87 protein-coding genes and 9 pseudogenes (1 of these 96 running past the window's edge) are annotated in these 115,343 nt (G+C 68.7%); 54 read left to right on the top strand and 42 right to left on the bottom strand.

Translation table 11 applies throughout. The features are described 5' to 3' along the window. The 3 genes from ACQPXB_RS22695 to ACQPXB_RS22685 all read left to right on the top strand — a co-directional run. Nucleotides 1-1,456, top strand: the 3' portion of a protein-coding gene (locus tag ACQPXB_RS22695) for a CoA-acylating methylmalonate-semialdehyde dehydrogenase (protein WP_432856751.1). The gene continues 20 nt to the left of window position 1, outside the view; 1,456 of the gene's 1,476 nt are visible here — the last part of the coding sequence; its start codon lies beyond the left edge, outside the window; its stop codon occupies nt 1,454-1,456. 429 nt (nt 1,457-1,885) lie between these two features. Beyond that, complete coding sequence (locus ACQPXB_RS22690) at nt 1,886-2,467, top strand: dihydrofolate reductase family protein (RefSeq protein ID WP_386956541.1); 582 nt, start codon at nt 1,886-1,888, stop codon at nt 2,465-2,467. Between the two features lie 405 nt (nt 2,468-2,872). Continuing rightward, nucleotides 2,873-3,394 (top strand): hypothetical protein, encoded by a 522-nt coding sequence (locus ACQPXB_RS22685; RefSeq protein WP_432855579.1) that lies wholly within the window; start codon nt 2,873-2,875, stop codon nt 3,392-3,394. Nucleotides 3,395-3,657: 263 nt separating this feature from the next. On the opposite strand, the gene ACQPXB_RS22680 is transcribed toward ACQPXB_RS22685, so the two are convergent. Beyond that, a complete protein-coding gene (locus ACQPXB_RS22680; RefSeq protein ID WP_366589621.1) occupies nt 3,658-3,867 on the bottom strand; it encodes a hypothetical protein in 210 nt (69 codons plus the stop codon). Between the two features lie 279 nt (nt 3,868-4,146). Further along, the gene (locus tag ACQPXB_RS22675; protein WP_432855576.1) at nt 4,147-4,284 is read right to left on the bottom strand and encodes a hypothetical protein; all 138 of its coding nucleotides are present in this window, start codon (nt 4,282-4,284) and stop codon (nt 4,147-4,149) included. Between the two features lie 663 nt (nt 4,285-4,947). Here ACQPXB_RS22675 and ACQPXB_RS22670 point away from each other — a divergent pair. The 3 genes from ACQPXB_RS22670 to ACQPXB_RS22660 all read left to right on the top strand — a co-directional run bounded on the left by ACQPXB_RS22670 (nt 4,948) and on the right by ACQPXB_RS22660 (nt 7,788). Continuing rightward, complete coding sequence (locus ACQPXB_RS22670; RefSeq protein ID WP_366589629.1) at nt 4,948-5,394, top strand: DUF6325 family protein; 447 nt, start codon at nt 4,948-4,950, stop codon at nt 5,392-5,394. Nucleotides 5,395-5,418: 24 nt separating this feature from the next. Beyond that, entirely contained in the window at nt 5,419-5,703 is a 285-nt protein-coding gene (locus ACQPXB_RS22665) for an SHOCT domain-containing protein (RefSeq protein ID WP_386956518.1), read from the top strand. An 876-nt stretch (nt 5,704-6,579) separates the two neighbouring features. After that, a complete protein-coding gene (locus ACQPXB_RS22660) occupies nt 6,580-7,788 on the top strand; it encodes a cytochrome P450 (RefSeq protein WP_432855572.1) in 1,209 nt (402 codons plus the stop codon). 544 nt (nt 7,789-8,332) lie between these two features. Here ACQPXB_RS22660 and ACQPXB_RS22655 read toward each other — a convergent pair. From ACQPXB_RS22655 to zwf, 3 genes are all read right to left on the bottom strand, one after another. Continuing rightward, complete coding sequence (locus ACQPXB_RS22655; protein ID WP_432855569.1) at nt 8,333-9,601, bottom strand: cytochrome P450; 1,269 nt, start codon at nt 9,599-9,601, stop codon at nt 8,333-8,335. A gap of 56 nt (nt 9,602-9,657) precedes the next feature. Beyond that, nucleotides 9,658-11,262, bottom strand: a complete 1,605-nt coding sequence (locus ACQPXB_RS22650) for an FAD-dependent oxidoreductase (RefSeq protein ID WP_432855566.1) — start codon at nt 11,260-11,262, stop codon at nt 9,658-9,660. Between the two features lie 664 nt (nt 11,263-11,926). Further along, on the bottom strand, nt 11,927-13,468 hold the full coding sequence (gene zwf, locus ACQPXB_RS22645; protein WP_432855563.1) for a glucose-6-phosphate dehydrogenase: 1,542 nt from the start codon (nt 13,466-13,468) through the stop codon (nt 11,927-11,929). A 607-nt stretch (nt 13,469-14,075) separates the two neighbouring features. Here zwf and ACQPXB_RS22640 point away from each other — a divergent pair. Then, complete coding sequence (locus ACQPXB_RS22640) at nt 14,076-15,431, top strand: chloride channel protein (RefSeq protein WP_432855561.1); 1,356 nt, start codon at nt 14,076-14,078, stop codon at nt 15,429-15,431. 76 nt (nt 15,432-15,507) lie between these two features. Here the strand turns inward: ACQPXB_RS22640 and ACQPXB_RS22635 are convergent, their stop codons facing one another. The 3 genes from ACQPXB_RS22635 to ACQPXB_RS22625 form a co-directional block, all read right to left on the bottom strand. Continuing rightward, on the bottom strand, nt 15,508-15,912 hold the full coding sequence (locus tag ACQPXB_RS22635) for a hypothetical protein (protein WP_366589344.1): 405 nt from the start codon (nt 15,910-15,912) through the stop codon (nt 15,508-15,510). Nucleotides 15,913-15,924: 12 nt separating this feature from the next. Next, nucleotides 15,925-16,533 carry a hypothetical protein gene (locus ACQPXB_RS22630; protein ID WP_366589346.1) on the bottom strand — a complete coding sequence of 203 codons (609 nt, stop codon included), beginning with the start codon at nt 16,531-16,533 and terminating at the stop codon, nt 15,925-15,927. Nucleotides 16,534-16,851: 318 nt separating this feature from the next. Beyond that, nucleotides 16,852-17,682: an SDR family NAD(P)-dependent oxidoreductase gene (locus ACQPXB_RS22625; protein WP_432855556.1), complete on the bottom strand. Its 831-nt coding sequence runs from the start codon at nt 17,680-17,682 to the stop codon at nt 16,852-16,854. Between the two features lie 389 nt (nt 17,683-18,071). Between ACQPXB_RS22625 and ACQPXB_RS22620 the strand changes: the two genes are divergently transcribed. After that, nucleotides 18,072-18,320, top strand: coding sequence for a hypothetical protein (locus tag ACQPXB_RS22620; protein WP_366589352.1), 249 nt, complete (start codon nt 18,072-18,074; stop codon nt 18,318-18,320). A gap of 55 nt (nt 18,321-18,375) precedes the next feature. Here the strand turns inward: ACQPXB_RS22620 and ACQPXB_RS22615 are convergent, their stop codons facing one another. Further along, nucleotides 18,376-18,510: a hypothetical protein gene (locus ACQPXB_RS22615; protein ID WP_432855553.1), complete on the bottom strand. Its 135-nt coding sequence runs from the start codon at nt 18,508-18,510 to the stop codon at nt 18,376-18,378. 238 nt (nt 18,511-18,748) lie between these two features. Here ACQPXB_RS22615 and ACQPXB_RS22610 point away from each other — a divergent pair, with 238 nt between their 5' ends. Beyond that, nucleotides 18,749-20,317 (top strand): Na+/H+ antiporter, encoded by a 1,569-nt coding sequence (locus tag ACQPXB_RS22610; protein WP_432855550.1) that lies wholly within the window; start codon nt 18,749-18,751, stop codon nt 20,315-20,317. Between the two features lie 38 nt (nt 20,318-20,355). Here the strand turns inward: ACQPXB_RS22610 and ACQPXB_RS22605 are convergent. The 6 genes and pseudogenes from ACQPXB_RS22605 to ACQPXB_RS22580 form a co-directional block, all read right to left on the bottom strand. Further along, nucleotides 20,356-20,750: pseudogene (locus ACQPXB_RS22605) on the bottom strand (cation transporter); the annotation flags it as partial. 876 nt (nt 20,751-21,626) lie between these two features. Further along, nucleotides 21,627-23,501, bottom strand: a complete 1,875-nt coding sequence (locus ACQPXB_RS22600; protein WP_432855547.1) for an SWIM zinc finger family protein — start codon at nt 23,499-23,501, stop codon at nt 21,627-21,629. Continuing rightward, complete coding sequence (locus ACQPXB_RS22595) at nt 23,501-24,601, bottom strand: VWA domain-containing protein (RefSeq protein WP_366589363.1); 1,101 nt, start codon at nt 24,599-24,601, stop codon at nt 23,501-23,503. The genes ACQPXB_RS22600 and ACQPXB_RS22595 overlap by 1 nt, the downstream gene beginning before the upstream one ends. Next, a complete protein-coding gene (locus tag ACQPXB_RS22590) occupies nt 24,598-26,847 on the bottom strand; it encodes a DUF5682 family protein (RefSeq protein ID WP_432855544.1) in 2,250 nt (749 codons plus the stop codon). The genes ACQPXB_RS22595 and ACQPXB_RS22590 overlap by 4 nt, the downstream gene beginning before the upstream one ends. A gap of 13 nt (nt 26,848-26,860) precedes the next feature. Then, nucleotides 26,861-27,931, bottom strand: coding sequence for an AAA family ATPase (locus tag ACQPXB_RS22585; protein WP_432855541.1), 1,071 nt, complete (start codon nt 27,929-27,931; stop codon nt 26,861-26,863). Then, nucleotides 27,928-31,251, bottom strand: a complete 3,324-nt coding sequence (locus ACQPXB_RS22580; protein ID WP_432855538.1) for a DUF4132 domain-containing protein — start codon at nt 31,249-31,251, stop codon at nt 27,928-27,930. The genes ACQPXB_RS22585 and ACQPXB_RS22580 overlap by 4 nt, the downstream gene beginning before the upstream one ends. A gap of 754 nt (nt 31,252-32,005) precedes the next feature. Between ACQPXB_RS22580 and ACQPXB_RS22575 the strand changes: the two genes are divergently transcribed. Beyond that, the gene (locus tag ACQPXB_RS22575; protein WP_432855535.1) at nt 32,006-33,289 is read left to right on the top strand and encodes an ATP-binding protein; all 1,284 of its coding nucleotides are present in this window, start codon (nt 32,006-32,008) and stop codon (nt 33,287-33,289) included. A gap of 185 nt (nt 33,290-33,474) precedes the next feature. On the opposite strand, the gene ACQPXB_RS22570 is transcribed toward ACQPXB_RS22575, so the two are convergent. Further along, complete coding sequence (locus tag ACQPXB_RS22570; protein WP_432855532.1) at nt 33,475-33,972, bottom strand: hypothetical protein; 498 nt, start codon at nt 33,970-33,972, stop codon at nt 33,475-33,477. Nucleotides 33,973-34,362: 390 nt separating this feature from the next. Between ACQPXB_RS22570 and ACQPXB_RS22565 the strand changes: the two genes are divergently transcribed. From ACQPXB_RS22565 to ACQPXB_RS22545, 5 genes and pseudogenes are all read left to right on the top strand, one after another. Then, nucleotides 34,363-37,089, top strand: coding sequence for an alkaline phosphatase family protein (locus ACQPXB_RS22565; protein ID WP_432855529.1), 2,727 nt, complete (start codon nt 34,363-34,365; stop codon nt 37,087-37,089). A 749-nt stretch (nt 37,090-37,838) separates the two neighbouring features. After that, nucleotides 37,839-40,640 (top strand): bifunctional YncE family protein/alkaline phosphatase family protein, encoded by a 2,802-nt coding sequence (locus ACQPXB_RS22560; RefSeq protein ID WP_432855526.1) that lies wholly within the window; start codon nt 37,839-37,841, stop codon nt 40,638-40,640. Nucleotides 40,641-40,829: 189 nt separating this feature from the next. Next, nucleotides 40,830-41,042, top strand: coding sequence for a hypothetical protein (locus tag ACQPXB_RS22555; RefSeq protein ID WP_432855523.1), 213 nt, complete (start codon nt 40,830-40,832; stop codon nt 41,040-41,042). 706 nt (nt 41,043-41,748) lie between these two features. After that, entirely contained in the window at nt 41,749-43,146 is a 1,398-nt protein-coding gene (locus ACQPXB_RS22550; RefSeq protein ID WP_432855520.1) for a M1 family metallopeptidase, read from the top strand. A gap of 252 nt (nt 43,147-43,398) precedes the next feature. Beyond that, nucleotides 43,399-43,779, top strand: a pseudogene (locus tag ACQPXB_RS22545) (transposase); the annotation flags it as partial. Between the two features lie 18 nt (nt 43,780-43,797). Here the strand turns inward: ACQPXB_RS22545 and ACQPXB_RS22540 are convergent. From ACQPXB_RS22540 to ACQPXB_RS22525, 4 genes are all read right to left on the bottom strand, one after another. Beyond that, nucleotides 43,798-44,277 carry a hypothetical protein gene (locus ACQPXB_RS22540; protein WP_432857341.1) on the bottom strand — a complete coding sequence of 160 codons (480 nt, stop codon included), beginning with the start codon at nt 44,275-44,277 and terminating at the stop codon, nt 43,798-43,800. 3 nt (nt 44,278-44,280) lie between these two features. Then, entirely contained in the window at nt 44,281-44,997 is a 717-nt protein-coding gene (locus ACQPXB_RS22535; protein WP_432855517.1) for a hypothetical protein, read from the bottom strand. A gap of 60 nt (nt 44,998-45,057) precedes the next feature. Next, nucleotides 45,058-45,795, bottom strand: a complete 738-nt coding sequence (locus ACQPXB_RS22530; protein WP_432855514.1) for an RHS repeat-associated core domain-containing protein — start codon at nt 45,793-45,795, stop codon at nt 45,058-45,060. Nucleotides 45,796-46,289: 494 nt separating this feature from the next. Next, a complete protein-coding gene (locus ACQPXB_RS22525; protein ID WP_432855511.1) occupies nt 46,290-47,783 on the bottom strand; it encodes an MFS transporter in 1,494 nt (497 codons plus the stop codon). Between the two features lie 167 nt (nt 47,784-47,950). Between ACQPXB_RS22525 and ACQPXB_RS22520 the strand changes: the two genes are divergently transcribed. The 4 genes from ACQPXB_RS22520 (at nt 47,951) to ACQPXB_RS22505 (ending at nt 51,143) form a co-directional block, all read left to right on the top strand. Further along, nucleotides 47,951-48,853 (top strand): LysR family transcriptional regulator, encoded by a 903-nt coding sequence (locus ACQPXB_RS22520; protein WP_432855509.1) that lies wholly within the window; start codon nt 47,951-47,953, stop codon nt 48,851-48,853. Between the two features lie 325 nt (nt 48,854-49,178). After that, the gene (locus tag ACQPXB_RS22515; RefSeq protein ID WP_432855506.1) at nt 49,179-50,075 is read left to right on the top strand and encodes an alpha/beta fold hydrolase; all 897 of its coding nucleotides are present in this window, start codon (nt 49,179-49,181) and stop codon (nt 50,073-50,075) included. 650 nt (nt 50,076-50,725) lie between these two features. After that, on the top strand, nt 50,726-50,959 hold the full coding sequence (locus ACQPXB_RS22510) for a hypothetical protein (RefSeq protein WP_432855503.1): 234 nt from the start codon (nt 50,726-50,728) through the stop codon (nt 50,957-50,959). Nucleotides 50,960-50,996: 37 nt separating this feature from the next. Then, a complete protein-coding gene (locus ACQPXB_RS22505) occupies nt 50,997-51,143 on the top strand; it encodes a hypothetical protein (protein WP_366589405.1) in 147 nt (48 codons plus the stop codon). A gap of 140 nt (nt 51,144-51,283) precedes the next feature. Here the strand turns inward: ACQPXB_RS22505 and ACQPXB_RS22500 are convergent, their stop codons facing one another. Beyond that, on the bottom strand, nt 51,284-51,538 hold the full coding sequence (locus ACQPXB_RS22500) for a hypothetical protein (protein WP_432855500.1): 255 nt from the start codon (nt 51,536-51,538) through the stop codon (nt 51,284-51,286). A gap of 140 nt (nt 51,539-51,678) precedes the next feature. Between ACQPXB_RS22500 and ACQPXB_RS22495 the strand changes: the two genes are divergently transcribed. After that, on the top strand, nt 51,679-52,038 hold the full coding sequence (locus ACQPXB_RS22495; RefSeq protein WP_432855497.1) for an amidohydrolase family protein: 360 nt from the start codon (nt 51,679-51,681) through the stop codon (nt 52,036-52,038). 413 nt (nt 52,039-52,451) lie between these two features. Here the strand turns inward: ACQPXB_RS22495 and ACQPXB_RS22490 are convergent, their stop codons facing one another. Next, nucleotides 52,452-55,859, bottom strand: coding sequence for a S8 family serine peptidase (locus ACQPXB_RS22490; protein WP_432855494.1), 3,408 nt, complete (start codon nt 55,857-55,859; stop codon nt 52,452-52,454). Between the two features lie 185 nt (nt 55,860-56,044). On the opposite strand from ACQPXB_RS22490, the gene ACQPXB_RS22485 reads away from it, so the two are divergent. Next, complete coding sequence (locus tag ACQPXB_RS22485; protein ID WP_366589415.1) at nt 56,045-57,007, top strand: helix-turn-helix transcriptional regulator; 963 nt, start codon at nt 56,045-56,047, stop codon at nt 57,005-57,007. Between the two features lie 543 nt (nt 57,008-57,550). Here ACQPXB_RS22485 and ACQPXB_RS22480 read toward each other — a convergent pair. The 3 genes from ACQPXB_RS22480 to ACQPXB_RS22470 all read right to left on the bottom strand — a co-directional run bounded on the left by ACQPXB_RS22480 (nt 57,551) and on the right by ACQPXB_RS22470 (nt 61,721). Further along, entirely contained in the window at nt 57,551-57,736 is a 186-nt protein-coding gene (locus ACQPXB_RS22480) for a hypothetical protein (RefSeq protein WP_366589417.1), read from the bottom strand. Nucleotides 57,737-58,451: 715 nt separating this feature from the next. Further along, nucleotides 58,452-58,589 carry a hypothetical protein gene (locus ACQPXB_RS22475; RefSeq protein WP_432855490.1) on the bottom strand — a complete coding sequence of 46 codons (138 nt, stop codon included), beginning with the start codon at nt 58,587-58,589 and terminating at the stop codon, nt 58,452-58,454. Nucleotides 58,590-59,219: 630 nt separating this feature from the next. Further along, nucleotides 59,220-61,721: an alkaline phosphatase D family protein gene (locus ACQPXB_RS22470; RefSeq protein WP_432855487.1), complete on the bottom strand. Its 2,502-nt coding sequence runs from the start codon at nt 61,719-61,721 to the stop codon at nt 59,220-59,222. Nucleotides 61,722-62,884: 1,163 nt separating this feature from the next. On the opposite strand from ACQPXB_RS22470, the pseudogene ACQPXB_RS22465 reads away from it, so the two are divergent. Beyond that, nucleotides 62,885-63,066 (top strand): annotated as a pseudogene (locus ACQPXB_RS22465) (EamA family transporter); the annotation flags it as partial. Between the two features lie 33 nt (nt 63,067-63,099). Here the strand turns inward: ACQPXB_RS22465 and ACQPXB_RS22460 are convergent. Next, the gene (locus ACQPXB_RS22460; RefSeq protein ID WP_432855484.1) at nt 63,100-64,473 is read right to left on the bottom strand and encodes an FAD-binding oxidoreductase; all 1,374 of its coding nucleotides are present in this window, start codon (nt 64,471-64,473) and stop codon (nt 63,100-63,102) included. Between the two features lie 1,218 nt (nt 64,474-65,691). On the opposite strand from ACQPXB_RS22460, the gene ACQPXB_RS22455 reads away from it, so the two are divergent. Both ACQPXB_RS22455 and ACQPXB_RS22450 read left to right on the top strand, forming a co-directional pair. Further along, complete coding sequence (locus ACQPXB_RS22455) at nt 65,692-66,795, top strand: methyltransferase domain-containing protein (RefSeq protein WP_432855481.1); 1,104 nt, start codon at nt 65,692-65,694, stop codon at nt 66,793-66,795. A gap of 513 nt (nt 66,796-67,308) precedes the next feature. Then, a complete protein-coding gene (locus ACQPXB_RS22450; protein ID WP_432855478.1) occupies nt 67,309-67,536 on the top strand; it encodes a hypothetical protein in 228 nt (75 codons plus the stop codon). 639 nt (nt 67,537-68,175) lie between these two features. On the opposite strand, the gene ACQPXB_RS22445 is transcribed toward ACQPXB_RS22450, so the two are convergent. The 5 genes from ACQPXB_RS22445 to ACQPXB_RS22425 form a co-directional block, all read right to left on the bottom strand. After that, on the bottom strand, nt 68,176-68,775 hold the full coding sequence (locus tag ACQPXB_RS22445) for a hypothetical protein (RefSeq protein ID WP_432855475.1): 600 nt from the start codon (nt 68,773-68,775) through the stop codon (nt 68,176-68,178). A gap of 43 nt (nt 68,776-68,818) precedes the next feature. Next, complete coding sequence (locus ACQPXB_RS22440) at nt 68,819-69,028, bottom strand: hypothetical protein (RefSeq protein WP_432855472.1); 210 nt, start codon at nt 69,026-69,028, stop codon at nt 68,819-68,821. 219 nt (nt 69,029-69,247) lie between these two features. After that, nucleotides 69,248-70,064 (bottom strand): IS5 family transposase gene (locus ACQPXB_RS22435; protein WP_432854596.1). Its coding sequence is split into 2 segments (ribosomal slippage): nt 69,248-69,716 and nt 69,715-70,064, totalling 819 coding nucleotides; the frame shifts between segments, so codons are not numbered across the junction. A 221-nt stretch (nt 70,065-70,285) separates the two neighbouring features. Then, complete coding sequence (locus tag ACQPXB_RS22430; RefSeq protein WP_432856633.1) at nt 70,286-71,410, bottom strand: IS701 family transposase; 1,125 nt, start codon at nt 71,408-71,410, stop codon at nt 70,286-70,288. Between the two features lie 139 nt (nt 71,411-71,549). Then, nucleotides 71,550-72,332, bottom strand: a complete 783-nt coding sequence (locus ACQPXB_RS22425; protein ID WP_386955724.1) for an SDR family NAD(P)-dependent oxidoreductase — start codon at nt 72,330-72,332, stop codon at nt 71,550-71,552. 380 nt (nt 72,333-72,712) lie between these two features. Here ACQPXB_RS22425 and ACQPXB_RS22420 point away from each other — a divergent pair. Beyond that, nucleotides 72,713-73,723 (top strand): annotated as a pseudogene (locus tag ACQPXB_RS22420) (macrolide family glycosyltransferase); the annotation flags it as partial. A gap of 51 nt (nt 73,724-73,774) precedes the next feature. Here the strand turns inward: ACQPXB_RS22420 and ACQPXB_RS22415 are convergent. Continuing rightward, nucleotides 73,775-74,934, bottom strand: a protein-coding gene (locus ACQPXB_RS22415) for an IS3 family transposase (protein ID WP_432848885.1) whose coding sequence is annotated in 2 segments (ribosomal slippage) — nt 73,775-74,653 and nt 74,656-74,934 — 1,158 coding nt in all. Because the reading frame shifts where the segments join, the coding sequence is not laid out codon by codon here. 230 nt (nt 74,935-75,164) lie between these two features. Here ACQPXB_RS22415 and ACQPXB_RS22410 point away from each other — a divergent pair. From ACQPXB_RS22410 to ACQPXB_RS22370, 9 genes and pseudogenes are all read left to right on the top strand, one after another. Then, nucleotides 75,165-79,325 carry an amino acid adenylation domain-containing protein gene (locus tag ACQPXB_RS22410; RefSeq protein WP_432855469.1) on the top strand — a complete coding sequence of 1,387 codons (4,161 nt, stop codon included), beginning with the start codon at nt 75,165-75,167 and terminating at the stop codon, nt 79,323-79,325. A gap of 38 nt (nt 79,326-79,363) precedes the next feature. After that, nucleotides 79,364-80,218, top strand: coding sequence for an LLM class flavin-dependent oxidoreductase (locus ACQPXB_RS22405; RefSeq protein ID WP_432855466.1), 855 nt, complete (start codon nt 79,364-79,366; stop codon nt 80,216-80,218). Nucleotides 80,219-80,417: 199 nt separating this feature from the next. Continuing rightward, nucleotides 80,418-80,651, top strand: coding sequence for a hypothetical protein (locus ACQPXB_RS22400; RefSeq protein ID WP_432855463.1), 234 nt, complete (start codon nt 80,418-80,420; stop codon nt 80,649-80,651). Nucleotides 80,652-81,181: 530 nt separating this feature from the next. Further along, nucleotides 81,182-81,853 carry an alpha/beta fold hydrolase gene (locus ACQPXB_RS22395; protein ID WP_432855460.1) on the top strand — a complete coding sequence of 224 codons (672 nt, stop codon included), beginning with the start codon at nt 81,182-81,184 and terminating at the stop codon, nt 81,851-81,853. A gap of 113 nt (nt 81,854-81,966) precedes the next feature. Then, nucleotides 81,967-82,398 (top strand): annotated as a pseudogene (locus tag ACQPXB_RS22390) (helix-turn-helix domain-containing protein); the annotation flags it as partial. Continuing rightward, a pseudogene (locus ACQPXB_RS22385) lies at nt 82,391-82,876 on the top strand (IS5 family transposase); the annotation flags it as partial. The pseudogenes ACQPXB_RS22390 and ACQPXB_RS22385, both read left to right, overlap by 8 nt. Before the next feature lie 12 nt (nt 82,877-82,888). Continuing rightward, nucleotides 82,889-83,179 (top strand): transposase, encoded by a 291-nt coding sequence (locus ACQPXB_RS22380; protein WP_432855457.1) that lies wholly within the window; start codon nt 82,889-82,891, stop codon nt 83,177-83,179. A 55-nt stretch (nt 83,180-83,234) separates the two neighbouring features. Beyond that, the gene (locus ACQPXB_RS22375; protein WP_432855454.1) at nt 83,235-83,891 is read left to right on the top strand and encodes an IS3 family transposase; all 657 of its coding nucleotides are present in this window, start codon (nt 83,235-83,237) and stop codon (nt 83,889-83,891) included. Next, entirely contained in the window at nt 83,846-84,058 is a 213-nt protein-coding gene (locus ACQPXB_RS22370; RefSeq protein WP_432855451.1) for an IS3 family transposase, read from the top strand. Before ACQPXB_RS22375 ends, ACQPXB_RS22370 begins: the two co-directional genes overlap by 46 nt. A gap of 955 nt (nt 84,059-85,013) precedes the next feature. On the opposite strand, the gene ACQPXB_RS22365 is transcribed toward ACQPXB_RS22370, so the two are convergent. Continuing rightward, entirely contained in the window at nt 85,014-85,421 is a 408-nt protein-coding gene (locus ACQPXB_RS22365; RefSeq protein ID WP_432855448.1) for an ArsR/SmtB family transcription factor, read from the bottom strand. A 114-nt stretch (nt 85,422-85,535) separates the two neighbouring features. Here ACQPXB_RS22365 and ACQPXB_RS22360 point away from each other — a divergent pair, with 114 nt between their 5' ends. From ACQPXB_RS22360 to ACQPXB_RS22335, 6 genes are read left to right on the top strand one after another with little or no spacing between them, the layout of a single operon-like run. After that, nucleotides 85,536-86,177, top strand: coding sequence for an arsenate reductase ArsC (locus ACQPXB_RS22360; protein ID WP_432855425.1), 642 nt, complete (start codon nt 85,536-85,538; stop codon nt 86,175-86,177). A 29-nt stretch (nt 86,178-86,206) separates the two neighbouring features. After that, nucleotides 86,207-86,611 carry an arsenate reductase ArsC gene (locus ACQPXB_RS22355; RefSeq protein WP_432855422.1) on the top strand — a complete coding sequence of 135 codons (405 nt, stop codon included), beginning with the start codon at nt 86,207-86,209 and terminating at the stop codon, nt 86,609-86,611. Between the two features lie 38 nt (nt 86,612-86,649). Continuing rightward, nucleotides 86,650-87,747 (top strand): ACR3 family arsenite efflux transporter, encoded by a 1,098-nt coding sequence (gene arsB, locus ACQPXB_RS22350; protein WP_432855419.1) that lies wholly within the window; start codon nt 86,650-86,652, stop codon nt 87,745-87,747. Beyond that, entirely contained in the window at nt 87,744-88,802 is a 1,059-nt protein-coding gene (locus tag ACQPXB_RS22345; protein WP_432855416.1) for an ArsO family NAD(P)H-dependent flavin-containing monooxygenase, read from the top strand. Before arsB ends, ACQPXB_RS22345 begins: the two co-directional genes overlap by 4 nt. 23 nt (nt 88,803-88,825) lie before the next feature. Beyond that, nucleotides 88,826-90,181 (top strand): FAD-dependent oxidoreductase, encoded by a 1,356-nt coding sequence (locus ACQPXB_RS22340; RefSeq protein ID WP_432855413.1) that lies wholly within the window; start codon nt 88,826-88,828, stop codon nt 90,179-90,181. Nucleotides 90,182-90,204: 23 nt separating this feature from the next. Beyond that, nucleotides 90,205-90,552 carry an ArsR/SmtB family transcription factor gene (locus tag ACQPXB_RS22335; protein ID WP_432855410.1) on the top strand — a complete coding sequence of 116 codons (348 nt, stop codon included), beginning with the start codon at nt 90,205-90,207 and terminating at the stop codon, nt 90,550-90,552. Here ACQPXB_RS22335 and ACQPXB_RS22330 read toward each other — a convergent pair. Genes ACQPXB_RS22330 through ACQPXB_RS22320 form a run of 3 tightly spaced genes read right to left on the bottom strand, consistent with a single transcriptional unit; the run spans nt 90,514 to nt 94,202 of the window. Next, nucleotides 90,514-91,593, bottom strand: a complete 1,080-nt coding sequence (locus tag ACQPXB_RS22330; protein WP_432855407.1) for a flavin-containing monooxygenase — start codon at nt 91,591-91,593, stop codon at nt 90,514-90,516. The genes ACQPXB_RS22335 and ACQPXB_RS22330 overlap by 39 nt on opposite strands. Then, nucleotides 91,590-92,798 (bottom strand): MFS transporter, encoded by a 1,209-nt coding sequence (locus ACQPXB_RS22325; protein WP_432855404.1) that lies wholly within the window; start codon nt 92,796-92,798, stop codon nt 91,590-91,592. Before ACQPXB_RS22325 ends, ACQPXB_RS22330 begins: the two co-directional genes overlap by 4 nt. Before the next feature lie 3 nt (nt 92,799-92,801). Further along, nucleotides 92,802-94,202, bottom strand: coding sequence for an NAD(P)-binding domain-containing protein (locus tag ACQPXB_RS22320; RefSeq protein ID WP_432855401.1), 1,401 nt, complete (start codon nt 94,200-94,202; stop codon nt 92,802-92,804). Nucleotides 94,203-94,304: 102 nt separating this feature from the next. Here ACQPXB_RS22320 and ACQPXB_RS22315 point away from each other — a divergent pair, with 102 nt between their 5' ends. After that, entirely contained in the window at nt 94,305-95,144 is an 840-nt protein-coding gene (locus ACQPXB_RS22315; RefSeq protein WP_432855398.1) for a helix-turn-helix domain-containing GNAT family N-acetyltransferase, read from the top strand. A gap of 197 nt (nt 95,145-95,341) precedes the next feature. Here the strand turns inward: ACQPXB_RS22315 and ACQPXB_RS22310 are convergent, their stop codons facing one another. Then, nucleotides 95,342-95,872, bottom strand: a complete 531-nt coding sequence (locus ACQPXB_RS22310) for a DinB family protein (RefSeq protein ID WP_386955734.1) — start codon at nt 95,870-95,872, stop codon at nt 95,342-95,344. Nucleotides 95,873-96,383: 511 nt separating this feature from the next. On the opposite strand from ACQPXB_RS22310, the gene ACQPXB_RS22305 reads away from it, so the two are divergent. Next, the gene (locus ACQPXB_RS22305) at nt 96,384-97,010 is read left to right on the top strand and encodes a hypothetical protein (RefSeq protein WP_432855394.1); all 627 of its coding nucleotides are present in this window, start codon (nt 96,384-96,386) and stop codon (nt 97,008-97,010) included. A 493-nt stretch (nt 97,011-97,503) separates the two neighbouring features. After that, a pseudogene (locus tag ACQPXB_RS22300) lies at nt 97,504-98,670 on the top strand (IS3 family transposase). Nucleotides 98,671-98,844: 174 nt separating this feature from the next. On the opposite strand, the gene ACQPXB_RS22295 reads toward ACQPXB_RS22300, so the two are convergent. After that, nucleotides 98,845-99,546 (bottom strand): hypothetical protein, encoded by a 702-nt coding sequence (locus tag ACQPXB_RS22295; protein WP_432855391.1) that lies wholly within the window; start codon nt 99,544-99,546, stop codon nt 98,845-98,847. A gap of 490 nt (nt 99,547-100,036) precedes the next feature. On the opposite strand from ACQPXB_RS22295, the gene ACQPXB_RS22290 reads away from it, so the two are divergent. The 6 genes and pseudogenes from ACQPXB_RS22290 (at nt 100,037) to ACQPXB_RS22265 (ending at nt 107,010) form a co-directional block, all read left to right on the top strand. Then, nucleotides 100,037-101,140 (top strand): hypothetical protein, encoded by a 1,104-nt coding sequence (locus ACQPXB_RS22290; RefSeq protein ID WP_432855388.1) that lies wholly within the window; start codon nt 100,037-100,039, stop codon nt 101,138-101,140. Between the two features lie 437 nt (nt 101,141-101,577). Beyond that, the gene (locus ACQPXB_RS22285) at nt 101,578-102,372 is read left to right on the top strand and encodes a CocE/NonD family hydrolase (RefSeq protein WP_432855385.1); all 795 of its coding nucleotides are present in this window, start codon (nt 101,578-101,580) and stop codon (nt 102,370-102,372) included. Between the two features lie 167 nt (nt 102,373-102,539). Further along, a complete protein-coding gene (locus ACQPXB_RS22280; protein ID WP_432855382.1) occupies nt 102,540-103,259 on the top strand; it encodes a CocE/NonD family hydrolase C-terminal non-catalytic domain-containing protein in 720 nt (239 codons plus the stop codon). A 263-nt stretch (nt 103,260-103,522) separates the two neighbouring features. Beyond that, nucleotides 103,523-106,161: pseudogene (locus tag ACQPXB_RS22275) on the top strand (error-prone DNA polymerase); the annotation flags it as partial. 50 nt (nt 106,162-106,211) lie between these two features. Next, the gene (locus ACQPXB_RS22270) at nt 106,212-106,790 is read left to right on the top strand and encodes a hypothetical protein (RefSeq protein ID WP_386955740.1); all 579 of its coding nucleotides are present in this window, start codon (nt 106,212-106,214) and stop codon (nt 106,788-106,790) included. 37 nt (nt 106,791-106,827) lie between these two features. Next, nucleotides 106,828-107,010, top strand: a complete 183-nt coding sequence (locus ACQPXB_RS22265) for a hypothetical protein (RefSeq protein ID WP_432855379.1) — start codon at nt 106,828-106,830, stop codon at nt 107,008-107,010. A 71-nt stretch (nt 107,011-107,081) separates the two neighbouring features. On the opposite strand, the gene ACQPXB_RS22260 is transcribed toward ACQPXB_RS22265, so the two are convergent. From ACQPXB_RS22260 to ACQPXB_RS22250, 3 genes are all read right to left on the bottom strand, one after another. Beyond that, nucleotides 107,082-107,267: a hypothetical protein gene (locus ACQPXB_RS22260; protein WP_386955741.1), complete on the bottom strand. Its 186-nt coding sequence runs from the start codon at nt 107,265-107,267 to the stop codon at nt 107,082-107,084. 45 nt (nt 107,268-107,312) lie between these two features. Next, on the bottom strand, nt 107,313-107,486 hold the full coding sequence (locus ACQPXB_RS22255) for a hypothetical protein (protein WP_432855375.1): 174 nt from the start codon (nt 107,484-107,486) through the stop codon (nt 107,313-107,315). Between the two features lie 1,158 nt (nt 107,487-108,644). Next, nucleotides 108,645-109,247: a TetR/AcrR family transcriptional regulator gene (locus tag ACQPXB_RS22250; RefSeq protein ID WP_386955851.1), complete on the bottom strand. Its 603-nt coding sequence runs from the start codon at nt 109,245-109,247 to the stop codon at nt 108,645-108,647. 96 nt (nt 109,248-109,343) lie between these two features. On the opposite strand from ACQPXB_RS22250, the gene ACQPXB_RS22245 reads away from it, so the two are divergent. The 5 genes and pseudogenes from ACQPXB_RS22245 (at nt 109,344) to ACQPXB_RS22225 (ending at nt 114,090) form a co-directional block, all read left to right on the top strand. Next, nucleotides 109,344-110,279 (top strand): NADP-dependent oxidoreductase, encoded by a 936-nt coding sequence (locus ACQPXB_RS22245; RefSeq protein WP_432855372.1) that lies wholly within the window; start codon nt 109,344-109,346, stop codon nt 110,277-110,279. A gap of 244 nt (nt 110,280-110,523) precedes the next feature. Beyond that, nucleotides 110,524-110,847, top strand: a pseudogene (locus ACQPXB_RS22240) (transposase); the annotation flags it as partial. Between the two features lie 239 nt (nt 110,848-111,086). Then, nucleotides 111,087-112,103: an alpha/beta fold hydrolase gene (locus tag ACQPXB_RS22235; protein WP_386955777.1), complete on the top strand. Its 1,017-nt coding sequence runs from the start codon at nt 111,087-111,089 to the stop codon at nt 112,101-112,103. A gap of 70 nt (nt 112,104-112,173) precedes the next feature. Then, complete coding sequence (locus ACQPXB_RS22230; protein ID WP_432855368.1) at nt 112,174-112,875, top strand: acetate uptake transporter; 702 nt, start codon at nt 112,174-112,176, stop codon at nt 112,873-112,875. Nucleotides 112,876-113,070: 195 nt separating this feature from the next. Next, a complete protein-coding gene (locus ACQPXB_RS22225) occupies nt 113,071-114,090 on the top strand; it encodes a nucleotidyltransferase family protein (protein ID WP_432855365.1) in 1,020 nt (339 codons plus the stop codon). 48 nt (nt 114,091-114,138) lie between these two features. On the opposite strand, the gene ACQPXB_RS22220 is transcribed toward ACQPXB_RS22225, so the two are convergent. Continuing rightward, complete coding sequence (locus tag ACQPXB_RS22220) at nt 114,139-115,314, bottom strand: serine hydrolase domain-containing protein (protein ID WP_432855362.1); 1,176 nt, start codon at nt 115,312-115,314, stop codon at nt 114,139-114,141. Between the last annotated feature and the right edge of the window lie 29 nt (nt 115,315-115,343).

The raw sequence follows: 115,343 nt of genomic DNA, 5'->3' as shown, positions 1-115,343 counted from the left end.
CGCCGGAGCACCAGTGCCCGGCACGTCCGGCGCCTACGCGGACGTGACCGATCCCGCCACCGGCGCGGTCACCGCGCACGTGCCGCTGGCCTCGGCGGCGGAAACCGCCACCGCGATCGACGCCGCGGCCGCCGCGTTCCCCACCTGGCGTGACACCTCGCTGGCGCGCCGTACCCGGATCCTGTTCGCGTTCCGCGAGCTGCTGAACGCCCGGTCGCAAGAGCTCGCGGCCATCATCACGGCCGAACACGGCAAGGTGCTCTCCGATGCCGAGGGCGAGGTCGCCCGAGGCCTGGAGGTCGCCGAATTCGCCTGCGGCATGCCACATCTGCTCAAAGGCGGAGCAACGCACAACGCGTCGACCAATGTGGACATCGCCTCGATCCGGCAGCCACTCGGACCGGTGGCGATCATCTCGCCCTTCAACTTCCCCGCGATGGTCCCGATGTGGTTCTTCCCCATTGCGATCGCCGCGGGCAACACGGTCGTTCTCAAGCCGTCGGAGAAGGTGCCCGGCGCCGCGCTGTGGCTGGCCCGGCTGTGGCGTGAGGCAGGCCTGCCCGACGGAGTGTTCAATGTGGTCAACGGCGACAAGACCGCGGTCGACACACTGCTGGCGCATCCCGGCATCAAGGCGGTGTCCTTCGTCGGCTCCACGCCGATCGCCCGCTATGTGTACGAAACCGGCACCGCGTACGGCAAACGGGTCCAAGCACTCGGCGGCGCGAAAAACCACATGGTCGTTCTGCCGGACGCGGACCTCGACCTGGCCGCCGACCAAGCGGTCAACGCCGGGTTCGGCTCGGCCGGGGAGCGCTGCATGGCGATCTCCGTCGTCGTCACCGTCGGAGACATCGCCGATGAGCTGGTGGACAAGATCGCCACCCGGGCCGCGAAACTCCGCACCGGCGACGGCCGCCTCGGCTGCGACATGGGACCGCTGGTCACGAAAGCCGCGCAAGAACGGGTCACCGGCTACATCGCCGCCGGCGAACAGGCCGGTGCCGTCCTCGTCGTCGACGGCCGCGGCCTCGCCGGCGACGGCTTCTTCGTCGGGCCGACGCTGTTCGACCACGTGGCCACGGACATGTCCATCTACACCGACGAGATCTTCGGGCCGGTCCTGTCGATCGTGCGAGTCGACACCTACGACCAGGCGATCGAACTGGTCAACGCGAGCCCCTACGGCAACGGCGTCGCTCTCTTCACCAACGACGGCGGCGCGGCGCGGCGCTTCCACACCGAGATCGAGGTCGGCATGGTCGGCATCAACGTCCCGGTCCCCGTCCCGATGGCGTACTACTCCTTCGGCGGCTGGAAGAACTCCCTCTTCGGCGACACGCACGCCCACGGCACAGAAGGCGTCCACTTCTACACCCGCGGCAAGGTCGTCACCACGCGTTGGGCGGACCCCACTCACCGCGGCATCAACCTCGGCTTCCCTCAGACCGGCTAGATCGCGGCAAACCGGCGCGCCACGTTGTCGTCGTCGGCGGTGCGCTCACGTTCGAATCAGCGACGCGTGGTGCGGCGTGCAATCGACCTCACCGCAGGACAACCGCCGCGGGTGACCCGAGCGCCAGGTGCGTGGTCACCATGTCCACCCGCGCGTTGGAGTTCGGCTCCCACTCCGGACCCGGTCCGCCGGCGTGCACTTCAAGCCGTGGGGCCGGCGCCGTTCCTGCCGATGCCCGCGGCCGAGCTGTGTGACCGGCCGGTGACGGTGGAGCAGGTTGGGGGCCGGCCTGCCATTGCTGAGCTGCGAGACCGCCGGACCGATCGACTGGGGCCGGGACGACCGACCGCTGCCGGCCGATTGATTTCTTGCAACAGGGACAGCTCACGACACGCTAATTTGGGGGCACCCCAAATCGAGGAGAGCCCCGTGGGCACAGTGGTCATGTACAGCTCGGTGTCGGTGGACGGCTTCGTCGCGGACGAGAACGACCAGCCCGGGCCGCTGTTCGACTGGTTGTCCAGCGGTGACGTCCCGTTGGACGAGAGCGGCGCGCTCAAGGTGTCGCAGACGTCCTACGACTACACCCGGCCGTACTGGGATCGGATCGGGGTGACCATCGTCGGCCGCCACGTCTTCGACATGACGGACGGCTGGGACGGGAAGCCTCCGGGCGGGATCGACCACGTGGTCGTCGTGACGCACCGGCCGGAGCCCGACGGCTGGGACCCCGAAGCGCCGTTTCACTTCGTCGACGGTGTCCAGGCAGCCGTGGCCAAGGCGCAGGAGCTCGCGGGTGACCGCATGGTCGAGGTCGCCGCCGGCGACGTCGGTGGCCAGGTGTTGGCCGCGGGCCTGATCGACGAGGTGCGCATGGACGTCGTACCCGTCGTGTTCGGATCCGGCAAGCGCTACTTCGGGTCGGTCCACGCGCAGCACCTGTTGGAGGAACCCGACGAGGTGATCCAGGGCAACCGGGTGCTTCACGTGCGCTATCGGGTGCGCCGTTGACCGATCTGAGCGGGTAAGCGAAGAAGTCCACTGCGAACGGTGACACGAGATCCGGCCGCCGGCCGCGTTTGCGCACCCTCCCAGCACGCGCAGCGCCGGCAGCGCATCGCCGACCAGAACCGCCGTGGGGACGCCGAACACCGCCCCCATCGTGGATCTGTGGTGCCGCAGCCGGTCCCGGTCCACCACATCGACGCAGGGTGGATCGTCTTGCCCCGCCTCAGCACTCGGCCGGGCCTCGCCCGGCACTTCGGGAACACTGCACAAGACGCTGGAGCAGCAAAGCCATCGACTCGGAGCAGAACCAAGACCGAGGTAGCGAGTTGGGCCAGTACTACAACGACGAACGCGTGGTCGACAACGACCCGTTCTGGGCAACGATCACGTAGCCGAGCGAGGGAACACATGAACAAGCCGATGAGGACAGCAACCGCTGACCTGCACATGAGTCACGGTCACTTCGTCATCAGGGACGTGAGTGCGGACTTGCCCGCGCCACGCCTTGCCCGTGCCAACGGTTTCGTGGGGACGGATCTCGTCAACGGCGCGGTTGTCCTCACCGGTATTCATACGGGTTCGGTCACCGTGACCCTGCAACTGCTCGACACCGCACCCGACTCGGTCGGCCTCGACGACTGGGACGAAGTCGCCGAAGTCTCGGTCGAGTCGGAGTACGGAGAACTCATCGTGCACGGCATCATGGAAGGTCCGCCGGATTTGCCTGAGCTGGCTCACGCGGGACCCGGCACCTACCGGATACGCGCGCACGCCCGCGGCCGCGACATCGCCCCCCATCGCAACGTCCGGGAACCCGTCGAGAACTACCGGCTTTCCGTGTGGCCGGCACCGGAAGCACCCGACATCGTCTACAAACAATCGGACGAGCGCGGACGGGAATACCGGGCAGCACGGAAGCCGCGACCCTGACGGGGGCCCGGCAGGCGTGACGCAGTGTCGTTGGCTGGGCCGGCCAAACCGGCCGCCCCAACAGGACGGGTACCGGTGCGCCCGGCCGTGCTGAGGGTGCAGCCGGGGTCGGGCAGCGGCAGATACAACCAACCTCAAATCCGACGACATCCAGCCTTGACTTGCCAGTACACAACGAGTCGGGCTTTCGACCCGTGCCCTGCGCGGGTCACTCCTCACTCGATCCGAGTAACGACTTTCTGTAATCAGCCGGTTTGAATCGGTCATGGCTCATCGACCCAGATGATCACCGCAACCAGCTGGTCGTCGACGGGTGTGAGCCTGAGCCGGTCGTGCCGGCCGTCGGCCATGAACTCGCGTTCGGCGGTCGGCCACCGATGCAGCGTCGCGCTCCACGCCACTACCCGGTCCGGGTCCGCGGCGAGCTCGGCGACCGACTGGGGCGCGCCGAGGTCACTGAGATTGGTGGGCATGGTCATGATTGTCTGTGCTGGTCAGAGAAACCGTGGTGAAGCAGGGGAAGGACGCGAAATCTTTTGGAGGTGCGCGGCCAGGCGGATACACAAGCCACGGACGTCGGCCAGCGCGATCAGCCGGCTCGGCATCAGCTGATACCCCATGGCGTTGTCGCCGCCGCACGGGCCGGCGATGTGGGTGAAGTCGTCATCATCGCCCGAGGGCACAGCCTGGGGCTGGGCAGATGCTTGCCGAAGTGGAGCGCGCCGTGCGCGCCGGAGTCTTCATCACCTCACTCAGCGCGGCCGCGAACCCGGCGACGTCTCCCGAGGCCAGCCCCAGCCCTCGGCCGGGCCACGCACGCATCGCGCATCACGCCGGACACCACCGTCGAAGGACAGCGCCAGCGTGAAGATCGCCGCATCCACGGTCATCGCAGCTGTCCACGACTGCATCTCCCTGGTCCGTGCGACCTGCGGGACGGGACTGGCGAACGACTCCATTGACGCACACTGGTGGATCGCCACCGCAGCGCAAGCCCACGATCGGCGCGACGTTTCACCTGCCGGCCGAGCTGACGTCGGTAGCGCGGGCGGTGCTGGTCGTGGAAAGTCCTCGGCCGGCCGGCACACGGACCTCTGCCGCCGAATGGGGCACCGTCAAGCACCGAGCCAAGGCCACGCGGCGAAAACTCCCGGACGATCGAGCAGTCGGACGGCCCCCGTCCTCCCCGGCTCCCCGTCCGACTGCTCGCAGCCATTCTCTGGAAGACACCCGACCACAGACAGGGGATAAGGTCCTCACCCGCAATCCCGTGTCCGGGTAAATCATTCTCGATGCATGCAGCGCGCGGTCGGCAACGACCGAGACGACCTCATCCCGAACTGATGTCCGCCTCGTATCGCTGCGATGGGATTCCGCCCCTCAAACGATTTGCGCGCGTCCGCCGAGTCTGCGCCATCCCAGCCGTGCGGGTGCGACGTCACCTCCTTGGGATGAGGACAGCGCGGGCCATCCGCCCGACAGTCGAGGGGTGGTGCGCGCGTCCACGGCGGCGCGCACTACTCCCCTGCCGTGAAGCAGCCAGGAGGCCTGTGATGACCGATGACGTCGAGGCGATGGGGCCGATCAGTTTTCTGATCGTCGAGTTCCCGGGCAGCAAGATAACCGGACACGGCTTGCCGATCTTCGTGGACCTGGTCGACCAGCGTTTGATCCGAATCCTTGATCTCCTGTTCGTCACCCGGGACACCGATGGGTCAGTGCGCGCGGTCGAGTTGCAGGACTTGGATCTTGACGGCCGGCTCGACGTGGCGATCTTCGAAGGTGCGTCCTCGGGTCTGCTCGACGAGGGCGACCTGGCCGATGCCGCGTCCGCGATCGAACCCGGATCGTCCGCGGCGATCGTGCTGTTCGAGAACCGGTGGGCACGTTCGTTCACCCAGGCCCTGCGCCGTGGCGGGGCCGAGGTGGTGGCCGCCGGTTACGTCCCGCTCGATGCCGTCGCGGCATCTTTGGATGCCGCCGAAGCAGCCGACGTCTGATCCGCCGGAGAAAGGACGAGAACCATGCCGGGACTCCTCCGAGGTATCGCCCGAACCGCCGCGATCGCGGGGACGGCGACCGCCGTGTCGAATCGAGTTTCGCGCCGCCAGGGCCGGCGCTGGGCCAGGCAAGAGGACGAACAGGACGCCCAGCAACAACAGCAGGACCCGCCGCCACCACAACCGGCGGCAGCGGCACCCGCTCGCGACGCCGTCACCCAGCTCAAGGAGCTTGCCGAACTCAAGGCACAGGGGGTCCTCACCGACGCCGAGTTCGCGTCGGAGAAGGCCAAGATCCTCGCGTCATGACAGCACATCGGGATCGGACAAGTGCAACGCAGCCGCTGCACTCCTCTCGACGTGAGGGAGGTCTCGACACCACCACTACTACGATTGGTCGGTTCGCCTTCCACGTGATCGCCGCGACGGACGAGTTTCTCGCCGACCTGATCCCCGAAGTCACCCTGGAAGCCTCGCTCGCCGTCCGGTCGCTGGTGACGACGCCGTGAAAGCCGAGTAAGTCCCGCTCGGTGCGAGCCGTCGCCTTCCACCACAACGATCTCCTCGCCGCTTTCGGCGAGAACTGGCGCGACCTCTCCATGGTCAGCAACCGGGACGATCCTCCTTGCCCGGCCGTACCTGGAAACTTGCCTGTGTTGCCTTCGAAATTCGTGGACTCCATGGTTCACTTTATGGGATGTCGATCAGCGAGCTCATGTTAAGACCACTGTCAGTGAAGCGCCGACTTGAGGGTGAGGCACGATGAGCGACACTCGACTCTGATTGACCATGAGAACACCCTTCCAAGGCACGTCATCCCAGGTCCGGAAACTCGATTTGAGCCGTGCGACCGTCTGCCTGCTCGAGGGGTTTCACGAGAGGCCGCTGCCGCAACCAACTCGAAGACGCAGCGCCTTGCGGTATCCGTACGGCGACCTTGTATTGGACCTTATGGTTCATATGATTCCTCTGTGACGCCCGATCACCGCCGGAGGCCGGCCTCGCGCCGAAAGGCGCCCCGGCGGTCACGCACCGACACCGAGAGTGCGCCGTCGCAGGCCCTCACCTTGCGCAGGTCCTCCCTGCTCGGCGAGGCGCCGCTCTACAGACCCTGATCCTCCCGAAGTGACGGCTGCGCTCGATCGCGCAACCGTCCAGACCACCGACAGAAGGGCGTGATCCGCCGTGACGGCAGCCGCATCCGACACCCCGGCCCTCCCGATGACGCGACCGGCCGGATGCCCGTACGACCCGCCCGCTGAGTACGGCGCCCTGGGCACCGCCGACCCGACGTCGCAGGTCCGCTGCCCGGCGGGGATGGACGCCTGGTTGGTCACCCGCTACGCCGACGTCCGCGCGGTGCTCGCCGACCCCACGATGAGCTCGCGTGGCGCGGCTTCGGTGCACGTCACCCGGCGCGCCGGCCTCGACGAACCGGTCAGGCCGGGCTCGATCATCCAGCTCGACGGTGAACCGCACTCGCGGCTGCGCAAGATGGTGCTCGCGCAGTTCACCGTCCGGCGAGTGGAAGCGCTGCGCACCTACATCCAGGACCTCGTCGAGAACCATCTCGACGCGATGCTCGCCCGGCCGGGCGAGGCGGACCTGGTGCGGGACTTCGCGTTGCCGATCCCGTCGCTGGTGATCTGCCAGTTGCTGGGCGTCCCGTACGCCGATCGCGAGCGGTTCCAGCAGCAGAGCTCATTGCTGGTCAGCACCGACGCCACGCGCGAGCAGGGGCAGCAGGCCTATGACGAGCTGGCCGGGTTCCTGGCGGGGTTGTTCGCGGACAAGCAGCAGAATCCGCAGGACGACCTGTTCAGCCGGATGATCGCGCGAGGCGCCGCCACGGGTGATCCGCTCAGCCTCGAGGAACTGGTGATGCTCGGGCTCAGCCTCCTGGTGGCCGGCCACGAGACGACCGCCAACATGATCGCGCTGAGCACCCTGGTGCTGCTGGAACACCCGGAGCAGCGCGACGCTGTGCTGGCCGCGCCCGCACGCGCGGTCGAGGAACTGCTGCGGTACCTGTCGGTGGTGCAGTTCGGCGTGCTGCGCCACGCCACCGAGGACGTGCAGGTGGGCGACCGCGCCGTCAAGGCAGGAGAATGGCTGGTGGCCGCGCTGAACTCCGCGAACCGGGACGAGGAGCTGTTTCCGGCGGCGGACGAGCTGGACTTCCACCGCGAGTCGCCGCGCGCGCACGTGGCGTTCGGCTACGGCGCGCACCAATGCATCGGCCAGCAGCTGGCGCGCGTCGAACTGCAGGAGGCGCTGACGCGCCTGTTCCGCCGGGTCCCCGACCTGCGCCTGGCCGTGCCGCGGGAGTCGCTGGGCTTCAAACACAACACCCTGGTCTACGGCGTTCGCGAGCTGCCGATCGCGTGGGGCTAGGCCAGTTGCGCGCGAGGGTTCGGACGTTCCGCCGCACGACGTCCTCGGCGTCGGTGCTGCCGGGCCGTCCGGTCTCCGTTCAGACACTCATGTAACGACAATCGCAAGCCTCGATGAGGGGATCACACCCATGCCGCGGCCGGATGAACGTCACCACGATCTGCAGTCAACAGCGGAAAGGTGGACAGGTCCGTTTTCTCCGGAGTGCCACGCGGCCGTGCGCCTCGGCCCGCCGGGCACTGTGCCCACGGCAGTCACCGCCGATCCTCCGGGATGCCCGGCCAACGACGCACCAGAGCCGAAAACGGAAATCACGCATCGAAGTGACCTCGGACCGCAGCTACTCCCGCGGACGCCGGTCAGGAAATCATCACAAATCGCAGGCAGAAGCGGTTCCGTCGCAAACATGGCGGGGAGCGCATCGAGATTCGCGACGACGCCGCAGCCTCGGTTCCTGTGAAACAGGCGTCCACAACATGAACCACCACTCTTCGACGCGATCATCACGTTCCCCGTTGGTTCGACGGGGACCCTTTGTCGGCGGTCAGGTTCGGGCGGGGGTGATGCCGTCGATCGCGACCGGCAGGTGGCGGGGGCCGCGCAGGACCGGGTTGGTCCGGTACGGCGGTGGGTCGGCGAGCAGGCGGGGGTTGGCCAGCCGGTGGGCCAGTTCGGCGAGCGCGATCTGGGTTTCCAGCCGGGCGAGGGGTGCGCCGAAGCAGTAGTGGATGCCGCCGCCGAAGCCGAGGTGCTGGTTGGTGTCGCGGGCCAGGCCGAACCGGTCGGGGTTGAAGCGATCGGGATCGAATCGGTCGGGGTCACGGACGTGCTCGGGGTCGCGGCTGCCCGAGGCGAGGACCAGCACGACCCGGGAGCCCTTCGGAATGGTGGTGCCGGCGATCTCGATGTCGTCGAGGGCCACCCGCCAGGGGATGAAGTGCACGGGCGGCTCGTAGCGCAGCAGTTCCTCGACCAGGTGGATCACCAGCTCGGGTTCGTGGCGCAGCCGTTCGAGCACGTCGGGGTGGCGCAGCAGGGTGAGGGTGCCGTTCGTGATCAGGTTGACGGTGGTCTCGTGCCCGGCGATCAGCAGCAGGAACGAGGTGGCGAGCAGCTGCCCGTCGGTCAGGCGCCCCTCGGGGCCGTCGTCGGTGGCCAGCGCGGAGAGCAGGTCGGCACCGGGAGATCGGCGGTGGCCGTCGACGAGCCCGGCGAAATACTGGACCATCTCCTGCGCGGCCGCCGCGCGCTTGCGCTGCACCTCGGCGGGGTCGCCGACCCCCGGGTCGAGCGCCGCCACGATTGCCTCGACCCACGTGTGGAAGCGGGGTTCGTCCTCGCGCGGCACACCGAGCAGCTCACAGATCACCGTGACCGGGAAGGGGTAGGCGACTTGGTCGACGATGTCGACCTCGGTGGAGCCGGCGAGGCCGTCGATGAGCCCGGTGACGATCCGGCGCAGGTCGGGCACCATGCCGTCGACCCGGTCGGGGGTGTGGGGTGGGCCGAAGTGGCGGGTCACGATGCGCCGCAGCCGGTCGTGTTCGGGCGGGTCGAGGCGGATGAACGACGGCGGCAGGCCCGGGGGGTCCTCGGACGCGGCGGCCGCTTCGGGCAGGTTGTGCAGGTCGGAGCTGATCCGCGGATCGTGCAGCAGCGCCACGATCTCGGCGTAGGTGGAGACGATGTAGCTGCCGTCGTCCTGGCGGGCCACCGGGGTCTTGCGCAGTTCGGCGTACAGCGGATAGGGGTCGGCTCGGTTCGCATAGTCGAGGACCTGCGAGAAGACGCTCGGCGGCGCGGTCGTGACCATGACGGCGGCCTCCTTCATGCGGTTCGTGGGGCTGATCGGGCAGTCGCGGTGACGGGTCAGGGCGACCGGAGAGTCGCGCGCCGCTCGGCCGGGTCGTGGCCCGTGAGTACGACGGTGGCGCTCTGGGTGGGGATCGGCTGGGTGGGGAATTCGGCGGGCACCACAGCCTGTTCGGCGGGCTGGTCGACGGTGTGCCAGGCGGGCGGGAAGGGCGCGGAGCGTTCGATCTGCCGTTGGTAGAACCCCAGCCACTTGCTCTGGTTGAAGGTGACCGCGGCAACCAGCCGGCCACGCAGGCCGTAGGCGGCGACGAACCGGCGGTCGGTCGCCGAGCCCTGCGTGATGACGACCTGGTCTGCGACGCTCGGCACGCCGACCGACTTGATCTCGATGCCGAACTGGGTGGACCAAAAGATCGGCACGTCCAAGTGCGGCCAGCGGTGCGTCTCGTCGCTGAGCATGTTGTGGGCGGCGACCTCGGCCTGGGTGACCGCGTTGCCCCAGTGCTCCAGCGCCAGCAGCTGGTAGCCGAACAGTGGCTGCGGGGCACGCGCGATGTCGCCGGCGGCGAAGACGTCGTCGGTCACCAGGCCGTTCGCGTCGAACGCGCGGCAGCCGGCGTCGCAGGCCACGCCCCACCGGCCGGCCGCCAGCCCGGAGCCTTCCAGCCACTCGACGTTGCGGATCCCGCCGAGCGCGGCCACCGCCACCTCGACCTCGAGGGTGCTGCCGTCGGACAGCCGGGCTCGCCGCAGCCGCCCGTTCTCCCCTTCCAGCGCGGTGACCCTGACCGCGCACCGCAGATCGACACCGGCGTCGCGCTGCATGTCGGCCGCGATCGCGCCGATCGGTCCGCCCAGCGCGGCCACCAGGGGTGCCGGGCCGGCCTCGGCCACGGTGACCGGCAGGTCGAGCTCGCGGCACACCGAGGCGACCTCCGAGCCGGTGAACCCGGCGCCGATGACCAGCACCCGGCCCGGTCGCCCGGCCAACTGCCGCTGCAGCCGCTCGGCATCCTCGCGGGTGCGCAGCACGAACACCCCGTCCAGCGCAGCCTCGGCCGGGACCAGCCACGGCCGGGCCCGCACGCCGGTCGCGATCAGCAGCCGGTCGAAGCCGACGGATGTGCCGTCGGCCAGCCGCACCTGCTTGCCGGCCAGGTCCAGCCCGGTGGCCGCGACGCCCAGCCGCCAGTCGGCGTCGATGGCCCGGCGGCGCGGCAGCCCGGTGTGCCCTGCCGGCACCCCACCCTGCTGCACCTGCTTGCTCAGCGGGGGGCGGTCGTAGGGGTCGTGAGGTTCATCGCCGATCACGGTCAGCGACCCGGTGAACCCCTCGTAGCGCAGCGCACCGGCAGCCCGCGTCCCGGCCAGTGAGGCCCCGACGATCACGATCCGCCCGGTCCGCAGGAACTCCTCGTTCATGCCGTCGCGGCGCGCCGCAGCCGCGCGGCCGCCGTTCTCGGCCGGCCCCCGGTCGAGAACGATGGCCTGTACCGGACACGCGGCCGTCGCCCGCAGCACCCGCTCCCGTTGCTCGTCGCTGGGATCGGGGTCGTAGAGCAGTGCCTCTCCATCCCCGTGCAGGGTGAAGACGCTCGGGGCCAGGAACGCACATTGCGCGTACCCCTGGCATCGGGTCAGGTCCACTACGAGCCGCATCTCGACGTTCTCCCGTCAAGCGAGTGCAACGGGCGGTCAGCGGCGGCACTTCCCGAAGCCGCCGCCGAGGACGGCTTTCCAGCCTCCGCACGCCACCCCGGCGCAGGCCATGGTGCAACACCCTCCGCACCACAACCATCACCCGCGAAAGATGAGCCCCGGCACCAGGCCAAAAACGTCGGACCACCATTGAACGGCGATCCGCCGAGGACGGCACTGAAATCACAGTCTCTTTTGTATGAATAAAGGAAAATGGTGCGATTATTCAATTCACCGGCCTGAAGATTCACCGCCGACCGCAACCGCTTTCAGTTTCCCGCGTCGCCCGATACCAGCCCGACTTCGCCGGTCGTGTAAATCCGTTATGGCACTGCGCGTGTCGCGGCGACGGGTCGCGTGCGTGGACGGTTTCGGGAAGGCGCGCGGGGCCGACCGTAGATCTCGACGAGAAGAACGACGCCATGTTCCAGAAGACGCTGGGCCTCAACGACTTCTCCCTCGCCGACGCCGACTACCCGATGGCAACCTGCAGATGGTGGGCAAGTCTTCCGCACCGATGTACCGCGGCGAGAACCCATCGAGACGGCGCTGGCACCGAGCATCGGCACGGTCAACCCGGCACTGACGGCCATGGCCAACGCACTGCGGCCTCGGCTGACCCCGATCAGCGTGGCGTCCAGGGCGCCCGCCAGCCGCCGAAGCCGGCCGGGACCTCGTCGGCCGCGGCCGGGCCCCAGCTGCCGGGCCGGTAGGAATGCACCGGCGGCGGCGCGTCGAGCAGCGGCTGCATGACCCGCCAGGTCTCCTCGACGCTGTCCTGCCGGGAAAACCGCGTGCTGTTCCCCATCATCGCCGCGTGCAGCAAGACCTCATACGGCGTCGGACCCTCGCCACCCTCCTCGGCGAACTCCATGTCGAGCTCGATCGGCGCGATCCGGGCCACGTCGGCACGACGCGCGTCGACCTGGATCCGGACGCCGGTCGACGGATCGAGCTTCAGCACGAGCTGATTCGGCTGCGCCGCATGGCCGGCCAGCCCGAAACCCAGCTTGGGCGGACGCTTGAACACCAACCGCAGCTCGGTCTGCGTCACCGGCAGCCGCTTGCCCGTCCGGATGAAAAACGGCACACCGGCCCAGCGCCAGTTCTCGATGTCGAGCCGCAGCGCCGCGTACGTCTCGGTGGTCGAATCGCGCGCAACGCCGTCGATATCGAGATAGCCGTCGTACTGGCCGCGCACGTAGTGAGCCGGATCGGCCTCTTCCACTGCCCGGAACAAGCCGACCTGCGACTCCTTGAGCGTCACCGGGTCGCCCCGTGACGGCGGCTCCATCGCGGCCGCCGCGACCACCTGCATCAGGTGGTTGACGACGACGTCGCGCAGCGCTCCGACCGGATCGTAGAAATGACCGCGGTCCTCGACGCCGAAGCTCTCCGCCATCGTGATCTGCACGCACTCGAGGTAATTGCGGCTCCACAACGGTTCGAGGATGGCATTCGCGAAGCGCAGGTGGAGGATCTCCTCCAGCCCCATCTTCCCCAGGTAGTGGTCGATCCGGAACAGCTGCGATTCGTCAATGTACTCGTGCAGCTCGTCGGCCAGGTCACGCGCGGACTGGCGGTCGTGCCCGAACGGCTTCTCGACGACGAACCGTGCGCCGGCGGCCAAACCGGCCTCCGACAGGCCCTTGACCACCCGTCCGAACAGGAACGGCGGGATCTCCAGGTAGAACGCCGGAGTCCTCGCACCCTTCACCGCGTCGCTCACCCGCTCGTAAATGGCGGGGTCGTTGAAATCCCCGCTGACGTAGGACAGCTTGGCGGCGAACCGGTCGAACACCGCCTTGTCGAGGTCGCCGGTCGCTTCGATCGACGACCGGGCCCGTTCGACGAGCCGATCGAGGGTCCAGTCGTCGGCCGCCACCCCGACGACGGGACACGTGAGCAGGCCGCGGGCTTCGAGCCGGTAAAGCGACCGGAAGGTCATCACCTTCGCCAGATCGCCGGTGATTCCGAAAACCACCAGTACATCCGCCGGCCTCGGCTGAGCTGTTGATGTCATCTCTGCCTCCACTTCGATCACGACCGCGCGGAACGCCCATTTCATGTCGTCCGCTCCGAATCTCCGGCCACAAGAGGCGGATCGTCCTCGAGCTGTCTGAGCACGCCCTGCGCCGAAACTGGTTGCGCTGGGTCGCGACGCCAAGTCCCACGCCGGGTGTACAACAGCACATGAACCAGCGCCGCGAACAGCAAGCCAGAGCGCCGAGAGACAACCCATCGCGGCCTCCGGTCGTGTTCCGGATCATCGTCACCGTTTTCGCGAAGGTCGGGCATCATCCATGGAGGATGAGCCGCACTGGTAAGCCAGTTGCCGCTCGACGCCGCGTTCTTGATTTCGGGAAGCACATCCAGCGTGCCGACAGCCTCCACCTCGGCGCCCAATGTCCGGTGCCGCAACGGCTTTCGCGGGCCATGCACCGAATGTCAGCAGATCGCATGATGTGCGCGAGATTCTCGACACCCGCGCCTGGCCACCCGGCCGGTCCGCGCGGTGGGGCGCCCTCGGTCGTCACCAGGACGAAGTTCCGCGCCCACGCCCATCTTCATCCGGCTTGGGGTCCTGCCGATGAACCGGCGCGCCTTCCGTTCGGCCCGCTGGGCGCACATTCCGTCCACGTCTTTTCGGGGTCACCCGGGGCAGGCGATGGCACGGAAACCGACCGTGAGCACCGTGAGACAGGGGTGCTGTGCCCGCGTGGTGGTCCGGTCGCGGCATCGACCCGGCGAAGGCCAACGATGAGGGGCACAGCATGGCGGACACGGCAGCGCCACCGCCGGCCGGCGGCTCTGCGGCCGCACCGGCCCAAACCGGTGCCGCGGCGCAGCTGCGTTCGCGCGCGTACGTGCGCCTCCTCGTGCTCGCGGCACTGATCGGTGTCCCGATTTCGGCGGCGGCGTACTTCTTCCTGCAATTCGTCGGTGCCGTGCAAGAGTGGCTGTACGCGGACTTGCCGCGCGCGTGGGGATTCGCGGGGCCGCCGTTGTGGTGGCCGGTGCCGTGGCTCGCGCTCTGCGGGGTGCTCGTCGCGCTGGCCGTCCGCTACCTGCCGGGCGCGGGCGGGCACGCACCGATCGGGGGGATCGAATCGGGGCAGCAGCCCACGCCGGTGGATCTGCCCGGGGTGCTCCTCGCCGCGCTGGCCACACTGGGGCTGGGCGCCGTCCTCGGGCCGGAGGCGCCGCTGATCGCGCTGGGAGCCGGGCTCGGCGTGGGCGCGACCCGGTTGGTCCGGCCGCACGCGCCGCAGCAGGAGGTGGCCGTCGTGGCGGCGACGGGGAGTTTCGCGGCGATCAGCGCGTTGCTCGGGTCGCCGATCATCGGGGCATTCCTGCTCATGGAGGCCTCGGGGCTGGGCGGCGCGACGATGGGGCTGGTGCTGCTGCCGGGCTTGCTGGCCGCGGGCGTCGGGACATTGCTGTTCATCGGCCTGGACTCGCTGACCGGGCTGGGACCCGCGTCGCTCGCACTGCCGCAGCTGCCGCCGTTCGCGCACCCCGACGTCGCGCAATTCGGCTGGGCGCTCGTCATCGGCGTCGCCGCGGCGCTGCTGGGCACCGGCGTACGCCGGCTCGCACTGCTGCTGAAGCCGCACATCGACCGGAACATCATGCTCATGTCACCGGTCGCAGGCCTCGCCGTCGCCGGACTCGCGATCGCGTACACCGCCACCGGCGGGGCGCTGTCGGACGTGCTGTTCTCAGGTGAGTCCTCGCTGCCCGCCCTCCTGGAGAACAGCGCGGACTACACCGTGCCAGGACTGGTGCTGCTGCTCGCGTGCAAGTCACTCGCATACGGCGTGTCGCTGTCCGCGTTCCGTGGTGGCCCGGTCTTCCCGTCGATGTTCCTCGGCGCGGCCGGCGGCATCGCACTGTCGCACCTGCCGGGGCTGCCGCTCGTCGCCGGGGTGGCGATGGGCATGGGCGCGATGTGCGTGGTGCTGCTGCGGTTGCCACTGACGTCCGTCCTGCTCGCCACCCTGCTGCTCTCCTCCGACGGCCTCGCCGTGATGCCACTGGTGATCGTCGCAGTCGTCGTGGCACACGTGCTGGCGGCGTGGCTCGCCCCACGACCGTCACCCGAGCCGGAAGACCCGGCGGCCGAATAGCCCGGACTTTCGCCCACCTGCGAAACCAGCAGCCGACGGCGGCGGGCCGACGGACGCCTGCGACCGGGCGCACTCGTCAGGTCGAAGCGGCGAGTTCACCGATGGGCACGGCGATATCCGCGTCGAGCGGGCAGGTCCACAGTGGACGGCCGTCGGCGAGGGCGGCGACCATCGGGTGAGCGTGTGTCCGTTCGGGACAGCGCGGCCAGTCGACGCTGTGTCCGGCGGGCCTGAGGTTTTCGAGGATCAGGTCCTGTACGAAGTCGGCCAGGGCGCGCAGCCGCTCGGCCGGACGCGCGGCCTGGTCGAGGGCGAGGACACCGATCTCCTCGCCGTCGACGCGCAAAGTGGCGAGCAACCGCGGGTCCCCGGCCATACGGTGGGGATCCCCGGCTTCGCCCCGCAGACCGGCGGCGAGCAGGTCGTGCCGAACGGGCCGGAATTCCTCGACGACGTACTCGGTCTCGTCACCGGTCTGCATTTTCGGGTTACCTCAGATGCTGTACGTGCAGTTCAGGTAAGCGTAGCCACCTTCGGTGGGGTGCGCCGCGGAGTGCCAGGTGAACAGGAACGAGACGGTCGCGCCTTTCGGCATGGTGTAGGTGCCGCCGCCGACGACCTGGAACTTGCGTGGCAGCGGTCCGTGGAACTGGTAGTTCCACGGCTCGGTGTGCGGCGCGTATACGTTGGCCTGGTGGTTGTTCGCGTAGATCTGGGCCGACATCACCACCACGCCGAACCGGGAGTTCGGCGAGGTCAGCTTGACAACCCACGGAATTCCGGACGTCGCCGACGACTGCACGGTGATGTTCGCTGTGCCGTTGGACGGAAAAGTGCCGTGGCAGGCCGGGTATGCCGCGGCCGCGGACGGCCGGGCCGCGGGCTCCGGGCGAGCCCCGGTCGTGTCCTGCAGCGCCTGCACGAGCTGCCGGCCCTCCGGGCTGTCGAGGGCGCCGCCACCGGCGGGCGCGCCCGCGTCGGCCAGGCTGTGGAGCACGTCCACGACGTCGGTCCCAGCCGGCGCGGCCACGGCCGGAACAGTGGTCAGCACGAGACCGCAGGCCACGGCGACGCCCGTGGCCACGGCGCGAAAAGCACGCATGGATGATCCCCCTTTATTTGGTTGTTCCCCAGTTCCCAGGTAGTTGATCATAGCCGCGAAGACCATCGCGACAGCGTCAAGAAATCTTTACGCGCCTTCGATCCCCTGCCGAAAATGTGAATCCTGGTCGGAAATACGTCGGCTCGTGCCCGTAACCGGCTGGTGCGCGGAATAGTCGCTCACCCCCATCGATTCGGGCGCCGGGGCTCGTGGTCGCCATCCGCGGCGGCCAATTCCCCGGGGAGCACGATCGACTGCGCACCCGTTAGCGCCGTGCATCCGGTGGTGTGCCCGCGACCCCGGGCACACCACCGCAGTTCAGGCCTTGGTGGGCCGGCGCTGGTCGAGCAGGGTCAGGCGCTCGCTGACGCGCCAGAGCTTCCCGACCGCTTCGGGCTCGACCGCGGCCGACGCGGCCTTGGCGGGGAGGCGCCCGTCGTAGAAGCAGCCGTTGAGGACCTTGGCGTCGGGGTCGGCGAGGCGGGCGACGACCTCGGCGCCGTCACTCACCGGGCGGCCGCGGTAGCTGTAGTGCGGGAGCATGCCGGTCGCGATGATGCCGGGGTGCACGCTCACGGCCTCCCGGATCCGGGGCGCCAGCTCGGTGAGCGCGGCGGTGAACATCGTGAGCGCGAGCTTCGACTGTGCGTAGGCGGCTCCGCGGTTGTAGCGCCGCTTCCAGCTCGGGTCGGTCCAGTTGATCCGGCCGCCGCGATGCAGCGACGAGCTCACATTGACCACGCGGCCGACGGGCGACCCGGCGAGCCGGTCTTCGAGCAGCCGGGTCAGCAGGTACGGCGCGAGGTAGTTGACTTGGAAGGTCTGCTCGTGGCCGTCCTTCGTGACGACTCGGTGATGGGCGCCGCCGATGCCGGCGTTGTTGACCAGAACGTCAAGGCGCGGGTAGGTGTCGGCGACCGCGGTGGCGAGGTCGGCTACCTGGCGGAGGTCGGCGAAGTCGGCGACCGCGGGGTCAAGCCGACGCGGGTCGACGCCGGAGTTCACGAGCCGTTGGCAGGCCGTCGATCCCTCTTCTTCGTTGCGTGCGTGTACGACGACGGTGGCGTCCCCGGCGGCGAGCAGCCGCGCGGTTTCGTAGCCGATGCCGTCGGTGCTTCCGGTGACCAGGATGACGCGGTTTTCGGGCATGGTCCATCCACAATGGATTCGGGGCGCGGGGCGCCGTTGGATGTGGTTCGTCAGCCGGCCATCACCTCGGGCACGGACGCCGAGCGTCAGGCCGGCGACGGATCAGGTGGCCGGTCGTCGTGGCGCACCTCAGCCACGTGCGCGCGAACGCCATTTCTGCCCATGAAGTGGAGCGAATCCCACCGAACGGCCCCAGGCAAGAAAGAACCGGGCGAACTTACGGCTTTCCAGCAGCACCGGACGCCCGCGCGGCACGGATGTGCCGTCGCCGCGCCAGGCGTAAGAGGCACGCGAAGAACCACGGCGGAGCCGTCAACGAGCTGTGCCGGTCTCACTCCCGGACCGTCCACAAGGGTCATGGTCGCAGGATCGGATCACACGGGAGCGCCATGCCAGCAGACCCCGACCCCCGGATCACGAGCCGGATTCCCGGACAGCGCGCCGGAAGCGTCCTCATCAGTCACAACAGCCACGACGGCTCCATCTGCGTGCTGGTCGCGCCCGACGGCGCCGTCGTCGACCTGCGCATCACCGAGTCGGCTGCGCACCGCCCGCCCGGGCAGCTCGCCCTGGACATCCTCGGCTGCATCCACGCCGCCCAGGACGCGTTCCGCGGGATCGCGCCTTCTGACACCTGACCGCGCGCCTCGCCACCGGAGACACCCGCACCGTCCGGCCGGAAGTTCCGGTACCTCACTCACGGCGGCCCGGCTTGCGCCCGGCCCGGTTCCGCCGGCCGGTGTCCAGCCACCGCTGCGCACCGCGGAGAACAAGCGCGATCAGCAGAAAACCACCGATGAGCATCACCGAGTATTCAAGGCCGTTCACGGCTCACCCTCTCCCGTGCCGCCCGGGCAGCGCAGCCTGCAGTGTGTCCCGCGGTGCGCCGCCGGCAGCCGGCGACCACGCTTCCTTGACGCTGCGTGGCCCGAAGTTGACAGTCCGCTGAGCCCGGCGCGCCACGCGGGGTCCGCTCCGGCCCTCGGCCGCGGGTGTTCTGCCGTAAGGTTTCCCCCGGGCGCGCCGGGAAGTCTGGTCGGCAACGAACACGGACGAGAGGCCGATCATGCGCGGGGTCGAAACAGTGCTGTTCCTCGTCGTGATCGCGACGGTCGTGGCGACCTTCGCGGTCCGGCTCCGCGTGCCCGCGCCCTCGTTGCTCGTCGTCGCGGGCGTGGTGGTCGGCCTGCTGCCCGGAGTCCCTGCGATCACGGTGACTCCCGATGTGATCAGCCTGATCGTGCTCCCGCCCCTGCTCTTCGCCGCCGGGGAAGAGCTGCCCTGGCGCGATCTGCGCGCCGTGGGCCGCCCGGTCGCGACGCTCGCCGTCGGCTTGGTGCTGCTCTCGGCGGCGGCCGTGGTCGGCGTGGCGGTGGCGGTGACGCCGATGCCGGTCGGCATGGCATTCGTGCTCGGGGCGATCCTCGCCAGCACCGACCCGGTCGCCGTCACCGCCCTGGCGCGGCGGCTCGCGCTGCCGCCGCGGGTGCAGGCGCTCATCCAGGCCGAGAGTCTCTTCAACGACGCGACCAGCCTGCTGCTGTTCCGCGTCGCGTTGTTCATGGTCGTCGCCGGGGGCGCCGTGTCCTGGGGCCGCACCGCGGGTGAGTTCGCCCTCCTCGCCGGGGGTGGCCTGATCGTCGGCGTGCTCATCGCGGCCGGCGCGTTCGTCATCCGGCGGCGCACCGAAGACCCGGTGCTCGAAGCCGTCGTCTCCCTGGTCACGCCGTATGCGGCGTACGTGCTCGCCGAGTCCGTCGGCGGGTCGGGGGTGACCGCGGTCGTCGTGGCGAGCGTGCTGCTGGGCACCCAAGCGGAACGCCTGACCACGGCGCGGATCCGGATCCAGGTCGGCGCCGTCTACGAGACGGTCGTGTTCCTGCTCGAAAGCGTGGTCTTCGCCCTCATCGGGCTGCAGCTGCCCGCCCTTGTTCGGCGCGTCGCCGGGAGCAGCCCGTGGTGGCTGCTGCAAGCGCTCGCGCTCGCCGTCACCCTCGTGCTCGTGCGCCTGGTCCTGGTGTTCGTGCTCTCGGCACTGCGCCAGCGCCGCAACGGACAGCCGGTTTCGTGGCAGGTGCCCGCGGTCGTGTCGTGGGCCGGCGCCCGCGGCGTGGTCCCGCTCGCCGCCGCACTGTCACTCCCGGTCGTGGCACTCGACGGTTCCCTGCTGCCGGCCCGCGACCTGGTGCTCCTCCTGACCTCCGCGGTCATCGTGATCACCCTCGTCGTGCAGGGCTTCACCCTCGCCCCGCTCGTCCGCCGGTCCGGCATCGCTCTCGACCCCGCCGACATCCGGCAGGAACAGAACCGCGCGCGGCTCCGCCTGGCCGAAGCCGGGTTGAGCCACCTCGAGCACCTCGCCGAAACCGAGTCCGCGCCGGCCTTCGTGCTCGACCAGCTCCGCAGCAGCTGGCGAGCCCGCATCGACCGCATCCGCCTCGACGAGGACACCGAACCCACCGACACCACCCGCTACGACCTTTACCGCACGCTGCGACGGGAAACGCTCGACATCGAAGCGGCCGAACTCACGCGGCTGTTCGACCTCGGCACGATCACCGACACCACCCGCCGCCGCATCCAGCGCCTGCTCGACCTCGAACACGCCGGCCTGGGCGACGACGAACAGCCGTGACCCCCGGCGACAAGCCGACCCGCGTGCCGGGCGCAGGCTCAGCAGCAGTGTTCGCCGCGCCAGGCTTCGCGGCCCTCCTTGACCGCGACCGCGGCGATGACGAGGGTGACGACGGCGTCGGCCCAGGACTGGCCGAACAGCGAGTTGAGCAGCAGCCCGACCAGCAGGACGCCGGACAGGTAGGTGTCTGCTTGGAGTCGGCGACGGCGCTGGCGGACCCGAGTTCGCGGCCGGCACGACGCCGGGCGTAGAACAGGAACGTCATCACCAGCAGCGACAGCGCCGCCAGCACGATGCCCACGTTGGAGTGCTCCGCCGGCTCCGCGCCGAACAGGCCACGGGTCGACTCGACGCTCACGTAGGCGGCCAGCGCGAAGAACGACAGCGCGATCACCTTCAAGGCGGCGCGCTCGCGGGCTTCCGGATCGCGGCCGGGCATGTGACGCGTTTTAAGAGGGCGGCGCCGGACCGCGTTGTGCGGTCCCGCCAACCTGCACATCCAGCGATCATCTCGGTTGAGGACTTCACCGCGGTCCAGCTGTCCCGTCGCTCTCGTGCCGCCGACGGGCTCGAAACGCGGCGCAAGCCCGAACGCGGCCCGAAAACCACGAACTGGACGCACGCATTTCGCGGTCGAGTTCGGTGCGCGCACTGCCTGCGCAAGATGGAAGGAACACCGCGGAACAGTCGGGGACCAGCGCGACACCACCGTGGAAGCAATGCTGGAAGTGGCCGGCGACGTCACCATTAACCCAGAGCGCACGACTGACCCCCAGCGCCGTCTCACCCAGGCCAAGACACGGCTGACGCAGGCCGTCGAAGCGGGCACAGATCCGATGGCGCCGATCGACCCGGCTCAACCGGGCAAAGGAAGAACGCGACGCCGCAGAGGAAGAGTTGGCCCGGACTCCCGCAGGCGCGTCACTGACACGCGGCGATGTCGAGCCGCTGGTCGACTCCCTCCGCGATGGCGGTCGGCAAGTACTCAACGCCAGCCCCGCTCGGCTGCAAGAGCTGTCCGAGGAGATCGGCCTGGAACTGGCCTATAACGCAAAAGAGCGGATCGTCGATGTGACCATCCGCCCACCCCGTAGGGCTAAAGCGCGTTCGAGAACCGAGTTGGCCCGTAACCCCACACTGAGTTTCGCCACTGACCTGAAGCTTTCGTGACACCGTCGGCCACCGAAGCGCTCCGATCTGCTGCTCGATCCGGCGACCGACGGATGGCGTGGGCGCCCGTCAGGGACACGATCATGTCCGTCGGGCACCATCTGCCGGCTAGGCAGGCCCGCACCTCCGCGGGCGTACGTCAGCGGAGTTCCGCCGTCGTCAGCATTCGGATCTGTGCCGCCGTCCAGGAATCCGCCGTCCACTCCGTGGCGAGGTTCGTCATCGCCGCCGCCATCGCGCGCAAGCCCACGCCGGCCAACGTCGCTGCGGTGTGCTCGGCTCGGGTGCGTAACGTCGGGGGCGCGTGCGAGAGGCCTCGGTGCGCTGCCTCCGCCAGCACCGACTCCGCCGCGGTCAGCGCCGTGCGCAGCGGGTCCCGATCCACTGTGGGCGGTGGCCCCAGCAGCTCGATGCGACCGTCGGCGGCCAGGTCCGGGACCAGCACTCCGGCCTCCGTGCGCACCGCCAGCGGTTCGATCAGCAGCTCGCGGCCGGCTCGACGCAGCGCACCGCTGAGTTGGGTCGGGCCCGAGGCCAAAGCTCGGTGCAACGCGTCCAGGCGGCCCGGGCAGATTCCGCTGTGGGTGGCGGTGATCCGGGCCCGCGCGCCCGCGGCGTCCGCGATCACCGCGTCCAGACGCTGAGCGCCCGGGTGGTAGCCCAGTTCGCACACCTCGGCGATCTCCACGACCGCGATGTCCTCGGCTTCGACGCGCGGGCGGACCAGCTTCGGTGGCAGGTCCGCCAATTGCTCGGCTGCTGCCGCGAAGTCGCGGACCACCGCCGGCAGGTCGTCCCACGCCGCGCCGACCGGGGTCACCGACATCGTGCCGATCCGGGCCGTGCCCAGCCTCAATGCGCGGCTGGCGCTGCGCACCGCTGTTTCGGACACCACGTTCGACGTGGCCAACGCCCCCAGCGTCGTGCCCGCGATCCGGCGGCCGGCCAGTTCGTGCCCGGTCACCGTTTCCTCACCGGTGTCCCATCGCGTTTTCAGCACCAGCACCGAGCTGTCGCCGGCGAAGTAGACCTCTGCCACTCGCTCTCCTGGCGCACCCCGCACCCGCGCCCCCAGCGCGATCAGCCGGATCCTTCGCAGCCTCGTCTCCGCCTGTTCGTCCGTGCCCAGGACCAAAGCCGGTGCGCCAGTCGCCCGGAACCGCGCCGGCAGTTCCGCCAGCAGCTCCGCGCACCGCTCCATCCGGTGCTTGGCGCTGCGGGCCGCGTAAGCGTCCAGCTGCTCACCGAGCTCCGCCATCGCCGCCGCGGGCCAGCGCAGACCGGACTCTCCCAGATCGTCGGCGATCCGGCCGATCGAGGCGCGCAGCACCGGGCTCGTGTTCGCGACCCCCTCGGACAGCACTCGCGTGACGACCTCGAGCGCCGGCCCGGACGCTACCCATGCTGTGCTCGGGCCGCCGACCGCGAACCGGATGTCATCACCGGCCAGGCCGCGCGTGTCGGCCTCCCGGAACGCCCACACCGCGATCGCGACCTGCTGTGCCCGGTCCGTCGCGTCGGTATGCGCGTAGCCCAGCTCGCCCGGCACCAGGAACCGGACGGTCGCCGTGGGCAGTTCGGCCACTGCCACCGGATCCGTCGCGGTCGCCCGGCGCAGCCGCACGGCCAGCCCGGCTCGCCACCCGCGGCGGGCCGCCGTCACTGCCCGCCCGCCGAATTCGGCGGTCAGGACGTCGTCGCCGACCTCACCCGGCGACCACGCCGTGAACTCGGGCGCCGCGGCGGGCAGGCGCTGGTAGCCGAGGACGACCGCGATCCTATGACGGCACACGCCGGGGGCGCCGCAGGTGCACGCCGCGCTGTCGAGTGCGCCTTCCGGCGGGAAGACGACCTCGATGCCGTCGGCGAACCGGCCGCGCACCTCACCGCTCTCCACGGCTTCGACGACCGGGCCGTGACCGGCGTCGAGGTCCTTCTGCGCGCGCTTGACCAGGCCGCGGTTGGCGAGTGCGGCCAGGGCGTCCGGGGTGAGCGCGAGGAGGTCGGCCCGCATCAACCGAGCCGTTCCGCGACGAACTCCGCCAGCATCCCGGGCGTCATCGCGCCGACGTGCGCGCCGACGTCAGCCAGCCGTTGTGCCAGCGCGCGGTCGTACACCGGGCTCGCTTCCTCGTCCAGCGCGGCGAGCGCCAGCACGTGCGTGCCCGCTTCGGCGAGCTTGCGCACGTCGTGCACCAGCCGGTACTCGTCGCCGCCCTCGAAGAAGTCGCTGACCACCACGACGATCGCGCGCCGCGGGTTCTCGATGAGCCCGGCGCCGTAGGCGACGGCCTTCGCGATGTCCGTACCGCCACCGAGCTGGACCTTCATCAGCAGCTCGACCGGGTCGGTGACGTCCTCGGTGAGGTCGACGACCGCGGTGTCGAACGTGACCAGGTGCGTCTTCAGCCCGGGCAGGCCCCAGAGGCACGCCGCGGTGACCGCCGAGTGGATCACCGAGCCGGCCATCGACCCGGACTGGTCGACGAGCAGGATCAGCTGCCACCGCTCGAGATGTTTGCGCGTGCGGGAGGCGAATTTCGGGCTGTCGATGAGCAGCCGCCGCTCGGCGGGCTGGTAGCGCCCGAGGTTCGCCCGGATCGTCCGGTGGAAATCGAAGTCGCGCGCCTGCTTGAGGCGGCTCGGGCGCCGCGACCGGGTGCCGGTGAACGACTGGCGGAGCTCCGGGGTCAGCCGTCGTAGCAGGTCTCGCACCACGGCTTCGACCAGCTTCCGCGCCATCGCCAGGAGATCCGGGTTCATCAGGTGCTTGGTGCGCAGCACCGCCCGCAGCAGCGCCGGGCTCGGTTCGATCCGGGCCAGCACGTCGGGGTCGGTGACGATCTCGGTGATGTCGTAGCGCTCCACCGCGTCGCGCTGCAGGCGCTCGATGGTCTCGCGCGGGAACAGCCGGTGCACGTCGTCGAGCCAGTCCACTGTGGACAAGACGGACGCACCTGAGCCGCCGCGCACGTCCCGCTCGGCCAGCTCTTCGTCGCGGTCGTAGAGCCACGACAGGGCCGCGTCCCGCCGCGCACCGGCAAGGTCGAGTCCGCCCGTCGCCGGCTCCGCCGGCTGCCCGAGGATCAGCCGCCAGCGTTCGAGATCGGTCATGCCAGCCCCTCCCGGGCCAAGCGGGCGTCCACCCGGGCCTCCAACGCCATCGCCTCGGCGACCACCAGCGGGTCGACCCGGCCGGGTCGCACCAGGCCGCGCCCCGATCCGCGGAGACCGCGGCGGGCCAGTAGCCGCTCGGCGATCCGCTCCCGTTCGGCGGGCGGGAAGTAGCCGAAGGCCAGGCGCAACGCCGGCAAGGCGATCAGGAACTCGGCTTCCGTCAGCTCGCCCACGAGCTCGTCGAGCGTGCCCAGCACACCATCGGACTCCAGCACCTCCTCGCGAGCGAGGCAGAACAGCCCGGCGAGCCAGTCGCCGATGGTGTCGGGTGCGGCCATGTCCCGCACCGCGGCCCGGGTCCGTTCCGGGTCCGGGGCCCTGCCCAGCGACCAGGCCAGGCCGGTCGCGGCGCCACGTAGGTCGGGCGGCACGCCGGCGTCCGCGGCAACGCGGGTGGCGACCGCGGCGGCCGTCGCGCGGTCCACTGTGACGACGTGCTCGGCGTGACGGATCGTGTCGCGCACCGCCACCACCGCGGCGAGCCGGCGCGGCTCCGCAGGGACCGGGCCACCGCGCACGGCTTCGGCCAGCCACAGGGCCCGGTTGACGCCCACCCGCAACACCGCGGCCGCCGCCGGGCTGCCCGCGAGACCGAACAGCTCGTCGTGGCGCCACAACGCGAGCACCGTGCCCAGCGCACCGCCGAGCGGCGCGAGGTCGTCCGCCCGGCCCACCTCCGCGACCAACGTGTCCACAACGGACTCGGGCAGGGCCGGAACCCCGCACAGCGCCGCGTCGAACAGGACGCCCGCCAACGTGGGCAAATCCGCGCCGGGCATGCGCTCGTGCAGCACCGCCAACGCCGCTTCGGGCAGCGTCGCGCCGTACGCGGCCGCCTCGATCAGGGCGGGCAGGCGGGCGCCACCGGGGGTCAGCCGCCAGGTCTCGACGACCACGGGATCCGCGCCGCCGGCCGGACCGGACTCCCGGTCGAAGCCGGGAATCCCCAGCAGCCGCAGGCAGTGCAACACCCGGCTGGCGCGCCGGCCCCGTGCGCCGGTCAGCTCCAGCCGGACCGGACCGGCGCCGTCCAGGCCCAGCTCCGCCAGTTCCGCCGCGACCCGGCCGGGCAGCGGCGGCGCCGGCGTGTCCGCGTGCAGCCGGCCCACGCGTTCCCCGCTGAGCGCGGCCACCATCTCGACCACGACCGGGTGGGCGCCCGGCTGCAGCGGTCCGCGGACAGTCCACGGCGGCGGCTGGGTCAGGTCGTCGGCGACCAGGGCTCCGAGCAAGCCGTCGAGAACGTCGACCCGGGCGGGGTGGTCGTGCCCGCGCAGCTTCGCCAAGCCGTCGGCGAGCGTGCGGGCCGCGATGAGGTCCGCTGTGGACACCGGCTGGCGCCGGTCGCGCAGCCGCTGGGCGACGGCTTCCAGCAGCCCCTGACCGGCGCCGGCCAGACCCCGCTCCCAGAGCAGCTGGTAGTAGCCGGGCGAAGGCATGCCTGACTGGTAGCCGGTGAACGCGTCGAGCCGCTTGTGCGAGTACGGCACGAGGTAACTCGCCGCATCGGGCCGCCGCGGCACCTCGGGCCAGGCGGTGCCGCCACTCGCGGCCAGCCGCCGCACCGCCGCGGTGTGGAACCCGCCCGTGACGACCAGCACCGGCCGCTCCCCCGCGTCGGCGACCGCAGCGCGAACCCACGAAGCCATGTAGTCCTCGCGCTCCTGGTCGCGCTCGCTCGCCTCGGCGTCCCCTCGCACGAGGTCGAAGTACGCGCTCAGCCGCTCGGCCAGGTCCTCGTCCGGAGCGGCTTCGAAGAGGTGGTCCCAGAGCGCGTCGGGGTTGTCCACCGCGAACTCCGAGCAAAGCCGGCGGGTCACGTCGGCATAGCGCAACTCCGCGTCGGCGTAGCGGTTGTCCCACCCGTCGAACGCCGGATGCCAGGCAGGCAGATCGATGAACCGCACCTCGGCCCCGGCCTCGGTGCCCGCCGTGAGGGCGATCCACTCGGGTGAGTGATCGCAGAACGGCGACCACGACGAACGGGTGCGTTGCTCGTCGCGGTAGCTCGTGTGGATCGCGATCGGCAGCTCGTGTCCGAGCAGCAGTTCACCGAGCCGGTCGTTGACGTCCGACGGCCCTTCCACCAGTACATACGCGGGCCGCAGTGCGGCGACGGCCGACGCCACCGCCCGGCTGCACGCCGGGCTGTGGTGCCGCACGCCGAGGAAGACCGCTCCCATGCCCCGCTCTCCTTCAGCCCGGCAGCAGGTGCCGCGCGTGGTGCAGCTCCTGCCAGGTCTCGGCGCCGCGGCGGGCCGCGTGCTGTTCGAGGTAGCGGCGCAGCCGCGCCAGGTCGTCCGCGTTGTCCTTCGCCGCCGTGCCGGCCAGGCAAGCCACGACGTCGGCCGGAGTATCCGCTTCGCCGCGCAAGTACCAACCCCGCACACCGACCGCGTGCGCGACCGACACCGCTTCGGCCGTGCTCATCACCGCCGACACCCGGTCGCCGGCCGATCCGCCACGCAGCTCGCGGAAGGTGGTAACCAGGACCTCCAGCACATCCCGGCGTGGCGGGGCCTCGACCCCGGACCGGGCCAGCAGCGCGGTCGCCTCCTGCTCGACCAGATCCAGCTCGGTGCCGAAGTCCGCGATCGGGAAGACGGTCTCGAAGGTGAACCGGCGCTTGAGGGCCGCGCTCATCTCGTTGACGCCGCGGTCCCGGGTGTTGGCCGTGGCGATGACGTTGAATCCTTCGGCGGCGAACACCATGCCCGCTTCCCCGGGCAGCTCCGGGATCGCCAGCACCCGCTCGGACAGCAATGACAGCAGGCAGTCCTGCACCTCCAGCGGGCAGCGCGTGATCTCCTCGAACCGCACGAGGGCGCCCTCGCGCATCCCGCGCAGCATCGGCGCCGGCACCAGCGAACGCGTCGACGGCCCTTCGGCGACCAGGAGCGCGTAGTTCCACGAATACTTGATCTGGTCCTCGGTGGTGGCCGCGCCGCCTTGGATGGTCAGCGTCGAATCCCCGCTGACGGCCGCCGCGATCAGCTCCGACAGCAGGGACTTCGCGGTGCCCGGCTCACCGACGAGCATCAGCCCGCGACTGGTGGCCAACGTGACCAGCGCACGGTCGATCAGCGACGGGTCGCCGACGAACTTGCGCCCGATACCCCGGGCTTCGTCGCCGACGATGAACCGGCGCGCCGCCGCCAGGCTGAGCGCCCAGCCCGGAGGACGCGGCGCGGTGTCCTGCTCGCGCAGCCGAGCCAGCTCGTCGGCGTAGCGGGCTTCGGCCGGCGGCCGCTGCGGGTTCGCGGTCACCGGGTCAGCCCGTTCAGCTCGCCGAGGAGTTCGGAGGCCGTCACCGGGTCGAGCTCGCCGAACCGCCGGCCCTCACCGGACCGCCAATGACTGCCGCGTGCCTCGTCCAGCCAGATCTTGCCGAGCTCCTGCTCCGGCTCCCAGCTCACGTCACCGGCCGCGATGCCCGGGGAAAGGTCGACCACCACCGCGGCGCCGCCGGGGGTCGGACGCAGGATCCAGCACTCCACCCCGGCGTCCTGCGGCTCGCCGCGCACCCAGCCGCGTTTCGTCAGGCCCAGAACTTTGCCGACCGGCACCTTCAAGCCCTCGAAGCGCTTGAGAGTGGTCGCGGCCCGCTCGGCGTCGTCCAGCTCGGCCACCGGGCGGCCGAGCTGCGCGAAGGGCTGCAGGATCTCGTAGTCGGCGAACACCTCCGACCACGTCGCCAGCTCCGCTCCCAGCTCCAACGGGTGCGCGATGCCCACCTCGGCACCCGGGGGCAGCACGTAGACGTCGTCCTCGGCGTTGGCGTACGTGCGGTCCTCCGCGCAACGGAACGTCTCGCCCGCCGTGGTGCGCCAGACCAGCCGCCGCACGATGTGCCAGAGCAGCGGGTGGCCGGCGAGCAGTTGCTCGAACTCGGCGACGGGCCAGCGCCGGCTCAGCACCATCGCCGCCTCCAGCCGCGCGATCTGGTCGGCGGCCACGGTGCGCACGTCCTTCTTCAAAGCGGCGAACCGCTTGTACTCGGCCTCGGCCAGCTCGGCGTCGTCCTTCGCGCCCGGCTTCGGCAACGCCTTGCGGGGCTTGCCGTCCTGGTCGGTGACATACGGTTTGAGCTGCTCGTCGAACCCGACGACGAACCGGCGCGGGCCGTAGTCGATCACCGCCGTGGCCGCTTCGTCGAGCCCCAGCGTCGGGACCAGGCGGTCGGCCAGCTGGTCGGCTGACAGGCCGAGCGCGTCAGCGACGGCAGTGATCTTCTCTTGCGCCTTCACCTTGAGCGCCTTGAACTTCACCTTCTGCGCGATGGAGTTCAAGTGCGTCAGCGCGAGGTCGGTGCCGATGCCGGCGAGCACGTCGAGCGCCGCGGTCGCCCGCGCGTGCCCGCCCTCGCCAGGACACGCGCGGATCAGCGGGCTCAGCTCGCGCACCACGGCGTCGTCGCCCAGCAGCGCCAGCGCGGTCAGCACCCAGCCGTCCTTGGCCGGGAACCCGGCGCCCTCCCACCCCCGGAACAACGCCCACGCGAACTCCGCGAGCGACCTCGGATCGCAGGTTTCCCGGACGTACGGCACGCCGGCGTAGGTCTCATCGGGCCGGCACAGCGCGAGCATCGTGATCACGTGCCCTGCCGCGGCGTCCGGCAGTGCGTGACCGTCCTCGCGCAGCCGGATCTGCGGCAGCGTGACGGGGTTCGCCCAGGCGCCGGGCACCGGGATCCGGGCGGGGAGAACCTCGAGCGGATCGGTGGCCAGCAACCGGCCGATCGCCTCGGCGGCCTCGGGGCCATGGCCCGCTGCAGCCTGCGCGACGACCTCGCCGTTTCCTTGCCGAGCCAGCTGGCGCAGCGCCGCCTCCGCAGCGCGCCGCCGTGCCCCGGCCGGCCCCAGCGCGGGCGGGACGAGGTACCTCGCTGCGTCGTCCGGGTGCCGCCCCAGCCAGGCCGAAGCGACCGAGCGGGCCGACTTCAGCCGGACGAACCAATCCGCCACCAGCTCGGCGATCTCCGGACTCGACAGAGGCAGGAGCAGTTCGCCGTGGCCGGGGTGGGCGGTCGCCACCGCGACGATCGGCCGGTAGGCGAGCAGGCCGTGCCGGCCCAGCAGCAGCCGACCCCAGCTCTCGGCACTCCAGACGTCCGTGGGCCGCCAGTGGGGCAGGTTCTCGGCCACCCACGCCGTCGGGCCGTTGACGAACAGCCGCCACTCGGACCACATGTGGCGCCTTCCGGCCTCGTACGCGGCGATCTCCTTCGACCAGTCCGTTCTTCCGCCGGGCCGGAGGTCGCCCGCCCACCTGGCTTCTTCACCCGGCTCCCACAGGAGTTTCGGCTCGGCGTGCGCCTCGAGTCCGCTGAGGACAGTGGGTTTGCCGGCCGCGCGCTTCTTCGTCCACGGCGGAGTCGCCAAGACCCGCGGCAAAGCCGCGAGCGGAGCCTCCGGCAACCGGTCGGCGTCGGACATCGCCTTCTCCACCGCCGCGCGCTGCTCGTCCGGCAGCCGCGGAAGCGCTTCGGCGACGATGTCCGGGTGGGTGCGCACATGACCGCGCAGCAGGAACCCGGCGGCGTCGGCGGTTTTCGTCCGTCCGGTGGCGGCTTCGGCCAGCATTCGAACGGCTCGCGCCGGGAAGCGCGCCATCGCCTCGGCGACGACCGGCGCCACGTGCTTCTGGCCCAGCCGAGCCACGAGCAGCCCGAACGCCGGGTCGGTGGGCAGGCCGGCGAGGAAGCGCAGCATCTCCTTGCGCGAGTCGCCGCCGTTCGGATCGCCGTCGATCGCGCGGGCCAGCGACGGGGCGATGGCCGGCCCCAGCGCGTCGGTGACCGTGCAACGGACACTTTCGTCGGCGAACTTCCAGTTCACGGGATCGCCGTGTACAGCGGCGACCTGCTCCGGGGTGCTCAGGGACAGCAGAACCCCTTCCCAGTCGAACTGGTAGGGGTCGACACCCTCGATCTCGGCGATCAACTCGTCCGTCCAGTCGGTGCGCGTCGGGACCAGATAGGACGCGACGACCCGGGCCGCCAACTGCGTACGGTTCGCCGCGAGCGCGAGCGTCGCGGCCTCGTAGTCGGCCTCGGCCGCCGCGGCGAGGATCGATCGCAGCCGCCGGAACAGCGGGTGCATCGTCACGTGCAGGGACGTCCGGGAACCGGTGTGCAGCCGCACCGCCGCCGGCCCGTAGTGGCGGTGGTCGTCGATCCGGGCGGCCGCGGTTGCCGCCCGGACGGCGAAGGCAAGACCGTGGCGCAGAACCCAGGCGTCAGCCAAGCGCCAGGTCCCGTGCCGCTCGTCGCTGTTCCAGCTCAGGCCGTCCACGCGCAGGATCGCCAGCGCACCGGCACCCAGCTCGTCGGCCTCCCCCGCCCGCGCTCGACGGACACCCGCGACGACCGCCGCGTCGCTCTCTGGCATCCCGAGCGCCTCCTCGGCGCGCGGATCGAGCTGCTCGAGCACGGTCTGCCAGTAGCCGGCCGCACCCTGGTCGAGCTCGACCTCCTTGCAGAACCAGCCACCCCGCCGGACGTGCACGTACTGCTCCCAGGCCGGCTCCGGCCGGAAGCTCGTCTCGTCGGCGCCCGATCCGGGTTCGGGCTGCCTGCTGTCGCTCACCTGTGTGTCCCCCAGTCGTCCGAGTGATCGACCGCAGACTACGGGGAGGCCCCGACAGTTTCGGTCGCGTCGGCTGGTGCACGGCCGAACTCAGTGTCTGCCGGTGACATCGCCGCCGAGCATGCGGTGCCTCCGGGCGCCGTGGCGACGAGCGCCATGGACAGGCTCGGCGGCCACCGCGCTGCTCCCTCGACTGCGAAGAACCACTTTGTCGAGGATTCCGGCCGCGGCAATCCGCTGGCAATGAATTCGTTCATGAGAAAGACATTCAACAATCCTCACTCACCGCCGCTACTTGAGCTTGAAGCCATACCGCTCCCCTGGCGTCGTCGCGCTGACCGTAAGCCGGATCGCGTGAGTCGACTGACCTAGACATGCCTGTGCCCGGTGTGGCGTTCACGGCATCTCCGCAGGCTCGCCCTGTCGGTGGGCAGCTTGTCCACGCGAGTTACCGAGCGGGTCGCCGGCGCTGTCTGGCCACGGTCTATACGTACGTGGACGCCGTGAACTGACCCATGATCGCGGCGCTCGAGCGCAGTGGCGCGAAAGCCGAGGAATGGCACAGGCGGTTGTTCGCGCGGACGATGGCGCGCGGATCCGCGGTGTAGCGACATCGGAAGGGGCGATCAGCTCCTCGGGGTCGTCGCGCAGGTCAGCCACGGTCCGGCGAGTGCACCGTGGCTCGTGCGGGCGTACGGCGATCAGCTGCGTCCCGAAGGCGTGGGCGCGACGGCGAGTTGCCGGTAAGGTGGGGATGGTGCCGACGTGGCGATTGCGGGACTTCCACGACGACGATCTGGACCGCGTCATCCAACTTTGGGATCAGGACCGGCAGGCGGACGATTCGCCTCCGGTGTTTCCGATTTCGGAGGTCATCGACGCGACCCGGACCGGCGAGCTCGTCGTGGTCGCGGCAGTCGGCGATGACGTGGTGGGTATGGCAGTCGCGCAGGCTCGGGGAGAGCGGGCGTGGATCGTGGGGGTGGCGCTCGCCCGGTTGTGGCGCAACCGCGGGATCGGCAGCTCCCTGGTCGGCGAGCTCGAGCGGCGACTGCGGGCGCAGGGGATACGCCGGATCAGCGCGCTGCTGCCTCCCGGCGCGACGGGAGCCGCGGCCCTGGAAAACTCCGGCTATCTCGCTCGCACCGGGTTGGTGTTTCACGAGAAGGTCGAGCATCTCGGTGCCAGCGACGCCGGGCTGCTCGCGGAGCTCGGCGGGCGGGTTCTCCCGCGAGGCCTGTGGACCGATCTCGCCGGGATGGAGCAGGAGAAGGAAACCATCGAGCGGCGGATAGTGCTGCCGCTGGCCGAGCCCACCGTGGCAGACCGGCATGGCGTCACGCCACCGAAGGCAGTCATTCTCTTCGGTCCGCCAGGCACCGGCAAGACGAGTTTCGCCAAGGCCGTTGCCTCCCGGCTGGAGTGGCCGTTCGTGGAGCTGTTCCCTTCCAGGCTCGCGTCGGTGGGAGCAGGGGGTCTGGCCAATTCACTGCGGGACGTGTTCGCCGATCTGGCGGGGCTCGAGAGCGTTGTGCTGTTCATCGACGAAGTCGAGGAGATCGCCGGCGTCCGGTCCGGGCTGGCCGTTGATCCTGGCCACGGAGTCACCAATGAGCTGCTCAAACTGATCCCCGGCTTCCGCGACCACGACAACCGCTTGCTGATCTGCGCCACCAACTCCGTCCGCTCTCTCGATCCGGCGTTCTTGCGCCCGGGCCGGTTCGACTACGTCATTCCGGTCGGCCCCCCGGACCCGGCGGCGCGGGCAGCGATCTGGCGGCGCTACCTGGGTCCCACGGCCGAGAGCGTCGAGCTGCGCCGGCTGGTGGCGGCGAGCGAGATGTTCACGCCCGCCGACATCGAGTTCGCCGCCCGCAAGGGTGCTCAGGCCGCGTTCGAACGCGAAGTCGTCCACGGCCACGATGCCCCCGCCAACACCGAGGACTACCTCGCCGCCATCGCCGACACTCGCCCCACACTCACCGACCCGGCCATCACCGAGTTCCGAGAAGACATCGAGCAGTACGTGCGTATGTGATCGTCGCGATCCCACAGACAGTGCCCACACGGGGCCCGGTGCGTTCTCCGCGCACTTGATCGGACACAAGATCATTTGTAAGGACTCCATGGGCTTCGCGCTGCTGGTCTACGCCTCCACGTGGTTCAAGCGCTACTACCCCGCCGCGTTCTGCGCCGGCCTCCTGCGAGCCCATGGGCTTCTACTCACCCCATTCCCTGGTAACCGACGCCCGCCGTCACGGCGTACGCACCCACAACCCCGACCTCGACCTCTCGCTGCCGCGCGCCACCCTCGAACCCGACGAGGACTCCGGGGGCGGGGTGGCGATCCAGCTCGGGCTGGCGGCGATTCGCCAGGTCGGGTAGGACGTTGCGGAACGGATCGCCGCCGAACGCGACGCCGGCGGCCAACAGGCACGCGGTCGGCTGGTGTGGTCGGCGAAGTCTTCGATCGCGTGGGCGGGGGCGGGATGGGTGTTTCCAGCCTCGTATGGACTGTTGCTGAGCAACATCGGGAGAGGTCAGCCCTGCGGTCGACTTCGGGGTCGGTGACCGAGCCGAGGCCGGCGACGCGGCGCAGCCGGCCGTCAGCAGCAGCGCGGCCAGCATCGCGCCGCGCGACACCGTGAACGCCTTCATACCGGCCAGCGTGGTCTTCCGTGGCGGCGGCGAGCCGAACACGTTACAGGACGTCAGTTTCACGATCACTATCCGGCGAGCCCGAAGCCCCCGGCGACCAATCCCCGAAAAAGCAAAGTGACGAATAAAACAGGTAATCTGGGAGTTAAACAGGTAAGCTATGGGCAAATTGATAGCTGATCGAAAAAGCCGCGGACGGCCACTGTGCTCGATCGGCGGTCGATTTCACACGGGCAGCGTCCACGACTAACGTACATCGTCGATTTGGCCGTATTGATTGATTTGCCGTCTTTGAATGTGACATGTACCCGTCTGACCTTGTTCTGATGGCGTGCCGTAACCCGCTGGACATCCCTTTACTCCGCCAGAGCAATCATGCGTTCGGTGCCGCGCCGCCTTGGGGTTGTTTAGTTCCCGGAGTCCCCTCCGAACATTTGTTCTGTGAAAGGAACGATGGTGCAAGTTCAACGACGACGGTCTGCGGCGCGCAAGCGCTGGACGATCGCCGGCTCTGCCGTGGTCATGCTCACGGTCGGCGGCGTCGCGTCCGCCGCGGTGGCTCACGTCCCGGACAACCCGTTCGGCACGAGCATGCTCGGCCGGCACGACGCGGCCGGGCGGATCCTGACGTCGGACAATCACTGGATCTCCCCGTTCGGAGCGCGTGCGGCCACGTTCTCCGCGCAATCGATCGGCAGCGCCATCAGCCCGGACGGTTCGAAGGTGGCGGTGCAGACAGGGGGCGACAACTCCGGTACGCCGTCGATCACCATTCTTGACGCGGCAAGCGGTTCGGTGCTGCAGACGTTCGGCGGTACCGGTGTCGCGGCGCCGGTGTACTCGCCCGACGGCTCCGCACTGTATGCCGCCACGACTGCCAGCGTCCTGAAGTACGCGGTCGGCTCCAACGGCATGATCACCAACCCGACCGCGCCGGCGAAGCTCGCGCTGCCGGGCGGGTCGTTGCCGTACGGGCTGACGCTGTCGGCCGACGGCGCGAAGCTGTACCTCGCGCTGAGCGGCAGCAACAAGCTCGGCGTGGTCGCCACCGCCACGAACACGCTCACGGCCCAGGTGGCGGTGGGGAATGCGCCGCAGGCCATCACGATCGTCGGGAACAAGGCGTTCGTTTCGAACCGGGGCGGCCGTACCGCCGTCGCCGGCGACACGACCAACAAGTCCGACGGCACGAACATCGTGTCCGACCCGGTGACCGGCGCTTCGACAACCGGCACCGTCTCGGTCGTGGACCTCGGGACCAACGCGGTCGTCGACACCGTCGACGTCGGTCTCCAGCCGACGTCGCTGACCCAGCACGACGGCGCCGTGTTCGTCACCAACACCAACAGCGACACCGTCTCGGTCATCGACGCGGCCACGCACAAGGTGACGCAGACCGTCAACGTCGAGCCGCTGCCCGGGATCCAGGTCGGCGCGTCGCCGAACTCGATCGCGTTCACCGACGCGAAGCACATGCTGGTGAGCGTCGGCCGCGACAACGCGATCGCGCAGTTCGAATACAACGGCCCCCGCAGACCGGTGAAGTACCAGGGCCTGATCCCGACCGACTGGTACCCCGACCAGGTTCAGTTCGACGCCAAGCTGGGCAAGGTCATCGTCAGCAACCAGCAGGGCATCGGCACCGATGGCGCTCCGCAGACCTACGCCTACAAGGGCACCCTGACCTCCTTCGCCATGCCGGATGGCCGTCAGCTCACCGACACGACCCGGCAGGTGTTCAGCAACAACGCCTGGGACCACCCGGCGCAGGCGGGGAACGAGCAGTCGGACGCCAACGGCCACGGCCGGCTGACCGCGATCCCGCGGCAGCACGGTGAGACGTCGCCGATCAAGCACGTGTTCATGATCATCAAGGAGAACCGGACCTACGACCAGATCCTCGGCGACCTGGGCAAGGGCAACGGCGACCCGTCGCGGACCAGCTTCGGTGCCGCTGTCACGCCGAACGAGCACAGCCTGGCGAACACCTTCACGACGTTCGACAACTTCTACGACAACGGCATGCTGTCGGCGGACGGCCACAACTGGCTGACGCAGGCCGAGCCCAACGACTACCTGGCACAGGACGCGGCCAGCGCCTGGGCCCGCAGCTACCCCTACAACGCCCGGGACGCGCTGGCCTACCAGCGCGACGGATTCATCTGGGACGCCGCCGCACGCGCCGGCAAGTCGGCGCGCAACTACGGCGAATACGAAGCCATCGCCAGCGGCAAGGCCGGCTCGTGGCAGCAGTACTACGCGGACTCGCAGATCCTCGAGGGCAAAGCCACCGGCGACCTCCCGGTGGCGATGGACGCGTACAAGTCCTACTCCGACGTGCCGTCGAACAACGCCATCAGCAACCCGAACTTCCCGCAGTTCAACCTGGCCATCCCCGACCAGTACAAGGTGGACGTCTGGGAGCAGGACTTCAAGAAGGCCGAGCAGACCGGTGATCTGCCGGCTCTGACGACCATGTCGCTGCCCAACGACCACACCGGCGGACCCGCGACCCCGCGGGCCCAGGTCGCCGACAACGACCTGGCCGTCGGCCGGATGATCTCCGACATCTCGCACAGCCGGTTCTGGAAGGATTCGGCCGTGTTCGTGTTCGAGGACGACACCCAGGCCGGCACCGACCACGTCGACGGGCACCGCGCGCCGTTCTTCATCGCCAGCCCCTACGCCGAGCGCGGTGTCGTCAACAGCGAGTACTTCACGCAGGTCAACGCGGTGAAGACGATCGAGCAGATCCTCGGGATGCAGCCGATGAACCAGGAGGACCGCGCTGCGACGCCGATGTTCAGCGCGTTCACCGACAAGCCGGACTTCACCCCCTACGCCACGGTGGCCAACCAGATCCCGCTCACCGAAGGCGTGAGCAACCTGATCCCCGTGACTCCGGCGTCGGGTTCCCTGGCGGCTCAGGCGAGCGCGGTCCCGGCCGTTCCCGCCGGCCGGCAACAGACGGCCGATGCCTGGGCCAAGTGGCACCAGGACGAGGCGATGCCGAAGCTCACCGGAGAGCACGCTCAGGTCGACGGAGTGAACCAGCCGCAGCTGGGCCGGTACGACTGGTACACCTCGACCGGGTGGACCAAGCCGTTCCCCGGCGATGACAAGATCCTGCGGCCTGACGAGGTTCCCGGCCGCTACCTGTTCAACGGAGACAACGAGTAAACAGTCTGCCGTATCTGGGTGTCGGCCGGGGCCCGCAGGTGGGCCTCGGCCGACACCTCTGCGCACAACGAGCAGGGTGCCTGACGTCGCATCTCGCGAGGCGGACGAGCCGGTTTCCGCATCGCGGTCCCATCAGGGCCGTCCGGCATCTCCCGAGCTGGTGAAACCGCCCGACCGGACTGATTATGATCACCTGATCAGGACTTTACAAAGTATTTGGCAATTTCAATCGCTTTTCTTACCATTCGAGCCACGCGAGCAGCAGCGTGATCCATTTCCACCGGAAATCCGATGAACACGCGAAATTGGTTCATTCGATGTCATTCGTGCGTTACCCAAGGTTCACCTGGTACGCCCTGCCTATTGCATGGAGTGTAGTTAGGTTTCTTCAAGCCGCTGATCACATTTAGAGGGTCCGAATGCATAAATCCGCTCGTAATGCGCGGAGAGCAACAATCGTTTCGACGAGGTCGTCGCCGGTGCCAGGCTGAACCTCGATGTCGAGGAATGCCACGTACCTGATCTGGTCCCGCCGGACGAGACCGGTCAGACGACGCCGCGACGGGTGCTGTTCGCACTGCGAAGCCGATCGCGACGACCGCGAGATCCCGGTCGCGAAGGTGGTGCGCCCGACCCTCTGAGGGAGTTCGGAATGTGCCGTTTCGGCGCTCCGGACGATCTGCCGGCCCCGGTAGAAAGGGATAGGTATGCAAGTTACGAGACAACGCAGGCAAGGCTCGGGAGTCCGGTTGGGGCTCTCGCGCCGGAACGGCCACCGGTTCCGCATCGTGGTGGCCGGTCTGGCCGGTGTTCTCACGATCGGCACGGGAGTGGCCGCCGCCACCACAGTGCCACTGGGCGACAACCAGGTCGGTACGCAGTACCGCAACGGGCTGCAGGTCGCCGACGACCAGCTCATCAACCCGATCGGCGCCCGGTTGATGACCCAGTTCGGCAAGTTCATGGGCTCGACGGTCAGCCCCGACGGGCGGTTCCTCGCGGCGACCAGCACCGACAAGTCGGTGGCTCTGCAGGTCTTCGACCTGAAGAGCTACAAGCTGATCTGGACGGTGGGCACCGCGGCCGGGGTCAACCAGAAGCTCGCCGACGGCACCGTCGGGCAAGAGGGGCCGACCTACTCGCCGGATGGCAAGTTCCTCTGGCTGCCCGAGCAGGACGCCATCACCCGGTTCCCGGTGAACGCCGACGGCACCTTCGGCACGCCGACCCGTTTCCCGATCCCGACGTCGGGAACCCACCTTTCGGGTAACGACCGCAGCACGGTGGCCAACTCCGCACTGGTCGGCCAGCTCAAGTACTCGCCTGACGGCTCGACCCTGTACGCCGCGTTCAACGGGCAGAACACAGTCGCGGCGCTCAACCCCGCCACCGGCGCGGTCGAGCGGACCTGGAACGTCGGCATCGCGCCCCGCGAACTCGCCTTCGTCGGCCACACGCTCTACGTGAGCAACGAGGGTGGCCGCCAGGCCCGGGCCGGCGACACGACGATGGACTCGTACGGCACCCAGGTGCCCGCCAACGGATCCACCGGCGCCTCGACGACCGGCACCGTCAGCGTCATCAACACCGCAAACCCGGGAGCGGCGGTCGGGTCGATCACGGTCGGGCTGCACCCCACCGCGATGTACGTCAAGAACAACGCGCTGTTCGTCGCCAACACCAGCAGCGACACCCTCTCGGTCGTCGACGCCACCAAGAACCAGGTCGTGCAGACGATCGACACCAAGCCGTGGCCGTCGTCCGATGTCGGCTACGAGCCCACCGGCATGGCGCTGACCGCCGACGGGCACCTGCTGGTGACCCTCGGCCGGGCGAACGCCGTCGCGGTCTACCGCTATGACGGCGCACCGAAGCAGCCGGTGAGCTACATCGGCCTGCTGCCGACGGACTACTACCCGTCGGACGTAGCGACGGTCGGCGGCCAGGTCGTGGTCACCAACACGCGCGGTATCGACGCGCGAGGCCCGGGCATCACGACGTCCAAGGGACAGGGCACCGTCCCGGTGACCGGCCACGACACGCACAGCACCACCGCGTCGCTGACCCGTTTCACCATGCCGAGCGACAAGGACATCGCCGGCAAGTACACCGACACGGTGTTCGCCCAGAACGGCTGGGGCAAGAACGACGTCCAGCAGTCCCGCGGCGGCAAAGCGGCGGCCGTGCCGGTGCCGGCCCGGATCGGCGATCCGTCGACGATCAAGCACGTCTTCCTGATCATCAACGAGAACCGCACCTACGACCAGATCCTCGGCGACATGAAACAGGGCAACGGTGATCCGACCCTGACGCAGTTCGGCGCGAAGACCACGCCGAACCAGCACGCGCTGGCCACGCAGTTCGGCCTCTACGACAACACCTACGACCCCGCGACGAACTCCGCCGAGGGCCACAACTGGCTCATGGAGGGCGACAACCCCGAGTACACCGAATCCTCGGCCGGTGAATACCAGCGCAGCTACGACACCGAAGAGGACGTCCTCGGTCACCAGCGTGCCGGTTTCCTGTGGACCGGGGTCGAGGCCGCCGGCAAGACGGCCAGGAACTACGGCGAGTTCGAGTACATGGAGGGCAGGCCCTCCGGCAGCTGGCAGCAGTACTACTGCGCGGCCACGAGCGTCCAGAACGGCGGCAATGCCGGCCAGCTGACCGCGCCCGCGCTGAAGGGCACCTACGGCTCGGCGATCCCGTCGTTGAACGCGATCGCCGACCCGCAGTCCCCGCCGTTCGACCTGTCGATCCCGGACGTCTACCGCGCCCAGCTGTGGAAGCAGGACTTCGAGAAGAACGGTCCGGCCAACTTGAACATGGTGTGGCTGTCCAGCGACCACACCGGCGGGCCGACCACTTCGGAGTCGGGCGTGGCCGACGGCGACCTCGCCATCGGCCAGATTGTCGACACGATCTCGCACAGCCAGTACTGGAAGGACTCGGCCATCTTCGTCGTCGACGACGACAGCCAGGACGGTGCCGACCACGTCGACGGACACCGCGCCCCGGTCCAGGTCATCAGCCCGTACGCGGTGCACGGCAAGACTGTGAGTACTTACTACTCGCAGATCAGCATGGTCCGCACCATCGAGCAGATGCTCGGAGCGCAGCCGCTCAACGAGAAGCTCGCGGCGGCCACACCGATGGTCGACGCGTTCACCAACAAGCCCGACTACACGCCGTTCACCACGGTGCGGAACCAGGTTCCCCTCACCGAGGGCATCGCCACCGCCCCGTCCTGCGGGCTCGACACCTTGGGCCAGACGGGCGCTGCAGCGGCCGCGCTGAACAAGGCCGAGGCGCAGAAAGTCGCGGTACCGGCGGACATGCAGGCCACCGCCGCCGCGTGGCAGACCTGGCTCGCCGGCCAGCACACCACCGGCAACGGCGCGATCCCGGACTTCTCGAACCCCGAGCAGATGAACCGCTACACCTGGTACCAGGCCCACCAATGGAAGACGCCCTACCCGGGCGACACGAAGATCTACCCACCCAACCAGGTACCCGGCGCCTACCTCCCCGGCCCCGACACCGACTGACGAATCAGCACCAACACCTCGACAGCAGCACGACGCGACGGCCCGCCGGACATCCGGCGGGCCGTCCGCGTTCCGCCTGGATCAAGGCGCGCGTCCAGATCGGCAGGGCCGGATACCGCCAGGAGTTCCTCTGCCCCGATGTGCCCTTCGAGCCGGCTCTGATCACTTCTTCGTCCTCCGATGTAGGTCTTGACGGTGTGTCTCTCGTCCGTCGTCGTGGCGTATAGCGTCGATCTGGCGCCCCTCACCATCCGCGGCGGCCACTCCCCCAGCATCGTCCTGCACCAACGCGACGGCGGCCGCGTCGCCGGCGGAGGCGGCATGACCCACCTCCCGACCGCCGGGATCTTCCAGCCCTCCAGTGTCCTGCCCACCGCTATCGCCGCCGGCTTCTCCCTCTGACGCAACATCCAGCGCGAATACGCCGAAGAACTCCTCGGCCACGACGAACACGACGGCAGCGGTCACCCCATCGCCTACGACCAGCTCGAGCCGTTCGTCACGCTTGACCGCGCCCTCGCCGACGGCTCGATCCGCGTGTGGTGCCTCGGCGTCACCCTCGACGCCCTCACCCTCACCGGCAACATCCCCACCGTCGCCGTCATCGAACCCGATACCTACGACGCCCTCTTCGCGGACGCGGTCGACACCAACACCGAAGGCTCAGTACCGCACGACGAATGGCCCGCAGCCTTGACTGGAGCCGCTGTTGCCGAGGGACGTCAAGCTTCCTCCGGTCCGACTGGCCTTCGACGACCCAGTGGACACCGTCCTGGCCAAGGACGATGAAGTCTGACTAGTCCTTCTTGCCGCTGTTGCGTTCGATCCACACACTGCTGGGGTTTCGCGGTGGTGACCCTTCACCAACGGTGGTCGGACAGACCCCCTGCTCTTCCGTCGGATGCTGCGCGCAACCTCCGTCGGAAGGTCCTCAAGCGATTGCCCCGGGAACCTCAGCAGCACGACCGACCCGGGAACCGCCCGAACCGAACCTTCGAAGCCGCCGCAACAGACTTGATCCGCGTGTCGGATCGGTCCTACTCTTCAGCGTCGACCACTGCCGAGGAGGACCAAACCAATGCGAGGCGCCAACCGTAGCCGTGGCCACTTGTTGATCATCTCCGGCGCACTGGCCGCCGGTCTGCTGGCCGCGACGAGCCCGGCAGCGGATGCAGCGCCGGCACGAGAACCGCTGTACTCCCCCGGTGCTCCAGGCGCCGGGGATCCGTATTTCCCCGACATGGGCAACGGCGGCTACGACGTCAGTCACTACGACATCCGGCTGGCGTTCAACCCCGAAACCAAAGCAATCAACGCGACCACGACGATCCTCGCCACGGCCACACAGGATCTCTCCCGCTTCGACCTGGACTTCCAGGGACCGCTGAAGATCAGCAGACTCTCGGTGGACGGCCGAAACACCACCTACAGCAGAAGCGGTGCCCAGGAGTTGGTGATCACCCCGCCGCACGGTCTACGGAAGGGTAGCTCGTTCGTCGTCTCGGTGAGCTACGCCGGCGTCCCGCAGAAGATCGACGACCCCGCGCTGGGCGTCTCCGGCTGGGTCGCCACCAAGGACGGCGCGGTCGCGCTCAACCAGCCGATCGGTGCGGCGACCTACTACCCGGTGAACGACACCACCGACGACAAGGCGACCTACACCCAGACCATCACCGTCCCCACCGGACTCACGGTGCTGGCCAACGGTGAACCTGGGCCCACCACCACGCACGATCACCAGACCACCTTCCGCTGGACCATGAACCGGCCGATGGCCAGCGAGCTGAGCATGCTCGCGATCGGCAACTACGACGTCACCCGCGGCGTGGCGGCCGGCGGCCTGCCGAACATCACCGCGATCGGCAAGTCGATCGACACCAAGCCCGGTCAGGGCAAGGTGTTCAACCAGACCACGGCGCAGGTCATCCAATGGGAATCCTCGATGTACGGGCGGTACCCGTTCGACTCGACCGGCGGCATCCTCGCCGACGTCGGCGTCGACTACGCCCTCGAGACGCAGAGCCGGCCGGTCTACGACCAGAGCACCAGCGATGTCGACGGCGACCTGCTCGCCCACGAACTCGGCCACCAGTGGTTCGGCGACAGCCTCACTCCCGTGCACTGGTCGGACATCTGGCTCAACGAAGGCTTCGCGACCTACTCCGAGTGGCTTTACCAGGAGAAATTCAACAACGTCCCCGTGCAACAGACCTTCGCGAAGGCCTACGCCGCCGAGAAGGACTGGAGCGGCGAAGTCGCCGACCCCGGACGTGATCACATCTTCGACGACCTGGTCTACAACCGCGGCGCGATGACACTGCAGGCGCTGCGCATGAAGATCGGCGACCGCGCCTTCTTCGAAGTGCTTACCCAGTGGCCGACCGCTCACCGATACGGCAACGTCTCGACGCGGCAATTCACCCAGTTCGTCGAGCGACTGACCCACCGCAACCTCGACTCGTTCTTCCACGCCTGGCTCTACCAAGCGGGCAAGCCGGCGCTCTGACCACGTCATGGACTGCACTGACCGCGTCACGCTCTCCTAAGGGATGTCTCGTAACCCGGTGTCGTGCTGGCTGGGTCGGTAGTTGATCCTGTCGGTGTGGTGCAGGTGATGCCTGCGTCGCGGCCGGAGTGGGTTGTCCGGTTCACCGGCCTGGAATCGGGTCAGTTCCGCAAGCCGATACGGCTGGTCGCCAAGCGGGGCGGAAACGAGATCGCCCACGGTCGGCCGGGCCGGCCGTGGGCATTGCCCCTGGCGATCGTTGACGGAGCCTGCGTGCGGGCGGAAAAAAGAGATCCATGACCGGCCCCAGTCCCGTGGATCGCGGTAAGTTCGGTCGAAGATCCACGTGCTGTCCGACCGCGGCGGCGTGCCGCTGACGGTCGCGGTTTCGTCGGCGAACACCAACGACTCCCTCCGACGATGGGTCCGCGACCGAGGCATCAAGGTCCGCATCGCCCGCAAAGGCATCGAATCCCACGACAAGCTCGGCAAGCACCACTGGGTCATCGAATGAACCATGGCCTGGCTGACCGGCTACCGACGTCTCACCCTGCGCTACGAACGCAAAGCCACCACTTCCGCGCCTTCCTCATCCTCGGAGCCGCCATCACCTGCCACAAGAAACTCCGGAAAAACGACATGAGACAAGCTCTAAGTCTTTACTCGCCAGGCCTCCGATCGAAAACGTTCGTCATTCTGAGCCCAAAAACTACGAGAAAATTCAATTATCGACGCAAAATCGGCAAATTCCAGAATAGAGAACAGTGCAGATCCGCTCAAGGAAGAACCATTATATGCTCGAGCGATCACAACGACATCGCCCCGGTAAACATAGCGCTGAACTAACCATGAATCCTGCGCCTCGGTGAGCGACACCGTCGCGGGATCATGAAATTCCTCCTCGATACGCAGGACTTCCAAGACGGCAGCAGTGTCCTCGCGAAGTCGACCTAGCCTCTCGTCCGAGAACTGCGGAAGATGCCCCAACTCCTCAAAGGCACCGTAGGCGAAGTTCGGATCAGCGCCGCCGATCAACTGGCCTTCGACAACCAGCTGAAAGCGCGACATTCCCGAACTTTCCACTGGTTCGACAACGAGGCCGAACTCGCCATCATCGGTCGAAAACCTCAACCTCTAGCCTCTCTTGATCGTAGCCGGAATATCGTCAAGCGGAATCCTCACTGACACTCCAGATTTCGTCGCTTCATTGCTACTGCCACTGAAGTGCCACACATCATCACCGTGCTGGGAGTACCGGTAGTATACAGCCTTTCTTCCTGAGCCAATTTTGGTCCAGCGCACCTTACTCACCTGGACACTGTTGGCAAATTGCTCCTCCGCGTCACCCGACAGTACGCCCTTCGCACGGTTGTAAGGATTAGGGCGACCGCCCGCCGGGTCGTGATGCCCTGGGTTTTCGCATACAGGACACGACGAATTGTGGACCAACACCGGCGTGGTGCCCACGAGTACATGGTACGTGTGGGTGGTGTCGATGGTGAGGTTGTAGGTGCGGAAGCTGCTGCTGTAGCGGTGCAGGGTTTGGATGGTGGCGTGGCCGTTGCCGGGTGTGTCGAGCAGGTCGCGGGGCTTCAGGTTGGTGGCGTCGGTCCAGTTGTGTGGCGACGTCGCACCACAGGTGGTGTGCGGTGGAGGTGATCTTCTTCGGGCCGGCGGGGGTGTCTCCGGCGAAGCTGTTACGACAAGCGGTCGCAACCTCGTCGGCGCCTTCGGCGATGAGGCTTCTGAATTCCGCTTCAACCCCGTCGGCAGCCAGGTGAGGTGGACGCCGGCGTCGACGGCGAGTTCGGCCCGTGGGCGGCGGCGACGACGGCGACGGGCACGAACCACGAGCCGACTTCGACAACGCCCTTGGCGCACCCGAGGAGCGCAAACTCGCTGAAGCAGTCGTCAACGACGTCCTTGACGCCGGAGTATTCGTAGATGTCCTCCCCGACATCCTTGACTATGCCCCAGACCTTCCCCCAGAAGCGTCCGTCGTCGTCGCCATCGTCGGATCCGCCGCGCGCTGCACCGCCCGATGAGCCGCGAGCCTTCTGCCCTGGCTGCTGGTGCCCGCCGGAGGGCGGAGTTCCATTGTTCGCGGGATGCTGTTGGCTCGCCCTGCAGCCGCAGATGTTCGAGTTTTTCGTCGGACAGCTCCAGCCACCGTTGCGGCAGGCGTCGCCGCCGACGGCGCTTGCCGCCGGGCAGGTGGCAGGCGCCGTCGGGGCCCGAGCACAAGCCGGTCGCGTCGGACTCTCCCACGGGGTTGTCGCTGGCGTAGGAGTAGCCGTTCATCTGCTGCGAGTCATCGGTGTTGAGCACCGGGTCGGCGATGGTGAAGCGTCCGGTCAAGGGGTCGTATTCACGCGCCCCGAGGTGCGTCAGCCCGCTGGCGTTCTGATAGCCGCCCAGGTAGCCGTGCTTGTCCGGCCAGGCGGACGGGGCCGGGCCGCGGGAGACGCCGTAGGGGTACTGGCGGCGTTGGGTGACGGCGAGGGTGTCGGCGTTGACGGTGGCGTAGGTAGTGCTCTGGGTCATCGACCACGACAGGCCGGTCGTGAAATTGCGCTCGGCGACGGGTGCGCCGTTGGACGTGTAGAACCGGGTCCCGACCGCGCTGGAGGTGCCGGTCGCGCGGAACAACTCCAGGTCATTGAGCGGCCGTCAGATAGGCGCTGGGCCCCGCCGGACACAATGCCGGCGGGGCCTAGTGGTACAGAGAACCAATCCGCTGCGGTACTCAGTCATGCTTCGCCTGGGCATCCTTTCACCTTTGTCTTCGCGATGTCGCTATCCGACTCGCGAGCACTTAGACGAAGTTGCCCACCGCTCGTATATCCGCCACATACCACCAGGATCTCAGCACCCACACTGGGCCACTCGGCTTCCCTCAAGGGGAGGTCATGAATCAACAGGCGATCCACAACACCAATCTCTCCTGATGACACCCTTACCCTGAGCCCGTACGGCATCTTGGCTACGATAGTGGCGAGAACGCGCAGGGTCGGGCGATCCACTGCGGGGACCAACTCGGCGTGGAGCCCGAGCGCACAGCGGTCGTCGTGGTCGGCCTTGGGGACGGCGACGATCCACGGCTCCGCGGCGCGCAGGGTTGCGCAGTGCACGAGAGGTACCTATCAGCTCTTACCCAGCTGCGAGGCGGGCGGCTCGGAGGGCGATGCGCCGGGTCCAGCCTGCTGGTGACCGAGGTCAACGCGGTGGGATTTCGTGCTGAGCTGGAGCGTGACGATGATCGCGGCGACGACTGCGAGGCCGGTCGCGATGAGGAACGACAGGCGGTAGCCGTCCACCAGGGAGCCGTTGTGGCCGTCGGTGGCCGCCGCGGCCGCGGTGGCGAGGATCGCGAGGCCGATCGCGGCGCCGGTCTGCTGGCTGGTGGTGAACAGCGCCCCGGCCAGTCCCTGGTCGCTGGCCCGGACCCCGCTGGTGATCGCGATCGACGCGGTCGGCAGCGCCAGCCCGACCCCAGCCGCGGTCAGCACCAGCCCCGGCAGCACCGCTGCCGGGTAGCTGGCGGCGGGGGTGATCTGCGCGAGCCACAGCTGCCCGGCGCCGATGCAGGCCAGTCCGGCGAGCAGGACGGCCTTGATGCTGAACCGGGCCAGCAGCCGGCGGGTACCGAGCGTGGAGACAAGCACCACCGTCGCGGTCGACGGGCCCAGCGCCAGGCCGGTCGCCACTGGGCTGAACCCCAGCACCTTCTGCATGTACAGCGACGCGAAGTACACGTAGCCGGCCAGGATGGCACCGATCAGCAGCATCGCCGCGATCGCGGCCCGCCGGGCCGGCTCCGCCAGGATCGACAAGGGCAGCATCGGGGCCGCCGCCCGCTTTTCGGCGAACACGAAGCCCGTGCTCAGCAGCACAGCCAGGACGAGAGCCGTGATGGTGACGGGCGCAGTGAAGCCGTGCTGTTGCCCACTGCTGAGTCCGAAGATCAGCGCCGCGATGCCGGTGGTCACCAGCAGCGCCCCGCGCACATCGACGCTGCCGCCGCCGGACCGTTTCCCGGCCGGCAGTCGCGGGACCAGCGCGAGCATGATGGCGATGATCGGCGGGTTGATCAGGAACACCGCCCGCCAGCCGAAGTACTGGGTGAGCAGCCCGCCGACCACTACCGCGGCGGTCGCGCCCGCGGCGGTGGTGGCCTGCCAGATCGCCAACGCCCGGTTGCGCGCAGCCCCTTCTGCGTTGGTCGTCGTCAGCAGCGACAGCGCAGCCGGGGAGACCATCGCCCCGGCCGCGCCCTGCACGATCCTGCCGATGATCAGCATGATCGGCCACTGCGCGAGTCCGCAGGCCAGCGACGCGATCCCGAACAGCGCCAGGCCGAGGGCCAGCACCTGCCGCCGGCCGAGCAGGTCCGCCAGGCGACCGCCTGCCAGCAGCAGCGACCCGAACGCCAACGCGTACCCGGTGACGATCCATTGCAACTCCGCCGCGGGCATGCCCAGCTCCCGCTGGATCGACGGCAACGCCACGTTCACAATGCTGAAGTCCAGCTGCAGCACGAACTGGGCGGCGCAGATCAGCCAGATGACAAGCATGGCCCGCCGCGATTCGCGCTCAGCGGGTAGAGGCGCGGCGCCATTCATCGAGTGGTCTGCCATTGGCGAATCTCCTGTCGTGGCTGTGTTCCGTACCGGTTCGTCGGCGTCAACCACGCCCGTCGTAACTTCGATGCCGATCCCGCGGCAGCGCGCACAGATACACTGCATCTGCCTGACAGATGACAGTGTCCAGATATGCTGCAATTCAGGCCTGGAGGCGGCGTTCGATGGAACTGAGACAGCTACGTCATTTCCTGGCGTTGGTCGAGGAACGCAGTATCACTCGCGCTGCCAAGCGCGAGCTCATCGTGCAATCGGGCCTGTCGAATTCCCTCCAGGCTCTCGAACGAGAACTCGGTACGCCGCTCTACGTCCGCGGAACCCGACCCGTCCGACTCACTGCGGCCGGCGAGGCTTTGGTGGGCCCGGCTCGCCGGACCCTGACCAGCGCTGCGCAGGCAGAACAGGCCGTACACCACACCCGTGACGTGCTCATCGGCACACTGCGCCTCGGCATCTCGCACTCCACTCAGCATCTGGTGCCGTTCATCTCCTATCTCGGCGAGTTCACCCGCGAACATCCCGGCATCGACCTGCGCCTGCAGTACGCGCCCGCGTTGACGATGATCTCGATGGTCGAGGCGGGAGAACTGGATTGCGTGATCGGACCCGCGGTCAACCAGGTCCCGGGCCTCCGGATGACTCGCCTGGCGCGAGAACCGCTGCACCTCGTCTGCCGTGCTGATCACCGCCTGGCAGAGCAGGCCGAGGTCACCATCAGACAACTCGCCAACGAACGGTTCGTCGAAGTACCCGCAGGGTGGACAGGTCGCCTGTTGAGTGACGCCGCGTTCGCCGGCGAAGGAATACCGCGCCGGATCGTCTGTGAGGTCGGCGACTGGGAACTGTTCCTCGAGCTGGTCAGCGCAGGCGTCGGTATCGGCTTCGCTCCAGCCGGCCTGCGGTACCCGGTGCTGACCGCGCCAGACAGCGTTCTGCGGCTCATCGCGGTCGAGGACATGCACCCGGAAAGGCACATCTACCTGATTCTGCCCTCGGTGGGCGAGACCAGTCCGGCAGCACAGCGGTTCGCCGATCAGCTGCTGCGTATCCACACCGCGGGCAGCTAACCGGCACCGGTAGTCCAACCCAGCCCGCCACCTCGGAAGGGGCGGTTGCCGGTGCGCTCATGGCGCGACCATCTGATCGTCAGATGCAGTCCATCTGTCACAGATGGACTGCACCTGTCACAGATGGACTGCATCTGATCGTCAGATGCAGTCCATCTGTGACAGGTGCGCCGCAGGCGACATCGGCGGCCACGGAGACGCGGTTATATGAAGCGAAACTTCCATGCCGACCGTGAACGCCGACCCAACGGCCGCCGCAGCCGCTCTGGAAGATCCACCACCCAGTCGGCGCCTACACGGCCGAAGAGAAAAGGAATTCGCCGAGATGAACCTCACCGACCACGCCGGAGTCCGGCTCACACACGGCAAGCCCAAGGTCAACGGCGTGGAGATCCACTACGCCATCGGTGGCGCCGGCGAGCCGGTGTTCTTGGTACACGGCGTGCCGAAGACCATGTCGTACTGGCGCCACCTCGTGCCGCTGCTGACCCCGCACTACACCGTCATCGCGGTCGACAACCGAGGCGCCGGCGGCTCCCAACGCCCGCTGTCCGGCTACGACACCGCCACGATGGCCGCCGACATCACCGAACTGGCCACCCACTTGGGCTTCGACCAGTTCCGCATCGCGGGAGAGGACTGGGGCGCGGCCATCGCCTACGCCGTCGCGGCCTTCCACCGGCCGCGGGTGCGGCAGCTGGTGTTCCAGGAAACGCTCCTGCCGGGATTGCCGGTCGGCCCGGGAATGCCGGGTGGCGGACCCGACCCCTCGCTCGCCGCCGACGACGTCCGCACCGGCTGGCACTTCAGCTTCTTCAGCCTGCCGCACGTGCCCGAGCTACTGCTGGCCGGGCGGGAACGCCCGTTCTGGACCTGGTACGCCCGACGCCAGATGTGGGACCCCAGCGCGCTGGCCGAGGAGGACATCGACGAAATAGTGCACTCGGCCGAACAGCCAGGGGGCACCAGCGCCATCTTGGAGATGTACCGCGCCCGCCAGGCCGACGCCGAACAGAACCGCCCGCACTACACCGACCCACTCAGCTGCCCGGTCCTGGCCGTCGGCGCCGAGGCCTATCTCGGAGACGCAGTAGCCAAACAGCTCACGCAAGTGGCCCGCGACGTCCGCGGCGTCGTCATCCCCGCGTCCGGTCACAACATCGCGTGGGAGAACCCCGCCGCCCTGGCCCAGGCGTACCTTGACTTCTTCGCCGCCGGCTGAGCCGCGGGTTCAGCCATGCCCCCTCGAACTCCGCACCGGCCGCCGACAGCACCCGAAACCCGCGCTCGTGCGCGTCCGCCACTGCCGTACGAAGCGGCGCTGTCTTGTCCACGCCGGCGTCTCCGGACAACACCAGCGCCGCCGTGCCGGCTCCGGCGCGGTCAAGGAAGGCGTCGAGCAGGGCCAAGTCGGCTTCGCGGCCGACGTTCCCCGTATCACCCGTGGCCGCCGTCCCTCCCCGGCCCACCTCGGCGCGCCCCACGCCGGGAAGCGGTGCTTCGCCAGTATGCGCCGGGCCGCCGGCGAAGACGCCCACCGATTTTTCTCGTGGGCACCGGTCCTTCCTCGTCCTCACCGACCCGCGCAGCCATAAGCGGAACTGCTATTCCGAGCCACCCTGGTGGCGCCGTCCGGGCCCGAAAGCACCGAACGGCCCCTGCCGGCGGCCGCCGAACGGACGGCGCGCCGACGCTAGCGGCCCCCATGCCGGGCCGATTCCGTCAAACGACCTAGTGGCACGGCCTGTGCCAATCCGACAACCCTTCGCCGGCAGGAGATCCGGTGTTCGGCATACCCGCTCATGTCCCCCGTGGCGCTGCTCGTGCCACCGCAGGGAGCCGGAACCCAGTCCACCTACCCGAGGAGGTCCCGTGATTCTCGAGACCCTCACCGTCCACAAGGAAAACGCGGTTCTGTTCGCGGAGATCGCGGCCCCGCTCATGAACCTCCTCGGACCCGAACTGGTTCGCGACCTGGTCTCCCTCATCCGGGAAACCGAGGCCGACGACACCGTCCAGGTACTCGTGTTCACCAGCGCCGACCCCGACTACTTCATTTCCCACGTCGACGTGACCCGGATAGCCCCTGTGTCCGGAGTCAGCTGACGACGCACCGGCGCGCCGCCCCGTAGTCCGGTCAACGGTGTGGCGCCGGCAGCTGTGGCTGAACAGCCCGGCCCTGCTCGTGCACGGCATCGCCCAAGTCGGGCAAGCCACCGTGTCCCTCGTCGGCGCCCAAGTCACCCCGCTCGACAAAAGCCTCGCCACGTCGTCGCGGGACTTCCGCTGACTGTAGGGTCTCGCGGCTGATGACGTAGCCGCAGGAGCTATGTCGCACGGATGTCGTATGCGAATCCGGATGAGGCCTCGGCCCTCTACCCGATCGACGGCCGCCAGGAAGTCGACCTCGGAGATGCCGCGCAGCCCGAGTCACCAGCAGTCCAGGAAGTCCCGGACGTCATCAAAGCCGTCGATTGCCCGCGCGTCCACATCTGTCGGGTCCGCGTCAGCACGCGCCGCCAACGACGCTGCCAGCGCCAAGGCCTCATCGCTGAGACGACCGAACCGCCGAACGGTATGTCCCAAGCACAGGCCGGCCAGCCCGAGTAAAGGGCTGCCCGACACGGCCCGCGTCCCGACCTCAACGCACCAGCGCTCGACGAACGTCTGCTCGTCGTCGTTCAACGCAGTTCCGACCAACACACTCGCCGCCTCGGGCTCAAACACCCGGTTCCCGAGCGCTCGCTCCAACGTTTCGACGACCGCATCGTGCGCCAGCGCGGGAGGGTTCTCGAAACGTCGATGAGATCGCACGCCACGACCTTATGTACTCCGCCGACCGACAAGGTCGCGCCCCGCGAGTTCTGGGACGTTGCTCGCACGACGGCAGTCGTGCCCGGTCTGATCGACAGCCACCTGCACCAGTTCAACTCTGCGTTCGACCGGCCCACCGTGTCGTTGCTCGAAGCAGCGCAATCACCGCGCGCGAGGCCCTGCACCTCTACACGCCCGGCAGTGCCACCACGCAGTTCGCCGAGCACACCCTCGGCACGATCGACCGTGGCAAGCTGGCCGACGTCGTCGTGCTCGGCGCCGACCCGCTGTCGGTGGATCCAGGTGCCATCAAGGACATCGGCGTCGATCTGACCGTTGTGGACGGTCGGGTGGTGTACGAGAAGGCCTGATCAAGCGGTCTTCTCGGCCGCCCAGTTGCGCACGGCGGGCGCGTAGCCGGCCGGCTTGTCGCCGACGTCGGGCCGGTGCTGACCAGCCACGACTGGTACTCCGGCGTGAACATGCGGTAGACGCCGGCCGGGTGTGCCGCACTGACGCGGTCGAGATCGGCGCGGATCTCCGCCCGGGGTCGAGGAAGTTGCCGCGGGCCTCGACGTAACGCCGGAAGATCGGCCGGGCTTCGTCTGCGGTCCTGCCCGTTGGGGCGTGGAACCCCGCTGTGTCGAAGTTCATGGTCCCGAGCGCGAGCCGGCTGACGCGGCATGACCCCACTGTGCTCGGCCAAAAATGAACCCGCAAGTCCAGATCTGGTCACGCCGGAAGAACCGGGCCGGGAGGGCTGCGCCGCCCTCCCGGCCCGGGACTAGCGGCCCGCGGTGAACGACACCGTGAGACCGCCGAGACGGGCGATGTGCGGTCCGCTCGCCAGGTTCCGCAGGTCGAACGACAGCCGCGCCGTCCGGTCGGTGCCGAGGGACACCGTCTGCTCGCCGGCGACCGTGCCGTCGAGCCAGAGCACGCCCGTATACGAACCGGAGCGCTCGCCGACGTTCTTCACCGCCGCCGTGATCCGCGGGTGGCCGTGGGAATCGGCCGCGAGGTCCGACACGGCGGAGCGCGGTTCGGGGCCCGGGGTGCGGTCGTGGACGAACACGTCGGAGTAGCCGTTCGTGTCCCCGGCGACGAGGTTCGTCGCCGCGCTTTCGAAGGCGACGTACTTCCCGTCGGTGCTGATCGACGGGAAGTCGCTGTATGCGTCACCCAATTCGCCGTGCGGGCCGCCGGAGATCTTCTCGGTCGTCCCGGCGTGCAGATCGCGCACGTAGACGTCGGAGAAGGCGTCGTCGCCGGCGACGAGGTTGGTGGCGAAGCTGAAGAACGCCACGAACGCGCCGTTCGCGCTGATCCGCGGGGTGGCGGTGTAAGCATTCGCCCCGCCGGCTGCGCCCAGCGCCTGCGTCACGAGAGTGTTGGTGTGCGTCTGCCGGTCGTAGACGTACACCTGGAAACCCTCTTCGGTGCCGCTGATCGCATACGCGACCTTGCGGCCGTCGGCACTGATCGACGGCTGCGTGGCCTCGGCTCCGCCGGGCGCCGGGATCATCTCCGTGGTCCCGGTGCGCCGGTCGCGCACGAACACGTCGCGGTGGGTGTTCGCGGTGCCGGGCACGAGGTTCTCCGCGCCGCTTTCGAACGCCACGAAACGGCCGTCGGCGCTGACACTCGGCTCGAGCGAATCACCGTCCGCCGACACGCCACCCGCGCCGGCCGACACCAGCTCGGTACGGCCGCTGACGCGGTCGCGCAGGAACACGTCCTGGCGGCCGTTGGTGTCCCCGGGCACCAGGTTGGTGGCGGTGCTGAGGAACACGGCGTAGCGGTCGTCCGAGGTCATGGCCGGCTGGCTCGACGACTGGTTCGCCTGCTCCCCGCCGGTGCCGACGGAGACCCGCTCGGTCTTGCCCGTCTTGCGGTCGTGCACGAACGCGTCGGGCACACCGTTGGTGTCACCCGGCACGAGGTTCGTGGCACCGCTGAGGAAACCGACGTACCGGCCGTCGGGGCTGACGGTGGGGCTGATGGCCCACGCGTTCGCGCCCGTGCCGTCGGAGGCGACAGACATCCGCTCGACGATCCCGGTGCGGGCGTCCCGCGCGAAGACGTCGACGTCCTCGTTGGTGTCGCCCGGCACGAGGTCAGGCGCCAGGTCGCCGAAGGCGATCACGCCGCCGTCGCCGCTGAGCGCGGGCCAGAACGCGTCCGCGTGGACCTCCTGTCCGGTCCCGGTCAACGAGACCCGCTGGGTCGCGGCCGGGCGAGGCAACGCGAAGTCCGTGCCGGCGTGGGACTTCTTGCCCGTGACACCGACTTGCCGAGGCTCGGTGGCCGAGATGCCGGGCGCGGACGCGGACACCTGGTAGGTGCCCTCGGGGACGTTCGGCACGGTGTAGCGGCCGTTGCGGTCGGACACCGCGGTGAGCTCGTCCGGGACACCGAGCACGCGGACGGTGGCGCCGGGCACCGCCGAACGCGTCGGGCCGAAGGTCACGCGGCCGGTGATCGTGCCGCGCGGGGTCGGCTGGAGCGTGATCTTCAGGTCGGCGATCGCGTCGTCCACGACGGTGGCGCTCACGTGCTGGTCGCGGTAACCGAAGCGGGACAGCGCGAGGTCGTAGCGGCCGGCCGGCAGGCGGAGCGTGAAGTGCCCCGCTGCGTCGGTCGTCGCCTTGCGGCCGGTCGAGGTGACCGTGATCGTGGTGCCGGACAGGGGCGCCCGCGTCCCGTCGGCCGTCACCGTGCCGCTGACGCCGCTGGTGAGCGACGCTTCGGCGACGGCCGCGTACGCGTCGATCCGGCCCGCACCGTAGCGGGTGTTGGGAAGTGCGCCGTAGCGGTCGTCGGAGAATGCCGTGCCGTCGAGGATGTCGAGGGTTTCGTCCACGCTGAGGCCGGGGTTCGCCTGCCGCATCAGCGCGACCGTGCCCGAGACGTGCGGCGTGGCCATCGACGTGCCGCTCAGGCTGCCGTACTCGCCGCCGGGCAGGCTCGACGTCACGTCGAGACCGGGCGCGGACAGGTCGGGCACGATGTAGCTGGCGGGCCAGGACTCCGGCGCGTTCTGCCAGTCCGTCTTGTGGACGACACCGCCGCAGGAGAAATCGGGCACGTTGTCGTCGGCGTCGGTCGCGCCGACACCCACCGACTCGTAGATGTTGCCCGGACTGGCCGAGCCGCCGGGCACGCAGTCGTTGCCGATGGCGAAGGCCGGGAACGCGCCGGCGAGGTAGATGTTGCGCGCGGGCTCCACCATCTCGTCGGCGTAGCCCTCTTCGCCGAGGGACATGCTGACGACGTCGGCCGGCTTACCGGCGGGCCTGCCGTCGGCGTCGTACGGCGCGATCGCCCACTGCATGCCGGCGACGACCTGCGCGAGCGTGCCGGACCCGCCGGGGATCACGAGGCCTGCCATCAGATCCGCGCCAGGCGCGACACCGATCTGCTCGCCGGACGCGGCGCCGCCGGCGATGGTGCCGGCGACGTGGGTGCCGTGGTAGGCGCTGTCGTGCGGCGTGGAGTGCACGGGCGTGCCGTCCTCACCGAACTCCAGCCAGCCACCGGGGTGCTCCGGATCGGCAGGGTCGTCGGTCACGAGCTTGCCCGCGAGGTCGGGGTGCTCGGCGTCGATGCCGGTGTCGAGGATCGCCACGCGCACACCCTTGCCGGTGAGCCCGCGTTCCTGTTGCACGCGGTCGGCGCCGATCTTCTGCACGCCCCACGTCGCCGTTTCGCCCGCCTGGCGAGTGGAGACCTTCTTGACCGGCGGCTCGGTCGGCGCGCTGAGGGTGAAGTTCGGGATCACGTGGTCGACCAGTGGCAGCGCGGCGACGGCGTCGAGGGTGGCCGGCGTGGCGCGCACGAGGACCATGTTCTTGAGCCAGAAGGTGTTCACGACCTGATCGCCGCGCGCGTCGACGAGGTTCACCACCGGCGCCTGCATGGCGGCGGCCGAATCGGCGAGCTGTCGGCGTGCGTCGGCGCGCGTGAGCCCGGTGCGGTCCTTGAGGACCACGGCGGCTTCGAACCGGGTGCCCGGGCCCATCCGGGCCGCGGCCATCCGGGTTCTCAGTTCCTGGGCGATCTTCGGCGAGTGGGCCGGTCCGGTGGGGGCGGCCGACGCCGGTACCGCGGGCAGTGCGCCCAGCGTCCCGGCGGTGACCAGCACCGCGAGGACCAGGCGTTGCCCGCGCGTCCGCAAGGCGGACAGGGACATGGGGAGACTCCTTCGCTCCGTCATCTCTGGCAGGGGAGATGTGGCGGGCGCGTCGGGGTGGGCGCCCGCCACCGGAAAACGGTGCAGGAGTGATCAGGGGCGTGACAAGCTCGCAGGGTGGCCAGTTCCGGTCAGCTGTCGGGTTTCCGACATCCTTCGTGGTCCGGACCAGTGGGAGGAACGACGTGCTCGAGGCGATCGGGCTCAGCGGTGACGACGAGGCGGTCTACGACGCGCTCGTCCACCGGACGCAGGCGACGGCCGCCGAACTGGCGGAAGACTGCCGCCGCCCGCCGGCGAGCGTGCGCCGGGCGGTGCAGCGGCTCGTGGACCTCGGGCTGGCGACGCGCTCGGCGGGGCGCCCGGCGCGGTTCGTCGTGGTGCCACCGGACAGCGCGATCGAGGCCGTGCTGCAGGAACGCGAAGCAGCGCTGCGCGACACGCGCCGTCACATCGCGACGTTGACGGCCGCCTACCGTGCGAGCACCCGCTTCGCGCAACCGGGCGAGCTGGTGGAGGTGATCTCCGGGCGCGACGAGGTCAATGAGCGATGGGCGTGCGTGCAGCAGGAGGTCCTTGTGCAGATGCGCGGGTTCGACCGCCCGCCGTACGCCGCGCCGAACGGGCACCAGGAGCCGAACCACATCGAGCTCGCGCTACTGGAGCGGGGCGTGCGCTACCGCGTCGTATACGACAAGAGCGCGCTCGAACTCAGCGGCGTCCTCGACGACATCGCGGTCGGTGTGCGCCACGGTGAGGAGGCCCGGATCGCCGGCGAGGTGCCGATGAAGCTCGCGATAGCGGACGACCGGTACGCGATGATTCCCTTGCTGCGCCCCGGGGACGTGGCGTTGACAGCTTCGTACGTGATCCACCCGTCGCCGCTGCTGGACGCGCTGATCGCGTTGTTCGAGGCGGTGTGGGCGCGGAGCGTGCCGTTCCAGTCGGGCGCTTCGGACGCGTTGCCGCCCGGCGAGGCGCAGCTGCTGATGCTGCTGGCGTCCGGGCTGACGGACAAGGCGGTCGGGCGCGCGCTGGGCTGGAGCGAGCGCACGGTGCAGCGGCACGTCACGAAGCTGATGCACCGCGTCGGCGCGCGCACCCGGTTCCAGATCGCGATGGAAGCCACGCGGCGAGGCTGGCTGTGATCATCGGCTCGAAGCCGTAGCGAGCGGCGAGGCACGCTGGACGGTTTGGCGCGCGCGTGCCGCCTCCGTACCGGTCGGCCGAGGAGATGGCTGACGTCATCGCCGATGGCGGGCGCGGGCAGGCTACGACGTCGCCTTCCCCGAATGCGGGACCTCGCTTCGCCGTGCCTTCGGCGAGCGCGTCGCCCCGGACGTCGTTTCTTGGCCCGAGGTTCACTCGCTGGTTGGGTGGCACCGGGATCGCGTTGTGCTCACCCGGCTCCCGGGCGCCATACTGCCAGGACGCCGGCGCCGCGCACTTCCCGAAGCCGTTGCGCTCCACCGCGGTCCGGTGGCCCATGCTGAACTCAGCACGGAGCCGCCGCGCCGGCTCCGGTGCGGTGCGGTGCGGTGCGGTGCGGTGCGGTGCGGCGAAGGATGCGCCGCTACGACGGCTACTTGCGGCCGTCGGGCTCGGCGTTGTGCCAGGCTCCGGTTCCGGCGCCCGCCGGAGCGCACTACACCCAGCGCGAAACCCTTCACCACCAGGCCCTGAGCCCCAGGTCAGGGGTTCGTCGGTGCCTCGCCGCGTTTCAGGGCGGCGATGGTGGCCCGGATTCTCTCTTCTTCCTCGTCAGCGGCTGAGCCCATGCCGGTGACCCGTTCCATGTGGACGACCAGGAGGGCTTCAAGCCGATTCAGCCATTGGGCGTTCGATTCGCCGGGTCTCTGCTGTACCTGGTCAGCCATGCCCTCAGAGTACGGCTTCGCCCTGACCCGCGAAGCCGCTTGGAAGCCGATCTTGGCTAAAAAATCAGTCTCCGCACACAAGCGCGGCGTTACGGACTGTGGCAGCAGTGTCGCGCCATGACGACTGTACGTAGTGATGTCCCGGCGGGCCGGCCGTGCTGATCCCCGGCACGGTGCCCGGAGGCCCGGGCCGCCCCGAGCTGATGGCCGTGCGCTCCAGCGGCGGCCTGAATCGCCACTCCTCGACAAAGCAGGCCGGCGAGGCGCTGTGCCGAGGACTGCGCAGCGGGACCGTCCTCCTCGACCTCGGCCCGCTGTACCCGGAGTTGTCCCCGACCGCGCCTGCCGGCGCTGTCTGCCGGCCGCGAGACCCACCCCGCGGTCTCGCCGGCCCGGTGCGCAAACTGGCTTACCGCAGGTACAGCGAGGCCCGCGCGGCGCGGTGGCTGCTCCTGCCGGCCGCCGACCGGGTCGACGCGTGGGAACACCACACCTCCGCTCGTTCGCCACGGTCCCCCCCGGACAACCCCGTCACCGAAAACGGTTTCCCCAGCGAGTTCCGCCACGGCTTTTCATCCCGGGTCGGTAAGAAACGCGCGGACGTCAGGCACCACCTGCTGGACCCGGTCATCGTGGCAGGAGCTTGGGCGCTGGGCGGCGGCCAGGAAACTTCTCCGCAGCCGATGACAGAACCAGGTCAGACCGTCCGCCCGGGCTAACCGGACTCGTCGCGGTCGAGCATCGCCGCGTAAGCCGCCGTCATGACCCAGCCGTACGCGATGTGTGGCACCACGTCGGACACCCAGTCCGACAGCGACCAGTTGCGCGGGTTCGACACCCCGATCGCCGCCATCGGCGCGGCCGACACGGCGATGGCGCGGTGGTGGCCGCTCCGGGCCCGTCGGCGGGGATCGTGATACCGGCCAAGTCGGCCAACCGCGTCACACTCTGCTCCGGGGTCCGGCTGGCCGGCCTGCCGCGCAGCGCCATGTCCAGGTAGGTGACGGCGTGCAACGCCGTCGTACCCGCCGCCTCCGCGGCGAGGCCACGGAGAATCGATCTCATCATGCCGACGAGTGCCCGCACTCACACCGGCGAAACCCGAACGCCCGGCGCGGCGATCGCAGGGGGGTCGTTGTCGACAGGAACGAGGAGCGGCCGAGCAGGTCGACCCGGGAGCCCACGAACGGCAGCCGATGTGTGGCCTCGAGTACGGGATAGCGGTCGATCGGCCGGTATGGAACAGGGCGGCGCTTCTGCTTCACCACCTCACCGGCAACCACGATCGTCGCGTTACGCCGGGTGAATCAAGTCAGTCGCGGGCCAGCGCCAGCCGTCCCCGCAGGGCGAGCATGACCGTGCCGGACCCCGCGCCGACGGCCCGGCGAGCACGAGGTCGCCGGGCCAGCACGCCGCCGTTACGCCCGGCGAAGAGGCCGAAGGGTGGAGCACCGAATTTGCGGCGCCCCACCCTGGCCGGCGATCAGAGACCGGCGAGCACCGCGAACGGATCGGCCGCGCCACCGTTGTCGAGGGCGGCGATGCGCCGGCCCAGGGTGAAGGCGGCGCCCGGGGCGAGCGTGATCTGCCGCTGCGTCATGGCCCAGATGCCGCACGCGTACACCGTGAAGCCCGGTTCGTCGTAGAGCAAGCCGTAGGTCTGGCGGTCGGAGCCGGTCATGCCCAGCCACGGGGCGGTGGGGGTGAAGTCGGCGGGCGCGGAGGCGGTGATGGCGCCGTGGCCGGCGATGCCGCTGCGCTGGCCGGTGCCGTCGTGGTCGAGGACGTCGCCGATCCAGAACGTGCGGGCAGCGTCGGCGGTGTTGGTGAACACGGTCTCCGCGCGCACCCACGGCTCGCCCGTGCGCACGCCGAACGTGGTCACCACGCCGATGCCCGCCACCGCGGTACTCGCGCCGGTCACCCGGACCTCGGTCGGCGAGATGAGCTCGACGGCGGTGGCCCGCACGGTCAGCTGCTGCCACGCGTTTCCGCCGCGCGGCTGCGCCGCCGACGCGTAGGGCAGGTTCATCCAGTCGAGCTGGTCGAGGTGCCCGAGCGCGGCGAGGTCGAGCGGCTTGCCCAGCGTGACACCGGGCAGCTGGGGGTCGGTGGTGCCGGCCGAAATCGCCAGCGCCAGCAGGTCGTTGGCCAGCACGAAATCCGACGCGGTGGCCTGCGACTGCGGGCCGGGCACCGTGCGACCCTTCGCCGCGCCGGCCACCGACCGCGCCAGCCGGAAGTCCACTGTGGACCCGCCGGTCGCGCCGATCCGCACCGGCACGGACGCCAGGTCGTAGCCGACCCCGTTGACGCGCAACGTGTAGGCGCCGGCAGGGGCGAAGGCGACGTACTCGCCGGCCGGGTCGGTCGTGACGGCGACGAGGCGCGACCCGTCCTCCCGGTGCACGGCGACCTCGACATTGCCCAGCGGCTTGCCGTTCGCGCGGTCGGTGACCACCCCGACCAGGCCGTCGCCGTCGTCGACGCGGTACGCGCCCGGCACGCCGTCGCGCACCTCGTAGGCCGCGATCGTGTAGGCGGGCGACGCCGCGTCGCTCGCGTTGAGCACGATCCGCAGGTCGCTGCGCCACTTCTCGCGGGTGACCACGCACTTCACGTAGCCGCGGTAAGTGCCGTTGTAGAACTTGACGTGCGGGTTCGCCGGCAGGCCCAGTCGGACGTCGGCGTCCCAGCCGGCGCCCGACGAGATCGATGTGCCCACGAATTCGGTGGCGATCGTGCGTGAGTGCGAGTCGTCGAAGTCGGTCTTGAGATCGTTGACCCAGTGCGTATGCCAGTCGCCGCTCAGCACCACCGGGTTGGCGGGCCGCTCGCGGGCGATGAAGTCGAGGATGCGCGCGCGGGCCGGCGGGTAGCCGTCCCACTGGTCCAGGTTGACGATCTTGCCCGGCCCGAGGTCGTAGTCGAACTGCGCCATGATGGTCTGCTGCGCGATCACGTTCCAGGTGGCCTTCGACGCGGCGAGCCCGTCGAGCAGCCAGCGCTCCTGCTCGGGTCCGGTGAGCGTGCGCGCCGGGTCGAACACCTCGCCGGTCGGTTCCTTGCGGCCGTCGCCCAGCGCCTGGTCGGAGCGATACTGGCGCGTGTCGAGGATGCTGAACTCCGCGAGCCGGCCGAAGCTCATCCGCCGGTACATCAGCGCGTCCGGACCGTGCGCTTGCTGCTCGGGGCGCATCGGCAGGTGCTCGTAGTACGCCTGGTAACCGTTGGCGCGCCGCTCCAGGAACGGCCGGCCGTCCCCGGCGCCGCCCGCGACGTCGCCGGCGTAGTTGTTCTGCACCTCATGGTCGTCCCAGGTGAGGAAGAACGGGAACCTCGCGTGTGCCGCGCGCAGGTCCGGGGAGGTCTTGTACAGCGCGTGCAGCCGACGGAACTCGTCGAGGCCGCCCTTGGTGGTCTCGTAGATGTAGTCGCCGAGGTGCACGACGAAGTCGAGGTCCTGCCCGGCCAGGTCGCGGTAGGCCGGGTACGGCCCGCCCGCCCACGACTGGCACGACACGAACGCGAACCGCATCACGTCCGGCTTCGCCCCGGGCGCTGGCAGCGTGCGCGTGCGGCCGGTACGGCTGCGGACGCCGTCAGCCGTGAAGCGGTACCAGTACCACCGATCCGGCGCCAGGTCTGTCGCCAGCACGTGCACGGTGTGCGCCGACTCGGGCACCGCGGTGACCGCCCCGCGCGCGATCACGTGGCGGAACCCTTCGTCGCGCGCCAGCTCCCATGTCACCTGCACCGGCTCGGCCGGCATCCCGCCGGTCGCCGCGTCCAGGGGGTCCGGCGCGAGCCGCGTCCACAGCACCACGCTCGTGTGGTCGGGCTCGCCGGAAGCCACACCCAGGGTGAACGGCGCGGGGTCCAGCTCCGCCGCTTCCGCGAGCTGCCCCGCCCCCAGCGCCACCGCACCGACCGTGCCACCGGCCAGCGTCAGGAACCGCCGCCGATCCAGAGAAAACGTCGCCATCTGTCCGTCTCGTCCGTTCTGTCGCCCAAACCTCGGCGAGCGTGCCGGACCCAGGTGCCGACCTCGTGGCGGCGAGTTGAACGGCTCCGGTACACCGGACGTCCGGTGTCGGTGGTCGGCAGAAGACTTCCCAGGCCGCCCCCAGCGATCGCCCGGAAAAGCTTGGGTACTGCGGATTCATCAGAATTCGAAGGCAGCGGCGCGGAGCTCTTTTTGACCTCCTTCGAAGTGCGCAGCCTGCAGGAACTGATGCCGCCGGAGGGCTCGTGTGCCGACAGGGCACGTTGATGCCCGGGGCTGGTCACGATGTCGAGGGTGATGTCGACGATCGGCCGGCCGTTCGACCACCCAGGCGTCCGACCGGCGAACCGCCGGGCGAGGCGGTGGTTCAACGCGAAGGAACGCGTCTTGACGCGTTGCGTTGCCGTGGAGTGGTTGCGTCACATTCGGTTCGCGCAGGCGATGCAGGTCCGCGTCGCCGGCAGGTCGGCGAGCCGGCCTTCGGAGATCGGGCCCGCCATACTTATCGCGAACCGATCCGGTCACGAACTGTAGCGCTGGACTATTGCGCTCTGGTCCACGAGCGATTATTCGTGCTCGCCGACGAGCACGCCCTCGACACCGTGATCGCGGTCTGGCAGGTGCCTCAGGCCAGGACAGCTGGCCGAGCAGCCTTTAGGCACTGACGGTGACCGGCGGCTGAACGGCGCCGTGAGCGTTCGGTGATGTCCCGCACTACACCGGGGAACTTGGGGAATCCGCTACCGCCTGGCGCTGGCCGCACTCGACCCAGCCGCGGCCGCGACCGAGCTGGACGACTGGGTCCGCCGCCGCACAGAGCGAGATGCCCGAGCCAACACCGGTGTCGGGCGGCCCGGCCCCGATGAACTCGCAGACCGAGCTGCGTTGGATCAGCGTCCGCTCCCACCACCTGTAGGTCGCGGCAGAGGACTCCGGCACCGCGTGCTCGGCTCGCTCTCCGAGCGCACCCTGGCCTGTCGCCGAGCTCCAGGACCAAGCCTCCGAAGCAAAGCCCGACGCCGATGGCGGCAACTCGAAACGCGAACAGCCACCCACCACCGACGCCTTCCGGTAGGAATAGACGATGCCCTCGATCACGGCCGAAAGCCGTCGTCGGGATCCAGCGGCGATCTTGTTGCTTCGGCGCGCTGGCGCTCGCCGTGATCCTCGTGGTCCGGCGCCGGCCACTCCCCCGCGATCCCGCGCTGGGGGCCACCTCGCAGTGGTGTCAGTGCTGTTGTGCGCGACGCCGTCCCTGCTGTTCTCGCGGGCGGAGCAGTACATCCCCTCCGGGCTGGCCAGCATCTTCAACGCGACCACCCCTTGCTGAGCTCGGGTTGGTTGAATATCTCCCTGTTCAGGTAGCGGGCACCACGTTGTGGTTGATCCGGAACATGTTGGCCGGGTCGTATTTCGACTTCGCGGCCGCGAGGCGTCGGTAGCGTTCCGGTCCGTAGATCACGGCGGCGTCGGGCGCTTCCTCGGGGGCGAGGTTGTTGACCAGCCGCCGGTCGCTTTGCCAAGGGGCCATGCCCTCGAGCAGGGCGGCGACTGACTCCTTGAGCCGCTTCTCCTGCGACAGCGGACCGACCTCGACGCCCAGCAGGCTGTAGGGCAGGCCCCTGGTCGCCACGGCGTTGGGCACGGCCGGCTCGCGGTCCCACGCCCCGCCCAGGGCGCGCAGTTCGGCGATCCACATGGTGGTGCCGGACTCCGGGCCGACGAGCTCGATCAGCTTTTCCTGTGCCTCCTCGGGGAACTCGCGCAGCATGATGCCCCGCTCGTAGTAGGGCAACGGTTCGGTCGGCTCGTTGTGGATCGACGCGACCTCGCTGTAGGGCATGTCCCGCACGGTGTCGAGGATCGCCGGAGCCACTGTCCGCAGTGGAGCCACCAGGCGCTCGCCGTCCTCGGCCGTGCCGGTGTAGGCGAACCGCAAGGACACCGTGAACGCGCCGCGCAGCGGTTCGGGCAGCTCGGGCAGCGGTGGCAGGCGCAGCACGGCGAAGGACGAGATCATCGTCTCCGGGGTGCCCGGATGCCAGGCGGTCCACGCGCGCAGCACGTCGGCCATCCGCTCACCGGGGAAATAGAGGCCGCCACCGTAGAGGCGGGGCACCGGGAACAAGGCGAACTCCAGCGCGGTCACCACGGCGAAGTTGCCCTTTCCGCCGCGCAGCGCCCAGAACAGCTCGAGTTCGGACTCGGCGTCGACGTGGCGCAGTTCGCCGTCCGCGGTCACCACCTCGAGCGAGAGCACGTGGTCGGCGGCGTAGCCGTGCGAGCGGCCGAGGGTCGGGCTGAGGCCGCCGCCCAGGGTGTAACCGGAGACTCCCACCGTGGGGTTGGACCCGTTGAGCGGGGCCAGCCCGGCCTTTGTCGCCTCCGCGACGACCTCGGCCCACAATGCCCCGGCACCGACCCGGGCCTTGTGGCCGGCGGTGTCGATCACCACCTCGTTCATCAGATGCGTCGAGATGACAACAGCACCGGATGCCGTGCCGACCATCTGGTGGCCGGTGGTCTTCACCAGAACCGGCCGGTGCCGGTCCGCCGCGAACGCGACCGCGACCTGGACATCGGCCGTATTCTGCGCCACCACGATCACCGCGGGCACCAGTTCGTGGTTCAGGTTGAAAACGGCGCGTTCATCGTCGTATCCCGCGTCACCCGGCAGCAGAACCGAACCCGCCACCACGGCGGCCAGGGCCGCGGCTTCCTCAGGCAGCACCGGCGGCAAAGAAGAATCGTCGAAAAGTCATAATATGCGCCCTATCAACAAGTGTGAATACAGTGCAACTGAGAAACCGAATGATTCCTCCGCATGGCCGTGCAAAGTGACCGGGCGAAGCCCGAAAAACGACAACGGAGACCCGAACTCACATCCCCAAGGGGGACTGCATGGCACCAACAAAACTAACAAGGTTGCACCGACCGTAGTGACGATGACCTGCGTGAGCATCGTCACTAGACCAAGTGGGCACTTTCCCCGCCCGTGAGCACTTGGACGCCGTAGCCGTGTCCGAGTGGCCTGGTACACCGGCTACCCCTGTCCGGATCTGAGGGATTCTCGTCCGGATCGAAAGTGGCGCCCCGCGCCCAGGTGGGCTAACGGGGCCGTGGTGAACAATTTTTTGTTTGCCCACCGTTTACCGGGACCTTCAAAAAACCGACATACCCTACCTTTTTGTTTGATCTGGATATTAATTGTCAAGGTTATGGACCTTGTCGACAAGGTCACACCGCTCGGGATCGGTCCGCTGACGCTCAGGACATCGAGCGCCCGAGCGGCGCGGTGTAACAGCTGACGCCCGACGTCACTGTTCGGATCAGCGCTCAGGGCCGAACACGGGGTGCGTCAGAGCCGTCTCGTGGTGAACAGGGTGGTCCCGTAGACCGCGTCCACTTCCCTCCACTCGGTCTCAGTGAACCCAACCTTGGCCAGCACGCGGCGAGAAGGGGTGTTCCACACTCAGACCGTGGCCCACAAACGTTCGCACCCGGACGATCTCGCCCAGTCCAGAAGCGCCAACGAGGCTTCGGTCGCATATCCCTGACACCAGAGCAGCTCGAACGCCAGCTCCGGTTCCCCTTCCGCTGTCGATCAGCCCGCAGTAGCCGATGACGTCACGTGCGGCCTTCCGCTCGAGCACTGGATCGCTAGTGTGGCGTAGGTCGCGTCATGTCGGTGAACCTCCGGGAAGAGCAATTCGTATCACTAGTGGTCACGTCTTCAAGGTCACGTGAGGACCGGCATGTCACGCACTGCTCGTACTTGCCACTACTATCCGGGAGAGAGGGACGTCGGTGCGTTTCCCGTCGAACTTTGATGACACCTTCGGCCACCGTTGCACCAATCATTGAGAAACAGACAAATCTTCCTTGTCGGAAATTCTGCACGAGTAGAATCAGGTCCCGGAGCTTTCCGGATCCCGCACGAAGGGGACGAATGACAAAGCCAATCAAGACCACAGCCGTCGATCAAGCTCGGATGGATGGGTTGCTTGGCCAGGTAACCAGGGACGCGGCAGGGGCGGTGACGTTGCCCTTGGCGTTGGTGGGCGACCGGCTTGGATTGTTCTCCGCGCTAGCCTCCGGGGAGCCGGTCACCGCCGGGGAACTTGCCGAGCGGACCGGGATGGTGGAGCGATACCTTCGCGAGTGGCTGCTGGCGATGGCCGCCGCGGGCTATGTCACCTATACGGATGGTGGTTCCGGCCCGGAAGCCAAGCGGACCGCCCGCTATCGGCTCTCTCCCGAGCAGGCTGATGCGTTTACCAACCCCGATAGCCCCGGATATGTCGCGGGCATGTTCCAGAGCATGACCGCAGGCGCCCGCGTCGTCGACCGGCTTACTGAGGTTTTCCGGACCGGCGAGGGAATCTCCTGGCATCAACAGCATGACGACATGTTTGAGGGCACGGAGCGATTCTTCCGCCCCGGCTACGTGGCCAACCTGGCCAGCTTGTGGATTCCGTCGTTGTCCGGGGTTGAGGAGCGGCTCGTGCGGGGTGCCCGGGTGGCTGATGTCGGCTGCGGGTTTGGCGCGTCGACGATCATCATGGCGGAGGCGTATCCGAACTCGACGTTCGTCGGGGTCGATTTCCATGCGCCGTCGATCGCGAAGGCCGGTGAACGGGCGGCCGCGGCCGGGGTGGCCGACCGAATTACGTTCCGGAACGTGGGGTCGGCCGACCTGGAGGGCAGTTACGACTTCATCGCCTTTTTCGACTGTCTGCACGACATGCCGGACCCGGTTTCGGCGCTGCGGGCGGCACTCGCCGCGTTGGCGCCTGAGGGCCGGGTCATGTTGGTCGAGCCGATGAGCTGGGACACGGTCGAGGAAACCATCAGCAGCCCGACGGGGCGAGTGATGGCCGGTGCCTCGCTGCTGGTCTGTTTGCCCAGCGGGCTGGCCGGTTCACCGGCGTACGGGCTGGGTAATCAGGCGGGGCCCACGCGCATCTTGAGGCTGGCCAAGGAGGCCGGGTTCAGCGACGCTCGGATCGCGGCGTCCAACGAACATAACGCGGTTTACGAGCTGACTCCGTGAGTTCGGAGCGCGGCGGAGTTCACGAGCCGGCTCCGCCGCCCCGGGCCGCTCGTCCGGCAGCCGGCCATCGACGGCCGCGCTAGCTAGCCGTGCAGGCCGGCCACCTGACCGCCAGCGTCCACATGCCCCGCTCCCGGGGGTTGCCATAACCGGATCATCGCCGCGGCAACCGTGCTCCAACAACCGTCACGCGGCTCGCCTTCAACCGAACACCGCGATCACCGCGCGGGACGGCTGAAGCTAGCCGTCCCAGCCGTCCCGCGGTGATCGTTCCCCCAGCTCAAGGGATCGCATTTCGGATAAAGCGGATCTTCGTGATGCAGAAGTCGAACTCTTCCGGCTACCTGGCCCGAAGCAGTTTTGGCGGGCCGGGGGTTTGGTCGGTAGGGCAACGCTGCTTCCCTGCTTTCTCAGGAGGCGACAAACGCGCCGGATCTTCCCCGTCGCCGTGCCAAGATCAACACAGACTCGCCCGATGACACTTCGAGCGCGTGCGAAAATAGGAGAACAGACGTGAAACTCAGCAGCAAGGCCCTCGCTACGGGACTGGTCGCCGGTGCGCTGGTCCTCGGTGGGAACGCGATCGCCTCGGCCTCGACGGTGATCGCGAGCTACGACAACCCGAACGCGTGCCAAGCCGCGCTGGCGATTTACGAGACCGTGCACCCGGGCGCTTCGCTCTCTTGCGAGCAGATCACGATCAGTGGTGGCGCACTCCGCTGGTGGCTCGTGCAGAACTAGTCGTGTAATTCTCGAGATAAGTGCGCCGCGGGCAAAACCGCGGCGCACTTATCGCCAACAACATGTGAGCCCTGAACCGCGTCAAGGGAGTTGAACCTGACGAGCGGCAGGGCTCCCGTCTCCCGAAGCTGAGCAGGGCTTGCTTGCGGGAGCACCGTCGACGTCGGGGCGGCTCGGCGGCCACAACGTAGGTCGGCCAGCGTTGGCGCCCGACGAGGCCCAGCAGCGCGCCGACGCACGCAACGAGGCTGCCCGTGAACGCGCCGGAGCACATTGGGTCGCCGTGAAGGCATCTCGACCGACCGCCACTCCTCACTGTTGAATCACCACCAAGGGCCGGTGGGCCACACATCACGGTGTGTCCCACCGGCCCTTTTTCATTTTCAGGGTCGAAAACCTGCAGGTGCGCCGTTGCCGACGGCCCACCGCACGGTGAGCATCGTCGCCTCGCCCAGAGCCTGCCAGCGTGCGCGATACCCGGGCCGAACAGGACGTAGTCGCCGAGCTGCCGCAGCTCGACGACCTCCTCTTCGACGTCGAGACGAAAGGGACCGCCGGCCACCAGCACAGTGAGCGCGCGGGCATCGACCGGCGGGCTCCACGCGGCGCGCGCCTCGCCGGCAGGGTGGTGTACCCATTTCACCTCGACCTCGTCGGCGTGCCGGCCGCTCTCCGCTGGTGCGAAGTGCCCGACCAACCAGCCGCGGACGCCGGCGTCGGCCGAGGCGTGCCCGAGACGATCGACGGCCCGTGCAGGCCGTCGGCGGCGGGGTTCGGCGCGGTGTAGGGCGGCGCGGCGCGCAGATCGGCGAGCGCCCGCGGGCCGAGGCCGACGAGGTCGAGCAGGGCCTCGTCCGGGCAGGCGGTGACTTCTTCGGCGTGCGCGAACCCGAGGCGCAGCAGCTTCTCGCACCACAAGTTCGGACCCGTCCCGTCCGCGGCCAGGCGCTCGCGCACCTCTTCCAGCAGCGTGCGAGTGGGCTCGGCGGGCCGCAGTTCCCAGCCCGCCACGGCCCCGCTGCGGTAGAGGTTGCGCAGCTGCTTGGCGAGGTCGGTGTCGCCGACGACGTGCAGGATCCGGCCCGGCGGCACCCGGCACACGCGTGCCAGGTTCAGCTCGCCATCGACGAGCGAGGCGATCTCCCACGCGGAGGTGGCCCGGCGGAGGGCAAACGCATCGGCGATCCGGCGCGCCTCCTGCTCGGGCCAGGTCGAGGAGAACTTCGCCTCGAGACTCATGCGGACGTTCACAGGACGGCTCTTGTCACTGGCGCGGGCGGGGTCAGCCCAGCAGCCGGGGTTCCAGGCCCGCGAGCAGATCGCGGCCGGCGGCGGTCAAGTGCACGAACGCGTTGTCGGCCAGCAGCGGGTCGGCGGCGATCGGCGGCCGCTGGGTGGGCACGGCGAGGTAGCCCTGCGCGACGGCGGCGGACAGGCCGGGAGTCTCGGCAGCTACCTGCGCCAGCCGCGGCACCGCCACGCTGGTGACCATCCCGCGGTGTCCCGGCCGGCGCCGCGGGCATGGCGGTGCGCGCGGACCCGGCACGCGGTAGAGCAGTAGGTACGACACCGGCCGGCGGTCACCGCGAACCGCGCTGGTTCTATGCCGACAAACATCCGGACCTGCACACTCAGGAGCTCATTGCCCCTTTCGCGCATATCCCGGTGGCCCCACCACCCCGGTCCAGCGTCAACGCGCTAAGAGCTTGTCTCATGTGGTTAGTTTTCGGAGTTTCTTCCAGCAGGTCACGGCGGCTGCGAGTTGAAGGAAGGCGAGGAAGTGTGCGGCTTTGCGTTCGTAGCGCAGGGTGAGACGTCGGTAGCCGGTCAGCCAGGCGATCGTCCGTTCGATCACCCACCGGTGTTTGCCGAGTTTCTCGGCGGATTCGATGCCCTTGCGGGCGATCCGCACGCCGATGCCTTGGGTTCTGACCCAGTGGCGCAGCGCGCGCTGGTCGTAGGCCTTGTCTGCATGCAGCTTCGCCGGCCGGCCCCGCCGGGGGCCGCGACGGGACTTCACCGCCGGGATGGCCATCACCAGGGGTTTGAGTGCGTGTGAGTCGTGAGTGTTCGCGGCGGAAATCGCGACCGTGAGCGGCAGCCCGCCGCGATCGGACAAGACGTGGATCTTCGAGCCCGGCTTGCCCCGGTCGACAGGGCTGGGACCGGTCAGAGATCCCCTTTTTCGCGCGAACACAGGCACCGTCCACGATCGCGCGACTCCAGTCCAGCAAGCCCCTGCTCCCGAGTTCGTCGAGGAGGACATGGTGCAGCTCGCGCCAGAGCCCAGCCTCGGTCCACTGGGCGAAGCGGCGGTGCGCGGTCTGGAACGGCACCCCGAACGACGGCGGCAGGTCCCGCCACGCGCACCCACTGGTCAGCACGTACACGATCGCCGTGAACACCTGCCGCGGTTCCAACGGCGATGTTCCTCCGCCCTGGGGACGCGCCACGAACACCGGGATCAACGGCTCCACCAGGTCCCACAGCTCGTCCGGCACCAGCCGCAACGACAAACGATCAACCACAACCAAGATCATGACGCATCAGTCGTTGATCACCACGTAAGACACGCTCTAATACTGCAACGACACTTCGTGATGGCCGCGTCGTCGGTAGTGGCTAGTACGTGCTCGGGCTTGGCTGGAGCGTCGCCATCGTGACCAGTGCATCGCATGCTGGATTGTGTGGCGGATCGGTGCGGTGACGCGGTTGAGCAGTTTGCGGATTTCGTTGGACGTGAGCGGTATCAGACCGGGTGCGGATCCCCTTTTTTCGCGGCGTCTCGGGTGATGACGAGGAATGCCGCCGCCGCCATGGAGAGGGTGATGTGCCGATACCATGCTTGGTATCGGCGGACCTGGTAGTGGTCGAGCCCTGTTTCGTTCTTCGCGGTTTGAAAACTTTCTTCGATTGCCCAGCGGGTTCCGGCGACGCGCACCAGTTCTTGGAGGTCGGTTGCGGCGGGGCCGAAGCAAATGTAGTAGGCGATCTCGGTGGGGTCGCTGACTGAGCGGCGGGCCAGCAGCCAGTGGCCGACTTCTGGTCGGCGCAGGGGGCGGATGTCGACGGCGGCCCAATCGTAGATCCGTTGCCCGTGGGCGCCATCGCCGCAGGACAGACGTTGCCAGGTGGCCGGGTCGACGTCCGCGATGACGGCGTGGACACGCCGCTGCCGCAGATCCATGGAAATCACCATCTGGGACTTGGGCACTGCGAGCACATGCGCGATGTCGTGTTCTTCCAGCCAGAGCCGTAGCCGCCCGACCTGCCCATAGGCTTCATCGGCGGTGAACCATGCAAACGGGATTCTCGCGGCGAGCGCGCGTTCCACCATCAGTTGTGCCAGTTCGGGCTTGGTCGCGAATCCGACGTCGTCGGGAATACCGGCTGCAGCGCACCTTCCCCGATCCGCGATCCACTCTTTCGGCAGGTACAACTCGCGATCGATCAAAGCCCGCCCCCGATCCGAGGCGTACGCCAAGAACACGCCGATCTGCGAATTCTCGATCCGCCCAGCCGTGCCCGAATACTGGCGCGCCACGCCGGCGGATTTCGTGCCCTTCTTCACGAATCCGGTCTCGTCGGCGATCAACACGCCACGTTCGGCGTCCCCGAGCACGTCGACCACCGCAGTGCGCACATCATCACGCATGCCCTCGGCGTCCCAGGCGTAGAAGTTCAGCAGCCGCTGCATGCCCTGCGGACCCGTCTCACCGGCCATCTCTGCCAGGGTCCAGCCGTTCTTGCGCTCGGCTTCCGCCAGCAGCCCCCGCAGGTAGGAAACCATTTGCCGCCGCGGCTCCACCCGCGAAAACCGCTCCGCGAACCGCCCCGCGAACGCAGCGAAACGCGCCGACCAGTCCGTCACCATCTCCAGCACACAAGATCAACTACACGACCGTCGAACCCGAGCCTAACCGACACGCCGGTCGATTCATAACGAAGTGTCGTTGCAGTACTAAGTGTTGTTTTCCGGCGCGCGCTACTGGAAGGCCGTGTCCGACGACCGGTCAGAACCGGCCGTTGAAGCTGGCGGTCATGCCACCGTCGACGGTAATCGTCTGCCCGTTCAGGTAGCTAGCGAGGCTCGACAGCAGAAACAGGACCGGGCCGGCTATTTCGGATGCCGTGCCCGCGTGGCCGCGTGGGATGGTTGCGTTCACTGCGGTCCACTGGTCTTGGGTGAAGAGTTCGTCGAGGCGGGGGGTGTGGGTGAAGCCTGGAGCCACGGCGTTAACGCGGACGCCGCGTGGCGCGAGCTCGCGTCCGGCCGACTCAACCAGGCGGTGGAGCGCTGCCTTGGCTGCCCCGTAGAGGGCCTGGTTCGGCAGGTATTCCTGTCCGGACACCGAGCCGATGAAGACCATGGACCCGCCGCCCGCTTCGGCGAGGGCGTGGCCTCCGACTTGCAGGGCCAGGAAGACGTGTCGGAGAACGACGTCGAACTGTTCGTCGTAGCAGTCGTCGTCGTAGGTCAGCACGGAGCCTGGGAGTGCCCTGCCGACGATGTCGACGAGTCCGCTGACCGGGCCGATCCGGGCGGCCTCAGCGAAGATGCGTGCGATGTCGTCGCGACGAGTGACGTCGCCGGTGACGGCGTGGCCGCCGATTTCCTTCGCCACGGTCTCGACGGGTTCGGCGCGCCGGCCGACGCAGACCACTGTGGCTCCCGCCTGGGCCAGCGCGTGGCTGGTCTGGCGGCCGATTCCGGCGCCCGCGCCCAGTACGACGACAACACGTCCGTCGAGTCGAAGCTGATCGAGGTAGTCCGGCACCGCCTCGGCGCGGCTCACTGTTCAATTCCGCGCTGCGGTCGGCTGAGCGTCGAGGTCATGGCGTCTCCTTGGAGCGCGAGTCCGTACTGAAGTGGTTCTCAGGTTGCTCGCGTGCGGCACGTGTGCGCTATTCGTAGTGACGCACAACATGTCCGGGTGCGCAGCCTTGATGGCACCTCGGGCAAATGGATCGGTTGTCACACACAACGTCCGGACAGAGCCGGGTAGGGTCGAGACCAGAGGAAGATCAATTGGCAGCAGCGCTGTGGCTGTATTCGCGGGTCAGATGACGTGCGCGCCGTGCCCATCGGATGTCGGCGGCAGTACCCACTTTGTTCCGCGTTGAGTACTGAGCGGGGAGTGAAGCTTTGCACGTTCTGGTCGTGACGGTCAGCGCGATGGGCCACATCGAGCCACTTCGGGGCGTTCTTCACGAGTTGGTCTTGCGGGGTCATCGGGTGAGCTGCCCGGTCACTGCGGAGTTCGCCGAGCTGATCGCCTCGACGGGTGCGACGCCAGTGATCCGTGACCAGCCAAAGACCGTGATGCCGGCTGCGGATGGCGAACCGGTCGATCTTGCGACGTTCGTCTTCGGCATGAATTTGGCTTACGCCCAGCGCACGTTGCCGCAACTGGAAGACGCGTTCACCGATGATCGTCCTGATGTCGTCGTGTACGAGGCGACTGCGTACGCGGGATATGCCCTGGCATTGCGCTGGGGTTTGCCTGCGGTGAAGTTGGCGGCGGCCCGGGTGAGCACGGTTGATGATCATCGGCCGACGGAGTGGCTGCCGGTGATGGCGGAGACTCCGGATGCGGCGGAGATCCGCGCGAGATTCGCCGGCTGGCTGGGAAGACAGGGAATCTCGTTGTCGGTTGTGGAGTTTCTGCGCCGGCCGTCGCGGTGTCTGGTGCTCATACCGCGGCTACTGCAACCGCAACCCGAGCGTTTCGATCCGTCGGTGTACACGTTCGTCGGTCCGGGCCTCGACAGGCGGCCCGAGCAGCAACCGTGGCCTGCACCCGAGCGGCCGTTGGTGCTGGTGTCGTTGGGTACGGCATTCACTGATTCCATCGGCTTCTTCCGCGATTGCATCGCCGCCTTGAGCGGACAGGGGTGGCACCTGGTCCTCTCGGTGGGCACCCGCCACATCGACCCGGAGGACCTGGGACCGCTGCCATCCGATGTCGAGGTGCACCGGCGGGTACCCCAGCGGTCGGTGCTGCGCCACGCGTCTGTGTTCGTGACTCATGCCGGACCTGGTGGCGCGTCGGAGGCGTTGGCGTTCGGGGTGCCGATGGTCGCGGTGCCGCAGGCCATCGACCAGTTCGACAACGCGGTCATGCTCGCCGAAGCGGGTGTCGCAACCGTGTTCGAGCCCGGTCAGATAACACCCGTCGCGCTGCGGAATGCCGTAGGGTCTGCCCAGACTTCGGTTGACACCGGAGTTGGCTGTTTCTCAGGCCGCTGCTGCGGTGGTGTAGATGGTCTCAAACTCGACTGGGGTGAGCTTGCCCAGGGCGCGTTGGCGGCGTTTGCGGTGGTACTTTGTCTCGATCCAGGACACGATCGCCAACCGGAGCTCCTCACGCGTGCGCCACCTCCGGGTGTCGAGAACATTCTTTTGCAGCAACGAAAAGAACGATTCCATCGCAGCGTTGTCACCGCAGGCGCCGACCCGCCCCATCGACCCGGTCAGCCCATGCGCGTGCAGGAGGCGCTGGTAGGGCACCGATCGGAATTGGGCGCCGCGGTCGGAGTGGACGACGACATCGCGTGGGTTTCGGAGCGCGATGGCGTTGCGCAGCGCACTGACGGCGAGTGAGGCCCGCATGTGCGAGGCGATGGAGTATCCGACGATCTTGTTGGAGTAGCAGTCCTTGACCGCACACAGATACAGCTTGCCCTCGCCGGTGGGGTGCTCGGTGATATCGGTCAGCCACTTGGTATTCGGTGCGGTGGCGGTGAAGTCCCGGCGGACCAGGTCGTCGTGCACCGGCGGACCCGCCTTGCGGGAACGTCCTTTCTTCTTGGCGTGCAGCGAGAAGATCTGCTGCATCGAGCAGATCCGCCACACCCGGTTCTCCGAGGCGGTGAATCCGCGCCGGGCGAGTTCGTCGGCGATGAACCGGTAGCCGTCGGCCGGGTCATCGGAGTGGATCTCGAGCGCGGCGTTGATCAAATGCGCGTCGTCCCAGTCCCGCTGCGAGACCGGGGACGAACACCACTGGTAGTAGGCCTGCCGGGAGATCCCCAGCACCCTGCACGTCACCGCGACCGGCACCCGCATAGGGGCGCCGGCCGCAGCCAGGTCACGGACGAGCGGGAAGACTATTTTCCCGGCAGATTGCCCTGCGCCAGGTAAGCCGCCGCCTTGCGCAGGACCTCGTTCTCCTGCTCCAGCAACCGGTTCCGCTTCCGCAGTTCCCGCAGCTCAGCGGACTCATCCCGGGTCACGCCGGGCCGGGTGCCGTCCTCGACATCGGCCGCGCGCAGCCAGTTGGCCAGACACGACTCGGAGATCCCGAAATCCTTGGCGACCTGCTTCAACGGGACCTCGCCGCGGCGGGCCACAGCGATCACGTCGTCACGGAACTCACGGGGGTAGGGCTTGGGCACGGTGACATCCTTCCATGCGAGGCCGAAGCCTCACAGGTGAGGTGTCAACCAGACCCTGGGCAGACCCGTACGCGAATCCATGACCTCTGAGACAGTGGCACAGGCATGCCGCGCCGCGGCCGACGCAGTACCGGCGGACGGCGCCACCACGGCGGTCGACGCCATCGAGGCAGTCGTCGCCGAATCGGTGCGGCGGGCGTCCTGAGTCACGCACCAGGTGGTTGTTGACAGTGGATGAGATTCTGCCGGTGTCACCCGCGCAGCGGGAGATGTGGATGATGGCCTGCCTGGCCCCCGCGTCATCAGCGTGCCGGCTCGGCGAGTACATCGAGATTCACGGACAGATCGACCCGGCTCTGTTCGAGCGTGCCCTCCGCCAGGTGGTGGATGAATCGCCGGCACTGCGCGCGCGATTCATCGAGCAGCACGGCGAGATCGTGCAGGTCATCAGTTCCACGGTGGACTGGACGTTCCCGGTTGTGGATGTCAGCACCGAGGACAACCCGCTCGCCGCAGCCGAACGATGGATACGCGCCGACCTGCGAGACCCGATGTGTCCCGATTCTGGTCCGATGTTCACCTTTTCTCTGCTTATGCTGGATGTGGACCGGTTTGCCTGGTATTTCGGGTTTCACCACATCATCACCGATGGGGCCTCGATGCGCCTTGTCGTGGCGCGGGTAGCCGCGATCTACGACGCTCTGATCGCGGATGTCCAGGTAGGGCCCACACCGTTCGCCCCGTTGCGGGACATCGTCCAGGCCGAGCAGTCCTATCAATCCTCCGAACAATTCAGCGCCGATAAGGAGTACTGGACCGGCCAGCTGGAGGCGCCTCCCGAACCCAGCCGGCTCAGCGGCCGTCGGCCAACGCGTCCCGCAGACGAGATCGTCTGGTCAGCCAAGCACATGCCCGCCGGTGACCTCGACGCGATACGCGACCTGGCGGGACAGGTGGGCTCGCGGTCGCGGTCCCTAGTCCCCGTTGCCGCAGCTGCAGCGTTCCTGCACCGCATGACGGGTCAGACCGACATCGTCCTGGGCTACCCGGTCGCCGCTCGCCCGACCGAGCTACAGGCGTCCGGCTGCGGGCTCATGTCCAACGTCGTGCCGCTCCGGCTGCGGGTCCACTCAGACACGACGGTCGGCGAACTGTTGGAGAGCACCCGCTCGCAGATTCGTGGAGCCCTGGCCCACCAGCGCTACCGTGGTACACAGCTGTGTCAGGATCTCGGGATCCGCAGTGGCCTTGCCGGGCTGCTGAGCATGACCGTGAATCTGCAGAGCTTCGACCACGCCTTCACGATCGGCGGTCACCGGGTCACCTGGCGCACGATGACCACCAACCCGGTCCACGACCTGACGCTGTTCCTCGACGACGGACCTGGATCACGCGGTCTGCGCTCCTATCTGCAGGGCAATGACGAGCTGTACGACGCCGAAGACGTCGCCACGCATCACACCCGCTTCCTGCGGCTCCTCGGCGAGCTCGCCGCCTCCACCGTGGACCGGCCCATTGGCTCCTTCGATCTTGTGGATTCACGCGAGCGACAACGGTTACTGACGAACTGGGGCCGCGGTGCCGACACCCTGACCGGACCGCGCACGATCACCGGCCTCTTCGCCACACAGGTCTCCGCTGCCCCGGACGCCATCGCGGTCGTCACCGCCGACCGATCATGGACCTACCGGGAGGTCGACGAGGCAAGCGACCGGTTCGCGGCACACCTCGCCGCGCGGCACCGCGGTGCGCCACGTCGGATCGCACTGGCGCTGCCGCGCGGAATTGATCTGGTCCTCGCGATCTTGGCGGTGCTGAAGAGCAGCGCGGCCTACCTGTTGCTCGATACCACTCAGCCCGCGGAGCGTATTCGGTTCCTGCTGCAGGACGCCCGGCCCGAGCTGCTGCTCACGACTGCCGAGTTCGATCCCACCAGCCACGGCGAACTCGAGATCCCGTCCACGACCGCGGTGCTGCGCGTGGAGGACCTGTCCGCGAAAACGGCCCCGCAGCAGATCGAGCCAGATCGTGACCCCGACGACGCCGCCTGTGTGATTTACACATCCGGATCGACCGGTCGTCCCAAGGGCATCGTCCTGACCCACCGCAACCTGGCCGAGATGGTCCTCGACCCGCGTCTGATCTACGGCGCCCATGATCGTGTCCTCGTGCACTCGCCGATGACCTTCGACGCGTTCAGCCATGAGCTGTGGACGCCGTTGCTCAGCGGCCGCACGGCCGTGCTTGCTCCTGCCGGGCGACTCGACATTACCGACATCGCCGCACTGATCAACCGGCACGGAATCACCAGCCTGTTCGTCACGGCTGCGCTGTTCGCCGTGATCGCCGACGAAATGCCGCAGAGTCTCGCGCCCCTTGAAGAAGTCTGGACCGGCGGGGAGGCCGTGTCCGTCGATGCGGTCAGGCGGGTCCGTGAGGTTTGTCCGGACCTCGACATCATCAACGCATACGGCCCGGCTGAGAACACCACGTTCGCCACCGTCCATGCCGTCACCCAAGTCTCGCCGAACCAAACCACCGTCCCCATCGGACGACCTGTCGCCGGGACGCAGATATACGTTCTCGACGAACGGCTTCGCCCGGTGCCGGTAGGAGTTGCGGGCGAGCTCTGCGTCGCCGGCAGCGGATTGGCCCGTGGTTACCTCGACCAGCCGGACCTGACCGCACAGCGGTTCGTGCCCGACCCCTACGGAGCCGGCGGCGAGCGGATGTACCGCACGGGCGACCGGGCTCGCTGGAACCGCCAGGGCGAGCTGGAGTTCCTCGGACGCATGGATGACCAGGTCAAGATCCGCGGGTTCCGAGTCGAGCCTGGCGAGATCCAGACGGTGCTCGTCCAGCACTCCGACGTCACGGCTGCCGCTGTGGTCGCACGTCCCGATCCCACAGGCACCAACCATCTCGTGGCCTACGTCAGCCCCGGCCCGGACAACCCGGAGCTACTGCGCGCCTTCCTGGCTACACGGCTTCCCGAACACATGATCCCCACCGCCATCATCTGCCTCGACACGCTCCCCCTGACCTCGAACGGCAAGGTCGACCACGACGCGCTTCCCGCGCCGAGGTTCGAGTCCGCAGTCAGGTCCCGGCAGCCAGGTACACCGATGGAGAAGTCGATCGCGGCACTGTTCACCGAAGTCCTCGCCGTCGACGAGGTCGGTGCTGATGACGACTTCTTCCAGCGCGGTGGCCACTCGCTGCTCGCCACCCGTCTCGCCGCCCGCGCCCGTGCCGTCCTCGGCGTCACCCTTGACGTCCGGCAGGTGTTCGCAAACCCCACCGTCGCGGGGCTGGCCGCTCACCTGGCTGCCGAGGTCCCACGGCCTGTCACACCACGTGGCCGCGACGACGCCGAGCGCCTGGTCCTGCGCGTCGCCTCCGAGGTATGGGGAACCGACACGGGTCTCGACACCGACCTCGCCGCCGCGCCGCCCGCACACATCGCGCGGATCCTCGAGGTCATCACCCCCGAAGTCAGCCGGCCGATCACGGCGCTTGACCTGCGCGCCCACCCCACCATCGAGCAGTTCGCCGAAATCGTCCGGGACCGCCAGCGCAATCCGTCCGGCGGGCTCGTGCGCCGCCTGAAAGCGAGCGGGTCCGCGCGTCCGCTGTACCTGATGCACCCCGCCGGAGGTAACTCGGCGGTCTATGCGCCGATCGCCCGGAAACTCGAGCCCCAACGCCCCTGCTACGGCATGGAACGCGTCGAAGACGCATTCGACATCCCCACCCGGGCACGTCGATACGCCCAGCTCTTGTCCGCACCGGCGGTTCTCGGTGGCTGGTCAGCCGGAGGGCTGGCCGCGTTCGAAACGGCCCACCGACTGACCTCAGACGGCGCCGCGCCCGTCCCGGTCGTCCTGCTCGACACAACACTTCCCCCCTGGCGTCGGGCCGAAAAAACCCGTCGGGAGGTCGCCGCGAACGCACTGGGCACCGTCGCCGACTACGTCGGCAGCCTCCACGGCCGCTCGGTCGACCTCGACCTGGACCTTCTCGCCGCCAGCGACGGCCCCCACCAGATCGCCCTCTTCACGGAGGCGGTCAAGAGGTCCGGGATCAGTGACAGCGTCAGCCCAGGACTCCTGCACAGCCATCTCACCCTCGCCGAAGACACCGCGGCGCTGATCCACTACCAGCCACCCCAGCAGCCCTATCTCGGGCCGGTCGTGCTGTTCCGGGCCACCGACCGGCGCCCATGGCTGACCCCTCAGCCCGACGACCAACCGGACGACCCTGCCCTCGGCTGGGGCGACCACTGCCCCGACCTCACGATCATCCCCATCCCCGGACGCCACCACGACGTCGTGGAGCCAGACGGCGCCGCGCTCATCGCCGACCATCTACGCCGCCTGCTCAACGCGTAGTCAGCGACCAAACCCGACGATGCTGGAAGGAGATTTGAGTGAAGATCGGCATCGGGCTTCCCAACCAGGTGCGAAACGTCCGCCCCGAGACGATTCCACGATGGGCAGCGAAGGCCGAGGAGGCCAGGTTCTCCACCCTCGGCACCATCGGCCGGTACGCCTATCCAGGCGTAAGCGACACCGTCACGCTCGCCGCCGCAGCAGGCGCAACCAGCACTATCGGGCTGCTCAGCCACGTGCTGCTCGCCCCCACCTGGCCGGCACCACTACTGGCAAAGGAATTGGCCGGCATCGACGGCGTCTCCGGACACAGGCTCACACTCGGCCTCGGCGTCGGGCGACGACCGGACGACTTCCCGGTCGAAGGACGCGGCGTGCAGGGCCGCGGCAAACGAATGGACCACGACCTCGAGATCTACCGCAGGATCTGGAAGGGAGAGCCCGTCGGCGACGGGACGAACCCCGCCGTTCCTGCCGACACGCGGGAAATACCGCTGCTCTTCGGCGGCTTCAGCCCCACAGCACTCGCCCGCATGGCCCGGGAAGGTGCCGGCTACATCGCCGCCTCCGGCCCGGTGTCTCTTGTCGGCCCGTCCATCGAAGCCGCCAAGAGAGCATGGAAGCACGCAGGCCGCACCGGCAACCCGACAATCGTCGTGATCGGCTACTTCGCCCTCGGCAACGAGGACCAAGGGCGCGCGCAGGTCAAGGGCTACTACAGCTTCCAGGGTGAGGAAGCTGCCACCCGGATGGCAGCCGGCGTCAGCGGCTCGCAGGAAGCACTGAGGGAAACCATTCACAGCTATGCAGACGTCGGCATCGACGAGTTCATCCTCGTTGCCACGACCGACGACATCGACGAGATCTCTCGCGCGGCCGAGAGTGTGCTCTGAGGCCAGCAAACCCGTCGACCAGGTCGCAGCGGCATTCGACATCAACCGTGCCACCCTGTTCGGCTCGCCCATCATGGTGCAGATCTCCGCCTCGATTTGATCCCGAGGCGGCGCTGGCCGTCTCGTGTACCGCCCATCCAGCCACCAGAGCAGTAGTCTCAGCCGATCCATCTCATCCTGCGTCACTCGACTCCTCCCCATGACGGAGCACTGGGAAGACCCCATGGGATGGTCCGCGGCCGAACTTCGCGGGCGTATCCCCGATGCGGTTCCAGGTCGGGCGGCCTTCACCAAGAAGGATGTCTGGATCGAGGGTGTGTCGACGACCGAAATCGTCATGTGGGCCAGCGACGTCGAACGTGCTCTGCGCGCCAACGCTGCGAAGTCCGGGGACGCGTTGCCCGACCCGAGCCGGCCTCTCCCGAAAGCGTGACCTCATCCGTCCCGCCTGCCTGGCTCCGCTGAGTACAGGACGGCGTAGCGGGCTCAGTCGGAGCCAGCGTGTTCGGCATGCCACATGGCGGTCGCCGGGCGGATGCCGGCATGGCTCAGCGTTTGACGCGCTCGGCGCTCCGTTCAGGAGGGGCCGCACTGCCTGACCAACGCGAGCCGCATCCAGACGGCCGCCCGGCTTCCGCTTCGCTAGGCCCCCGACCGGCTACTGCGCTCCCCTTCGCGCGGCGGCCGGTAGCCTTGCGGCACGAGCCACGCGCCCGCGTCGAGCATGTGCGGGCAGCGCAGCGGCTCCCCACGCGAGATTGCTCGGGAACTCCGCCCACTAGGGGTCCCCGTAATACCCTCGGAAAATCGGGCGGATATGGCTGACCAGCAATGACCGAAACGACCGGCCAGCGAAGCCAGACCGTCCACGCCGATCGCGCACTCCCCGGCACGCCGAGGAGACAATTCCCCACGACAGCGAGGGACGCGGATAGCCTCTGATGATCAGCTGAGGAGGCGTCGATGACCGATTTCGTCCTGGTGCACGGTTCGTGGCACGGCGCGTGGTGCTGGGAGCGGCTGATCCCTGAGCTAGCCGCGCTCGGGCACCACGCAGTGGCCGCCGACCTCGGGCTCGCCCGCCCAGGGGCGACGTTCGACTCCCTCGTCGAGGCGGTGGAGCGGACCCTTGCCGCGCCCGGACAGACCGTGCTCGTGGCGCACTCCGGGGGCGCGGCGATCGCTCCGCTGGTCGCGAGCCGACGCCTGGTGCGGGAGCTGGTGCTGCTCGCGCCGATCGTCCCCGGCGAGCCAGCGGCGATCGCGCCCGGCTTCGCAGAGGCGCTGGCGCGGCAGGGGCGGACCGAGGACGGCGTCGTGTGGGATCCCGACGACGCCTACGATCTCTTCTACCAGGACTGCGAGCGCGCCGACGCAAATTCGGCGATCGAGCGGCTCGTCCCCCACCGGATCGGAGCGCTGGTGCCGGGTGTGCACCACGCACACCCGGGAGTGCCCACGCGGCACATCGTCTGCACTGCCGACCGCGCCATCGACCCCCGCGAGAGCGCACGGCTGACCCACGAACGCTACGGTGCGTCGATCGTCGAGCTGGCCGCGTCACACTCGCCGTTCTGGTCGCGACCACGTGAGCTCGCGCGGCTACTCGCCGACACCCCTCAACCCGCCCGCTAGCTGTCGCGGGTCATGACGTTGGTGTCGGCTGAGAGGGCTTGAGACGAGGGACGGGTCTTTCGGCGGCAGGATGGAAGTGCGACCAACACATCCGCCGAGAGAAAGACCCGTCCGTGCATCACCGTAACGCCCCGCTGTCCGTGGAGGGCCGTCGCCGGCTCGTGCAGCGTTGCCAGACTCGTCCGATCGCGCATGTTGCCGCTGAGATGGGCATCTCCCGCCAATGCGCGTCCAAGTGAGTCAACCGCTGGCGCCGCCACGGCGAGACCGGCCTGCTCGACCGCCCGAGCGTGCCGCGCCACCAGCCCACCGCCACCCCCGCCGAGGTCGTGGCCCGGATCGAGCAGCTGCGCCGGGACCGCAAGTACTCCGCCCGCCGCATCACCACCGAACTGGCCGCCGAGGGCATCACGATCTCGGTCCGGACCGTCGGCCGGTATCTGCTGCAGCTCGGGCTGAACCGGCGCCGGTTCCTCGACCTCACCGGTGCCACCAACCGGGCTCCGCGGCGGATCATCGCCCGCTGGCCCGGGCACATGGTCCACCGGTCCCAGCCCGGTAGACCGCGGCAAACCCGGCTCGAAGATCCACGCCATGTCCGACCGCGCCGGACTGCCGCTCGCAGTCGCTGTCTCCGCAGCCAACACGAACGACTCCTACGCGCTCAAACCCCTGGTGATGGCGATTCCCGCAATCAAGTCCCGCCGCGGCCCTCGGCGCCGCAAGCCCGCCAAGCTGCACGCCGACAAGGCCTACGACCAACCCGACCTGCGGCGTTGGGTCCGCGACCGCGGCATCAAGGCCCGCATCGCCCGCAAAGGCATCGAATCCAGCCAGAAACTCGGCAAACACCGCTGGGTGATCGAACGAACCATGGCCTGGTTCACCGGCTACCGACGCCTGACGCTGCGCTACGAACGCAAAGCCGAGCACTTCCTCGCCTTCCTCATCCTCGGAGCCAGCCTCACCTGCTACAAGAAACTTGGGGTGTACCAAGGATCTCGGACAGGGCCTCCTGTCTGAGAGGATGGGTGTATGCCCGAGCAGCGTCGGAGATTCAGCGCTCAGTTCAAGGCCGAGGCTGTGCAGATGGTGATCGAGACCGGTAAACCTGTCGCCGAGGTCGCCCGGGATCTCGACATCAACGCCGGCACACCGGCCAGCTGGGTCAATGCGTGGCGGCGCGAGAACCCTGGACCTGCGCGACCGGTGAGCCCGTCCGAGCATGCCCGGGTCGCGGAGATGGAAGACGAGATCCGCCGGCTGCGGATGGAAAACGAGTTCCTGAAAAAAGCCGCGGCCTTCTTCGCGCGGACCTCGCAGTAGCCGAGCGCTGCGCGGTCATCGATGCGGAGAAGGCCCACTATCCGATCACCTGGATGTGCCGGTTACTACGGGTGCCCGGTCGTCGTTTTACGCTTGGAGGCACCGGGTTTCCACCGAGACAGCCACCCAAGCCCGGCGCCGCCTACTCAGGGAGCATGTGTCCCGGGTGTTCACCGAGGGACGCGGTGCCTACGGCCGCCGACGGGTCACGGCCCAGCTCAACCGCGAAGGCCACCCGTGCAGCGTCGGGCTGGTGGCCGATCTCATGCGCGAACTCGGGCTGGCCGGCTGCCAGCCCCGGGCATACAAACGCACCACCCTGCCCGGGGAACAACCCGTGCACAGTCCCGATCTGATCGGCCGTGAGTTCACCGCGGACATGCCTGGTCAACGGCTGGTCGGCGACATCACCTACGTGAGAACCAGTGAGGGCTGGCTGTATCTCGCGACCGTGATCGATCCGGCCACCCGGATGGTCGTCGGCTGGCAGCTGGCTGATCGCATGCGGACATCGTTGATCACCGACGCCCTGGGCATGGCGATCACCCACGGCCATGTCAGCCCGGGCGCAGTGTTCCACTCCGACCGCGGAACGCAGTACCCTCGGCCGAGTTTTTCCGATTCTGCAAGGACAATCAGGTTCGAACCAGTGTCGGGCGAACCGGGGTGTGTTGGGACAACGCGGCGGCCGAGTCGTTCTTCGCATCGCTGAAAACCGAGATGTATCACCGCGAAATGTTCCCGACCCGGGTCCGTGCGCGGTTCGCCGTCACCGACTACATCGAAGTGTTTTACAACCGGAAACGACTCCACAGCGGCCTCGGCTACCGCACCCCGGTCGAGGCCTACCGTGATCACCTCACCGCGAGCGCGGCCTGAGGCAACCCACCGAGGACCGTCCAAGAACCTTGACACACCCCAGTTCAACCGAGTTCATGGGGTGAGTTTTTCGCGATCTTGGAGATGTCGTCCATCATCCTGCCCCTTGATATACACCGGGCTTCTCGTTACCTATCCGTAAAAACCGTCCGGCACGTCGCCGATGCTGTCTTTACGTGAGTCATCGCCTCATCCTCGCCGCCGCAGCCCTGGGCCAACAGCCCTCGCTTGTCGGCGTTGCGCTTCGGCCAGAACACGTGGTCCATATGATTCGGTTGATGCGCGTTGCCGTAGGACTTCTGCTACTTGGAGACCAGCGTCTTCGTCGCCGAAATCACTGAAGTCCCAGATCGATCCGGGGCCGCCGAAGTCCCATCATCGCCGCGCCCACTGCCGCCGGCGCCGTCGCCACACCAATCCGGAGCATGGTCATGTCCGCGCGCCCGCCGACGCGGCACCCGCCTCGCCAAGGTCGGGGCCACACAGGGCTCCAGCACCCAGCAACGGACCGCGCCGCACCCCGATGCCGGCATAACCAAACCCCTCGCCGAGGTAGCGCCAGAAGCTGCAATTACCAGCGGGTCCAGCGACAGGAACAGAGCCGTGCGAGGCCGTAATAACGAGCTCGCAGATGCACCAGACCCGCCTCGGCGTCAGTGTACTGCCCGGTGCAGCGCAGCGATGTGCTGGCGCTGACGGTCGTCATGGCTGTCCCGTACAAGCTGACTAGCAGCTCGCGGCCATCGCACCAGTCGAACCGAGCAGACCGCACCACTTGGCGGCGGCAACCCGTCCGGTTCCAAGCGGCGGGCACGGGTCCAACGGGTGTGATCCTGTCCCTGACGCTCCCACTGCGGTCAGGCACACGGGACTTGATAGCCCATTTGTGGATAACTGCCCCAGATTGGTCATGCCTGTGGACAACCATCGGAGATCCGGGTCGGGCGCCGGACGGTCAGCAGCGCCCAGCGCGCTCGGAGCCGTCAACCGGCGCGATCCGGTCGACCAGTGGGCCGCCGGCTTGCAGGAGCGCCTGCAGACTTTCCAGCGGCTCCGGGACGAGGCTGTACCAGCTCCAGGTGCCGCGGCGTTCGCGGGCGAGGATGCCAGCGGCGACCAGGACGCGCAGGTGGTGGCTCAGCGTGGGCTGGGGCATGTCGAACTCTTCGGCGAGGTCGCAGAAGCAGGCTTCGCCGCCGGGTGAGTGACGGATGAGGGACACCAGCCGGATGCGCAACGGGTCGGCGAGGGCCTTGAAGAGCTTGGCCGCGTCGGTGGCGTCGGTGTCGGCGACGACGGCCGCGGGTTCGGCGAGCAGGAGGGTGACCCGGGCCGGGGTCCTCTGCTGGTGCTCGACCGTCATGCGCCCTCCCGTCGTGTTGTGCCTGTCTCCCATCTGACCATACCCGGTGGATTGACAAAGTTCGATCCAATCGCGTTCACTTGGATCGAGATAAGTCAATCCAAGGAGAGCGTCATGGTGCAGCCTTCGCGGGGCCTGCCCGCGCACGAGGCGGACGCGCAGGTCGAGCGGATCGTGGACGAGCTGGCCGACCGGTTCCGCGGGACGTTCGCGCGGGAGATGGTCGCGCGGTTCGTGCACGAGTCGTACACGTTGCTGGAGGCGACGGCGACGGTGCAGACCCACCTGCCGACGCTCACGGCCCGCTTCGCGCGGGAGCGGCTGCTGGATCGCGGGCGCGCGACGGGGCTGGTGCGGGTCGAGGTGCCGCAGGTGCTGTTCGTCTGCGTGCACAACGCGGGCCGGTCGCAGATGGCGGCGGCGATGCTGGATCACCACGCGTTCGGGCGGGTGTCGGTGCGCTCGGCGGGCTCACGGCCGTCGCGCGGGATTCCCGAGGTGGTCACGGAGGCGATGGTCGAGCTGGACATCTCGCTGACCTGCGCGTATCCGAAGCCGCTGACCAACGAGGTAGTCCGCGCGGCCGACGTGGTGGTGACGATGGGCTGCGGCGACGCGTGCCCGATCTTCCCGGGCCGGCGCTACCTCGACTGGGATGTGCCGGATCCGGACGGGCAGCCGCTGGCGGTGGTGCGCCACATCCGCGACGAGCTCGACGCCCGCGTGCGCGGGCTGCTCAGCGAGCTGTCGTCATGACGTTCCCCGGTGCTGAAAGGAAATCCACGGTGACCCGAGTGCCCGAAGTGTTGTTCGTGTGTGTGCACAATGCCGGCCGTTCGCAGATGGCGGCGGCGTTGTTGCAGCACCACGCCCTGGGCCGGGTCGCGGTCCGCTCGGCGGGTTCGGAGCCGGCCGACAAGGTCAACCCGGCCGCCGCGCAGGCGCTGGCGGAGTGGGGCCTGGACATCGCCGCCGAGGTGCCGACCAAGCTCTCGACCGAGGACGTCGAGGCGTCGGACGTGGTGATCACCATGGGCTGCGGTGACACGTGCCCGGTGTTCCCCGGCAAGCGCTACGAGGACTGGCCGCTGGACGACCCGGCCGGTCAGGGCGTGGACGCGGTGCGCCCGATCCGCGACGAGATCGACCGCCGGATCCGCGGCCTGCTGGCCGAACTGCTCGACGCCTGACCCCGACCTGACGTTGTGACTTCCTGGAGGCCCGCTCCGTGACCCAGACCGCTGACAACCGAACAACCCCGGCCCAGGGCGAGGTCCTGCGCCAACTGTCCTTTCTGGACCGGTTCCTGCCGGTGTGGATCATCGCCGCGATGGCGGTCGGGCTGCTGCTGGGCAGCATGATTCCCGGGCTGCAGGGCGTGCTGGACGCGGTGAAGATCGGGCAGGTGTCGCTGCCGATCGCGCTCGGGCTGCTGTTGATGATGTACCCGGTCCTGGCGAAAGTCCGCTACGACAAGCTCGACACCGTCACCCGCGACAAGCGCACCATGGTGCTCTCGCTGGTGCTGAACTGGCTCGTGGGCCCGGCGCTGATGTTCGCGCTGGCGTGGCTGCTGCTGCCGGACCTGCCCGAGTACCGCACCGGGCTGATCATCGTCGGCCTCGCCCGCTGCATCGCCATGGTGATCATCTGGAACGACCTCGCCTGCGGCGACCGCGAAGCCGCCGCCGTGCTGGTCGCGATCAACTCGGTCTTCCAGGTGATCATGTTCGGCGTGCTCGGCTGGTTCTACCTCGACGTCCTGCCAGGCTGGCTGGGCCTGCAAAGCCAGAGCATCAGCTTCTCCCCGTGGGAAATCGCGCTGTCAGTGGTGATCTTCCTCGGGATCCCGCTCGTGGCGGGCTACCTCTCGCGCCGGATCGGGGAACGCACGAAGGGCCGCGAGTGGTACGAGAGCAAGTACCTGCCCAAGGTCGGGCCGATCGCCCTGTACGGGCTGCTGTTCACCATCGTCATGCTCTTCGCGTTGCAGGGCGACAACATCACCTCCCGGCCGCTGGACGTCGCGCGGATCGCCCTGCCGCTGCTGGCCTACTTCGCGATCATGTGGGGCGGCGGCTACCTGCTGGGCAAAGCTTCCGGCCTGTCCTACTCGCGCACGACGACACTGGCGTTCACCGCGGCGGGCAACAACTTCGAGCTCGCCATCGCCGTCGCGATCGGCGTGTTCGGGGTGACGTCCGGGCAATCGCTGGCCGGGGTGGTCGGGCCGCTGATCGAGGTCCCGGTCCTCGTCGCGCTGGTGTACGTGAGCCTGTGGCTGCGCAAACGCTGGGCCGGCAAAGCCGTCGACGCGCCGAAGTGAGCAGCGCAGACGTCGTGGTGATCGGCGGCGGGCAAGCCGGGCTCGCCGCCGGTTACCACCTCCGCCGGGCCGAGCTGAGTTTCCTCGTCCTCGACGCCCAGCCCACCCCCGGTGGCGCGTGGCTGCACGCCTGGGACTCGCTGCGGCTGTTCTCCCCGGCCCGCTTCAGTTCCCTGCCGGGCTGGCCCATGCCGGCCCAGCCCGGACACGAGTATCCCGACGCCGCCCACGTCGTGGACTACCCGGCCGCCTGCGAAAAGCGCTACGCGATCCCGATGCGCCGCTCCACCACCGTCATCGCCGTATCCACAGTGGACGGAGGGTTTCGGGTTGCCACCGACGGTGGTGAGATGCGCACAAGGGCCGTGATCAGCACGACCGGAACGTGGTGGCGCCGGTTCGTGCCGATCGTGCCCGGCAACGAGTTCACCGGCCGGCAGCTGCACACCGTGGACTACCGCACCGCGGACGAGTTCGCCGGGCAGCGTGTGGTGGTAGTCGGTGGCGGGAACTCGGGGGCGCAGATCGCCGCGGACCTGACGACCACGGCGAAGGTGCTGTGGGTGACGCGGCGTCCGCCCCGCTTCCTGCCCGACGACATCGACGGGCGCGCGTTGTTCGACATCGCCACCCAGCGGCGCCGCGCACTCGACGCCGGGCACCGCGACACAGAGGGCGTGGCGGGACTGGGCGACATCGTCGCGGTCCGGCCCGTCCGCCGCGCCCGTGACGCCGGCCGGCTACGCGCGCTGCCCATGTTCACCCGGCTCGCCCGAGAGGGACCGGTGTGGGCCGATGGCACCCGGCGCCGGGCCGACGCGATCATCTGGTGCACCGGGTTCCGCCCCGCCCTCAAACACCTGGCGCCGCTGCGGCCGCGTACCCACGACGGCCACCCCGCCACCTGCGGCACCCGCTCCCTCGACCACCCCCGCTTGCACCTGCTCGGCTACGGCGACTGGACCGGACCCGCCTCCGCCACTCTCATCGGCGTCGGCCGCGCCGCGCGCGACGCCGTCGCCGACCTCACCACCCAGCTCCTGCCTACCCGCTGAGCTTCGACAACGAGGAGACCACGATGACCCGCGTGCTGGTGATCGGCGGCAGCGATGCCGGGATCAGCGCAGGCCTGCACATCCAGGAACTCGACCCCAACACCCGGCCCACCCTCGTGGTGGCCGACGCCTACCCCAACTTCTCCATCTGCGGCATCCCCTACCACGTCTCCGGCGAAGTCCCCGACTGGCGCACCCTGGCCCACCGCACCCGCGCCGACCTCGAAAACGCGGGCCTGGACCTGCGGTTGAACACGCGCGCGACCCGCATCGACCCGTTCGCCCGCACCGTCACCGTCGTCGACCACGACGGCCCTTCCGAATTGCCCTACGACCAGCTGATCATCGGCACCGGCGCGGTCCCGATCCGCCCACGCATCGAAGGGCTCGACACGCTCGGCCCGACCGACGGAGTGCACTTACTGCACACCATGGACGACACCTTCGCTCTCACCTCCACCCTGGAACGTCAGCCGGAGTCGGCCGTGGTCGTCGGCGCCGGCTACCTCGGCCTGGAGATGGTCGAAGCCCTGCGCAGCCGCGGCGTCGCGGTCACTCTGGTCGAGATGCTGCCCGAAGTGCTGTCCACTGTGGATCGTGAGTTGGGTGGGCTGGTGCGGGCCGAGTTGCACGCGCACGACGTCGACGTGCGCACCGGAACCACCGTGGGCCGGATCGAGCGCCACGCGGGTCGGTTGCGGGTGCTCGGTAGCGACGGGTTCGAGCGCACCACCGACGTAGTGCTCGTGGTCGTCGGCGTCCGCCCGGACACCGCGCTGGCGGAAACCGCCAGGGTCAAGCTCGGCGTGCGCGGCGCGATCGCCGTCGACCGCGGGATGCGCACCACCGTCGACCACATCTACGCCGCCGGCGACAGTGTGCACACCTACCACCGCCTCCTCGGCACCGACACCTACCTCCCGTTGGGCACGACCGCACACAAACAAGGCCGCGTCGCCGGAGAAAACGCGCTCGGCGCCTTCCGCCGCTTCGCCGGCTCGCTCGGCACGCAGGTGCTCAAGGTGTTCGACCTCGCGATCGCCCGCACCGGCGTGCGCGACCGCGACGCCATCGACTTCCGCCCCGTCACGCACGCAACGGTCGCCGACGATCACAAGGCGTACTATCCCGGCGCCCGACCGATCCACCTGCGCGTCACCGGCGACGCCGCGTCGGGCCGGCTGCTGGGTGCCCAGCTCGTCGGGCACCGCGACAGCTCGGTGCACAAACGCATCGACGTCTTCGCCACCGCGATCCACCACGGCATGGCCGTCACCGACGTCGAAGACCTCGACCTGTCCTACACCCCGCCCCTGGGCAGTCCCTACGACGCCGTCCAGGTCGCCGCGCACGCGTGGACCCAGCAGCACGGCGACTGATCTGCGTTTGCGAAGATCACCTCGTGCCGGACTCGACGCCTACGCCCAGCGTCTGCTGCGCGCCGTTGGCGGAGGCGCCGTTGTCGGCTGAGGACGCCGCGGATCTCGCGACGGGGTTCAAGGCCTTGGGCGACCCCGTCCGGCTGCGGCTGCTCTCACTGATCTGCACCAGCGACGGCGGCGCCCGCGTGGGCGATCTGGCCGCGGCGTTCAAGGTGTCCGGGCCGACGATCTCGCACCACCTGAAACTGCTGCGCGAAGCCGGCCTGGTCGAGGCCGAGCGCCACGGCACGTCGATCCATTACCGACCCCGGAGTGAGGCGCTGGGCGCGTTAACCGACCGGCTGGCAGCACCGCCTGCGCGCGGGTGACATCGTGGTGGCGAGCCGTGCGACGACGTAGGCGGCGTCTCGCCCGACGCCGCGCAGGGTGGCGGAGGCGAAGCTGCGTTGCCATTCCAATCCGACGTAGCCCAGGCCCGGCACGGTCGTGGACAGGCCGGGTGATTGCCTGGGCTGCCCGTCTTTGAGCGCGCCGGTGCCGTCCAGATAGGACACCTCCGGGCGGAATCCGGTCGCGAGGATGATGGTGTCGACTTCGTCGGTGCTGCCGTCCGCCCAGTGCACGGTACTGCCCTCGATGTGGGTGAACAGGCGCCGTTGATCAGGACGGCCCGCGACGATCGCAGCCCGGTACACCCCGGCGTCGAGCACGGGTGATGCCGGTTTGGCCCGCAGCAGGGGCCCGATCGGCAGGTGATCGAACCCGACGGTGGTCGACCAGAAGTGCACGTCGCGGCCGAGGGTTCGTTGCGGCGCGAAGCGGACGGGCGTGCGCGTGGCGAGGGTGACGGTGGCGTGGGCGGCGAGTTCGGCCGCGATCTGCACGGCGGAGTTGCCCGCGCCGACCACGATCACGCGCTGTCCGGCGAACGGTTCGGGCGTGCGGTACTCGGCCGAGTGCAAGACGGTGCCGGTGAAGCGGTCGAGCCCGGGCAGAGCGGGCCGGTGCGGCCGGCTGGACCCACCGGTGGCGGCGATCACCGCCGGCGCGGCAAAGGTGGCGCCGTGGGCGGTCCGCACCGTGAAGCCGTCGCCATCGTGGGTGACGGTGGTGACCCGGTGGTGGGTGCGGATGTCGGCATCGAGGCGGGCGGCGTACCGGCGCAAGTAGTCCACGACCTCGTCGCGGTGCGGGTAGTGGTCGGGGTCGCCGGGGACGGGCAGGCCGGGCAGGCTGCTGTAGCGGGCCGGGGAGAACAGGGTGAGGCTGTCGTAGTAGCGCGGCCACGACCCGACCGGTTCGGCGCCGGCTTCCAGCAACACGGGGCGCAGGCCACGGGCAAGCAGGGTGCGGGTGGCGGCGAGGCCGGCTTGGCCGCCACCGATGACGATCGCGTGCGGGTCGGTCACGAGGCTCTCCGGATCGGGTTGGCCGCGAAGGCGAGCACGGCCGCGCCGACGTTGACCGCGGCGAGGACGAGGAATGCCGGGGTGTAGCCGCCGAAGAGGGCGGCGAGGCCGGCGCCGGCGAAAGGGGCCAGCGCCATGGTGATGGTCATCGGTGCCGAGAGCAGCCCGTTGAGCCGGCCGTAGTGCGCGGCGCCCCAGCGGTCGGTGATCGCGGTGGCCTGCAGCAGGGTGAACACCCCGCGCGCCATCCCGGCGACGATCGCGGCGGCGATCAGGGCCGCGGTCGAGGTGAGCACGCTCAACAGCGCGGTCGTGAGAGAGGTAGCCAGCAGGATCAATGCCGTGCGGGTCCGCACGCTGGTGCGCCGGGTCAGCGTGGCGTAGCCGAGCCGGCCCAGCACCTGCCCGGCGCCGCCGAGCCCAAGCCCCACCGCCGCCGTGCCCGCACTGACGCCACGTTCGATCATCAGCGGCACCAGGTTGACCACCACCGCGAACACCGAAAACGTCGCCAGGCTCAACGCCACCACCAGCGTCAGGAACGCCCCGCTGCGCGCGACCTGCGACGGATCAGCGTGTGCCTCGGCGTGGTGCTCGACCTGGGGCCAGGGCCCGCGCAACCCCCAGAAGTGCCCGGGAACCGTGATCACCGCCAACACGACCAGCAGCACGAGATAGGTGTGGTGCCAGTCCAGGTGCGCCGCCAGCAGTGCGGTCAGCGGGGCGAACACCGTGCTGGCCAACCCCGCAGCGAGCGTCAGGACGGTCAGCGCCGATATCCGCCTCGGCCCGTACCAGCGGGTCAAGGCGGCGAACGCGGGCGGGTAGAGCACCGCGCTCATCGCCAGCCCCGCCACGGCCCACGCGACAAGGAACCACCCCAGGTTCTGCGCGGTCGCGATCAGCAGCACCGCCGGCACCGCCAGCACGGATCCCGCGGTCATCACCGCCCGCGGGCCCCGCCGGTCAAGCCACCGCCCGATAGCGATCCCGGCCAGCGCGGACACCAGCTGCGCCCCCGACAGCGCGGCGATGACCGCCGGCGCCGGCCATCCCGTGTCGCGGCTGATGTCCGGCGCCAGCACCGGAAACGCGTAGTAGAGCACGCCCCAGCTGGTGATCTCGGTCAGGCACAACACCGCCAGAACCCGGCGCAGACCCGACGCCGGCAACGTCGCCGTGTGCGTGGTGGTGTCGCTCGGCACCGCTCAGTTCCCGCGCGCAGGCGGCGCCGACGACGTCAACACCTCCGGCTCCGCCGGACCGCAACACCCCGACCCCACCAGCTCGACCGGCTCGGCCACGACCGGCTCAGCCGCTGCGGGACCGCAGCACCCACCGGCGCCGGAGTCCTGCTCGTCGAACAGGCCCGCGCCCCCGCAGACGCCGGTCTCGGCCAGGATCAGCTCCACCCGCGCCGCGGCCTCGTGGTCCCCGGCCAGCTCGGCGGCGATGCTGCGGACCTGCTCGTAGCCGGTCTGGGCGAGGAACGTCGGCGCGCGGCCGTAGCTCTTCATCCCGGCCAGGTAGAAGTCCTGCTCCGGGTGCGCGAGCTCCTTCGCCCCGCGCGGGTAGACCGTGCCGCACGAGTGCACGTTCGGATCCACCAACGGCGCCAGCCGCACCGGCGCCTGCAACGTCGGGTCCAGCTCCAGCCGGACCTCCGACAGCCATTCCAGCTGCGGACGGAACCCGGTCAACGTCACGACCTCGTCCACCTCCTCGAGTCGCTGCCCGGCCGCCGACACCAGCGTCAGCCGCCCCGCGGCGTCGCGCTCGACGGTCTCGGTGCGGAACCCGGTCACCACGCTGATCAGCCCGGACTCCACCGCGGCCCGCGCGCGCAGCCCGAGCGCGCCGCGCGCCGGCAACTGGTCCGCGTCGCCGCCGCCGAAGGTGTTCCCGATCCCGCCGCGCCGCAGCACCCAGCTGATCCGCGTCGCCCGGTCCTGCTCGGCCAGCCCGGACAACGCCACCAACGCCGTCAGCGCCGAATGCCCGCTCCCGGCCACCACGATGTGCCGGCCCGCATACCGGGCCCGCGTTGCGGCGTCGGCCAGATCCGGCACCCGGTAGGTGATCCGGTCCGCCGCCGCGGCCTCCCCGATCGCGGGCAGTCCCTCGCCGCCAAGTGGGTTCACGCCGACCCAGGTGCCGGACGCGTCGATCACCGCCCGGGCGAAGATGCGCTCCTCGCCGCCATCGACGCTCCGCACGTGCACGGAGAACGGCTCGGCGTCCCGGCCGCTGTCGACCACGCGATCCCGGCCGCGGCGCGCCACACCCACAACCTCCGCGCCGTACCGCACCCGCTCACCCAGTACGTCCGCGAGCGGCTGCAAGTAGGACTCGGCCCACTCCCGCCCCGTCGGATAACCGCTGCTGTCCGGACGCATCCATCCCGTCGGCGCCAGTAGCCGGCCCGCCGCCGGGTCCACCAGCTCCGACCACGACGAGAACAACCGGACGTGGTTCCACTCCGCCACCGCAGCCCCGGCGCGCCCACCGCGTTCCAAGACCAGCGGCTCCAGGCCCCGCTCCAACAGCTGCGCCGCCGCCGCCAGACCCACCGGACCCGCACCGACGACCACAACCGGGTATTCGCCCATCCCCAACACCCTCCATCGGTCCTGCTCGATTAACGCGACCCAGAGAGTATCGACCGAAATCGATGGATGCAACCATCGATTCGGATCGATATACTGACGGGCATGCCGATCGCGCTGCCTCAGGCCCAGGTCCTGCCCACCACGGACGCCACCACCTACGCCGAGTGGTTCGCCTGTCTGGCCGAGCCCGTGCGCGTGCGACTGCTGCACGCCGTCGCCACCACCCCGCGTGGCCTCACGGTCGGCGCGCTCACCGAGATCCTCGGCACCAGCCAGTCCACGACGTCGCACCACGTGCGCAAGCTCGCCGACGTCGGATTCGTGAACCTGGAGAAGGTCGGCACCGCCACCGTCGTCACCGTCAACGAAGCCTGCTGCTCCGGGCTCCCGCACGCCGCCGACGCCGTCATGGGCCTGCTCGGCCCCCGCCCCTGCTGCCCCGACGACGTGCCCGCCGACGTCACCGTCCGCGCCCTCGAACCGGGCGACTGGGCCGCCGTCCGGCGCATCTACGGCGAAGGCTTGGCCACCGGCAACGCCACCTTCGAAACCACCGTCCCCACCCGCGCCAGCCTCGACGCGAAGTGGCTGCCCGAGCACCGCTGGATCGCCGAAGCCGACGACCAGGTCGTCGGCTGGGCCGCCGCCAGCCCCGCCTCCTCACGCGACTGCTACGCCGGCGTCGCCGAAACGTCGGTCTACGTCGCCGAATCCCACCGCGGCCGCGGCGTCGGCAAAGCCCTGCTGCGCAAGCAAGTCATGGCCGCCGACGACGCCGGCCTCTGGACCCTGCAAACCTCCATCTTCACCGACAACCGCGCCAGCCTCGCCCTCCACCACTCCGCCGGCTACCGCACCGTCGGCATCCGCGAACGCATCGCCCAACGCGACGGCACCTGGCACGACACCGTGTTCCTGGAGCGCCGCAGCCCGGTCAGCTGACTTCGACAACGTGGCAGCCTGCACTTCTCAGGCGGTCTGGCGCGAGAGAGTCAGCTCCCCCGGTGGCGTTGCGGGTGGAGTCGGTGAAACACCGCGGCCCGCGCTGGTGGAACGCCTGGGTTGCGGCCGACCCGCACCCGGAACGTCAGCGCGCCGTTAGGTGGCATCGAGTCCCGGCCGTGAACTGAGCGAGGGCTTCACATTCCGGTCGGACGCTCGTGATCGAGCGTCAGCTGCTGCTGGTGAAAGGCGAAGTGCCGAGCTGGATACCGGTAGAGATCGGCCAGGGTCATGTACGGCTGGAAGAACGGGTCCCAACCGGTCGGATAGCGCATCCCGCGGGCCAAATCCGCTTCGTCGGCACGATCGAGGCTGCGGTGCAGCGACGTGATGATGTGGTCGAGCCACGAGGCCGCGCGCCTGGGTCCGATCAAGCCTCCGCCGCACGACCCAACATAGTTGATCACGTGGAACAGCGGCGTGGTTGCGTTCAGCGCGGCCGCGAATCGGCGGCTGGCGGAGTCCGGCAGGTGGCCGAAGAGACGAACCAGGAGCAGCAAGGCGCGTACGATCTGGTAGCCGAATACGAGGTGGAATAGCAGTTGCTGGTTGGTCCACCGGGTCCCCTGCGATCGCCGGAGGAGAGCCTCTCTCGTCGAGGCGGCCACCAGCATGTGGAAAGTGGCGCGGTCGCAGTCCCATTGCCGATGCACTGCCTGCCGATCCATGACTCGGCCCTCCGGGCTAGCGACTGCATTCGTGCCGGTCAAAGCATGTCATCGTGCAGCTGAAGCCGCCCTCAGCAACGTCAGAGCAGCGTTGCCCGCCGCCCCGCCGGCCCGAAACGTCGAGCCGACGCAACTTACCGGCCGTCGCCGCACGGCGAGTCCATCACCGCGCTGACGCGGCTCTGCCAGTAGGCCCTGCGCAACACGACGTGCTGTCCTAAGCGATTGCCTCGTGTGCGTGGACCCCGTCGCCACGCAGGGCCTGCCTCAGTGCCGCGACCGACGGGGCACCTGAGACGCGTCCGTCGTCGCCGCGATACAGCCGGCACGAGACACTCGGCGCCCGCCCGGGTTCGGCGAACCGGCTAGCCGCGTAGACGAGCGACCGAACCAAACGAATTATCACGACCCACGTCGAGGCTATAAATCGACAGATTACGCTGGGGGTTTCGACTCCGGCAGCACGATGCGGTCTTCGCCAGCGGCGATCACTTGACCAAGGGATTACGACTTGTCCAGGCGCTTCTTCCTGCTCACCGCCACGGCGGTCGCCGCGTTCGGCCTGACCGCATGCGGCACCAACGTGCCACCCGCCACCCACGCGCCGCCCGCCACCACGCCCCACGCCCATCCTGAGATCGTGCCCATCACACCGCCGGAGGCCGCACCGGCGCCTGGGGCGGCGGCCACCTACCTGGCGAAGAAGGTCGGGGAACGAGTCGGAATCACCAACATTGACGGCAGCAAAGCGGCCGACTTCTGGATCACGAAGATCAACGTGGACCCGAAGTGTGACCCCTCCAGCCGGCGCGCGGTAGGCATGTCCACGGTCGTCCTGGACGTCACCGTGACGACCTACACCGACAAGGTCGCGGGGCAGCGCTTAAGCCCGTTCATCGTCCTGCCCGGCAGGATCAACCCGTTCTCGTTATCGACCACTGGCACGATCGGCACGAGAATCATCGAGACGGACACGTGCGTGACACCGCTGAAAAAGCTGCCGTCGACGTACGTGCCCGGCCACGCCTACACAGGGCAGATCGCGTTCGCCACGCCATATGACACCGGCAAGGTCCAGGTGACCCAAAGCTCCGGCTATTTCCAGAACGGCACCCTCGGGTGGGAATGGTCGTACTGACCACCCTCTGACCGGCAGCAGGAAGCCCCGGCGCCCGTCGCAGCGGTCGGGGCTTCCTCGTGCTTGGGCGCCCGACGCCTGGTGGACGGGCTACTGATGCTAAGGCTCGACAACCTGCTCCCATCGCTGAAGACGTGGCAGCAGACCGACGACGGCGAGGAGCCATTCATGGGCATGGGCCGCGCTACCCGACGGGCACAGACTCGTGGAACCGGTAACTGACGACACCGTCCGCGACCTAGTCATCCAGGTCGCGGACGGGCAGTACCGCATCGAGGACCCCGGGCATCTGCTCGAGGATCCCTGGCCCGACAGCACCGACCACCTCACCACCGGCAAACCCGGCTGGGTCGCCGTGTTCACCGGGTCGAATGGGGCCCGCTCACCGTCACCATCGACACCCGCCACACCCCACTCCTGCAAGAGGGTGTGCTGCACGAGTAGGTGACATCTGAGTTGGCTTGCCGTGATGGTGAGCTGGGAGGATGTCGCTGTGCCCAAGCCCTACCCTCAGGAGTTCCGCGACGATGTCGTGCGAGTTGCCCGTAACCGTGAGCCCGGTGTGACGGTTGAGCAGATCGCCAAAGACTTCGGGGTCCACCCGATGACGCTGTTCAAGTGGCTGCGCCAGGCCGACACCGACGAGGGTACCAAACCCGGTGTGAGCAGGAACGACTCGGCCGAGCTGCGCGAAGCGCGCAAGCGGATCAAGCTGCTGGAACAGGAGAACGAGGTCCTGCGCCGGGCGACGGCGTATCTGTCGCAGGCGAACCTGCCGGGAAAAGGCTCTACCCGCTCGTGAGCGAGCTGGCCGCGGACGGTATCCCCGTCGCGGTGACGTGCCGGGTCTTGAACATCGCTCGACAGCCCTACTACCGGTGGCGTGCCAGGCCGATCACCGCCGCGGAGCTCGAGCAGGCATATCGGGCGAACGCGTTGTTCGACGCGCACCGCGATGATCCGGAGTTCGGCTACCGGTTTCTGGCCGACGAAGCCCGCGACGCCGGCCTGTCGATGGCGGATCGGACCGCGTGGCGGATCTGCTCATCCATGGGCTGGTGGAGCGCGTTCGGCAGGACACGCGGCCGCAACGGCAAGAAGGCCGGTCCGCCGGTCCACGACGACCTGGTCCGGCGCGACTTCACCGCCACCGCGCCGAACCAGCTGTGGCTGGCCGACATCACCGAACACCACACCACCGAAGGCAAGCTGTATCTCTGCGCGGTTAAGGACGCTTGCTCCAACCGGATCGTCGGCTACTCCATCGACTCCCGGATGAAGTCCCGTCTCGCCGTCACCGCGCTCGCCAACGCCATCGCCCGCCACGACGACGTCGCCGACTGCGTGGTGCACACCGACCGCGGATCGCAATTTCGAACCAGAAAGTTCGTCCGTGAACTCGCTCGTCACGGGCCTGGCCGGCTCGATGGGCAGGGTCGGCGCCGCGGGCGACAACGCCGCCATGGAAAGCTTCTTCGCGTTGCTGCAGAACAACGTTCTCAACCGGCGTACCTGGACCACCCGAGCCGAACTCCGGACCGCGATCGTCACCTGGATCGAACGCACCTACCACCGCCGCAGACGCCAAGCCGCCCTCGGCCGGTTGGCCCCCATCGAATACGAAGCAATCATGACCACGCCAGCCAGGCAGGCTGCGTGACTACCACTGTCACCACTCCTGCAGCAGACCCGTCACTGGTCGGCGCGCTTCAGCTCCAAGTCGTGGCGCTACTGCGGCTCGTGGCAGGGTCGGTCACGGGGCTAGCTGCCGACCCCAACCAGCAGTAGTACGGGACTTGACGAACGTTCACAGCAGTGGAGACCGGTCGCGTCATTAGTCCAGCACGATAAGGAGCTGGACGCACCAGTTGCCGTAGATGTTGGTGGCCTGCACCGAGCCGCTGATGTCCTTTCCGGACAGCGAACCGCCGAGGTGCGCGACGAGGGTCGAGCTGCCGCTGTAGTCCTTCACCGTCAGCTGCGGCTGCCCGCCGGTGACGTTGTCGATGTCGTCTTTCAAGAGGTCCATGCCCTGGCAACCCATGGCGAGGGCGCCGGCGGCGTCCTTGGCGTTGAGCTTGGCCACGAAGTCGCCAACGAACTGTTTGCCGTCGGCCCCTGCCAAGCCGCCGGTGCCGGGGACGGCGGTCTGGTTGGTGGGCAGGCCCGGCTCCGAGGGTGCTGTCGTCGGCTGCGACGGCTGCGACGGCGCGGGGTTCTGCGTCTGCGCCGCAGTGATCGAGGAGTCCTTGCTCAGGAAGAAACCCGGTGCGACGAATCCGGTGATGCCGAGCGTCGCCACGATCACCACGGCCACGGCCACGGCCACGGCCACGGCGATCCACAACCCGGTGTTGTTGTTCTTCGGCGGCTGCGGGCCGCCGCCGTAACCTCCGCCGTACGACTGGTTCGGGCCCCAGGCCGGCTGCTGGGCGTTCGGGACCCATCCCGGCTGCCCGCCCAGGCCGGCTTGTTGCCAGCCCTGGCCGTAGGGGCCGGGCCGGCCGCCCTGCCCGGGCTGCGGTGGGTAAGTCATCGCCGGTTCCGCCTTCCTGCTGCACCATCTCGCGCCGTGGTCTCATGACTGGCGGCGTCGGCGGTTCTCCCCCCGCCCCACATGATCAGCATTCTGCAAGATCGGACGGCCCGGCACCAAAGGAGGCCACCGGTCACAGACCAACTCGACCAGCCTGAGCCTGAACCACCGATGATCCTGTAACGCGGCATCGCCGAACTTCGCCCGAACAACCGAGAGGTCATTCCCAACCGCGCACGACCTCACCGGCAGGCCCTCCCCCCAACCTGCCGGCGGGGTCTTCCCCGGTGCTGCGCAATGACGACCACGAGGCGCGTCATCACCGCTGCGTGTCTGCGTCCGTAGACGGGTCGTGCGCACGGCGAAGGATAACTGGCCATGGCACCGAGCTGTCTAACCTGACTTCCGTGCGCTGGGAGAGTGGTGCGACGTAACGCCGCTCGCCTGGGTACCGACGATCGGGTGACCTTGTGCGCACGTTGGGAGAGAAATGACCGCTCGTCCGGAATCCGATCGCGTCCGGCGCTGGGAGCCCGACCCCGCCGTGCCGGCCGGTGCACTACCGGTGTTCGGCGAGCTCCACGCGGCCGCGCGCCGCCGTGCGGCTGCGAGCCTGTTTTTCCCGCTGCCGTTCGTGATCGGCGGGATAGGCCTGTTCTTCGCCGGTAAGGGTGTCGCCGCGCCGCTCTTCCTTGTCGTGTTCTTCGGCGTCGCCCTGGTCGCGGCCATCGCCATTCTCACGACACTCCGCCGGGCCGTGCCGTTCCTCGGGGCCCGGTTCGAACCGGTCGACTGCCCGCCGCACGGGGTGGTCCTCGCGGGTCGCGAGGTCGGCGTCCGCCTGCCCGACGGCCGGTGGCTGCGCGCCAGGATGCCTGCACCGCTGCGGGTGCAGCTGGCCGGTGAGCGCCGACTGTGGCTGCTGCGGGTGGGTGAGCGGGCGATGATCACGTTGCCGGGGTCCGGCGTTCTCGGGGCGGCGCGGATCACCGACGGCCCGCTGCCCGGTGCGCGGGTGCTGCCGATCGGCTCCCGGGAGCCGACCTCGCCGCGGCTCGATCCGGTGCTCACGGCCTATCGCCGCTACCTCGCACGCCTGTGTTGGTACCCGGCTGTGGTATACGGCGTCGTCGCCGTCCTCGCAGGCTGGGCGGCGGCGGACCTGCCGCAGGAGCGGGCCCTTCACACGGCCAGCAGCGGGGCAGTGTTCATCGCGGCGTTCATCGGTGTTCTAGCGCTGATTGTGGTGGTCCGCGCGGTGCGACTGCGCGCTCCACTCGCGGCCGACACCTGGACCGAGCTGGCCGTGGTGCTCGACCGGCCGGTCTCGATCAACGGCCGTGGTCTCGTCCGCCTCCAGGGCCGGGCCGTCCTGCCTGACGGCCGCATGGTCGGCTTCCGAATGCGGAACGTGCCCGTCGCGTTCGGCCTCGCGACGGCCACGACCGGGCAGCTGTGGATCGCCGGGGTGCCGCGTCCCGGCAAGTCCGGGACCGCCGGCATCCCGGGCCATGCGGTCATGGGCGCGGTCCGACTCACCGGAGCAGGCCGTAACACCGCTGCTCTACCGGGACCGCACCACCAACGCCGGTGACATGTACCGCTCACAAGTCACAGATAAAAATCACGGTCACAGTGACTGTGACTGTGACTGTGGAGGGTAGTTGTCACCGACGAACGTGCACGACGTCTGTGTTGCACCGCTTTCGTGCGCGCTGGTTGTCACCGATTTTGCGCGGTAGCTGTTACCTGCGCCGCGGCGTCTGCGACGGGCGCGGTGGACAGACACTCGCTCTTGCCCAACAGACCTGGACGCGGTGCGCCCGGAGCCCGCCGACAGGAAACGGACGCCAGCTGGCTGTCAATCGGCTGTTGGGCGTGAGGTCGGATCGCTTCTGTGACGGAAGCTTCGATCTTGGTTCCCTCTTTGAGTGATCACTGCGGAGCCCGCGTCCTGGCTGGTCAAATCGGGGAGAGCATGGCGCCGGTACTTCGTCAGCACCACTGCCACGGAAGGCGGGCACAGCCCACATGTCAGTCGACAGCGCCCCGGAGAACCCGTTCACGCTCAGCACCGACGAGCTCGCCAGACTCGACGCAATCCGCACGGCACTGGCCTTCCCGGTGTCGCGCAACATCGTCACCCTGGACAACTGGGGCCTGGCCGACACCTACGAGACGTACCTGCGGACCGCCAAGTACGCCGAGGTCTCGATCACCATGTCGGACGGGACGGTGCTCGATGCGGCGCTGAGCGTCCCGCGTGACGTTGAGCCCGCAAGCTGTCCCGCGATCGTCATGCCGGCGCCGCTGATCGGGATCGGCTGGCGTGCCTACCTCGGCATGTTCCCGCGCTGGGCCCTTGGCGGCTACGCGGTTTTGGCCTACAGCCAGCGCGGCCTGGCCGCCTCCACCGGCGAGATCGACGTCGCCGGGCCGCTGGATGTGAATGACGGCTCCGAAGTCATCGACTGGCTGTTCGAGCAGGGCGTCTCCGGCAGCCGGGTCGGGTGTGTCGGCTCCTCCTATGGCGCCGGGACGTCCCTGCTGGTGGCCGCGCATGATCCACGAGTCTCGGCCGTGGCGGCGACCAGCGCGTGGGGAGATCTGTTCACCTCGCTGTTCGAGAACGAAACCTGCCACGTGAAGGCTTTCGAGGCGCTCGTGCAGCTGTTCAGCGAGGACCGTTGCTCGCCGGAGTTCCGCGACGTCATCGAGAAGGTCCGCAGCAACTCCATCGACGGCGAGGTCATGGCGTTTGCCGATGTGCGGTCGGCCAGGAACCAGCTGGAGTCCTACGACCGGACCAGACGCCGATCCTGCTGACCACCGCCTGGCACGAGACGATCTTCTCGGTCCCCAGCGTCGTCGACCTGTTCGACGGCCTGACCGGTCCCAAGTCGCTGCTGGTCCAGGTCGGAGACCACGGCAACAGCGAGCTTCCCGGCCTGCTCGGCCTCGTCTCCAAGCCCACCGAGACGGTCTACCGCTGGATGGATCACCACCTCGGCGGCAACGCCGGCGACGGAGCGAAGCCGCACTTCGGCGTCCGCTCGGAGTACATGCACAACCTCCTGTCCGACGTCCACCACCCCGACTGGGACAGCTACGCCCTGCCCCGGCAACGTTTCCACCTCGCCGACGCGCCCGCCGGTCAGCGCGACGCGCAGATGGCCCAGGGCCGGCCGCAACCGGGCTGGACCCGCTCGATCAAGGCCACCGGCCAGGGCACCGAGGTCGTCGTTGCCCCGAAACTGGTCCAGACCGGCGCAACCGAGCGCTTGGGCCTGCCCCACGTCTATCAGACCGCCGACCTCGACCGCGGCCTCGCCGCGATCTGGACCACCGCGCCGCTGGCGCAAGCCATGCGTGTCCAGGGTGAGCTGGAGGTGCAGGTGACCGTGAAGGCACAGGACAGGAACGTCACGATCGTGGCCTACCTGATGGACTGCGACCCCTCCACCGGCAAGGCGACCATCATCACCCACGCCCCCTACACCGTCACCGACCGCGAGGCCGGCCAGGACATCACCCTGAACTTCCCCCTGCAGCCCGCCCACTACGTCCTGGCCAAGGGCCGCCAGCTCCAGCTGATCATCGACACCCACGACCCGTTCTTCGCCGACGCCAACACCACACCGTCCACCATCGAGATCATCTCCCCGCAGGACATCGAGTCCTACATCGACATCCCGCTCAGCACCCTGGCCTGACACCCCCACCAGCACACCGAGCCGGCACCGCCGATGCCCCTGCCCGCCACTGCGGTGGCCGCAATCGGGGGCGCCGGCGGTGTTGGAGCCCAAGCAGGCGCCCGTGGTGACAGATGCCGCTCACAAGTGACAGAGAGAGCTCACCGTCACCGTGACGATGGGCATGTTGCGATCAGTGCACGTCAGACGCATTATACGAACACTTGTTCGAGTAAGAACCTGGTTGCCGGCTCCCCACGGCGAAGACGTAGTGGGAGCGGTCGATGGCCTTCAACAACCCCCCGATGCCCTGGTCGGAGCTGGAGCGGATCGCGTCCGGTCGGGGAGTCCCGCCCGCACGGCCGGACGGTGACGAGGAGGCGCCGCGCTCGCACAAGCGGGAGGGCTACCAGCCGCCGCGGGGTCTGCGGCCGCGCGCGGATGTCGAGGTCGGCGGGGCGCGGGTGCCGTACGCGGAGCTGCATTGCCACTCCAACTTCAGCTTCCTCGACGGCGCCAGCCACCCCGAACAGCTCGTCGAAGAGGCGGCGCGGCTCGGCCTCGACGCGGTCGTGCTGGCGGATCACGACGGCATGTACGGGGCGGTCCGCTTCGCCGAGGCCGGCCGTGAGCTCGGCATCCGCACAGGCCACGGCGCCGAGCTGTCCCTCGGCCTATCCGCGCCGCAGGGCGGCGTCCCCGACCCCGAGGGCTCGCACCTGCTGGCCTTGGCCCGTGGGGTGGAGGGCTATCAGCGGTTGTGCCGGGTGATCTCCCGCGCCCAGCTGGCCAAGGGCGGCCGGAAAGGCCGGCCCGTCTATGACCTCGACCAGGTTGTGGAGGAGCTGCGCGGGCACGTGCTGGTGCTCACCGGCTGCCGCAAGGGCACCGTGCGCCAGGCCCTCGTCGGCGATGGTGCGGCCGCGGCGGCCACCGAGCTGCGCCGGCTGACTCACTGGTTCGGACCGGAGAACGTGGCGGTCGAGCTGATCGACCACGGCCAGCCGCTGGATGCGGTCCACAACGACCTGCTCGCCGGGATCGCCGCCGACCTGCGGCTGCCGACCGTCGCGTCGAACAACGTGCACTACGCGCGCCCGGAGCAGCACCGGCACGCCGCCGCGGTGGCGGCGGTGCGAGCCAACAGGTCGATGGACGAGCTGGAGGGCTGGCTGCCGGCCGACGGGATGGCGTTCGTGCGTGACGGCGCCGAGCAGCGGCAACGGTTCGCCCGGTATCCGGGGGGGTGCAGCGCGCGGCGCTGCTCGGGGTGGAGCTCGCGTTCGACCTCGCCTTGGTCGCGCCGAAGCTGCCGCCGTTCGACGTGCCCGAGGGGTTCGCCGGCGAGGACGAGTTCCTGCGCCACCTCACGTTCGAGGGTGCCCGCGCGCGTTACGGCGCCCGTGCGGACAACCCGAAGGCCTACGCGCGGCTGGAGCGGGAGCTCGACGTCATCGAGCGGCTCGGGTTCCCCGGCTACTTCCTGGTGGTGTGGGACATCGTGCGGTTCTGCCGCGAGGCCAACATCCTGGCCCAGGGCCGCGGGTCGGCGGCGAACTCGGCGGTGTGCTTCGCGCTGCAGATCTGCCACGCCGACCCGGTGAAGTGGAACCTGCTGTTCGAACGGTTCCTGTCGGCCGAGCGGGACGGGCCGCCGGACATCGACGTGGACATCGAGTCCGACCGCCGCGAGGAGGTCATCCAGTACGTCTACGCCAAACACGGCCGCTTCCACGCCGCCCAGGTCGCCAACGTCATCGCCTACCGCGCCCGCTCCGCCGTGCGCGACGCCGCCAAAGCGCTCGGCTACTCCCCCGGGCAGCAGGACGCCTTCGGCAAAAAGGTCGACCGCTGGGCCAGCGTCTCCGACCCCGCGGCCGCCGACGCCGGTCTGCCCGGCGACCTCATCGAGTTCGCCGGCTGGCTCGAAGACTCGCCCCGCCACCTGGGCGTGCACTCCGGCGGCATGGTCATCGCCCACACCCCGGTCAGCGAGATCGTGCCGGTCGAGTGGGCCACCGCCGCCGACCGCAGCGTCCTGCAGTGGGACAAGGACGACTGCGCCGCGATCGGGCTGACGAAGTTCGACCTGCTCGGCCTCGGGATGCTCTCGGCGCTGCACTACACGATCGACCTGCTCGCCGCCCACCACGACGTCCACATCGGACTGCACGACCTCGACCTCGCCGACCCCCACGTCTACGACATGTTGTGCGAGGCCGACGCGATCGGCGTGTTCCAGGTCGAATCCCGCGCCCAGCTCGGCACCCTCCCGAGGTTGCGGCCGCGGAAGTTCTACGACCTGGTCGTCGAGGTCGCACTGATCCGGCCCGGCCCGATCCAGGGCGGCTCGGTGCACCCCTACATCCGCCGCCGCCGCGGCGAAGAGCAGTGGCAGCACGAACACCCGCTGCTCGCCCCGGCGCTCGAGCGCACGTTGGGGGTGCCGCTGTTTCAGGAGCAGGTGATGCAGATGGCCCGCGACGTCGCCTCCTTCACCCCCACCGAGGCCGACCAGCTGCGCCGCGCCATGGGCTCCAAGCGCTCCAGCACGAAGATGCGACGCCTGGCCGGCCGGTTCTTCGAAGGCGCCAAAGCCAACGGCCTGTCCGATGACCTCGCGAAACGGGTCTTCGAGCAGATCCACGCCTTCTCCGGCTACGGCTTCCCCGAAGCGCACTCGATGTCATTCGCGCTGCTCGTGTACGCCTCGGCGTGGTTCAAGCGCTACTACCCCGCGGCGTTCTGCGCCGGCCCGCTGCGCGCCCAACCCATGGGCTTCTACTCACCCCAGTCCCTGGTCGCCGACGCCCGCCGCCACGGCGTGACCACCCGCGAGCCCGACCTGAACCTCTCGCTGCCGCACGCCACCCTCGAACCCGACCCGGACTCCGAAGGCGGAGTCGCGATCCGACTCGGCCTGTGTAGGTAATTGGGGGTAGCTCTCCTCGTCGACCCGATGACGCTGGTGATGTGGCCGTTCCGGTCTTCCCAGACGAGCTCGATCGGGCCGTCGTGGGGCAGGGTGCGGAGCACGGTGGCGACATCGGTGGACAGATCCGGCCACACGAGCAGCCGTGCGCGTGGAGCGAGTCCGGCGCGGATCACGCCGATGTTGGTGGGATGCAGGCGATGCCAGCGGGACACGTTTGCGACGTAGCCCTCCTCCAGGAGCACCGTGCCGCGTTGGGTGGCGAGGTCGGTCACCTCGGTCCAGAACGCTTCCTCGGCGGGGCGCCGCTCGACGGGTTCGTCGAAGGACGGGTCGTAGGGGGATGCGTCAATCCGTTCAGCGAACAGGCCAAGTGCGTGGGCATGGGCGACGGCGTGCTCGCAGGGTTCGACGCTGCCGATGTACAGGTACTGGTCGTATCCGACGTGAACGAAAAATCTCTCCTCCGCTTCCAGCCGGCACCAGGCACCGTTGTCGCGCAGCATGGCCCGCACCAGCTCCAGGCCGACGACGAGGGTGACCTGCGCGCCATCGTGGCCGGTGAAACATCCCGATCGACACGATCACGTTGCACATGCCGGTCTCGTCCTCGAGGTTGAGGAACGTGATCCCGCCCGCGGTCGCGGGGCGCTGTTTGTGGGTGACGGCGCCGCCGACCTTGATCCGGGTGCCGTCGGGGACGTCGAGGAGCCGGCCGGCGGGGATGGCGCCGAGCGCATCGAGGTGGGTGCGCAGGAATTCGATGGGGTGGCGGTCAGCGGTGATGCCGGTGGCCCACAGGTCCGCCGACGCGAGCTCGAACGTCGTCATGCCGGGTAGCGCGGGGGCGTCGTGGCCGATGGCAGGCCTGGGATGTGCTCGGCGCGGGTGGTTGAGGCGGCGCCGGCGGCTCAGAGCGCGGCGCGGCGGTCGGGCCCGAGGCCGGTGACGCCGGCGGTGGCGAGGGCTTCGACGGCGGGCCGGTCGAGCTGGACCCGTTCGGTCAGCTGCCCGATCGACGGGTAGGGGCCGGCGGTGTCGCGTTCGGCGACGATCCGTTCGGCGAGGTCCTGGCCGACCGAGCGGATGCCGGCCACGCGATCCCACGGACCATGAACGCGCTGTAGTTCTACAGCAGCAGTTTACTCGTAGCCGGCAAGGTCGGGCGGGAACAGCCCGGCCAGTCCGTGGCCTTCGATCGGTGCCTCCATACCGAAGGTGACAAAGCCGGTGAGTCCTGGGGCGCGGATGGTCAGATGCGTGACTGCGGTGTCGTTGGCGAAGGCAGCCGTGGTGGCGAGGTAGGACGCTTCCACGGGCCCGTGATCGCTGACGGTGTCCTGGATGCCGACGTAATATCCCCGGTCATCGCGGTCGGCCGGATCGTATTTGGTGACCCGGGCCCCTCGCGGCGGAGGAAACGAGCGAAGACTGGTTACGGCCTCCGGCGGCCCGAACGCGCCGGGGCCCGCTCGCGCGGTTGATGCGTCCTGCGGGATATGTGCTACGCCCCGCTCGGACGTCCGCGATCTCGACCGCTTCGGCCGGGTAAGGGTTCCGCTCTTCCCGATCACCAACGAAAGATTTCTCGATCGACCTCGCGGACGTCCTGGGCCGGCGGATCCGGCTGGCCGCGCACCTGTAGGACTGACTCGACCGGACTTGATCGCACTACCAGAACGGCAGCGTGGCGCTTCCCGCGATCTTGTCCACGTCGCGCAACGCAGGGCAGGTGGTCAAGCAGACGCCGTCGCTACTGCAGGCCTCGACGCGACATTGTTTGACCAGGTGAGCGGCGTTCGACGACGTTGCGGCTCCCGTAGTCAACAGGAGGGTTTCTCATTGTCTCAACCAGACGTGCGCCCGAAGGATTCGAACCCCTGACCTTCTGATCCGTAGTTCTAACGCTGACCTGGGGATACACGGAATACCTGGTCGCGGCAGGCAGCAGTTACGCCAAACTGGGCGCGTCCGGCGTCGGTGGGCAGCAGTTCGTGGACCAGGTTGTGGACATCCACAGTGATTTCCACACCAGTGCTTTATGTGATATTTTTTGATTCTCATGACATTTACTAGAATCCCGCAAAGACTAATTTTCTCTGGAGTTGCAACCTTTGTGGTTGTGTTTTTAGTATTCATTGTGAGCGGTGCTTTCACGCAGATCGTAAGAGCTCGAAGCAGGTAAGGACGAATCTGCTTTCTAGGGTCGAATCGGCGGCGCCATATCGCCGAGAACGAGCGGGGCCTGGCAGCGAGCCGTGACGCGCCGCCTGCTGCGCACCGACACCCGCACCGACGGCACCACCCCGAACGAGGTGCTCTCCTACACCTACGACCCGGCCACGAACCTCAAGATGATGACCGACCCGGGTGGCACCACGACCTACGGCTACGACGCGGCCGACCGGCTCACCTCGTTGCTGGATCCGTTTGCATCGGCGAGATCGACGGACCGAGGTGTCGCCAGTCTCCCGCTACCTCCCCTTGCGTGGCGCGTGGCCGGTCGGGGTGTGGGCCGGTGGCAGGTCGGCGGCGACAGCGAGGAGGTCGGCGGCGCTGTCGGCCAGCAGGGTGGCGAAGTCGGCCTCTTCGCCGAGCACCCATCGCCTGGTGGCCGACCCCAGGATCGCCATGCCGAGAGACGTGGCCAGTCGCGCGGTCTGCTCGTCATGGCCACGGCGGCGCAGCGCCGCGGCGGTTACTTCGGACAGCATCGCTTCCTTGATCAGGCTGCGTTCCCGCAGCGGCGGGTTGGCCGCGATGACGGCGCGCAGCTCGATCAGCAGTTCGCGCGGACGCAGTACCTCGGGCACGGCGGTGAACGCGGCCATCAGCGTCGCGAGCGCGCCGGTTCCCGCGGTCACCTCCGCGATGCCCGCTTCCAGACAGGCCTGCAGCTCGTCGCCGGCGAAGAGCACCTCCCGCTTGTCGGTGAACCAGCGGTAGAACGATCGCTCGGTCAAACCGGCGTGCTTGGCGATCTGCGCCACCGACGTGCGGTCGTAGCCCTGATCGCGGAACAACTCCAACGCGGCGCGCTCGAGCCGCTCACGAGTGTTGCCCTCCCAACGAGCCATGGTCCCAGCATAGTGACAGCAGATCCTGTCGTCACTGTGCTACCGTCGAGTGATGACAGCATCTGCTGTCACTACGATCGCAACCAGGAGATCGCCATGCGCGCTCTGCGTTTCCATCGCACCGGTGAGGCCCTCGACGTCCTGCGGCTCGAGGAGGCCGAGCAGCCCCGACCGGCCCCGGGGCAAATCCGGGTCGCCGTGGAGGTCTGCACGATCAACCCCGCAGACCTGGCCCTGTGCCAGGGCCTGTACCCCGGCGACCTGCCCCGCGGAGTTGGGCTCGAGGTCGCCGGCACCGTCGACGCCATCGGCGACAAAGTCACGGGCGTCCAGCCCGGGGACGCGGTGTTCGGTCCTGCCCCGTTCACCGGACCGACCGCGGGCGCCGCAGACCACGCGCTGCTCGACATCTGGTTCCCGCGGCCACCCGCCCTCGATCCAGCGGCCGCCGCCGCACTGCCCATGGCCGTGGACACCGCGCAACTCGGACTGGACCTGCTCCGCATCATCTCCGACACGACCCTGCTCGTCAGCGGAGGCGGCACCACCACCGGCTTCGCCGCCGTGCAACTCGCCCGCCGGACCGGGGCACGGGTGCTCACCACCGCCGGCCCCACTCACACCGCAGCCCTGCGCGCCACCGGAGCCGAGGTCACCCCCTACGGCAAGGGCATGGCCGAGCGGATACGCGAGCTGGCAGGTGGCCCCGTCGACGTCGTCCTCGACGTCTCACCACCCGACGACGCCACCATCCCGGAACTCCTCCGCACGGTCACCGACCCCCAGCACGTCCTGACCATCAGCAACCTGACCCAGGCACGCGAGTCCGGCGCCCGCGACGCGTTCACCGAAGGACCACTCGGCCACCGCTACGACGCCGTCGAGGCGTGCGCCCAACTCGCGGCCCAGGGCCGCTTCGGTATCCCCGTCGCCCGCACCATCCCCCTCCCCGACTGGCGCGAAGCCATCGAACTGAGCCAATCACAACACCCCGGCGGCAAGATCGTCCTCCAGATCGCCGAGCCGCGGTGAACCGAATCCCGAACAGCAAGCCGCGGCGTCCGCCGGCCATCACGAGCGCGGGGCCTCCCCCATGCCGCAGGCTGGAATGCACTCTCATGCCGCATTGAGCGAGTGTCGTCGATCGCGATCCACGCGAGTCGCGCTCGCGCAAAATGGACGACGTGACAATCACCCTGGCCGTATCACAGACCTAGTACTGCAACGGCAGTTGGTGTTGGTGTGGTAGATCATCGTGGTGGTGGTCGGTGTGGTGATGGATCAGCTGGATCGGGTGCATGAGCGGATCGGGGGCCGGTTCGCGCGGTCGGAGCCGCGGGCGCGTGCGCGGGAGTAGGTGTCCGGGCTGGTCGCGGGGTTGGAGCGGAAGAACGGGTGGACGCTGGCCGAGCAGGCCGGCGAGATCTCGCCGGACGGGATGCAATGGCTGCTGCGCTGGGCGGATTGGGACATCGACGGCGTCCGCGACGATCTGGGCGACTACGTGGTCGAGCACCTCGGCGAGCCCGGTGGGGTGCTGATCGTGGACGACACCGGCTTTCTGAAGAAGGGCACGCGCTCGGCCGGCGTGCCGCGGCAGTCCAAGCCGGCGAGGTACGGGTCACGGGCGAAGCGGTCATCGCGGGTGGCATCGTCGACGATCAGGATCTCAGCCGTCCGCTGGACGTAGCGAACTGCCGTCCCACCGGTATCAGCGCTGGTCGGCCGAGGCGGGAACTGGCGCGATACAGTTCGGCCAGCCCGCATCGCCTACCCGGTGGCGGCGTACTGTAGAACCACGAGGAGGGCGCAGCCGGAGAAACCGGCGGGGAGGCTCTCGTGGATTACGAAATATTCGACCTTGGTACCGTCCGGTTACAAGAAGGCGCCACACTCAGCGATGCCAAGCTCGCGTACAAGACGTACGGCGAGCTCAACGGTGACAAGAGCAATGCGATCGTGTACCCAACGTGGTATTCCGGGCAGCACTACGACAATGAATGGCTGATCGGCGAGGGGATGGCGCTCGATCCGGCGAGATACTTCATCATCATTCCGAATATGCTGGGCAACGGGCTGTCCTCGTCGCCGAGCAACACGCCCGCGCCGCATGACCGTGCGTCGTTTCCGCGGGTGACAATGTATGACAACGTTCAGTTCCAGCACCGGCTGGTGACCGAGCGCTTCGGAATCGCAACACTGGAGTTGGTCACCGGCTGGTCGATGGGCGCCGGGCAGACCTACCAGTGGGCGGTCAGCTTCCCCGACATGGTCAAGCGGATCCTGCCATTCTGCGGATCGGCGAAGACCAGCCTGCACAACTTCGTGTTCCTGGAAGGGGTCAGGACGGCGCTGACCGCGGACGCGGCCTACAACGGCGGCCGGTACGACAAGCAACCCGACATCGGGCTTCGCGCCCTGGCGCGGGTCTACGCCGGGTGGGGCTTCTGCCAGCAGTTCTACCGGGAGAAGATCTACGAGCGCGAGCCACTGGGCTACGCGTCCCTGGAAGACTTCCTCGTGGCCTTCTGGGAGGGCCTGTTCCTCAAGCGCGACGCGAACAACCTCCTGGCTATGCTGTGGACCTGGCAGCACGCCGACATCGGCAACACGCCGGGAAAGCGCAGTCTCGAGGACGCACTCGGCGCGATCCGGTCGCCCGCGATCGTGATGCCGGCGCAGCAGGACCTGTACTTCCCGCCCGAGGACAACGAGTGGGAGGTCAAGCACATGCACCGGGCGGAGCTGCGCGTCATCCCGGGAGCGTGGGGACATTTCGCCGGTGGCGGCCTCAACCAGGAAGACACCCGGTTCATCGACAACGGCCTCAAGGAACTGCTCGCCACGGAAGTCTGATCGGCCTGGCCTCGGCGCGGTTCTACCCGGTCCGTGTCGAGAGCAGTCCTGCGCAGCTGGAGGTAGCATCATGACCAGCGCAGAATATGCACAACGAACCACTCCTCCGGGAACCGCCCCGGAAGTGCCGCCGCCGCGGATGGGTGAGCCCGCCACGACCGCCTTCGCCCCCACAGCCAGCGGGGTGCCACTCGCGCTGGCGGGGTTCGGATTCTCGCTGACGATTCTGTCGTTGGCCAACACAGGTGTCGTGGACCAGCGGACGGCCACGATGTTCGTTCCCGTCGCGATGGGCACTGGCGCGCTTGCCATGCTCGTCGGCGGGATCTGGGAGTTCCGCGGCAACAACCTGTTCGGCGCGACGTTCTGTTCGGCGTATGCCTGCTTCCTGTTCACTACGGCGCTGATCGTGCAGTTCTACGCACCGATGATCACCGACACGGCGGGAGCAGCGAACTTCGCCCGCATGTTCGGAGCTTACCTGATCGTGTGGGCGTTGTTTACCGCGATGCTCGCCGTGGGGGCACGGGTGGTCAACGCACCCGCGTTCGCCGCGTTCGTGTTGCTGGTCGTGGTTTACCTACTGCTGGGCCTCGCCAACCTCGTCGGATCGGGAGCCACCGCGATCGCACTGACCAAGGCCGGCGGCTGGGTTGGCCTCCTGGACTCCTTCGTCGCGTTCTACCTGTGCTCAGCCATCGTTCTCAACGACATCAGCGGGCGGGGCCTGCTGCCGATCTGGCCGGGCAGGCGGGCGGTGCACTCGGCCTGAGTGGACCGCGAGCGACAACTGGAACCCTCCGGTAGGCCGGTCCTGGCCGCCGAGATTTCCGCGGCGGCCAGGACATCAGCCCGAAGCGGGAGGAGACCAAGCGCCTGGCACGCGTCGCGCCGGTCGGGCTCGGCATGCCGTCCGCTCGTTGACGCTCGCCCGTGTCCAGCAATGCAGGTGGTAGGCATATAGACGGTGATCAGCCAACTGCCTCTCAACGAACAACTCGACGCCTTCCAAGAGGTGCTCTCGCGCAACGAGGTGCTGACGGAGGTGCTGTCCCGGTCGGCGTCGCTGGGATTACCCGGCTGGTATCTGACGGCGGGCTGTCTGTTCCAGACAGTCTGGAACGCGGTCACCAGCCAGGCCCCAGGTGACGGCATCAAGGACTACGACCTGTTCTACTTCGACGCCACCGATCTGTCCTGGGAGGCGGAGGATGCGGTGATCCAGTCAGCGAAGCATGTCTTCGCCGACATCCCGATCGAGGTGGAGATCCGCAACGAGGCGCGTGTCCATCTCCAGTACGAGGAGAAGTTCGGGACGCCATGTCCTGCCCACTTGTCCACCGAGGACGCGATCGGCTCCTTCGCGGCGACCACGTGCTGTCTGGGGGTCCGCCTCGAATCCGGCGGGCGCTGGCGCGTCTACGCCCCGCACGGGCTGTCCGACGTGTTCAACCTCGTCCCTCACCGTTGCAGTCAGTTGACACGTGCAGAGAAATTTCGACTTGCGGAAGGTCGCGTTAGGAACCTGCGGCCGTTTTCCCCTTATGCGCACCCCTTGAGCGCTAGCGTGACTGCGACTTCATCCGCCCGAATCCCGTGCTGGCACCGCGTGCCGTCTACGAGGCCAAAGCCAGTCGCTGGCTCCGCCAGTGGCCCGAGCTTATATCTGTCACTTGTGACCGCTATCTCTCACCACGGGGTCCGAGTTGGTTGGCTGCCGCCCGGCGTGCCGCTTCAACCCAGCTTTGGTGGGGTGCCGGTCGGCGGTTTCGTCGAGTTCGGCGGCGAGTCGTCTTTCGTAATGGCTGAGTGCGGCGGTGTGGCCGGGCGGTGCGGCCGACGCGCCGTTCCCGCTCGACTATCCGACGCCAGTTTGGATCCTGCTGGGTTTCCTCGGCTCGAAGCCGAGCCCGGCACCGGCGGACGACACGATGTTCACCGAGCGGCGCGTCCGGCCTTGAACCCGAGAAGGCGTGAAACGCCGTGAAGGGCGCTCCCGCAACGGGAAGAGCACCCTTCACGGTTCTCGCCGGGTTCAGAGCGAGGCGTAGAGCGCCCGCTCGAAATCTGCGTACATCTGTAGCTGCCCCGGCGGGACGAACGGCAGCGACTGCGAGTAGATCGCGCCGGTGACGCCGCTGGCCGGGTCGACCCAGAAGTGCGTGTTGCACAACCCTGCCCACGCACCGCTGCCTGGTGCGCGCATGCCCGGCTGCTGCGCCGTGGTGAGCACCAGGCCCCAGCCCCACTTGAGGCCCGGGCCGAGGTCGAGCTCGTGCGTCGTAGCCGGGTCGGCGGTCGGGATGTGCGCCGGGAACTCGATCTCGCCCACCTGGTTGGTGAACGCCTCGTCCACAGTGGACTTCCGAAGCACCTCGACCCCGTCGAGCGTGCCGCCGCCGAGCAACATGCGCTGGAACTTCAGGTAGTCGCGCGGCGTGGAGTAGAGCCCGTGGCCGGCGGTGTAGTACTCGGGCTCGGTGGGCAGGTCGATCTCCGTGACCGTCCACGTGCCGGCCTCACCCTGCACGTGGACGGGCACCAGGTTGGCCCGCTGCTCGGCGCTCGGGACGAACGTCGTCTCCGCCATGCCGAGCGGGCCGGTGATGTTCTCCTTGAAGTAGACGTCCAGCGACGTGCCGGACGCGGCCTCGACGACCCGGCCGAGCCAGTCGGTGTTGATGCCGTACTCGAATGTCGTACCCGGGTCAGCCACCATCGGCGCGTGGAAGATCACGGTTTTGCCGGCCAGCACGTTCGGCGTGCCGGTGGCCCGCTCCCACTTGACGATGTCGTCGTTCCAGAACCAGTAGCTCAGGCCGCTCGTGTGCGTCACCAGCTGCGCGACAGTCGCACGGCTCGCGGGCGCGCGCAGCACAGGGTTTTCGCCGTCGAAACCCTCCAGCACCTGGACATCGGCGAACTCGGGCCGGTAGGTGTCGATGGGGGCGTTGAAGTCGAGCGCGCCGCGGTCGCGCAGCTGCAGCGCGGCCACGGTGCCCACCATCTTGGTCATGGACATGATCCGGAAGTGCGAGTCGGCCGAGACCGGCTCCGGCGCCTCCGCGGCACGAGGTCCGGCCGCGCCTTCGTAAATGATGCCGTCACGATCCCCCGCGACGGCGACGACGTTGGGCGCGTGCCCAGCGCCGACCGCGTCTCGTAGCACTCGGTCCATAGCCGAGGTGTCGATCGTCGAAGTCGAGCTCACCGTTGAGTTCTCCTCATCACGTGTTGTGG

The organism is Amycolatopsis sp. CA-161197 (assembly GCF_050942255.1).
Lineage (GTDB): Bacteria > Actinomycetota > Actinomycetes > Mycobacteriales > Pseudonocardiaceae > Amycolatopsis.
The sequence above is the reverse complement of the archived record's forward strand: the minus strand, read 5'-3'. Positions and strand labels throughout refer to the sequence as shown.

Coding starts and splice junctions, on each gene's coding strand:
- ACQPXB_RS22360 (WP_432855425.1), top strand. CDS start 85,536: ATGGTGCAGCCTTCGCGGGGCCTGCCCGCGCACGAGGCGGACGCGCAG.
- ACQPXB_RS22685 (WP_432855579.1), top strand. CDS start 2,873: ATGAACAAGCCGATGAGGACAGCAACCGCTGACCTGCACATGAGTCAC.
- ACQPXB_RS22445 (WP_432855475.1), bottom strand. CDS start 68,775: ATGAGTCTCGAGGCGAAGTTCTCCTCGACCTGGCCCGAGCAGGAGGCG.
- ACQPXB_RS22670 (WP_366589629.1), top strand. CDS start 4,948: ATGACCGATGACGTCGAGGCGATGGGGCCGATCAGTTTTCTGATCGTC.
- ACQPXB_RS22675 (WP_432855576.1), bottom strand. CDS start 4,284: ATGACCGTGGATGCGGCGATCTTCACGCTGGCGCTGTCCTTCGACGGT.
- ACQPXB_RS22480 (WP_366589417.1), bottom strand. CDS start 57,736: ATGGCTGACCAGGTACAGCAGAGACCCGGCGAATCGAACGCCCAATGG.
- ACQPXB_RS22590 (WP_432855544.1), bottom strand. CDS start 26,847: ATGGGAGCGGTCTTCCTCGGCGTGCGGCACCACAGCCCGGCGTGCAGC.
- ACQPXB_RS22625 (WP_432855556.1), bottom strand. CDS start 17,682: ATGCCCGAAAACCGCGTCATCCTGGTCACCGGAAGCACCGACGGCATC.
- ACQPXB_RS22320 (WP_432855401.1), bottom strand. CDS start 94,202: ATGGGCGAATACCCGGTTGTGGTCGTCGGTGCGGGTCCGGTGGGTCTG.
- ACQPXB_RS22610 (WP_432855550.1), top strand. CDS start 18,749: ATGCGCGGGGTCGAAACAGTGCTGTTCCTCGTCGTGATCGCGACGGTC.
- ACQPXB_RS22630 (WP_366589346.1), bottom strand. CDS start 16,533: ATGCGTGCTTTTCGCGCCGTGGCCACGGGCGTCGCCGTGGCCTGCGGT.
- ACQPXB_RS22635 (WP_366589344.1), bottom strand. CDS start 15,912: ATGCAGACCGGTGACGAGACCGAGTACGTCGTCGAGGAATTCCGGCCC.
- ACQPXB_RS22595 (WP_366589363.1), bottom strand. CDS start 24,601: ATGACCGATCTCGAACGCTGGCGGCTGATCCTCGGGCAGCCGGCGGAG.
- ACQPXB_RS22475 (WP_432855490.1), bottom strand. CDS start 58,589: ATGGCGGCGATCGGGGTGTCGAACCCGCGCAACTGGTCGCTGTCGGAC.
- ACQPXB_RS22245 (WP_432855372.1), top strand. CDS start 109,344: ATGCGCGCTCTGCGTTTCCATCGCACCGGTGAGGCCCTCGACGTCCTG.
- ACQPXB_RS22495 (WP_432855497.1), top strand. CDS start 51,679: ATGTACTCCGCCGACCGACAAGGTCGCGCCCCGCGAGTTCTGGGACGT.
- ACQPXB_RS22400 (WP_432855463.1), top strand. CDS start 80,418: ATGACGGAGCACTGGGAAGACCCCATGGGATGGTCCGCGGCCGAACTT.
- ACQPXB_RS22230 (WP_432855368.1), top strand. CDS start 112,174: ATGACCAGCGCAGAATATGCACAACGAACCACTCCTCCGGGAACCGCC.
- ACQPXB_RS22655 (WP_432855569.1), bottom strand. CDS start 9,601: ATGGTCACGACCGCGCCGCCGAGCGTCTTCTCGCAGGTCCTCGACTAT.
- ACQPXB_RS22310 (WP_386955734.1), bottom strand. CDS start 95,872: ATGGATCGGCAGGCAGTGCATCGGCAATGGGACTGCGACCGCGCCACT.
- ACQPXB_RS22340 (WP_432855413.1), top strand. CDS start 88,826: ATGACCCGCGTGCTGGTGATCGGCGGCAGCGATGCCGGGATCAGCGCA.
- ACQPXB_RS22575 (WP_432855535.1), top strand. CDS start 32,006: ATGGTGCCGACGTGGCGATTGCGGGACTTCCACGACGACGATCTGGAC.
- ACQPXB_RS22440 (WP_432855472.1), bottom strand. CDS start 69,028: ATGGTCACCAGCGTGGCGGTGCCGCGGCTGGCGCAGGTAGCTGCCGAG.
- ACQPXB_RS22620 (WP_366589352.1), top strand. CDS start 18,072: ATGCCAGCAGACCCCGACCCCCGGATCACGAGCCGGATTCCCGGACAG.
- ACQPXB_RS22515 (WP_432855506.1), top strand. CDS start 49,179: ATGAACCTCACCGACCACGCCGGAGTCCGGCTCACACACGGCAAGCCC.
- ACQPXB_RS22295 (WP_432855391.1), bottom strand. CDS start 99,546: ATGACTTACCCACCGCAGCCCGGGCAGGGCGGCCGGCCCGGCCCCTAC.
- ACQPXB_RS22650 (WP_432855566.1), bottom strand. CDS start 11,262: ATGCGGCTCGTAGTGGACCTGACCCGATGCCAGGGGTACGCGCAATGT.
- ACQPXB_RS22290 (WP_432855388.1), top strand. CDS start 100,037: ATGACCGCTCGTCCGGAATCCGATCGCGTCCGGCGCTGGGAGCCCGAC.
- ACQPXB_RS22250 (WP_386955851.1), bottom strand. CDS start 109,247: ATGGCTCGTTGGGAGGGCAACACTCGTGAGCGGCTCGAGCGCGCCGCG.
- ACQPXB_RS22665 (WP_386956518.1), top strand. CDS start 5,419: ATGCCGGGACTCCTCCGAGGTATCGCCCGAACCGCCGCGATCGCGGGG.
- ACQPXB_RS22525 (WP_432855511.1), bottom strand. CDS start 47,783: ATGGCAGACCACTCGATGAATGGCGCCGCGCCTCTACCCGCTGAGCGC.
- ACQPXB_RS22640 (WP_432855561.1), top strand. CDS start 14,076: ATGGCGGACACGGCAGCGCCACCGCCGGCCGGCGGCTCTGCGGCCGCA.
- ACQPXB_RS22280 (WP_432855382.1), top strand. CDS start 102,540: ATGGATCACCACCTCGGCGGCAACGCCGGCGACGGAGCGAAGCCGCAC.
- ACQPXB_RS22365 (WP_432855448.1), bottom strand. CDS start 85,421: ATGACGGTCGAGCACCAGCAGAGGACCCCGGCCCGGGTCACCCTCCTG.
- ACQPXB_RS22395 (WP_432855460.1), top strand. CDS start 81,182: ATGACCGATTTCGTCCTGGTGCACGGTTCGTGGCACGGCGCGTGGTGC.
- ACQPXB_RS22565 (WP_432855529.1), top strand. CDS start 34,363: ATGGTGCAAGTTCAACGACGACGGTCTGCGGCGCGCAAGCGCTGGACG.
- ACQPXB_RS22600 (WP_432855547.1), bottom strand. CDS start 23,501: ATGCGGGCCGACCTCCTCGCGCTCACCCCGGACGCCCTGGCCGCACTC.
- ACQPXB_RS22430 (WP_432856633.1), bottom strand. CDS start 71,410: ATGGTGACGGACTGGTCGGCGCGTTTCGCTGCGTTCGCGGGGCGGTTC.
- ACQPXB_RS22680 (WP_366589621.1), bottom strand. CDS start 3,867: ATGCCCACCAATCTCAGTGACCTCGGCGCGCCCCAGTCGGTCGCCGAG.
- ACQPXB_RS22470 (WP_432855487.1), bottom strand. CDS start 61,721: ATGGCGACGTTTTCTCTGGATCGGCGGCGGTTCCTGACGCTGGCCGGT.
- ACQPXB_RS22490 (WP_432855494.1), bottom strand. CDS start 55,859: ATGTCCCTGTCCGCCTTGCGGACGCGCGGGCAACGCCTGGTCCTCGCG.
- ACQPXB_RS22520 (WP_432855509.1), top strand. CDS start 47,951: ATGGAACTGAGACAGCTACGTCATTTCCTGGCGTTGGTCGAGGAACGC.
- ACQPXB_RS22380 (WP_432855457.1), top strand. CDS start 82,889: ATGCCCGAGCAGCGTCGGAGATTCAGCGCTCAGTTCAAGGCCGAGGCT.
- ACQPXB_RS22285 (WP_432855385.1), top strand. CDS start 101,578: ATGTCAGTCGACAGCGCCCCGGAGAACCCGTTCACGCTCAGCACCGAC.
- ACQPXB_RS22315 (WP_432855398.1), top strand. CDS start 94,305: ATGCCGATCGCGCTGCCTCAGGCCCAGGTCCTGCCCACCACGGACGCC.
- ACQPXB_RS22455 (WP_432855481.1), top strand. CDS start 65,692: ATGACAAAGCCAATCAAGACCACAGCCGTCGATCAAGCTCGGATGGAT.